The organism is Sphingomonas psychrolutea (assembly GCF_014636175.1).
Classification (GTDB): Bacteria; Pseudomonadota; Alphaproteobacteria; order Sphingomonadales; family Sphingomonadaceae; genus Sphingomonas; species Sphingomonas psychrolutea.
Genome location: NZ_BMDW01000006.1, coordinates 1 through 112237, shown reverse-complemented (window position 1 = coordinate 112237; position 112237 = coordinate 1). Strand labels below are relative to the sequence as shown.

The window sequence follows — 112237 nt, the reverse complement described above, 5'->3', positions numbered from 1 at the left end:
CTCTCGCCGGCGATCCGCCAGGTCTTCTCGAAGCCGCTGGTGCTGAACTCGGACTATACGACGGTCGAGGAAGCGCAGGTCGTGCTCGACAATGGCACGGCGGACGCGATCGCGTTCGGTCGCACCTTCCTCGCCAATCCCGATCTGCCCGCGCGGCTGCGCACTGGCGCGCCGCTCAACCCCGGCAACCCGCGGACCTGGTATAGCCAGGGGCCGGAAGGTTATATTGACTATCCGTTTCTGGAGACAGCGACGGCGGAATAATCCGATCCTCCCCGTGCCGGGGAGGGGGACCCTGAGCATTCAGCGAAGGGTGGAGGGGGCGTGCTGCAAACGCCACGTCCGTGGCAGCCCCCCTCCACCATCCGGCTGAAGAAGCCGGATGGTCCCCCTCCCCGTGCCGGGGAGGATCAGGAAAGCGGCACGAACCGCAGCGGCAAACCGTCCTTGGGGCGCGGAATGGGCCAGGCTTGCCATTCCGCGCCCGATCCTTCGTCGAGCTCGATGCGGTAACGGCTGAGCAATTGCGTGACGAGGATGCGGATTTGCATCGTCGCGAAGTGCAGCCCCAGGCACATATGCGCGCCGCCGCCGAACGGCACCCACGCATATTTGTGTCGCGCGCGGACCTTGTCGGGGGTGAAGCGCAGCGGATCGAAGGTGTAGGGATCGGGCCATAGCTCGGGCATCGTGTGGGTGTAGGCGACGCTGACGCTCACCGTGCTGCCCGCCGGAATGTGATAGCCGCCAAAGTCGAACGGCTTGACCGCACGCCTTGGCAGTGACGGCACCGGCGGAATCAGCCGCAGCGCTTCCTTGAACGCCATGTCGGTCAATTCGAGCCGGTCGAGCTGGCCGTAGGGCAAGCCCCCGGTCTCGTTCAGCCCAAGGTCCGCAATTTCGGCACGGATCTTCTCCTGCCATTCGGGATTGCGGCCGAGCAGCATGATCAGGCTCGTCGCGGACGATGTGATCGTGTCATGCGCCGCCATCATCAGGAAATTCATGTGATCGGCGATCGCGTCGGCGGAGAGCGGCTGCCCGTCATCGCCCGTCGCGCGGCAGAATTGCGAGAAGAAATCCTGGCCGGTGCCGCTGCGGCGGGCAGGGATCTCGCGTTTGAACAGGTCGATCAGATATTGCCGTGCCTTTACACCCTTGCGCATTTGCGAGCCGGGCAATGGAATGCGGATCGGGGTGACCGAGGCTTGTACTTCGTCGACGAACGCCTGGTTGATCTTGGTCGCCTCCGCGCCGAGCGGCATGCCGAGGAAGCTTTCCGCCGCCAGATCGAGCGTCAGTTCCTTGACCGCATCGTAGAATTTAAGCGGCTTGCAGCCCCAATCGGCGACCGACCGTGCAATTCCGGCATTAAGCGTCTCGGCATAATGCCGCATCGGCTCGGGCTTGAACGCGACCGCCATCACGCGGCGGTCGGCGCGGTGCTTGTCGAAATCCATCAGCATCAACCCGCGCGGGAACAGCAAGTTGAGCAGCGGACCCCAGCCCTGTTCGGACGAAAAGACGCGGTCGCGGTCGAACAGCACCAGCTCGTTGGCCTCGGGCCCCATCAGGCTGACGGTCGGGCCGCCAAAGGCATTGTTGCGGAAAATCGGGCCATAGGTGGCGATCATGCGGTGCCCGAAACCGACCGGATCTTTCAGCATACGGAAGGTGTTGCCGACAAAGGGCAGTCCATCCTCACCCGGAATCGCGTGGATCGCAGACTGTTTCTGCGGCGGCAGCCAATGCGGATTGGCTTTATGCGTGTGGGCGTAGGCCATGATCGCGCTCCTGCTTACTGACACCTGTATAAGTAAGCGCAGCGATGGTGGGAAGAGCGCGTATGCCGGGGGTTATGGTGCGCGTCGCAAGCCTTTTGCTCCGTTTCGTGCTCCTGCGAAGGCAGGAGCCCAGGGTCGCGCGAACCGCCAGAGGTTGAGTTTCTAAGCCCTGGGTTCCTGCCTGCGCAGGAACACGGCGTGCTTCACGCGCGCAGGCTCGCGTTCAGCCGAAGCGGCCCTTGAGCGCCAGCATCGCCAGCGCCGCGTTCGCCGCGCCGCCGCCCTTGTCGAGTTGGGCGCGGTCGGCACGGGCGATTGCCTGCGCTTCGTTTTCGGTGGTCAGGATGCCGTTGCCGATCGCAAGGCCGTCCATCGACAGCGCCATGATCCCGCGCGCGCTTTCGCCCGCGACGATCTCGAAATGATAGGTCTCGCCGCGAATCACCACGCCGAGCGCGACGAACGCGTCATAGGCACCGCTTTCGGCCGCCAGCGCAATCGCGCCGGGGATTTCGAGTGCGCCGGGGACGGTGATCGTCTCATGCGCGTGTCCGGCCTGCTCGATCGCGGCGCGCGCGCCGGCGAGGAGCATGTCGTTCAAATGGTCGTAGAAGCGCGCTTCGACGATGAGGATCTTGGCCATGAAATTGGAAACTCCGTTCGTTTGCTGCGCTTCCCCGGCGAAGGCCGGGGCCCAGTTACGAGCGCTTTAATGAGCGTGCATACCCCGCTTCTGCGACCTCTGAGACTGGGCCCCGGCCTTCGCCGTGGAAGCGGAGGGTCAAAGAAGGGAGGGAATGTTACTCCCCGCCCGTCCCCGGGATCGCGCGCTCATCGACGATCGACAGGCCATACCCTTCGAGGCCTACGAGCGCATGATGCGTGTTGGTGAGCAGCACCATTTCCTCGACGCCCAATTCGGCAAGGATCTGCGCGCCGACGCCGTAATCGCGCAATTCCTCGACTTCCGGAGCCCCCGCACCCTTGCCTTCGCCGCGCAGCTTCATGAAGCGCGTGACCGAATCCTTCATCGGGCGATTGATCACGACGATGACCCCGGCCCCGGCCTCGGCGATCAATTCCATCGACCGCGAGAGCAACCCCGCGCGTTCGGATTGCTCGCCGAACATGTCGACGAAATAAGAGGCGGTGTGCATCCGTACCAGCGTCGGGTTGGTGGGATCGATCTTGCCCTTGACCAAAGCGATCGACTCTTCGCCGGTCGCCTTGTTGAAGAAGGTCATCGCCTTCCATTGCCCGCCCCATTTCGACTCGAACGCCATTTCGGCGCGCTTCTCGACCAAATGATCGTGGCGGCGGCGATAGGCGATCAGATCGCGGATCGTGCCGATCTTGAGGTTGTGGAGCTGTGCGAACGACACAAGATCGTCGAGGCGGCTCATCGTGCCATCCTCGTTCATGATCTCGCAAATGACGCCCGACGGGTTGAGCCCGGCGAGGCGCGAGACATCGACCGCCGCCTCTGTATGGCCAGCGCGCACCAGCACGCCGCCGTCGCGCGCGACGAGCGGGAAGACATGGCCGGGGGTGACGATCTCGTCCTTGCCCTTTGACGCATCGATCGCGACCGCAATGGTGCGCGCGCGATCGGCCGCCGAAATGCCGGTGGTGACGCCGTCACGCGCCTCGATCGAAGTGGTGAAGGCGGTTTCGTGGCGCGTGCCGTTGTGACGGCTCATCAAGTCGAGGCCGAGTTCGTCGACGCGGCGCTTGGTCAGCGCGAGGCAGATCAGGCCACGACCATGTTTGGCCATGAAGTTGATCTTCTCCGGCGTCGCCATTTGCGCCGGGATGACAAGATCGCCCTCATTCTCGCGGTCTTCGTCATCAACCAGGATGAACATGCGGCCATTCTTGGCCTCATCGATCAAATCCTCGGGCGAGGAGAGGAACCCGTGGCGGAGCCGGGCTACTTCAGGCTTTTGCACGATAATGCTCCATACGTTTTAAATAGCGGGCGAGGACGTCGATTTCGATGTTCACATCGGCACCAGCGGTAAGCGTGCCGAGCGTCGTCACCTTTTGTGTGTGCGGAATGATGTTGAGCGAGAAGACCGAGGCGTCGGCATGGTCGGTTACGGCGTTGACCGTCAGCGACACGCCATCGACGGTGACCGAGCCCTTGGAGGCGATGAAAGGTGCGAGGTCGGCCGGAACCGAAATATCGACCTTCCACGAATCGCCGTCGATGGCGACATTGGCGACCGTCCCAATCCCATCAACGTGCCCGGTGACGATGTGGCCACCCAATTCCTCGCCCAGCTTCAGCGCGCGCTCCAGATTGAGGCGGCGTCCGGCGATCCATTGGTCGGCGGGGGTGCGCGACACGGTTTCACCCGAAACATCGACTGCGAACCAGCCCGGCCCCTTGTTGATGACGGTCAGGCACACGCCCGAACAGGCGATCGACGCGCCGAGATCGACGCTCGTCATATCGTAAGCGGTGCTTACGAAGATGCGCCGGTCGCCGCGCGCCTCGATCCGGTCGATGCTGCCGATATCGGTGATGATGCCCGTGAACATGGGTTTTGGTTTATCCTTTGCCGCCGTCCCCGGGCGCAAAACCGGTTGCCACTTTTGCTGGGACAGCGGAATCCCTTACGCGCTCGTAAACCTCGAGCCGGTCGCTGCCAAGGGTGCGCGCGTCGCTGATGTGCCAGCGGCCATGCGCGTCGGTAAGACCGGTCAGCCCGATGTCGGGCAGCGTGCGTCCACCGCCCACCATGATCGGCGCGCGGTACAGCAAGAGGCGGTCGACGAGATCGGCTGAAAGAAACGCCGCCGCCGTCGTCGCGCCGCCTTCGACCAACAGATAATCGACTCCGGCGAGTGTGGCGATGGCGTGCGGGGTGGCGATCCGCTCCCAGCCTTCGCTCGCGGTTTGCGACAGGACGATGCGGCGTGGCGCGCGCGGCTCCAGCCCGGCGAGGCGCACGTCGAGCGCCGGAGCGTCGGCCTCGATCGTCCCGCACCCGACCAGGATCGCCTCATGCCGCGCGCGTTCGAGATGCGCGTGCGCGCGCGCCGCGGCGCCGGTGATCCATTTGCTGAGGCCCGACCCGAGCGCGGTCGCTCCGTCGAGCGACACGGCGAGCTTGAGCGTCACGTGCGGCCGCCCGAGTGCGCGCCGCGTGAGGAACCCGGCCATTGCCGATCGCGCTTCGGCGGCGCAGGGACCGACATCGACCGCAATCCCGGCGGCGCGCAAGCGGGCGACGCCGCTACCATCGGTGCGCGGATCGGGATCGCCCAGCGCAATGACGACGCGTGCGACGTTCGCCAATTGCAGCAAATCGCTGCAGGCGGGGCCCCGCACCGAAACGTGCGCGCAGGGTTCAAGCGTCGTATAGACAGTCGCGCCGCGCGACTTATCGCCGGCCTCGGCCAACGCCATCGCCTCGGCATGCGGACGCCCGCCGGGTTGCGTCCAGCCGCGCCCCACAACGCGGCCTTCGGCCACGATGACGCAGCCAACGTTGGGATTGGGCGCGGTGCGCCCGCGCCCGCGTTCGCCCAGCGCCAGCGCCGCGCCCATCCAGCGCCTGTCATTCACCGTCAAATGCCGAAGGATTTCAGGGTATTGTCCAATTTTTTCAACTGCACTTTACGCTCGGCCTGGAGGCGCTTGAGCTCCTGCTCCTGCCGGGTCTGCTCGACCCCGTCGATCTTTTGTTGCGCGATGATCTCGGCATCGGTGCGATCGGCGCGCCATTGCTGCACATAGATAATCTCGCGGTGATAAGCGGGCGGCGGCATGCGCGACACGTCGAGCGTCCCCATGATCATCGTGTAGCTGAGCACCAGCGACAGCGCCATGAAGCCGATCTGATGCGGCCGCCGCGTGACGACATAGCTACGCAAGTCGCGAAACGCGCGGATCGGAGAGAAATATTGGCGGAGATTCATGCTCGGGAAGATAGGCGCGGCGGGCGGCCGATGCCAGTCCCCAGCACTGCTAGAGCCGCCGCGCGCATATATTACCCCTCATCGAGGACGAAGCGGACCGCCATCGTGTGCCACGCTTCGATCGCGACGCCATCCTTGGTGCCGGGTTTGAAACGCCATTTGGCGAGCGCTTGCTTGCGCGTCGCTTCGAAGAAGGACGGGCTTGCTGCGCTGATTTGCTGGACGTCCTTGACCCGACCATCGGCGCCGATCAGCACGCGCACGACGACGCGGCCCTCGCGCTCGCCGAGGCGCATGTCGCTTGGATAAGCGGGTTGGAAAGTGTCGCTATAGCGCGAATCGAGCGTGGGATCGCGCAGCACCGGGGTGTGCGGCGCGATGATCGTGCCGATATCGGTTCCCGTCCCGGCCGTGAGCGTATCGAGCGGGAGCGAATCCACGTGCACGCCGGTGTCTGCGCCAGACGCGAGCGTGACCGTCTGCTTGGTCATGTCGATCGGGTCGCGTTGCTGCGTTGGGACTGGCTTGGTGGTCTTGATCAGCGGCTGTGGCTTGGGTTTTTCGATCGGCGGCGGATCGGTGGGGAGCGGAATGTTGACGCCCGTCAGCACCGTTTCGATGTGCCGCGCAATATTGGGGGTCGCGAGCGTCAGGCCGAACGCCACGAGGCCACACATGCCGAGTGAGAGCGTAGCGCCCGCCGGATCGAGCCCGCGGCGATTGCCATAACGATCTGCATACATCGTCCATCTCCATCTGTGTCGTCCGATCGGATGTCGGGCGTAGAGTAGATGTTACATTATTACATTGCAGACGCAAGAGACAAAGTATCATTGCGTGCCGACTAGCTGGACAAGCGCGAAATGGCGCGGTCCTGCCCGATCAGCGGCAGCAAGGTCTTCATATCAGGACCATGATCGCGCCCGGTCAGCGCGCGGCGCAGCGGCAGGAACAGCGTTTTGCCGCTCCGCCCGGTCTCGGCCTTCAGCGCGGCGGTGAGCGCGTGCCACGGGTCACCATCCCACGGAATTGTTGCCGCCGCGCGCGCGGCGGCGGCGAGGAAATCGCTGTCGGCGGAGTCGCGCGTCGCCGCGATCGGACCTTCGATCACGCCCCACCACTCGGCCGCGTCGGCGACGGTCGCGAGGTTGGGACGCACCGCATCCCACTCGACCGCGCCCATGCCGCCCGGCAAGCGCGCCACGACCGTATCGAAATCGAGCTGATGCACGATCTTGGCGTTCAAGCCCGCAAGCTCGGCTTCATCGAACCGTGCCGGTGCGCGGCCGAACACGCTGAAATCGAAGCTCTCGATCAGCGCCGCCGACTCGGCCAGCGGTTCGACCGGCAAGCTCGTCCCGATCCGCGCGAGCAGCGCGCGTACGGCGGTGGGTTCGATGCCGATCTCCCGGAAATGCGCGACGCCAAGCGATCCCAGGCGCTTCGACAATTTCCCCTCGGTCCCGACCAGCAACGCTTCATGCGCGAAGGCGGGCGGTGCAGCGCCCATTGCCGCGAACATCTGCAATTGCAGCGCGGTGTTCGACACATGGTCCTCGCCGCGCACGACATGCGTGATGCCCATCTCCATGTCGTCGATCGCCGAGGGCAGCATGTAGAGCCACGATCCGTCGGCGCGGCGAATCACCGGGTCGCTCATCGTGGCGGGGTCGAGCTTCTGCGGCCCGCGAATGAGATCGTCCCACACGATCGGCGCAGCATGGTCGAGCTTGAAGCGCCAGTGCGGCCGGACGCCATCGGCCTCCAGCGCGGCGCGATCCGCATCGCTGAGCGCAAGCGCCGCGCGGTCGTAGATCGGTGGCAAGCCGCGCCCGGCGGCGATCTTGCGCTTGAGGTCCAGCTCCTGCCCCGTCTCATAAGCCGGATAGATCCGCCCGGCATCGCGCAACTGCTGAAAACGCGCCTCATACAAGGCAAAGCGCGCCGACTGCCGCTCTTCGCCATCGGGGACGAGCCCCAGCCAGTTCAGATCGGCGCGGATCCCCTCGACGAAACGCTCCTCGCTCCGCGCGGCATCGGTATCGTCGATCCGCAGCCAGAATGCGCCGCCAGTTTTGCGCGCCCACAGCCAGCAATGCAGCGCGGTGCGGATATTGCCGACATGGAGCATGCCGGTGGGCGACGGGGCGAAACGGGTGCGGATGGTCATAATTCGAGCACTACCAAAGAGATCGACAAATCTGCCGCAGCGGCGGCCAAGCGGCGGTCGAGCGTTGCGAGCGCTCCGTCGTGGCGTTGGGCCAGTTCGAGATAGCCCGCATCATAGGGGGTCAGTTCGAAGCGGTCCGCCAGCGCGAGGACCGTTGTCCAGACTTGATCCTGACCCAGCCAATCGACGATCACCTCCAGGCTTGCGAGGCGTCGAAGGATCGTCTCTCGCTGGCCGATCGTAATGCGGTTGCGGCGGACGGCCGTGCGCAACATGTTAGCCACTTCGAGCCGCCAATGATGCGGCACGATGAGCGACGAGTCGAAAACGCGGTTTACGATCTCCGGAGGTAGCGTCGCCGCTTCGTCAGGCAGGACGAATGGCCCGACGATCGACGTATCAACGATGATCATGCGACTATCGTCGCCCCTCGTTCTTCCACTCGATAATTTCCTCCGAGCTGACCCGCACGCCTTTTGCGCGCAATTCCTCCCGCAGTTCGAGCAGTCCGGCGATCGCCGCGCGCTGTCGCGCCATCCGATCCTCCTCGACCGGCACCAGCTTCATGTAGTCGCGTCCGTGACGCGTGATGACGACGTCTTCACCCGCCTCGGCGGCGGCCATGATCTCGGACATCTTGTCCTTGAATTGCGCGATGGGGACGTGGCGCATGTCGGTCTCCAAAAATTATGGCCAAACTTATAGCCTAAATTCTCTAGCGACACAATCGCGGCATTGCGTTCGTGTCGCCCGAGATTAAGAGGGCGAGCGACTGCAGGGGCCTTGCACCATGAAACTGATGACCGGCAATTCCAATCTGCCACTGGCGCGCGATGTCGCGGCGTATCTCGAAATGCCGTTGACCGACGCGCTTGTCCGGCGCTTTGCCGATGAGGAGATTTTCGTCGAAATTCAGGAGAATGTCCGCGGCGAGGACGTGTTCGTGCTGCAATCGACCGGCTATCCGGCGAACGACAATCTGATGGAATTGCTGATTTGCATCGACGCGCTGAAACGCGCCTCGGCCAAGCGCATCACCGCCGTCATCCCCTATTTCGGCTATGCCCGGCAGGACCGCAAACCCGGCCCGCGCACGCCGATCTCGGCCAAGCTCGTCGCCAACCTGATTACCGTCGCGGGTGCCGACCGCGTGCTTTCGGTTGATTTGCACGCCGGGCAGATCCAGGGGTTTTTCGACATTCCGACCGACAATCTGTTCGCCGCCCCCGTCATCGCGGCCGATATCCAGACGCGCTACAGTCGGCATAATCTGATGGTCGTCTCGCCCGATGTCGGGGGCGTGGTGCGCGCGCGCGCGCTCGCCAAGCGGCTCGACAATGCGCCGCTCGCGATCGTCGACAAGCGCCGCGAACGCGCGGGCGAATCCGAAGTGATGAACATCATCGGCGAGGTCGAGGGGCGCTTCTGCATCCTGATCGACGATATCGTCGATTCGGGCGGCACGCTGTGCAACGCGGCGGCGGCGTTGATGGAAGCGGGCGCGGCCGGGGTCGTTGCCTACATCACGCACGGCGTGCTGTCGGGCGGAGCGGTCGCCCGCGTTGAGGGATCGGTGCTCGAGGAATTGGTGATCACCGACTCGATTGGCAGCCACGACGTGATTTCGGCGGCAAAAAAGATCCGCCATTTAACGATCGCGCCGTTGCTCGCTGAGGCGATCCGGCGGATCGCGGATGAGAGTTCGGTGTCCAGCCTGTTCGATTAAGCGGCGCAGCCCGACCGCGGCGCGTAACCGCTAAACCCGCTCGACCACGCGCCCCGATCCGTCCTGCGCGCCCGCCGCGCGGACGCCGTCCATGCCGCGGCGTCTCAACTCCGCCTTCAGCACTTCGGGCTTGGGTGCGTAGATAAAGCCGAAGCTGACCGTGCCGTGCTTGGTGCCGACGACGTGGTGCAGCCGGTGCGCCTGGACGATGCGCTTCATATAGCTCCAGCGCGGGACATAGCCGCTTTCCACGCGGCGGTGGACGATCACGTCGTGAAAGCCGAGATAGATCGCGCCGTAACCGGCGATCCCCGCGCCGATCCAGGTCGCCCAATCGCCGGTCGTGCCGCTGGTGCCCAGCACCAGCAGGACAATCGAGGGCAAAGCGAAAATCACGAAATACCAGTCGTTCAGCTCCCAGAAGCCGGTGCGCGGGCGGTGGTGGCTTTCGTGGAGGAACCAGCCAAAGCCGTGCATCACCCAGCGGTGGACGACATAGGCGAAGACTTCCATCCCCAGGATGGTCGCGAAAAAGGTCAAAAGGCCGGTTGTCCAGGACATGCCGCCGATATAGCATTGCAAACACGATATGCGACCCTGCTTCATCCTTTTTGCGTGTGCTGCACTGGCGGGCTGTTCGACGCCGGAAACCTTGACCCGTTCGGGGTTGGTCAGCGCCGGAATCCCCAAGCCGATTGTCGCTTGCATGGCGGGGCGGATGGTCGATCGGCTCTCGATCCTGCAGCTGCGGCGGTTGGCGGGGCTCGGCAAGGCCGACCGATCGCGCGATCTCGAGCAGTTTTTGTACCGCGTGCGATCGCTGCGTGACCCGCAGATCATCGCGGTAACCGGATCATCGGCGGCGCTGTGTGCCAGCGGGATGGTACGCTGAGGGGGTGGATTCGTGGTTCGCGCTGTGCTTAAGGCCAGCGTATCCCGATCTCTGGCAAAGGCCCCGCCCCATGAACATCCATGAATATCAGGCGAAGGAAGTGCTGGCGAAATACGGCGTGCCGGTTCCCGCAGGCTTTTCCGCCATGTCGGTCGACGAAGCCGTTGCCGCCGCCGCCAAGCTGCCCGGGCCGCTTTATGTCGTGAAGGCGCAAATCCATGCCGGCGGGCGCGGCAAGGGCAAGTTCAAGGAATTGGGCCCCGATGCCAAGGGCGGCGTTCGCCTCGCGCGCAGCGCCGACGACGTCCGCGCGGCAGCGACCGACATGCTCGGCAACACGCTGGTGACGATCCAGACCGGCGAGCATGGCAAGCAAGTCAACCGCCTCTACGTCACCGACGGCGTCGATATCGCCAAGGAATTCTACCTCGCGTTGCTCGTAAACCGCGCCACCGGGCGCGTGTCGATGGTCGCCTCGACCGAAGGCGGAATGGACATCGAAACCGTCGCGCACGACACGCCGGAAAAGATTCATTCGATCGATATCGATTGCGCGACCGGGTTTCAGCCGCATCACGGCCGCGCCGTTGCCGCAGCACTCGAATTGTCGGGTGATCTCGCCAAGCAGGCATCGTTCGTCGCGTCCAAATTGTACGACGCCTTTATCGGCACCGATGCCGAACAGATCGAAATCAACCCGCTCGCCGTCACCGATGACGGGAAGCTGATGGTGCTCGACGCCAAGGTCGCGTTCGATGGCAATGCGATGTTCCGCCACAAGGATCTGATGGAACTCCGCGACGAGTCCGAGGAGGATCCCGCCGAGCTCGAAGCGTCGAAATACGACCTCGCCTACATCAAGCTCGACGGCGACATCGGCTGCATGGTCAATGGCGCGGGCCTCGCGATGGCGACGATGGATATCATCAAGCTGAACGGCATGTTCCCCGCCAATTTCCTCGACGTCGGCGGCGGCGCTTCGAAGGAGAAGGTGACGGCAGCATTCAAGATCATTCTTGCCGATCCGAACGTGAAGGGCATCCTCGTCAACATCTTCGGCGGCATTATGAAGTGCGACATCATTGCCGAGGGCATCGTTGCCGCGGCGAAGGAAGTGAATTTGAGCGTGCCGCTTGTCGTCCGGCTTGAGGGCACCAATGTTGCAGAGGGGAAGGCGATCCTGGCAAATTCGGGCCTCGCGATCGTTCCGGCAAACGATCTGGGCGATGCCGCGAAGAAGATCGTGGCTGAGGTGAAGAAGGCGGCATAGCGTTTCCGAAGCGGAGCGAGATGATGGGTGAAGTTGAAAACCTGATGGTGGAGCATCTGAAGCTCTTTCAGGCGACTCTGGACAGTATGCAGCGTGACATACGCGAGTTGAAGGTCCGACAATCGGAAACTCATACTGCGGTTCTGGCGCTGCGCCGTGATCAGTTGGGGGATGCGGAAGTGACCGCGCACCTGCAAACGCAGATGGATCGGTTTGGAGATAGGCTGGATCGTATCGAGCGACGGCTGGATTTGACGAATTGAGGATGAAGGCATGAAAGTTATGGTCCCCGTCAAGCGCGTGCTTGATTACAACGTAAAGCCCCGCGTCAAGGCGGATGGGACGGGGGTCGATCTGGCCAACGTCAAGATGAGCATGAACCCGTTCGACGAGATCGCGGTCGAGGAAGCGATTCGCCTGAAAGATAAGGGCGTGACCGAAATCGTTGTCGTGTCGATCGGCGAACAGAAATCGCAGGAAACGCTGCGCACTGCGCTCGCCATGGGTGCCGACCGCGCGATCCTCGTCGTCAGCGAGGACAGGGTCGAGCCGCTGGGCGTCGCCAAATTGCTGCAGGCGATCGTCGCGGAGGAAAAGCCCGATTTGATCATCCTCGGCAAGCAAGCGATCGACGATGACAACAATCAGACCGGGCAAATGCTCGCCGGGTTGATGGGTGTCGGTCAGGCGACGTTCGCTTCCAAGGTCGAGCTCACCGCCGACAGCGTCACCGTGACGCGCGAAGTCGATGGCGGGTCGGAGACCGAGACGCTCACGCTGCCCGCGATCATCACGGTCGATCTGCGCCTCAACGAACCGCGCTATGCCTCGCTGCCCAACATCATGAAGGCGAAGTCGAAGCCGATGGCGCAGAAAACGCCGGGCGATTACGGTGTCGATGTCACCCCGCGTGTCACCACGCTGAAGGTAGTCGAGCCGGCCAAGCGCTCGGCCGGCGTCAAGGTCGCCGATGTCGATGAACTGGTTGCCAAACTCAAGGCGATGGGAGTTGCCAAGTGAAGACGCTCGTCTGGGTCGAACATGACGGCGCCACCGTCAAGGACGCCACGCTCGCCGTGGTCACCGCCGCTTCGCAACTGGGCGAAGTGCATTTGCTCGTCGCCGGGCAAGGCGTCGCCGGCGTCGCCGCCGAAGCCGCCAAGATTGCCGGCGTCGGCACGGTGCACGTCGCCGACGATGCCGCCTATGCCCATGCGCTGGCCGAGAATGTCGCGCCGCTGATCGCGGGGCTCATGGCGACGCACGACGCGTTCCTCGCGCCCGCCACCACTAACGGCAAGAACATCGCGCCACGCGTTGCCGCTCTGCTCGACGTGATGCAGATTTCGGACATCCTTTCGGTCGAGAGCGAAGATACGTTCACGCGGCCGATCTATGCGGGCAACGCGATCGCTACCGTCCAGACCAAGGACGCCAAGAAGGTGATCACCGTGCGCGGCACGGCGTTTGCCAAGGCCGCCACCGAGGGTGGATCGGGCACGATCGAAGCCGTCGCGACGACGGGCGATGCGGGTCTGTCGAGCTATGTCGGCTCGGAAATCGCCAAATCGGAGCGGCCCGAGCTGACCTCGGCCAAGATCATCGTGTCGGGCGGGCGCGCGCTCGGTTCGGACGCGCAATTCCACGCGATCATCGATCCGCTCGCCGACAAGCTCGGCGCAGGCGTCGGCGCGAGCCGCGCTGCAGTCGACGCCGGCTATGCCCCGAATGACTATCAGGTCGGCCAGACCGGCAAGATCGTCGCCCCCGAGGTCTATGTCGCGGTCGGCATTTCGGGCGCGATCCAGCATCTGGCGGGGATGAAGGATTCGAAGGTCATCATCGCGATCAACAAGGACGAGGACGCTCCGATTTTTCAGGTCGCGGATTACGGATTGGTGGGCGATTTGTTCAAGCTGGTGCCGGAGCTGACCGAGAAGCTGTGACGACGCGAGGCGCGTAGCGTAAGCTACGCGCCGCTGCCGACCAGCGAAGCGACGTCGGCGCGGCCGGCGGCGCCACAGCGCCGACCGACGACGCGGGATTTACGCCTGCGTCGTGCTTCCCCCGCGACGCCGCCCAATATTGCCATTTCCTGCCATTTGCCTATCCTGCGCCGATGGACAGCATGAACATCTCGCTTCCAGGCGCGCTGAAAGCGTTCGTTGAGGGTGAAATCGCCAATGGCCGCTACAGCAGCGCCAGCGAATACGTCCGCGAACTGATCCGCGCCGACGAAAAGCGCAAGGCGCGCGAGACGCTGGAGACGCTGCTGCTCGAAGGGCTGGCGAGCCCAGAGGCGGAATGGACCCGGCACGACATCGACGCCATTCGAGCATCGGCCCGGGTCGGCCATTGAGCCGATCCACGATCGTCGTCCGAGCGGCGGCGCGGCGCGATATCGAACGGCATTATCGCTGGCTTGCCGACGAGGCCGGCTTTGACGTTGCCGATCGATTTCTCGATGCCACCGACCGGACTTTCGCCGTCTTGGCAGAGAATCCGGGCATCGCGCCACGGTTTGTTTCGACCCATCCTCGACTGGGCGCGCTGCACAAATGGAAGGTCGATGGTTTTCCGAACCATCTGATCTTCTACGAGCGGCGCCCAAACGGTATTTCCGTCGTGCGCCTGATCCATGCCGCGCAGGATTGGTGGTCGCTGACCGGCGCAGCCGAATAGGGGTTGCGCTCAAAACCCGCCCAGAAAACTCGCCACGTTCGCGCCCAGCGCATCGACGGCATAGCCGCCCTCCATCGCCACTACCGTCGGCCAGCCAAAGCCTGCGATATCCGCCGCGAGCACCGCATAATCCCCGGTGGTCAGTTTGAAGTGCGAGATCGGATCGCCCTCCCACGTATCCACGCCCAGGCTGACGATCAGCAGATCGGGCGCGAACCGCGCGATCGCCTCGAGCACGGTTGCTTGCGCGCGGCGGAACGGCTCCAGCCCCGAGCCTTGCGGCAGGGGCAAGTTGAGCGTTGCGCCGTGCCCATCGCCCTCGCCCCTTTCATCGGCATGGCCCCAGTAGAAGGGGTAATCCGTCGCCGGATCGGCATGGATGCTGGCGTAAAACACATCGCCGCGATCCCAGAAGATGTCCTGCGTCCCGTTGCCGTGGTGATAGTCGATATCGAGGATCGCGACGCGCTGCCGCCCCGCATCGATCGCCGCCTGTGCGGCGATGGCGGCGGTGTTGAGGTAGCAATAGCCGCCGAGATAATCGCTGCCGGCGTGGTGCCCGGGCGGGCGGCACAAGGCGAAAGCGGCGCGCTCGCCGCCCAGCACGGCGTGCGTCGCCGCGAGCGCGCTTTGCGCGCTCCAATAGGCCGACCCATAGCTGTCGGCGGTCAGCGGAGTCGAGGCGTCGAAGCTGTAGCGCCCGATCAGCCCGTCGATTCGCTCGATCCTGAGCGATCGCCGCCCGACCACTGGCCAGACATAACCCATCGCATCGCCCGGCCGCCCCGCCGCCGCCCAGCGTGCGGGCGCTTCTGCCAAAAAGGCGAGATAGTCGGCGCTATGCACCGCGCGGATCGCCGCATCGCCGCGATCCGCGGGTTCCTCCGCGCCGCCGATCGCATCACGGATCGTTGCGGCGCGCGACGGTGTTTCGGCAAAGGCCGTGAAGCCGCCATTGTGCAGCTCGAGCGCGGGCGCATGCGCCAATTGCCGCGCCGAGAAAAAGCGCCGCATCACGGCACCCGCTTCACGCGTGGTGCAAAGCGCAAAACCAGATAGCCCGCCAGCCCCGACAGAATCGAGCCGCACAGCACTCCGAGTTTCACCTCGTCGACCAAGTGCACGTCGTTCGGGAAGGCCAGCCCGCCGATGAACAAGCTCATTGTAAAACCGATCCCGGCGAGCAAGGCGACGCCATAGACTTGCAGCCAGCTCGCCCCGCCCGGACGCTGCGCGATGCCAAACCGTTCAGCGAGCGCGATGCTGCCCAAAATCCCGATCTGCTTGCCCAGGAACAACCCGAGCGTGATGCCCAGCACCAACGGGTGGGCGAGCGACGCGAGGCTCGTGCCAACGAGCGACACGCCGGCATTGGCAAAGCCGAACAGCGGCACGATCAGAAATGCGACAGTGCCATGCAGCCCATGTTCAAGCCGGTGCAGCGGCGATTTTGCCGAAGCGGGCGCGCCGGGCGCAGTCGTGATCGGGATCAGAAAAGCGGTCACAACCCCCGCAATCGTCGCATGGACGCCCGACAGCAGCACCAGGAACCACAGCAGGACGAACCCGACGAGATAGGGCGTGAGGCGTCGCACGGCGTAGCGATTGAGCGCATACATCCCCGCCGCGACGAGCCCGGCGCCAACCAGCGCGAGCACGTTGAGATGGTCGGTATAGGCAACCGCGATGATCGCGACCGCACCCATGTCATCGACAATCGCGACCGTGGTCAGGAACAGCTTCAGCGCCGGCGGCGCGCGCGATCCGAGCAGCGCGAGTACGCCGATCGCAAAGGCGATATCGGTCGCCGCCGGAATCGCCCAGCCGCGCACCACCGCCGGATTACCGCCCGCCACCGCCAGATAGATCAGCGCCGGCACGATCATCCCCGCCGCCGCCGCGATGAACGGCAGTCGCCGCCGCTTCCAGCTCGCCAATTGCCCGTCGACGAACTCGCGCTTGATCTCCAGCCCGACGAGCAGGAAGAAAATCGCCATCAGCCCGTCATTGATCCACAGATGGACCGTCATCGGCCCAAGTTCCTTGACCAGCACCGGCCCGGTCACGAGATGGAGCAAGCCGAAATAGCGCTCGGCCAGAGCCGAATTGGCCGCGATCATCGCCAGCAGCGCCGCCGCGATCAGCACGATCCCGCCCGATGCTTCGTTGACCAGGAAGTGGCGCATCGTCGAGCGTGTTTTGCGCGCGATCGCCTGTGGCATTGCGATCAGAACCTCGATCGAGGTTGGCGGCGGCGGGTCGGCCACCGTCAGGCGGCCAAGGCTTCGGCAATCAGCGCGCGCGTATTGTCGATACCGTACAGCGCGATGAAACTGCCCATGCGTGGTCCTTGTGAAGAACCGAGCAGGGTTTCGTACAGCGCTCCGAACCAGGCACGTAACGGGTCGAACCCGCCTTCGTTCCCGATCGCATAGACGATGTTCTGCAAATCGACCGCCGATGCATCGGCGGGGGCTGCGGCAAGTTCGCGGTCGAGCCGTTCGAGCGCCGCGATCTCGATCCCCTCGGGCTTGCGGCGCTTGAGCGTCGGCGCGATGAAATCGCGGTTATAGGCGAGCGCATGGCCGATCAGCGCGTCGAGCTCTGGTGGGATTGCGCCCTCGATATAGTTGCTCAGATAGCCGCGCACTTGCTCGGCGGTCGCGCCCGCGCCAAGCACGCCGACCAAATTGAGCAACAGCCCAAAGGTCACCGGCGGCAGGTCCGCGGGCACCGCGCCATCATGGATATGGTGCACGGGATTACCGAGCTTCTGCTCGACCGGCAACGCCGCATAGGTGCCGCGAAACTGGAAATAGTCGTCGACCGCGCGCGGGATGACGCCGATGTGGAGTTGCTTGGCCTTTTTCGGCTCGCGATAGGCGAAGAAGGACAGGCTCTCCTGCGTGCCGTATTCAAGCCATTGATCGAGCGTCAGGCCATTGCCCTTCGACTTCGAAATCTTCTCGCCTTTTTCGTCGAGGAACATCTCGTAGATCAGCCCCTCGGGCGGGCGCCCGCCGAGCACGCGGGCGATCTTGCCCGATTGCACGCCGCTGTCGATCAGGTCCTTGCCGTACATCTCGTAATCGACGCCGAGCGCGACCCAGCGCATCGCCCAATCGACCTTCCATTGCAGCTTGGCGTGGCCCCCCAGCACCGATTGCACCAGCACCTCGCCATCGCTGTCCGTGAAGCGGATCGTGCCCGCCTCCGCGTCGACCACTTCGACCGGGACTTGCAGCACCACTCCGGTCTTGGGGCTGATCGGCAGGATCGGCGAATAGGTCGCGGCGCGTTCCTTGCGCAGCGTCGGCAGCATCACGCCCATGATCGCCTGATAATGGCGCAGCACGCCCTTCAGCGCGTCATCGAACACGCCGGCTTCATATTGCGAGGCAGAGGAGACGAACTCATACTCGAAGCCGAAGCGATCGAGAAAATCGCGCAGCATCGCATTGTTATGCGCGGCGAAACTCTCGAACTTCTCGAACGGATCGGGAATGCGGCTGAGCGGCTTGCCGAGATGCTCGGTCAACATCGCTTGGTTGGGCACGTTGTCGGGGACTTTGCGCAACCCGTCCATATCGTCGCTGAATTCGATCAGCCGCGTTGGCGCATCGGACAGCGTCTGAAACGCATGCCGCACCATCGTCGTGCGCAGCACTTCGTTGAACGTGCCGATATGCGGCAGGCCCGACGGGCCATAGCCGGTCTCGAAGATGATCGGTGCCCCGCCCGGTTTGCCCTCCGGGTAGCGCTTGAGCAGCTTGCGCGCCTCTTCATAGGGCCAAGCTTTGGAATCGAGGGCGGCGGTGCGGAAATCGGTCATGGGCGTGCGTCTAGCGCTAGTGAGGCGGTTCGTCACGCGCGCGGGTGATCCTCCAGGCAAGGGGCACACGCGTCAGGGTGCGACGGCAATGCGCTCAAGCCCGAAATCGCCGTCGGGACAGCCGCTGCTGGTCGCCACCGCGACCGGCGCGCTACGCGCGACATGGACGCCGAAGCGATCGAGGCTGCGCGGCACCAGACGGTAGACCAACGCCGTTAATTCGGGCGGGCCGACCGAGCGATTGCCGCGATAGAGATACCGCACCGACCCGACACCCGCCATTTGTTCGCGGAACGCCTCGGTATAATGCGCGGCGTTCACCGCGTCGCGCGCGGCGATCCGGCACGCGCCGCGCGTGCCGAAAAAGATCCAGCTCTGAAAGCGGTGCGGTTCGACGCGCACCGCGAAACCCTGGCCGCGTAACGTGGCGGCAATCGCGGCGTTGGTCTTGCCTGCCAGTTCGACTTGCGGCGCCGAGGCAAGCGCGTCCTTCACTGCGAGCGACCCGATCGTCGCCAGTGCTAAGAGGCCCGCCCAGATGCTAAGCGCGACGGGCGAGCGCATCATAGGCTCCGGCACCGATGATCAGCCCGGCCAGCAGCAAACCGGCCCAGCCGAACAATGTCGCGCCTGTCCCGAGATGGAGCCATTCGAAATCCGCCGGGAACAGTGCGATCGCCGACAGCCGCGCGAGATTGAGCGCATACATCGCCGCCATTGCCGCCACGCCGACCAGGATCAGCCGGCGGTCGATCGTCAAATCCAGCAAGGCGACGACACAGCTCCACAGCAAGAGCGCAAGCGAGATGTTGTGGACCGACGAACACGGCCCGCCGATCACGAACTGTCCGCCGCCGACAAACCCGACCAAGTTGCCCGTCGCACCCGTCCCGACGATCGCGCCGACGATTTGCCCGTCCGCCGCGAGCACGATCGGCGCGAAGGCGAGGAGCACAATCTTGCCCCAGAGCAAGGTTCCGCTGAGCGCGAGCAAGACCAGCGCGACGCGGCGCGCGCGCCCGTCCTGCGCGCTCAGTACGAGATAGGCACCGAGCAGAAATACACCAACTGCCGCCGTCCAGGTTGCAGGTAACAGCGCGCACAGCACCGTAATGCCGAGCACCATGCCGTCGCCGCGCCGCCATGCCGAAGCGCCGGGTTCAACCGCAATGCGCAGCGCCGCGAACAGGCCGAACCAAAGCACCGCGCTGACCCCGGCCAGCGACACGATGGCGTCGATCAGGCCGGTTGCGTGCAGCGACCCAAGGATCGTGTCGGCAAGCGCATTGATCGCAGCGAACACGCCGACGCCCGCAAAGGCGACGGCGCGATCAATGGCGAGACTGGTAAGCGGGAAACCGAGCAGCGCGGCCTTGGTCGCGCTCAGCGCTGAGCCCGGCGCTTGAGCGCACGATAGCCTAGACCGATCAAGGCGACCGCGCCAAGCCCGACACCGGCGATCGGGGCAGGGGTGGCAGGGAGGCCCGCGAAAGCAGGGGCAGCTTCGGCCAGCAGAATTACAAAGGCGGCGGCGGTGAACGCATGCGTACGGACCATCGAAAAATTTCCCTGTTATGATACGCGTGGCAGCGTAGCATGCCGCGGGTGGCACACAAGATACCCGACGCAAGGAATTTGAGGTGGAGCAAGTCGGCTGGATCTGGGCAGCAGCACTCCTCGCCTGCTTTGCAGTGCTCACGCTGTGCGAGGTGGCGGCGCCGCGGGTGGAGCGCGGGTCTGACGGCGCGTCGGATGCGCGGCTGGTCACCAATTTCGCTTTGGGCATCGTCACGATCGGGATAGCCAGCGTCCTGCCGCTATCGACGCTGGCGGCGGCGGTGTTCGCGCAGAAGCTGGGGATCGGGCTTGGCCCGTTGGTCGCCTTGCCGTGGATCGCCGCGTTCGCGCTACTGCTGACCGCGCGCAGTTTCACGACCTATTGGGTCCATCGGTTCAGCCATGCGATCCCGTGGATTTGGCGGATCCACCGCGTCCACCATGCCGACGCTGCGGTGGATGTGTCGACCGCCGTGCGCAACCACCCGCTCGAACTGCTGATCATCGCGCCGGTCGCGGCGGCGACGGTGGTGGTGATCGGACCGCCGATTACCGCTGTGCTTGCGGTCGACACGCTGCTGTTTGCGCTGGCCCTGTGGCAGCATGCCGATATCGCGCTGCCGCCGTGGATCGAGCGGATGATGGACGGACTCGTGATCACGCCCGGCTTCCACCGCGCGCATCATGCACCTGATCGCGCGGCGCACGATCGCAACTATGGCGATTTGGTGCCGCTGTGGGATCGGCTGTTCGGGACGCTCGCCCCGCCTGCTGACCGCACCGCCCCGGTCGGCCTCGATCGGGCGCATCCCGACCGGCTCCTCCAGCAATTGATCGATCCGGTGCGACGGTGATACGTTGCCATTTCGTTCCGTGCACGCGATAGTCTGGGCGTGACCAACACGCTTTCTTCAGCGCTCCCCTATCCCGCCCTCCCCTATCCCGCCCTCCACGCCAGCCACAGCGGCATCTGGATCGCGGACGAGAGCGGCACGCGGCCGATCGGGCGGGGGGAGGCAATCCGGATTGCGGCGGATACGCCGGTGATCCTGCTCAACGCCGCGCTGATCGGGCAGCGGCTGGGCTATGCCGATCTGTCGGGGCTCGATCTGCTCGATCTGCTCGAACTGTTCGCCTTTTTGTGCCCGGCGCGCTTCATGGTGCCGACGCCGCGCGGGCTCGCGCGCGTCGCCGGGCTCGCTGCCCCGCGCGAGGATGCCGAGGTGGCGAACTTCCTGCGCGCGGCGGCGGCGGCGTTGCTCGACATGACCGATCCGGCCAGCAACTGGCCCGAGCGCGAGGGGGCGTGGACTGCGGCGCAATCGCTGTTCCGGCTGCGCTGGACCTGGGCGCCGGTGCTGGCGCAGCGGCTGCGCAAGCCCGCGGTCGCCGAACGCTGGCTCTATTCGAAGCTGCCCGAATGGTCCGAGGGTGCAGCCCGTCCGCAACCGCGCACGGTGACGCTCGATCCGGACGAAACGCAGGCGCGCCTGGCCGCGCTGACCGGGTCTGCGGCGGAGCAACGCCAGGGCCAGCGCGCCTACGCCCAAGCGGCGCGCGAAGCGTTCGGGCCGCGCATGACGGCGGGCGCGCCCAATATGGTGCTGGCCGAGGCGGGCACCGGGATCGGCAAGACGCTCGGTTATCTCGCGCCCGCCTCGCTCTGGGCGGAGAAGGCCGATGGCGTGGTGTGGGTGTCGACCTTCACCAAGGCGCTGCAACGCCAATTGGGGCAGGAAAGCGCCCGCCTCTTCCCCGATCCGGCGGTGCGCCGTGCCAAAGTGGTGACGCGCAAAGGCCGCGAGAATTACCTGTGCCTGCTCAATCTGGAGGACGCGCTGCAAGGCGGGTTCGCCGGGCGCGCGGCGATCCTCGCGCAACTCGTCGCGCGCTGGGCGGCGTATAGCGCCGATGGCGACATGGTCGGGGGCGATCTACCCGGCTGGCTGACCACACTGTTCCGCCGCAACGGCGCGACCGCGCTGACCGACCGGCGCGGCGAATGCGTCTATGCCGGGTGCCCGCATTACCGCAAATGCTTCATCGAGCGCGCCGCGCGAGCGAGTGCCGAGGCCGATCTGGTCATCGCCAACCACGCTTTGGTGATGGTCAACGCCGCGCGCGGCCGCGAATCCATGACGCGGCCGACGCGCTATGTGTTCGATGAGGGGCATCATCTGTTCGACGCGGCCGATGCGATGTTCTCGACCGCGCTGACGGGAGCGGAGACGATCGAGCTCCGCCGCTGGGTGATCGGCCCCGAATCGGGCGGGCGCGGGCGGCGGCGCGGGCTCGCCGCGCGGCTCTCGGATGTCGCGAGCTATGATGAGGGCGGCGGTCGCGCGATCACCGATGCGGTGGCGGCGGCACAGGCGCTCGCGAGCGATGGCTGGCTGCAGCGGATCGGCGAAGGTGCGCCGTTCGGGCCGATCGAGGCGCTGCTCGCGGCAGTGCGCGGGCTGACCTACGCCCGCGCCGAGAAGGAGGGTGAGGCAGGCTATGGTCTGGAAACCGAGCTGGCCGAGCCCGACCCCGCCCTGATCGAAGCGGCGGGTCCGGCGGCGGAGGCGCTCGACGCGCTGGTCCGCCCGCTGGTCGCGCTCGGACGGCGGCTTGAGGCGGTGCTCGACGAAGGCCCCGATTGGATGGACGGCCCGGCACGCGCCCGGATCGAGGGTGCAGTCGCCTCGCTCGGCTGGCGCGCCGAGACGGTGGCCGCCTGGCTGTCGCTGCTCGCGCGGATCGGAGGGCCAGCCTCGCCCGATTTCGTCGACTGGCTCGCGGTCGACCGGGTCGAGGGGCGCGAATATGATATCGGGCTGCACCGGCACTGGCTCGATCCGACCCGGCCCTTTGCCGAAACCGTGCTCAAGCAAGCGCATGGCGTGCTCGTCACTTCGGCGACGCTGCGTGGCGGCGGCGGACACAATGGCGGAGACTGGGACGTGGCGGAAGCGCGCACCGGGGCGAACCATCTGCTGCGCGGCGCAAGCCGGTTCGAGGCGGCCTCCCCGTTCGATTATGGCACGCAGGCCGAGGTGTTGATCGTGACCGACGTCAAGCGCGGCGACATGGGCGCGCTGGCCAACGCCTATGCGCGGCTGGGCGTGGCGAGCGGTGGCGGGATGCTCGGGCTGTTCACTGCAATTCGGCGGCTGCGCGGGGTCCATGCGCGAATCGCCGACCGGCTCGCACGCGAGGGGCTGCCGCTCTACGCGCAGCATGTCGATCCGATCGATACCGGCACGCTGGTCGACATCTTTCGCGATGATCCGGCGGCGTCCTTGCTCGGCACTGATGCCTTGCGCGACGGCGTCGATGTGCCGGGCCGCTCGCTGCGGCTGGTCGTGCTTGAGGGCGTGCCCTGGCCCAAGCCGACCGTGCTCCACGCCGCGCGGCGGCTGGCGGGCGGCGGCAGCGCCTATGACGATCGCATCGTCCGCGCGCGGCTGGCGCAAGCATTCGGGCGGTTGATCCGCCGCGCCGACGATCATGGCGCGTTCGTGCTGCTGTCCGCCGCGATGCCGTCGCGGCTTCTCAGCGCGTTCCCGCCCGGCGTGCCGATCCGGCGCGTGACGCTCGATGAAGCCGTCGCGCGCGCGTCGGCGCTTCCCTCACCCGATCAAATTGGGCATGAGGCGCGCGCGACCGCGGACACGGAGACCAAATCGTGAAGAGGCTCACTTTGCTCCGCCATGCCAAATCGGATTGGGACGACCCGGCACAGCGCGATTTCGACCGTGGGCTCAACGGCCGGGGAAAACGTGCGGCGGCGTTGATCGGCGGCCATTTGCGCAGCGGTGGCGCGGTGTTCGATGCCGTCGTGGCGTCGCCCGCGCTGCGCGTGGTCGAAACGCTGGCGCAAGTCGAACTTGGCTATGGCCGTACGCTGGGCGCGGTGTGGGATCGGCGGATCTATCTGGCGTCAGCGGTGACCTTGCTCGATGTCGTGCAGGAGCTGCCGTCGGAAGCGACGCATGTCCTGCTGGTCGGGCATAATCCGGGGCTGGAGGATCTCGCTTTGTGGCTGGTGCCCGAATCGGACGAAGCACCGCGCGTTGCGCTCGGGGTGAAATATCCCACCGCAACGATCGCCGAAATCGTGTTTGACGGCACGTGGCGTGATCTCGCACCCGGCGCCGCGCGCCTCACCCGCTTTGTGCGCCCGCGCGATCTTGATCCGACGCTCGGGCCGGACGCCGATTAATCCCTACCCAGCAAGCTCTTCAGCCCGGCCAATGCGCCCGCCGGCTTTGCCTCTTCCTCGCTGATCACGCCCGCCGCGCGTAGCGCCGCCGCCGCATTCGGCCCGCGCGGGAACGGATCGAGCGCCAGCGCCATGGTTTCGGCCGCTGCCTCGCCGAGGTCGATCCCATTGCCATCATAGGCCATCGTGTCGAGCGCGTCGGTATCGAGTTCGACCTCTTCCTCCGCGGCCGCTTCCCGTTCGGTCACGAAACGCAATGCGACGTCTTCGGAAACCGTCATCGGCAGTGGGTCGTCGGTGACCGAACAGCCTTGGACCACCGCCGCCGTGACGCGCCCGCGCGCGATGATTCCGCTGGCGTCGCGCTGCACCGCGAAGGTCGCCTCGAGCCGATCGACCGCGATCAGGCCGAAGCGTACCGCCAGCGCCGCGCGCTCGGCTTCGGTCGCGGTGATCGTGATGCTGCGCGCGCCCGCACCGATCGTGTCGATTCGCTCGATCCGGGAAAATTCGGGGGCGCTCACGGCATCCGCCCGTCGATCAGCGCGGCGGCAGGCGTCGCGCCAAGCGCATCGCGCAAGGCAAGCAACGCCCTTTGCGAATGCGCCAGCGCTACGGCGTCGGGCATCACCCCGCGATACAGGTTGCGTACCAATGCGGTACTCAGATCGCCACTGACCAGCCCGTCGCGATAGGCACCGAGCCGCCCGCCGAGCATCCCCATCATCTTGCCGATATGCTTGCCGACGCCGATGTCGCCAATGCCGCTTTCGCGCAATTGCCCGTCCATGTCGGTGACGAAGCGTTCGGTCAGCCGCGCGCTTGCGGCGCCCGCGCTGGCATCGCCCTCGAGCCGCAGCAGCACCAGCGACAGGATCGCCGCGACCATGTCGAACCGCCCGTCGAGCGTATCGGGAACGCCGCCCGTCGTATACCAATGCGGCGCGCGCGCGGTCGCGATCACGCCATCATACAATGCCAAGGCGAGCTCGTCGCGCTCACGGCCCAAAAGTCTGTCGAACCAGCCCAAAATCCAAGTGTTCCCGTCGTATCAGCGCCGCATCACGGTCGCGCCCTTGTTTGGCCGCGTTTCCCGGCATATTGAGGCAGACGGCCCACGATGCAATGCGCCGTGGCCAGAATAGCGTGTTACGGTTGCGTGCCCTGAACGGAGAGTGTCGATGCGTTTGAAGTCCGTCCGCCAGATGACGGCTGTCGCCCTGCTCGCCATGGTCGGGCTGGGGGTGAGCGCGTGCGTGCCGCTCCGTTCGCATCAAGGCTATGTCATCGATCCCGATCTGGTCAATTCGGTCCAGGCCGGCACCGATACGCGCCAGTCGGTGCTCGCCGTGCTCGGCAAGCCGAGCTTCACCTCTGAATTCAACCAGGGTGACTGGTATTATATCTCGCGCGATGCGCGCAATTTCGCGTACAATAATCCGCATGTGCGCGAGCAAGTAACGCTGCGGATCAGCTTCGACGATCGCGGCGTCGTCTCGGCGGTGCGGCGTTCGGGGGTGGAACAGGTCGCCTCGGTCAGCCCATCGAGCAAGACCACGCCGACGCTTGGCAAGAAGCGCAGCTTCTTCGATGAACTGTTCGGCAATATTGGCACGGTCGGGGCAATCGGTGGCGGCGGACAAGGCGGCAACGACAATACCGGCGGCAGCGGCGCGCCCTAACGCCGGACGCTGGTCTTCGCCTGATACACTTTGATACAACCCTGACGGTATGCTGACGCGTGCGTTCGCTAGCCGTTCAGGGCGCAGGCGGCATAAGCTTCGGCATGGACCGACCCGTTGGTCGGCCAATGATGGAGGATATGATGCGCAAATTCATTTTCACCGCGGTGATGGCGGCAACGCTGATGCCTGTCGCCGCAAGCGCCCAATCGAACGCCGAAGTGCGCCGCGACCGGCAGGATCTTCGGGGTGAACAGCGCGACCTGCGCGATGCCCGTCGTACCGGCGACCGCCGCGACATTCGCGACCAGCGCGAAGACGTCCGCGATGCGCGGCAGGAACTGCGCGAAGACGTGCGCGACCGTAACCGCGCTTATGGTCGCGACGATTGGCGTGGCTGGCGCGATCGCAATCCCGGCTTCTACAATCGCGGCGGTTGGAACGCGCCGTTCCGTTACAATGCGTTCCGCACCGGGGTGCGCATCTCGAGCGGTTATTATGGATCGCGCTACGTCATTGCCGATCCGTGGCGCTTGCACTTGCGTCGCCCGGCGTACGGTCAGCAGTGGATCCGGCATTATAACGACGTGATCCTGGTCGATACGCGGCGCGGCGTCGTGATCGACGTGATCCGCGGCTTCTATCGCTAAGCACGCGCGTTTCGTCACGGGCAGCGGCCGCGTTCCTTTCGGGAGCGCGGTCGTTGGTCGTTTCAGCGGATCGTGAACAGCACTTGGTCGACAACGTGCCCGGCGACATCGATCAGGCGGAGCCGGTGGATGCCCGGTGCGGCGATGATCTGCGGTGTCGAATCGGCCGCGCCGAGGTCGGTCTTGTCGAGCCACAGCCGATGCGCAATCGCCGCCCCCGATACATCGACCGACAGCCGCTGTCGGTCGGGCGGGATATCGGGGTCGATCGCATAGACGCTGCCCGATACCGGATTGGTGATGCGCGGGCGGCGCGATTCGGGCGGCGCGAAGGCGATCCGTGTCTGGCCGGTTCCGGTGAGGAAATATTCCGTGCGCGGCTGTTCGATCGCATTCGCAAAGCTGATCGCCTTGGCTTCGACTCCGGCGGGGTGCGACGGTGGGTTCCCGCGTTCCGTGGCATTGAGCGCGAGCATGATGTCGCGCCATACCGGTGCAGCGCCGCTAGCCCCCGATACCGCGCGCATCGAATCGCCCTCGAGATTGCCGACCCACACCGCGACCGTGTATTTCTGCGTGAAGCCGATGCACCAATTGTCGCGCATGGCCTTCGATGTTCCGGTTTTCACCGCTGCCCAGAACGGCAGGCGCAGCGCCGAATCGAGCCCGAAGGTCGCGACGCGGGCATTGGGATCGGCCATCATGTCCGCCACCAGCCACGCCGCCTGCGGGGTCGTGACGGCGCGCGGTGCTTCGCGTGGGGCATCGAGCGTGAGTCGCAGCGGCGACCAGCGCCCGCCTTGCGCGAGGCTGCGATAGGCATTGGCCTGTTCGAGCAGCGTCACTTCGGCCGATCCTAACGCGAGCGAATAGCCGTAATAGGCACCATCCTCGACCAAGCCGCGATAGCCACTGTCCCACAGCCGATCGCGGAACGGATCGACCCCGACGAGCAAGAGAGTCCGTACTGCGGGAACGTTGAGCGACCCGGCCAACGCGGTGCGTGCCGACACCGGCCCCTTGAACCCGCGATCGTAATTCTGCGGGACGTAAAGGCCTGAGGCCGTGTCGAGCTGGACCGGGGAATCGTCGAGGATCGAGGCGGGGGTGAGATAGCCGCGCTCGATCGCCTGCGCGTAGAGGAACGGTTTGAGCGTCGATCCTGCCTGCCGATAGGCGTTCGCGCCATCGACCGACGCCGCGGTCGAGGCCCCGCCGATGCCGCCGACATAGGCGAGCACGTCGCCGGTCGCATTGTCGACCACGATTGCGGCCCCGTCGCGGGCGCGCGCGCCGCCGAGGCCCTGCAATTGCCGCTTCAGCGCGACGATCGCGAGCGTCTGAATGCGGCGATCGAGTGTGGTGGTGACCTTCAGCCCCGGCTTGGTCAGCAGCCGATCCGACAAATGCGGCGCGAGGCCGGGGTCGAGCGCCAGGCTCCGCGCCGGGCCGAGCATCGACGCCGCCTCGCCCGCAAAGCGCGCGCATTCGGCCTCGTGGCTGACGGCGCAAGCACGCCGCGCGACGGCGGCAGGGTCGGCCTGCGGATCGGGCAGGAGCGCGGCGAGCAGCACCGCATCGTCGCGCGCGAGTGCATCGGGGGTCTTGCCGAACAGGCCGAGTGCCGCCGCACCGATCCCCTGCGCCTCACCACGGAAGCCGGCGAGATTGAGATAGGCCTCGAGGATCTGGTCCTTCGACCAGCCCGATTCGAGGCTCCAGGCGGCGCGCATCTGGCGGAGCTTGTCCCAGACATGGCGCTTGCCGGGCGCGGCGAGATCGGGCGCGAGGAAGCCCGCGACTTGCATCGACAGCGTGCTCGCGCCGCGTGCGCGCTCGCCCCGCGCCTTGTCGCGTGCGACGCCGGCGAGGGCGAGCCAGTCGACCCCGCCATGCGAAAAGAAGCGCTTGTCCTCGACCCCGACGATCGTGTCACGCGTGACGGGCGAGATTTGGTCGAGCGGGGTCCAGCCGAGCCGCCGCGCGGTGAAATCGACGCGCGCGCTGTCGATCAGCGCGCCGTTTCGATCATACAGCCAAGCCTCGGACGGGTGCCATGCCGCGCGGATATGCGCGTAAGCGGGGAGCGGCGGGGGCAGCGTTGCGTAATCGATCACGATGAAGGCGAGGATGGCGAGTGCGAGGGCGGAGAGCGTCAGGCCTTGCTTGGTGCGGAGTTTTGCCCAGGTCGCCACCGCCCATTGGCTAATCCTTGCGTCCAGCGTCCCGAAGCGCGCCCACACCCTTGCTCCACCCCGGCGAAGGCCGGGGCCCAGTTGTGACGCACGACGAAGAAGAGCGCGGTACTCGATCACTCAACGGCCCGCTACTGGGCCCCGGCCTTCGCCGGGGTGGATAGAGACACTAACGCTGCACCACCGTCACCGGCGCGAGCGGCAGTTGTGCGCGGATTGCGGGCGAGTACATCGCCTCGACTCGGCTCGGCGGCAGGCTGAAGCGCCCCGCGCCGTTCAAGCGCAGCATATACGACGCGCTGAACGCCCCGCGCGGCACCCAGCCATAATAAGCGCGCCAAGCATCGTTGCGCCGCTCGACATAGGCCGGCACCACGCCGACCTGAATCTCCCACAGCTTGCCATCGGCATCGCGTGCCTCGAACTTGCTGCCCGGCCCGGCCGAAGCTTGCCCGGCCAGGATCTGCGATTGCCCGCCCAGATCGCCGATGATCGTCGCGCCTGCTGGGATCGGATCGTTGATCACCACCCAATTGCGCTCGGCACTCGCCTTCACTGTAATCGTCACGCGCACGACATCACCCCGCGTAAGGACGCCCTTGGTCCGCGCCTGCACGACTTCGACATTGCGCTGCATTTCATAGCCAGCAAACAGCGCCTTGGTCAGCGGCACCGCAGCCGAGACCGAGACGTTCGCCCATGGTCCGGCCCCCGCGTGCGCCAGTTTGAGCGGGGTCAGCATCGCCGGTAGCGCGAAGCTCGCCGCGCGCGCCGTCGTCGCCAGCGGCCAGGCCTTGCTGATCGTCTGCCCGCCAAGGCTCATCGTGGTCGCGCCCACGATCGCGCTGGCCGGATAGAGTGCCGCGAACTTCTTCGCCGCGATCGTGCCCCAGGCGTTGGCGGTGGTCGTATCCCACCGGCCCTTGCTCTGACGAAGGGCCACACCGACCATCATCTTCGGTGCATCGTCCTGCCAGCCGGGGCGGCCGAGCGTCGCGATCACCGCCTTGATCGAGGCTTCGTCGCCCGACGACATCAGCCACCACGGCTGGTTGCTGCTATCCGACAGATCGAGCCGCGTGCCTTCATACACCAGGCGCGTGCGCAGCGTGTTGGCCGCGGCCGCCTTCAGCGGCGCACCGTTGGCGAGGCCCGAGAGGTGATCGAGCGACACGATATAATCGGCGAGCAAGGCGGTCGGCATTTCCTTGGGCGTCATGCTCAATTGCCCGAGCATCGCCGGGGTCGCGGCATTGGCGCGGGCCAATGCGTTGAAGGCGTAGACGCGCTGGAGCCGGACATCGCCATAGTCCTCGTGGCGGAGGCGCCCGTCGAGCACGGCCTTGAGCCCCTCGATCATTTTCGCGCGCGGGCCCTCGGGGATGGTGAGCCCCGCATCCGAGGTCATCGCCAGCACATACGCGGTGAGCGCCTCCGACCCGGTGAGGCTGCCCGAGGGCCAGTAGCGCAACAGCCCGTCATCCGCCTGATAGGCCGGAATTTCGCCCGCGAGCGCTTGCCACTGCGCGGAATCGCCCAAGGCAATCGCGCGCGACAGCCGCTGTTCGAAGCAATCGTACGGATAAGCCGCCATGAATGCCCGCACCCCTTCGAGCGGCGGGGCGAGCGTATCGTCGAGCCGGATATCGACCGTCCCGCGCCCGGCAATCGCCCCCATCGGCGGCTGGATCGGGATCGAGGTGTCGGCCCCGACGCGCGCGAGCGTGCCGGCCCAGACTTCGACCGGGTAGAGCGGCTGCACCGCCTGATCGGTGGTGATCTGGTCGACCGCCTTGCCGTCCGACGATTTCGCACTGACGTGCCAGCGCAAGCGGTCGAGATTGGCAGGCGCGGTCAGGTTCCACGCGACCGGCACCGCGCCGCCCGCCGGGATTGTCACCGTCAGCGGCTTGCCTTGTGCAACCGCGGGCGTGACGTCGACCTGCGCGGTCACCGTCATCGGCTTGTCCGATCCGTTGCGCAGCGTGAAGCCGGCCGCATAGAAATCGCCGGTGCGCACTACGGGCGGCAGCCCGGCAAAGATCGACAGATCCTGCGCGGTGCGCACGCTCGCCATGCCGGTGCCGTAAAGCTGCGCGCCATCGGTGGCGATCGCGACCAGCTTGAACGAGGTCAGCGCGTCGGACAGCGCAACGGGGATGCGCGCGTGGCCGTTCGCGTCGAGCGCGACATGGCCTTGCCACAGGATGACGGGCTTGAAATTCTCGCGGTTGAGGCCCGATCCATCGGCCGCGCCACCGCCATCGCCGCCCACTTCGACCGCTTTCTTGCCATAATGCCGCTTGCCGACGACTTGCGTCTGCGCGGTCGAGGTGATGACCGACAGCGGGCGCTCGCCCATCAACGCAGTCAGCACGTCCCAGCTATCGTTGGGTGCGAGCTGCAACAGCGCTTCGTCGACCGCGGCAAAGGCGAGGTCGGCACTGCGCGCGGGTTTCCCGTCGGGGGTCTTCACCTGCACATCGACTTGCGCCACGTCGCGCGCGGCGTAGCGGGCACGGTCGGCCTTGACCGCAACGTTCAACCGATGCGCTTCCCAGCCGACCTTCACCTTGGCGATACCGATGCGGTAGCTCGGCTTGGCGAGATCGACCAGCGCCGTCGGCTCCTGTCCCTCGGGCGGATCGCTCGCGAGGCCAACGCTGCGCGCGACGCCGTGCAGCCACGTCCAGAAGCCGCTTTCGGTGCGCCCGCGCACGACCATGACCGAGACGAACACGTCGGGCGCATAGCTGCCGGGCATCTTCACCTCGACCACCGGATCGGTGCCGCTGAGCTCGGTGACGTAAGACGCGAGCACGCCCTCGCGCTCGACCGTGACCAATGCGGTCGCCTGGCGGAACGGCATCCGCACCTGGAAGCGCGCCACGTCGCCCGCTTCATACGATTGCTGCTCGGCGATCACGTCCATCCGGTCGCCATTGTCGCCGCCGAACCACCAATCGTCCTTGCCCGCCAGCCACACGCTTTGCGTCGCGCGCGCTTCGTTGCCGTTGGCGTCCTTGGTCGTGGCAACCGCATAGACTTCGCCCGAAATACCGGGATCGAGCTTGCACGTCGCCAGCCCCTGCGCGTCGGTTGTCGCCGTGCAGCTCTGCGCCAGCTTGGTCGTCTTCATGCGATTGTCATAGGCGTAGAAGCCGCCGATCAGCCGCCGCCGCGCGGTGAGGATCTGGCGGCTGTAGAGCGCGACCGAGATCGCCTGATTGGCGATCGGCTTGCCATTGGTATCGAGCGCCACGAAGCGCAGCCGCAGATCGTCCTGCTTCATCAGCCAGCCATCGGTCTTGACGCCCAATTGCACGCCGCTGGCATAGATCGGGATGCGCTTGGACGCGGTCAGGACTTCGCCATTGGCGTCCTGATAATCCATCTCGACCAGCATGTCGGTCGTGCCGTCGAGACCTTGCGGGATGCTCAGCGTCTGTTTCGCGGTGCCATCGCCGCCCAGCGTCGCGGGGAGCATTTGGGTCGGAGGGAGCGGGGTCTGCTCCTCCTCGCCATCGCCGTTGAGCGCGCGCGTGCCCTCGGCGATCGCCTTGCCGCCGAAGCTATAGCCTTCATAGCCGTCGGGCTTGGCGTCATGCCCGAAATAGCCGACGCGCATATCGACCGCGAGGTTCGATGCACCCCCGCCCGAGAGATACCCCACGAACAGGTCGAGCGGCAGCGTCGTGGGGCGGATCACCGCTTCCTTCGGGCCGGTCACGCTCGCGCGCATCGTCGGCAGCTTGAATTCGTCGACCTTGAAGCTTTGCCCGGTCTCGATCCGGCGATCGCCCGCAATCACCGAGAGATCGTAATCGCCCATCGGTGCCCCCGCCGGTGCGGTCCATTCGCTGGTGCCGATGCCGTTGGCATCGATGCTGAGCGGCAAATCGAATTGCGTGTCCGATCCGCGATGCTGCAGCCGCAGCGTGCCCGTCAGTGCTGGGGCGAGGCCAAAGCCATCGCCGACCGAGGTGCGCAGGATGTGCTTCATATGCACCGTCTCGCCCTGACGGATCAGCGCGGTGTCGAACACGGTGTGGAGCGTCTCGCCGCGCGCCGAATAGCCATAGGGCAAGTCGAAATCATACGGTCGGATGCCCTGGCCCCATTCGGTCAGCGTGAAGCTGAAGTCGTCGCCGACGCGAGCCGAAATCATCAGCGGCGCTTGGCCATATTTGCAATCGCCATAGGTTTCAGGCGCGGGCAGGCCGGGGGGCGCATAGACCGCGCCGCTCTTGTCGGTGGTGCCATGCGCGAGGCTCTCGCCGGTGCAGCTGTCGGTGATCCGCACCGCCGCGCCCGCGACGGGCTTGCCGGTGTCGAGTGCCGTCACCCAGGCGAGGCTCTTCTCGCGGCCCCATTTGAAATGCACCGCCATGTTGGTGACGAGCGCGGCGGCAGCAACGTAACGCGGGGCTTTGCGCCCGAGCAGCGCTTGCCCCAGCACGGGGCTGGCCAGTTCGACGACGTAGAAACCGGGCTTGCCGCCGCCGAGCGGCATCCCGACGACTTCGAAATCCTTGCCCTTGCCGGGAAGTCCGACCCGGAATGCCGCCCCCTGTTTGCCGAGGATCGAGGTCGCGCCGGTATCGTTGATCCGGACCGATTCCTTGCCGCGTTTTTCCTCGTGGCTTTCATCGTCACCGGCCGTGCCGACGGTGCGCAGCCAGTCGGCGATCTTGCCGTCGGTGCCATCGACACGGAAGGCTTGCCCGGCGATCGTCAGGTTGGTGCCCTGCAGCGCGGGTTCGACGTTGCGTACCGTCACCGGCAACACCCCGCCTTGTTTTGATTCGAGAATGCCGAAGCTTGCTGCAAACTTCACCAGCGGCGGCGCGGCCCCGAAGCGCACATCGAGCGGGAAGCGCGCGGCGTTGGCGAGCGGCCGCCCGCTTTCGTCCTTCACGCCTTCGGGCAGCGTCAGCTTGCCCGTCTGTGCCTCGGGCAGCGGGGCCTTGAAACCGACCGACGAGACGGTCGCGTTGCTCTTGGCATCGCCGCGCGCCTCCCCGTTTTCAGAATCGAGGATCGTCGGGGTCAGCATCTTGCCGGCGGCGGTTTGGATGCGGATTTGCTTGGCGAGTTCCGTCGGAACCGGTGCCGAGAAGCGCACCCACGCCTTTTCGACCGGGTTGCAGCCGGCGGCGGCATTGACGCGGCTGCATTCGAACTTGGCGGTGAAGGGCTGGCGCACGGTGTAATCGAAGCGTTGGTCGCTGCCCGCGGTCTTGCCGCCTGCCCCTGCGATGTTCGCGCCCCATACCAGCGCCATGTCGGTGCCAGGCGGCAGCGGGCGGCGGCATTTCAGCGCAGTGACCCCGGCATAGGCCTTGGCACGGTCGGCAGGCGCGGGGATCGTCGCGGGAAGACCACCGCTTTCGAGGAAGCTGCGCACGGTCCAGCTGTCGGTGCCGAGTTCGCCGAGGATTTTCCCGGCCAGATCGGGGGCGAGCACGTCGACCGGGATTTTCTCGCCAATCCCCTTGACCGAGCAATAGGCATTGGCCGCTACCGAGGCGGGCGTAGCGGGCAAGTTCGCCGCGACGAGGAAGACCTGATCCTCCTCGATTTCGCTCGAATCCTCGCCCGGCAGCACCGCGCGGGCGACCGGGCCGCCGGCATCGACGGTAAATTCCTTCTGGCCGGTCGCGGCATAGCCGCTGACGCTCTTCAACCCGTCGCGCAGTTTGAATTTGCACACCGTGCCGCCGGGCAAGCCGCTGGCAAAATCATAGACGAAGGTCTGCGGATCGACCCAGCGGCCTTGGCCGCCGACCGCGCAGGTAACGTCGAACGGCGACGCCGCGCGCGGATCGCCGAGCGGCACCATTGGCTGGTTGAAGCGCGTCGTGAAACGTTCGATCGCGCCATCGCCAATGCCGGGTGTGGCAAGGACGACTTGCGGGCTCGAATCGCCGAAAGCGGCAATCGGCGCGATGGCAAGGGCAAGCAGTGCGATTCGGTACGCCAGCTTCATCATGCCCTCCCGGGAGCGTCGGATTAGGTCTTATACAGCGACGAAGCGTGCCAGTATAGCGACGAATGGAACATTTCGTCGCATATTTGCCCGATCGCCACGGATGTTGAAAACTGTCTAGAGCGACTCGCGGGAGCGGTCGAGGGGAGCGCGTCGGGTGGGGGCAGATTGGGCTTAGGCGGCGCTCGATGCGCTCACGCGCGAGACGATGCTGTTCGCAGCCATTGGTTTTCTGATTGGTGGGCTGGATGATCTGGCGGTCGATCTGGCGTGGTGCGGGACCGCGCGCGGACGGCGGGCGCGGGCCGTCCCCGCGTTGCTCGATCGCTATACGTCCTCGCCGCGCCGGATCGCTGTGTTCGTTCCCGCATGGGACGAGGCTACCGTGATCGGCCCGATGCTGCGTGCGAGCCTCGTGCGGTTCGATCATCCCGACTATCGGCTCTATGTCGGTACCTATCCCAATGATCGCGCGACGATCGCAGCGGTGGCCGATGTGGCGGCGGATGATCGGCGCGTTCGGCTGGTGATCGGCGCGCATGACGGCCCGACGACCAAGGCCGATTGCCTCAACACGCTGTGGCGCGCGCTGCAACGGGAGGAGGCGCGCGACGGCGGGCGTGCGGCGGCGGTGGTGCTCCACGACGCTGAGGATGTCGTGCACCCCGGCGAACTACGCGTGTTCGATGCGCTGATCGGGACCTATGCGGTCGTGCAAGTGCCGGTGCTGCCGTTGATCGACCCGGCAGCGACGTTGATATCGGGCCATTATGCCGATGAATTTTCAGAGGCGCATGCGAAAAATCTGGTCGTGCGGCAGGCGCTTGGCGCGGGATTGCCGCTGGCCGGGGTCGGCTGCGCGATCGACCGTGCGATGCTCGATCGGATCGCGGCGGCGCAGGGCGGCCTGCCGTTCGATGCCGGATCGCTGACCGAGGATTACGAACTGGGCCTGCGGATCGCGGGGCTTGGCGGTGCCGGTGTGCTGGCGCGGGTGCGTGAGCGGCCGGGCGGACCGTTGGTCGCAGTGCGCGCGTTTTTCCCCGCGACGCTCGACGCGGCGGTCCGGCAAAAGGCGCGGTGGATGACGGGCATTGCGCTGGCCGGGTGGGACCGCATTGGCTGGACGCGCACGCTCGACTGGCGCGAACATTGGATGCGGATGCGCGACCGCCGCGCGCCGCTTGCGGTGCTGGTGTTGGCGGTGGCCTATGTCGCGCTGGTGGCATGGGGCGCTTCGCAGCTGGTGCATGCGGTGGCGGGCGTGCCTGCGCCGCCATTGTCGCGGCCGATGGAGGTGCTGTTACGCGTCAACGCCACGCTGCTCGGCTGGCGGCTCGCGTCGCGCGCGTTGTTCACCGGGCAGGCCTATGGCTGGCGTGAGGCGCTGTGGTCGCTGCCGCGTGTGTTGGTCGGCAATCTGGTCGCGTTGCTGGCGGCACGGCGCGCGGTCACCGCGTATGTCCGCTCGTTGCTGGGCGGCACGTTGATCTGGGACAAGACCGCCCACGTCTTTCCGGACGATGCCATTGCGCGCAAGCCAAGCGACGCTTGATGCCGGGGCAGGGCAGGCCGCTGCGTTTTCTGGGCACCGTGCTCTGCGGATGGATCGGTCTTCGCGTCGTGATGCTGTGGCCGCAGTTCGAACCGCCAGCAGAGGTGTTGCGCGCGCTCGCGCCGTTTCCGGTCGCCGCCATTCTGGCTCGACCCGCCGCGCCGCCTGACGCCGTACGATCCGGATCGGGCCACCAGACCGCGCCACCGCGCGCGCGCGCCGCTTTCGCTTCGTTCCGCCGTCGCAGCGCCGATCCGACGCGCGTCGCGCTTGCCTTGCTCGGGCTGGTGCGCTTCGGCGATGCGGTGCCCGTCGAGGAACCCGATCCTTTGCTCCCCGGCGTGCCGCGTCCGATTCCGCGCGATCCACCGAAGCGACTGCCGTCGCGCTGGTCGGGCAGTGCCTGGCTGGTCGCGCGCGGCGGCGCGGGGATCGCGCCGGGCGGGCTGGGCGGGCAGCTCGGCGGAGCGCAAGCGGGCGCGCGGATCGCCTATCTGGTCGATCGTCGGCATCGTCTCGCGCTGGCGGCGCGCGTCACCACTCCGATCGGGCGCGGCCTGCGCGAGGCGGCGCTCGGCGTGGAGTGGCAGCCGTCGCGCCTCCCCGTCCGACTGGTCGCCGAACAGCGTTTCGCGCTTGATGGCGGGCGCAGCGGCCCGGCGCTCGGCGTGGTCGGTGGCGTTGGTCCGGTCGCGCTGCCGCTCGATTTCCGGCTCGAGGCCTATGGCCAAGCGGGGGTGATCCGCCGCGCGGGGAGCGAACCCTATGCGGACGGCGCCGCGCGCGTTGCGCATCCGCTCGGCGCAATTGGCGGCGTGCGAGTCGATCTGGGCGCGGGCGCGTGGGGCGGCGCGCAACGCGGTGCGGCGCGCCTCGATCTCGGCCCCACGCTCGGCGCTACACTCCCGCTCGGCAAGCAGCGGCTGCGCGTCTCGGTCGACTGCGGTATTATGTAGCAATTGCACCAAGTCTACACTGTTTGTAACCGCCCGCAACCGCTAATGTCATCATATGCAGGACGGATACGATCAGACCCTATCGGGGCTATTGCGCAAGCGGGCGGAACTGGCGTGCGAGGTAGAGACACACCGCCAGCGTTGGGAGGATGCCGCCGCATCGCTAGAGGCGATAGACCGCGCCGTTTTGGTATTCAGCCCCGGCCTCACCGCGTCCGATCTGCCAGAGCGCAAGCGAGCGCCTGTAGCAGCGGACGGCACGACGGAGTTGCAACGCTTCCTGTTGGACTTGCTACGGCGCTCTGACGGGCCTGTACGAACGTTAGAGGCAGCGGCGGCGCTAAGTGCAGAGCGCCAGATCGACCCGCGCGACCGCGTTGCCATGACGCTTATGCGGAAGCGCGCGGCGGATGCCTTTTACCGGCTGCGCAAGCGGGGTGTCGTGACCGGGGCTAAGTATGGGAGCGGGGCGGAACTGGAGTGGCGGTTGGTATGAATGGGCGCGCCATCGCACGGCGCGCCCTAGTTCTTAGAAGGGGAACGAACCTTGTGCCGGGGGCACTTCGGGATGCGTTTTCCCGTTTACGAGTTCCGACACACGGCCTTGATTGACGCCGAGTAGCGCCGCCGCTTGATGTTGAAACAAGCCGCGTTCCTTGATCAGGAACTTGATATGAGCCGCCATTTCAGGCGTGATTGGAGGCGATGCTTTGCGTTTCATAGACTTGAGCTTTCTAAAAAAAGCTCGAGCCAGAGTTGACGCAATGAACCAAAAAGGCTAGTAAGGCCCTCGTGATCACGGCGCTGCCTGCTGGCCCAAGCAGGTGGTATTAAGACAACAACAACAACAAGCGAGTCGGTCGGAGTTGGTAGCTCCTTCCGGCTCGCTTTTGTCTGTAAGCCATAAACGCGCTCTCGCCAAGCCCTGAATCGACTCACAGCCCCGTACAGCGCCATTTCAGCGCCACAGGCAGTTTGTTAGTTTTTGATTCATATGCGCCGTACGGGTCTTAAATCGGCAAATCGGGGGTGTTCTAGGGCTGTTCCGCCCGTTTTAGTCCGTCCGCAGGTCATATAACGATTTCGTTATATCAAGCCCCCCGCTGCCAATACCCCGCCCACTTGCGCGACACTGGCGATACCATAGCCGACCGAACGACCATCCCGGCTTGCTCGCCGTTGGCGACGCGGCGGTTGTCTTCGCGCCATGCCATCTCGCCAGCGTAAGCCGACAGATACGGCCCTGCGATGTGGTGGTGCGTACCGACTTCGGCGCGGCGGAGGCGCGAGAAGAACGACTCCGCTTGGTTGGTGCAAGCGCCGTTGAGCGAGTAAGCCTCGCTGTGGTTGATCCGGTACGTCTCGTAACGGGCGTGCAGGGCATCCCAGTGCGAGGCTTCATCGGCATGAACGACCGTGCCAGCTTCGACGTGCTTAGCAACCAGAGCGACGCCCTCGGCTTCGCGGGTGCCGACGAACGTAAGCGTGTCGCCCTTGCGCTCGCGCATCACCACGACCGACTGGCGCTTGCCTGACTGTGCAAGGCGGGTGCGACGATCGGCGCGCTCTGACTTGATATTGGCGGGCTTAACGTAACCGCCAAAGTATGCGCCATCGACTTCAACCACGCCGTCCAGAACGCGGCCCTGCGCTTCGAGCGCCATCGCTTCGCGCAGCTTGTGCGAGAGAACGAAAGCCGTCTTGTATTGCACGTCCAGATCGCGGCTGACTTGAAGCGCCGACACGCCCTTAGCGCCGTTCACGAAGATCACGATAGCGGCGAGCAGATCGGTGTACGACAGCTTGCGGCTGGCGAAGATCGTGCCGCTCGTGACGCTGAATTGGTGATGGCAACCGACGCACTTGAAGCGCTTGCGGGTGGTGATCGAGTACGTCTCTGCACAGCCGCAACGCGGGCACGTCGCTTCGCCATCCGGCCAGCGCATCATGCGAAAAGCCTCGTAAGCGGCATCTTCGCCCATCTTGAAAACCGTTTTGAGGCTCAAGGTGCGGGCGGCGGCAGAGAGGAGAAAATGTTGCATTGTCATCGTATCCAGTGCTTATGCATCGGATATAGTGGCAATGACGCACTCTATGCAAGGGCGAACGTATCGTATATGAGTGCATTTGCGACGAACGGAGTGCTTTTGATGTCAGATACGGTTTGGGAAGCCAAGGTGAAGGGGCTGCTTAAGGCAGAACTGAAACGCCGGAACGTGACCTATGCGCAGCTCGTGGAAAAGCTGGCGGCGATCGGGGTCGTGGACTCAGAGCCAAATATCAGGAACAAGCTGGCACGGGGTAAATTTACAGCGGTGTTCCTGGTACAATGTCTAGAAGCGATTGGGGCATCGTCGCTACGGTTGTCGGATGCCTAGCCCTTGCTTCGCTAGCGCTAGCTGATAGCCAATACGAGCATGAGAAGAGAATAGCTGCCAAGGCATGCGCCACCGAGCATCCCTGCCAGCGGCAACAGGTTCAATTTGAACGCGCGGGGCTTCCCAGCTTCGCGGAACGATTCGTAAGCAATCCCGATCCCAACAATACTGAGGAGAAGGAACGCCGCGACCTCGCTGCTCAAGAGGCGAGCGCGGTATGGGCTTTTTACGCAGTCCTGATCGCTGGCCTGAGCGCTATCGTTACCGCGATCGGGACCGTCCTGCTTTATCAGCAGATCGTTCTTACCCGTCGCGCCGTGGAAGATACCGGTTTGGCAACCGATGCGATGAAGAAATCCAACGATATTGCCATGATTGGGCAGCGTCCGTGGATATCCATTGAAGGTATAAAAATCACGAAATGCGCCATCGATGGCGGAATGATAAATTTCGAATTCGAATATACCTTGATTAACTCTGGGAACTCTCCCGCTATTGACGCCACATGCGGAGCAGGTTTCCACGAACTTTACACAGAGATTGACTATACCGCCCACGCTGAAGCCGCCGCCCGCCGTATTCCGGCAGAAGGAGGCGGAGAGGGAACCATTGGGCCGCATGGGGAAAACACCATAAGCGGTAAATGGTATGCTTACGTGAATATGTACCCCGCGCACGAAATGGGTACCTATTTTAATCTCGTTTTGGCTTGTGGTTACGCTTCTCCACTGACTGGCGAGCGGCATCATACTATCAGAGTTGTTCGTATTTCCGATCCGGATAATAGAGGTATTAACCTCCGTGAGCCTCGGTTGATGCTCCGAAACCTCCATGTAGCTAACCACCGGGTAATAATGGCTTGATGCCATCGCCAGCATCGCCGCAAAAAAAGCAGACACGCTAAATGGCATCATACGTCACCGCGCACGATGCGGAACGCATCGCCCTTGGTGCGTTTGCTACATAATGCCGGTCGACTGGCGGCAACGCGTGGCGGGCGATGCGCGCCCCGGTTCGGGGGCGGCACTGACGCTCGGGACTGACTTCTGAGCCACGCGTTAGCGCCCGCCGACCATCAGGGTCACGAGCAGCCGTCGCCCAAGTTCGGGAAACCCCACCGCGGTTTCGGCGCGGCTGTCGGCGAGATTGCGCACAACCGCGCTCACCCCGACCCCGCCCGCGCCAGTCCAGCGCGCGCCGATATCCGCTTGCGCTCGGCCGCGCGTCACGACCAATCCGGTCGGGACCGAGCTATCGGCATCATCGCCATTGAAGCGCACTGCGCCGTTTAGCTCGACGTGGTGCAGCGGGCGCCACGCGAGCCGCACATTGCCTTGCCAGTCCGGACGATTGCGCAGCGGGGTCGGGCTGTCGATGCTTAGCCAGGTCAGCGCCCCCGATAGGTCGAGGTTTCGCGTGGCGCGCAGCGTCGCTTCGCCCTCTACCCCGGTAACCGCCACGCGGTCGCGGTTGACCAGCGCAAAGCTCAGTGGATCGAAATCGATCAGATCGCGAAAGCGGTTGTCGAAATAGGCCAGATGCAGGCGATATTGCGGGCGCGTCCATTCCGCGCCTCCCTCCCAATCACGGCTGCGCTCAGGCCGCAGTCCGGGCCGACCGATGAGCGGGTTGCCGAGCGCGTAGAAGCTGGGAAGCTTGAAGCCCGTGCCATAGCGCGCGAAAAACGTCGGCAAGTGCGCGTTCGGCTGCCACGCCACGCCGCCGCGACCGGTCCAGACTTGCGGTCCGCTGCGTACCGAATCGTAGCGTCCGGCGGCATTGAGCGTGAACCCCGCTCCGGGGCGCAGCGTCGCCTCGGCAAAGCCGCTCAGCGTCCGGCGATTGATGCGAAAGTCGGTCGGCAGGAGGAATCCGAAATCGATCGTGCCCGTGCTGCGGCCCTGTTCGTCGAGCAGCGCAGCGCCCGCCGTGGCGGTAAGCGGCCCGAGCGTAGCGGTCACATCCGCGATCGCCTCGAGCCGCGACAGCCGGTTGCGCGCGGTGATCGCCGGCACCGCTGACAGGATCCCGCGCGCGATCGCCGGGGTGGCCGACTGGTCGGTCTGCTGCGACCAGCTGAGGGAGAGATTCGGCCGCACCGCCGCCTCCGGGCTTCGGCGCAACGCCGCGCCGAGCGTCAGCAAGGTCCCGCTGACCGCTTCTTTCGCGCGGTTCACGGCCAGGTTCGGGCCACCGCTATCCTGCGGAAAGGCGCGGTGGTCGTTCGTCGCGTAAAGCCCCAGCAGCGTCGCGTCATAGCCGCCGATGCGCTGGCGCAAGCGCGCAATGCCCTGACCGCGCTGAACGTCGGATCCGGCATCGCTCGCGCCGCTGTCATAGCCCGCGCCGCCGAGCAGCAGGCCACCGCTTTTCCATCCGTGCGCGAGCGTGATTCCCCCGCCCCGTTCGCTGTCGCTGCCCGCCGTGACGCGACCGGTCACCTCGGTCGAAGTGCGCCGCGGGTCACGCAGCCGGATGTTGATGACGCCCGCCAGCGCATCCGACCCGTGGATTGCCGAGGCGGGACCGCGCTCGACCTCGACCGCCGCGACCAAGCCGGGGTCGAGCAGCGTGAAATCGAACGCGCCGCCCTGGCTGTTGGTCGCATTATTGACGCGAATGCCATCGACCAGCACCAGCGTGAAATTGGGTTCGCCGCCGCGGATCGAAACGAAGCTGCCCCCGCCCACGCCATTGGTCGACACCGCACGCACCCCGGCAACATCGTTCAGCGCATCGAGCAGCGTTGGCGGCTGCAGGCGCGCGATCGTCTCGGCTGTGATCGTCGCGGTCGATGCGGCTCCATCCTGGCCGGTGCGCGATGCGGTTACGACAATCGGTTCGGGGATCGGTGCGGAGTCTCTCGATTCGCTTCCGGTTTGCGCGTGGGCGGCGGTCGCCAAGCCGACGAATCCCAAGGCCGCCAGCGCCGTGGCACCGATTCCATTCCGTGATGTAACGTTCATGTGTTCGCCCCCTCCGACACCCGTTTGTAATGTGGCAAATTTACCGGCGGCGGTCACGGCCTTGGGAGCAGCAAAAGAACCAATCCGGGCGGATCGCGCATTGTCTCTTGCTACCCGCAGGGATACGTAACGATCTTCGGCCAAGGGGGAGGCGCGGCGATGATCGGTGCTTTGAAACGGATCGGCGGAGCGGTGGCGATGGCGGCGTTGGGGTCGCTCGCGAGTGCGCAGACCTATCAAACCTACGGCGTGCACAACGACCCCAAGGCCAGTCCGTGCCAATCGGCCGATTGCCGCTATCCGCGCGCGCCGGGCACGCCCGCCGATCCGGTCTATCCGACCTATTGGTCGGCGAAATGGACGATGTACCGGGTGTTCAACCACTATCAGACATACGGCCCGCCCTATCGCGGCCGACCGCCGATGCCGCTGCGCCCGGGGATCGATTACGAAATATCGTACGGTGCGACCTATTATGATTCGACGTGGCGCGGGCGCTCGGGCGCGGGCGCGATGATGGAGCATTATGATCGGCGCTGCTTGCCGATCTTCCCGATCTCCAACCATTTCACCTGCTCGTTCATCTCGCTCGGTGACACCGCGTTCTTCGTGACCTATCCGCAGGATCGCCCGCAGGGCATGCCGCCAGTGTGTCTCTTCTCGCCCGTCAACCACCCGCCACGGCGCGATTTCATCGCGCATTTGCCGTATAGCGCGGGCGACAGCGCGCGGATCGGCGCGCACGGGCAGGGTTACTCGTTCTGGATCGCGGCGGACGGCGGCAAGGTCGTACAGACAGGCGCCAGTCCCGACCGCACCGCCGACCAGGCAATCCTGTTCGGCTATGGCTTCCAGGCCGACGCCCGCGGCAAGCAAGTGCCGCAATCCTTCTATTTCTCGGGTTATCCGCTCGCCCCCGCCAATGCGCCGATCGTCAGCCAGAATTACACCAGCTTCGCGGCTGTTCGCCCGGATCCGGCGAAAACGTGGCGATTGGTAAGCGGGCTCGATCCCGCAACACTGCCCGCGTGCCACCTGTTCGCGCCCGCGAGCGGGGTCAAAGCGCTGGCGCCGGGCAAGACGGCGCCGACCTGGGGTGACATCGGGACGTGGCGTAAACGGTAGTTTGGGGGCACCGATGCGCAGCGCGCTTTTGCGCATATTCGGCATTTTGGGGTGTGCCGCCGGGGTGTCCGCGTGCCAGATCGCACCCCTGCAATATGCCGGGACGGCGGGGCCGGCACCGCGCTGCAGCGCGATCCGCACGCGCATTGCTATCGATGCCGTCGGCCCGGCACGGGTGACGAGCATCCCCGTTACGGTAGGCCCCGCGCAGACTGGCGACACGCTCGACGACCGGATCCTCGAATCGTATGACCGGCGCGCGGCCGAAATGCAGGTGCGACCGTCGGCCGTTGGCGGATCGGCGCAAGCACCGGTGAGCCCGTCGATGCTGTTCCTGTCGGGCGGGAGCCAGAATGGCGCATTCGGCGCGGGTTTCCTCGACGGCTGGGCGAAGGCGCGCGCCGCCGCTGGTGCGCCGGGGGGGCTGCCGCGCTTCACGGTCGTTACCGGGATCAGCACCGGCGCGCTCCAATCGACCTTTGCCTTTCTCGGCCGGACCGACGTGATCGCGCGTCAATATACGATCGAGCAGGAAGCCGATTTGCTGCACGTTTTCGTGCCGGGCGGCCTCAAGAGCAAATCGCTGATCACCAAGGCGCGCGCTGGCCTCGCGCTGGCGCAAAAGGGTGCGATCTCCGAACTGATGCCGCTACGTGAAAAACTACGCGGGCTGATTACGCAAGAAGTTCTCGAAGCGGTTGCCGCAGAGGCCAAGAGCGGGCGTCACTTGTTGGTCGGCGCGGTCGAAATGGACAGCGGCGACGCCTATATCTTCGATCTGACGCGCGCTGCGAGCGAATATGTCGCCGACCTTGCCCAAGCGCGGATCGATGGGGATTTCAGCAAGGTCCCGCAAATGCGCGACTGTTATATCGAGGTGTTGATGGCATCGTCCTCGGTCCCGATGGCCGCGCTGCCGGTGTTTATCGACGGCAAAATGTATATCGACGGCGGTGCCCGCTTCGGTGTCGTTTCGGACTTTTCCGCTGATTTGATGGAAAAAGCTGCGAGTATTATGGCCGAGGCCGAAACCCGCGCGACGCGCCCGCCAGAACCGAAGAATCTGTTCATTCTGGTCAACGGCACACTCGAGGCCGGTCGCACATGCGAACTGGGCGATTGCCCGGCGGGCGGCACGCCGCCGCCACGCGCCGGATTGGTGCCGCAGCATGGCAAATGGTCGTTCGACAAGCTCGCGCTGCGATCGCTGTCGGTGCTGATCAACCAATCCTACCGGTCGTCGGTCTATTGGGCGACAAGCCAAGCCAAAGAACGCGGGTTCACCCCGCATTTTCTGCGCATCGAGCCCGATGTGAACGCGCACCGCTATGACGGGCAGACCTGCTCCGCCTGGAAGACGATCGACGATCGCGCGGCCCCGTTGGAGTTTCACCCGCGCTTCATGCGGTGCGAGATCGATTATGGCCGGCACCGCGCCGAAGTGCCGGAATGGGCTGGCCTTGAATAGGATATGAAAAACCCCGGAGGTCCTTGTCGGACCGCCAGGGTTCTTCTTAGACCGTCCCGCGCCAGGGGAGGCACGGGCAGCCCGCTCGGCCCCGACACCCTTATAGGGGGGCGGGTGCCAGGGCCGGTCTCGTTTAGCCGAGCAGCTTCAGCACGCCCTGCTGCGACTGGTTCGCCTGGGCGAGCAGTGCGGTCGAGGCCTGGCTGAGGATCTGCGCCTTGGCGAGGTTGGTCGTCTCGGTCGAGAAATCGACATCTTCGATCCGGCTGCGGGCTTCAGTCAAATTGGCGACGTTGGTCGTCAGGTTGTTCACGACCGAGGTCAGACGGCTCTGGCCGGCACCAAGCGACGCGCGGGTCGTGTTGACAGCACTGAGCGCGGTATCGATCGCACCGAGTGCCGTCGTCGCGCCGGCGGCGGTCGAAACGTCCGAAGCGATCGCTGAGTCGAGATCAATCCCGCCAACGTTCAGCGTAACCGTGTCGGTTGCGGCAGAACCGGTCTGGATCTTGACGGTTGCAGCAGCCTTGCTCAGCAGCGAAACGCCGTTGAAGTTGGTCTTGCTCTGAATGTCGGTCAACTGCGCCGTCAGCTGCGTGACTTCGGCCTGCAGGTTGGTGCGATCGCTGTTGCTATAGGTGCCCGATGCCGACTGGACCGAGAGTTCGCGGACGCGCTGCAGAATGTTGGTAACTTCGCCGAGCGCGCCGTCGGCGGTCTGCGACAGGGCGGCGCCGTCGTTGGCGTTGCGGATCGCCTGGTTCTGACCCTTGATCTGCGAGGTCAGCGAGGATGCGATGGCGAGGCCGGCGGCGTCGTCCTTCGCGGAGTTGATGCGCTTGCCGGTCGACAGGCGTTCGATGCTGGTCTGCAACGCGGCGTTCGCCGAGTTCGAAGCATTGCTCGCACGCAGCGCGGCGACGTTGGTTCCGATAACAGTCATGGTGTGTCTCCAATGTAGTTCGGCAATCCCGCCGCCCCCTATCGGAGAGCCGAGCCGCCAAGGGTGGTAACGACCGGCGACCGCGGACATTAAGCACTTTTGCAAACCACATCTGTGTTGCGGCGTATTTATAGCGGATTCGCGCCCACAACGCTGCCGGATGCGGAAATTCTTTGCCGCTGCGGCAGCGTGCTTAACGTCTCGTTTACCAAAGATGCCGCATTCCCTGTTCGACCAGGGGGAATTCAATGCGCTCGATCGTCCCATCCGCCGCCATTTTACGCCAGCACTATCCGCTGGTATCGGCGCTCCGCGCGCAAGGCTTTGCGATCGGCGGCAGCGCCGACGCCAAGCCGCGCAGCGGCGAACTCTATCTGGTGGCAGAAGGCGAGACCCCGCCCGCCCCGGCACGCACGGTCGTGCTCGGCACCGACGCACGCTGCATCGTGCCGTCGCGCGACGGTAATCCGGCGCGGGTCTCGTTTGAGGCTACCGATGCAGCGGTCGGCGCAGGCTTTGTTCGCGCGCTGCTCGCCGAACCCGAAATGCCGACGGCGGCCGATCCCGAGAGCCTGGCGCTCTTCGCCTTGGCAGAACGCGTCGCCGCGGCCGATATTACGGTGCTGATCAACGGCCCGACCGGCACCGGCAAGGAAGTCCTCGCGCGGTCGATCCACTTGAATTCGGCGCGCGCGACCGGGCCGTTCGTCGCGATCAATTGCGCAGCGCTCCCCGAAACGATGCTCGAAGCGTTGTTGTTCGGGCATCAGAAGGGCGCCTTCACCGGGGCTTCTTCGGGCGGCGAAGGTTTTTTCCGCGCGGCCAATGGCGGCACGCTGCTGCTCGACGAAATCGCCGAAATGCCGCTCCAGCTCCAGGCGAAATTGCTGCGGGCGCTGCAGGAGCGCGAAGTCGTGCCGATCGGCGCCACCCAACCGCAAGCGATCGACGTGCGCGTCATCGCGTGCGCAAACCGCGATTTGCAGGACGAAGTCGCCGCCGGGCGCTTCCGCGCCGATCTTTACTATCGCCTGTCGGTGTTTCCGCTGACGACCAAACCGCTGGCCGAGCGCGCGCAGGACATCCCCGCGCTCGCCGCAACGTTAATCCTGCGCCACGCCGGCAACCGCCAGACGATCCCGTGGCCCGACCGGTCGGCGATCGATTTGCTGATGCGCCACGATTGGCCGGGCAATGTCCGCGAGCTGGAGAATGTCGTGCAGCGCGCGTTGCTGTTCGCCGGCGGCGATACGATTTCGGCCGAGCATATCGTGTTCGATCGACCGACGGCGCTTCAAGCGAGCGCGGCAAACGATCAGGCATCGCCCGCGACGCTGGGCAACATCGTGCAGATGCATGAATTCCAGGCGATCCGCGAGACGCTGGCGGCGTGCAATGGCAGCCGGATCGAGACCGCCAAGCGGCTCGGCATTTCCGAGCGGACGCTGCGCTACCGTCTCGCCAAGGCGCGCGAGCAGGGCGATGACATCGTCGCTGCCGGCAACCGGAGTGTATGGGCATGAGCATCGACGGAATCGGTGGCGCTGGTGGCGGCGGGGGCGCGATGAGCGTCGATCGCGTGATGGCGCTGCGCGCGCAAATCCTCGAACGCAATCAGGCGCTCGCGCGTGCTGGTGCAACCGATGGCGCGGCGGCGACGCAAGCCAAGCCCGCCAGCTTCGCCGCGACGATGGAAGATGCGCTGAAAAGCGTGAACCAGGGCCAGGTCGAGGCCGGGCGCTTGTCCGAAGCCTATGATCGTGGCGAGACGATCGACATCGCCAAGGTGATGATGGCGCGCCAGCAAGCCTCGGTCGGGTTCGAGGCGACGCTGCAAGTCCGCAACAAACTTCTGTCCGCTTACAAGGACATTATGAGCATGCCGGTATAATGGGGGTGTGTCCTCATCATCTGCAGGGGCCAGCATTGCCCGGAGCGCCGCACCGGCAAGGAACGGTGCGCCGTCGCGTAGCAGAGCTACGCGCAAGCGGCGTGACGCAGCCGGTGTGGCGCTCCGGGCAACCCCTGCGGGGCGGGCGCCTTTTGCCTCACGGCAGCGTTGCTCGTCGGTCACGATGGCAAACCATCGCTCCCTTCTCGCGCCTCCCCGTGAGGCAAAATCCGCTCCGTGATGGCCCCTGCAGATGATGAGGACACACCCCAAATGAGCAACGCCCTCACCCCTTCGCCGCAGTCCGGGGTCGCCGGCTTGGTGCCCGAACGCTTCGCCAACCCGTTGCACCAATTGCAGGGCCTGCTTGCGCAGCCCGCGGTCCGGCGCAGCTTGCCGATGGTGCTGCTCGTCGGCCTGGTCGCGGCGGCCGCGCTCGCCTGGATGCTGATTGCCAGCCCGAACCAGAAGACGCTGTTCGCGGGACTGGCCGATGCGGACAAAGCGTCGGTGATGGCGGCCTTGCAGCAAGCCAATATCACGTCGAAGATCGACCAGGGCACCGGCGCGTTGACCGTTGCCGAGGACGACTTTTCGCGCGCGCGCATTCTGCTCGCCGGCCAAGGCCTGCCCAAGGCGGCACCTGGCGGCTATCAGATCCTCGACAATCTCCCGATGGGCGTGTCGCGCGCGGTCGAGGGCGAGCGCCTGCGCCAGGCGCGCGAGACCGAACTGGCGCGCTCGATCCAGGAAATCGATGCCGTGGCCGAGGCGCGCGTGCATCTCGCCACGCCCGAACAATCGGTGTTCGTGCGCGATAACGCCGCACCGTCGGCCTCGGTCATCGTCAAATTGCAGCCCGGGCGCAGCCTGGGCGACGCGCAAGTCTCGTCGATCGTCAATCTCGTCGCCTCCTCGGTCCCCGGCATGAAACCCGAAGGGGTGACGATCGTCGATCAGATGGGCGGTTTACTGACCAAGGGCGCGCATGAAAGCCAGCTTGGCATTGCCAGCGACGAACGCATCGCGTTCCAGCGCCGCGTCGAGGAAAAGTATCGCGCGCAAGTCGTGCAATTGCTCACCCCGCTGATCGGCTCCGGCAATTTCACCACCGAAGTCCAGGCCGATGTCGATCTGAACGAGACGCAGGCGACGCGTGAAAGCTATGACAAGCAGGGCACGTTGCGGGTCGAGCAAGGCAATTGGACCGGCAACGGCAAGGAAGGTCCGGCGGCGCCCGGTGGCATTCCGGGTGCGCTGTCGAACACTCCGCCGCCCACCGCGACGCTGGCCACGCCCCAGCCGGCCGCAACCCCGGCGCCGGGTGCGACGCCGGTTCCAGGGGCCTCCACCCCTGGTGCTGCCGCCCCCGTCGTTGCAGCCGCCGCCGCCGCGGTCGGCGATGCGCTGAAGGCGAGTGACCAATATTCGCGCGCTTACGATCTTGGCAAGGAAGTGTCGGTCAGCCGCACCGCGCCGGGCACGATCACGCGCTTGTCGGTCGCGGTGCTGCTGCGCGATCCCGAAACCGGCAAGCCGCGCGGCACGGTCGAAATCCAGCAGATCACCTCGCTGGTGCAGACCGCGGTCGGGTTCAACCAGGGGCGCGGCGACCGCGTTACCGTGATCAGCCGCAAATTTGCCGGCGCCACCGCTTTCGAAGACAAACAACCCTGGTATGAGGCAGGATGGCTACCCGTGGTCGCGCGCAACGTGACGGCGATCGTCATCGCATTGCTCGTGCTGTTCCTCGGCATCCGCCCGCTGTCCAAGGCCGTGCTCAAAAAGCGCGAGGACTCGGCACCACAACCGCGCGCTGCGCTCGGCCGCGACTCGGCGGGCGACTCGCAAGGCGGCGGCCAGATGCCGCCACCGCGCGCCGATCAGCCGGTGAGCATCGACGCGCTCGAACAAACGCGCGGCTATGACGACCGGATCGGCATGGTGCGCGGCTTCACGCGCGACAATCCGGCGCGTGCCGCGCTCGCTGTCAGGGACATGATCAAGTCATGAACGCCCCCCTTCATCCCATCGGCCGGTCCTATACCGGCGTCGAACGCGCCGCCGTGCTGATGATGCTGGTTGGCGAGGAAGAGGCGGCTGCGATCCTGCAGAAGCTCGATCCCGAGGAGGTGCGGCAACTCGGCAAGGCGATGTTCGCGGTTGCCGATGTCAGCGAGATCGAGGTCGAACATGTCCTCGACGATTTCGTCGGCAAGGCGCGCGAACGCACTGCGATCGGCTTCGACCCGCGTCCGCGGATCGAGGCGGTGATGACGCGCGCTTTGGGCCAGGAAAAGGCCGATAGCGTGCTGGCGCGGATCGTTCCGGCGCAGGACGCGTGTCAGATCGATTTGCTCGACTGGCTCGATGCGGGTGAGATTGCCGCGATGATCGAAAAGGAACATCCGCAGATCGCCGCGGTCATGATCGCCAATCTGGAACCTTCGGTCGGCGCGCAAGTGCTCGAACTGATGCCGGATGCGGTGCAACCCGACATTCTCCACCGCCTCGCCCGGCTGGGACCGATCACGCCCGAGGCGGTCGAGACGCTGAAGACGATGCTCGCCAACCGCAAGACATCGTCGCAGACGCAGTCCGGGGTCACGCTCGGCGGCACGCGCGACGCCGCCAAGATCCTGTCGAGCGGGCGCAAGGCGACCGAACTGCGCGTCATGCCCAAATTGTTCAAGATCGACCGCGATGTCGCCAAGGCGATCGAGGAAGCGATGTTCGTGTTCGACAATCTGCTCGAGCTCGACGACAAGAATCTCGGCACGCTGATCCGCAACATCGACAGCGACATCCTCACGCGCGGCCTGAAGGGCGTCGACGAGAGCATTCGCGCGCGCTTCCTCGGCTGCATGTCGAGCCGCGCCGCCGACGGGATTCGCGATGAAATGGAGGCACGCGGGCCGATGAAGCTCAGCGAAGTGCTCGATGCGCAAAAGGTGATCATCCAGATCGCGCGCAATTTGGCCAAGGACGGCACGATCCAGATGGGCGGCGGTGACGACGATTATGTCTGACTTTACAGCCGGTTTCTCGTCGCGCGGGGCAGGGGTCGCCGAGGCGCTGCAAGCCGCGTTCGCGCCGCGCGTGGCGGGGTTCGCCGCTGCCGATCTGCGCGACCGCGCGACGCGTGGCCCGGTCCATTTCTCGCCGCAAGGCAACGGCGAGGCCAGCCCGAAGCATTTCGCGCCGGCCAATCCCGGTGCGAATCCGACCGCCGGCTGGGACCCGCTCGACGCCAGTGCACCCCCGACCGCCTTTGTCGACCCGGTGGCCGCGGCACATGCGGCGGGCTATGCCGAGGGCGTCGAAGCGGCGTTGGCCGAGGTCGCCGCGACCGGGGAGCGCGACCGTGCCTTGCTCATTGCGCTCACCGATGCGCTGCAAGCCGATGACAGGGTCGACCGCGACGCGGTCGCGCGGCGGTTGCGGCAGACGGTGTTGTTGCTGGTCACCCGGCTGGTCGGCGACATCGGGATTGCGCCCGACCTGCTTGCAAGCCGGATTGAAGCCGCTGCCGACCTGTTGAGCGATGCTGCCGAATCGGCGATGCTGCGCGTCCATCCCGACGACGTCGCCTTGCTCGAGGGCAAGCTCCCGCGCCAGATCTTCGCGATTGGCGATGCGAGCGTCGCGCGCGGTGCGTTCGTCCTCGAAAGCGCCTCGACGATCGTCGAGGATGGCCCCGAAGAGTGGCTCGAACAATTGGCGCAGGCGATCGATCGCGTCGCGGTGCCGGAATGAGTGCGGTTCGCGCTCTTGCACCCCTCCCTGTCAGGGTGGGGCTGGGTCGGTGTGGGGCGGGCGTAACGTTCCCATTGAGAGCGACCCACGCCCTACCCCCTCCCTTCCAGGGAGGGGAGACGTAAAATGCTGAACCGCTTCACCGGCGACTATCTCGATTCGCTCGGCCTCGCCGATTTCACGCCGCGCCCGAAAGTGTCGGGACGGCTCGCCTCGTTCGACGGGCTGCTGATGGAGGCGGTCGGCCTCACGCTGCCGGTCGGTACCGTCTGTCAGGTCGGCGATCGCCAGTCGGGGGTCGAGGCCGAAGTGATCGGTTTTCGCAACGGCCGCACGCTGTTGATGAACCTGGGCGGTCCCGCGGCGCTCCTGCCGCAAGCGCCGGTACGCCCGCTCGGCGCGCCGGGCGAGGCCGAGGTTGGCGCTGCGCTGCTCGGCCGCGTGGTCGATGGCGCGGGCAAGCCGATCGATGGTCTGGGACCGATCCGCGGCGCGGCGCGCTGGCCGCTCGCCGGAAAAATGCAGTCACCGCTCGATCGCGGGCGCGTGCTCAAGCCGCTCGATGTCGGGGTGCGTGCGATCAACGGCTTGCTCACCGTCGGCCAGGGGCAGCGTATCGGTATCATGGCGGGGTCGGGTGTCGGCAAATCGGTGCTGCTCGGCATGATCGTGCGCGCGGCTGAGGCCGATGTCATCGTGATCGGCTTGATCGGCGAGCGCTCCAGAGAAGTCGCCGATTTCCTCGAAACCAAAGTCGCGGGCGATGCGCGCAAACGCGCCGTCGTCGTCGCGGTGCCCGCCAACCATTCGCCGGTGTTGCGCATTCGCGGCGCTTTGCGCACCCACGCCATTGCCGAGGCGTTTCGCGCAGAGGGCAAGAAGGTGCTGCTGATCATGGATTCGCTGACTCGCGTCGCGCATGCCGGGCGCGAGATCGGGCTGGCGCTCGGCGAGCCCGCTTCCGCGCGGGGGTATCCGCCGAGCGCGATCGCGATGCTGCCCAATTTGATCGAACGCGCTGGCGTCGATGTCCATTCGGGCGGATCGATTACCGCGATTTATACCGTGCTCGCCGATGGCGACGACGGCAACGATCCGGTGGTCGACAGCGCGCGCTCGATCCTTGACGGGCATATCGTGCTGTCGCGCCAACTCGCCGAGCGCGGCGTCTATCCGGCGATCGACATCGGCCCCTCCGTCAGCCGCGTGATGAGCGACATCGTTGGCCCGCCGCATTTGAAGGCCGCGCGCGTGCTGCGCCGACATCTCGCCACCTATGAGGAAAACCGCGATCTCGTATTGATGGGCGCGTATCGCTCGGGCGCCGACCCGGCGATCGACGCGGCGATCGCGTGCCACCCGGCGGTGATGGAATATATCAAGCAGGACCCCGACGAGATGGTGTCGCTGGGCGATGCCGCCGCCGAATTGATCGGCGTGTTCGGCGATGGCTAAACCCTCCAAGCTCGACCGCATCCTGCGCGTCCGCACCTTGCAGCTCGGCCTCGTCCAGGCCGAGGAAACGCGCGCGCAGGAGCGCGCGGCGAGTGAGGCTATGCTCAAGGCGCGGATCGCGCAGCTCGTTGCGGGCGTCGCGCCCGCGTCGGAACCTGTCGCTGCCTTCTCGCTCGGGGCCGCCGCGCATTTCCGCGAGCGGCTCCACCAATCCGCCGAAGCCGCCGAAGGCCGCCTGCGCGCCGCGCAAGCCGTCGCCGAACGCGCGGCCGAGGCGACGCGCGAAGCCCGCCGCGACCAAAGCGCGATCGAAAAATTGATCGCGCGCGGCCAGGCCGATGCCGTGGTCAAGGCGATCCGCGCAATGGAGGCGATGCCGCCGTCCCGCAAAATTCGGCACGATCCTTGCTGAACGCCTGACGGGTGCCGTGTTCGGCCCCGCTGGAGTTTGCATGATCGACCTGTCGTCCGCTTTGCTTTCGGTTCCGCCGCCCCCGCCAGCGCCCGTCATGGTCGCGGACGGTGCCGTGGCGTCGCCCGGCAGCTTTGCGCGGACGCTCGGCGCATTTCTCGATGCCAAGGACGCCGCGCACGACCCGCAGGCCGCGCTGCCGCTCGTGCCCGCCCGGCAAGCCACCGCCGATCCCGGCAAGGATTTGCCGCCGGACACGGCCGATGCCGCCCAAACCCCCGATCCATCGGCTGCGTCCATGTGGTTCGCGGCCCTCCCCATCCCTGCTGCGGCGACCGCGCCGCCCCTGATTCCGGATCGCGCGCTGAGCGCCGCAGCGGCCCTGCCTCCGGCATCCAGTGATCAGCCACGCGCTGCCATGTCGCCGCGCGATGCTGCGCCGATCACAACCCCAGCCGAGCAGACACCCCAAACGCCGTCGGTTGCCGCAAACATGCCATCGCTGTTGCAAGCGTCGTCGCCACCGGCCACCGATGCCGGCCCGGATGCGCTGCGGCCAACACAGCCCATCACCGCAAAGCCGATGATCGACGCGCCCCGCCTGGCGCCGGAGGCCAAGCCTGCGCAAACTGCCCTGCCGCTCGACACAGCGGCGCAAGCGATCGTCGTCAGCGCACTGCCCCAACCCGCCGGCCAAGTCTTTGCAAGCGCCCGCGCGATCGCTGGATCGTGGCGCGAGCATGCGCCGCGCGGCGATGGCCGGGATCAGCCCGATGGTGCGACCAGCTTCGCGAGCGCCACTCCGATCGACCTGCGCGAACGCGCGATCGTTCAGGCGGCGGCCGACACCGCGCACACCGCGCTCGATCTAACCGCCGATCGCGGCTTGCAGCGGATGATCGACCGCATCGAAACGCTGCGCGATACCGCCGATGCCGGCGACACGCGCGTGCGGCTCATCCCCGATGCGCTGGGCAGCATCGACGTTGCCGTGCGGCAGGAGGGCGACCGCGTCCATGTCCGCTTTACCGCCGAACACGAAGCGACGCGCGCGCTGATCGCCGAGGCGCAACCGCGCCTCTCGGAACTCGCCGCAGCGCGCGGGGTACGGATCGGCGATACCAGCGTCTCGACCGGGACCGGTGGCGGGACCGGTGGCGGGACCGGGGGTGGGGGCACCGCGCCGCAACCGCGGCCCGTCCCTTCGCCCGCGCCGACGTCTACGCTGCCCGACGCCGCAACCCTTTCTACCGACCACCGCCTCGCCTGAGTTGAAGGAGTAACACCGTGAGTGACAAAGACCTGATCGAGGAAGCGCCCAAGAAGAAAAAGGGCGGCATGAAAAAGATCCTGCTGATCGTCATAGGCCTGTTGGTCGTGATCGGCGGCGGCGTTGGCGGTGCGCTGTATGCGATGAACGCCGGGATGCTCGGCGGTCATGCCGGTGCTGCCGTCGCCGAAGGCCCGCGCCTCGTCCCCAAGGCTGAGCAGAAGCGCGTCGGATCGGGCGGCGGCGAGGGGCATGAGGCAAGCACCGGGCATAAGCCGCCGACCGGCGTCGGCGGCGATAAATATGCCTCCAATTATTATGCGATGGACAAGGAGTTCACCTCGAACCTGCAGGACAGCGTCCATTTCGTCCAGATCGGCATCGCCGTCTCCACGCCGTATGACGACACCGTCGTCGAGAACATCAAGACCAACGAGATAGCGGTGCGCTCGGCAATCCTGATGGCGTTGGGCGATACCACCGAGGAACAGGTTTTCACGAGCAATGGCAAGCAGATGCTGCAGCGCCGGATCGCCAAGGCGATCAACGACACGCTGAAGGAAAAGGAAGGTTTTGGCGGCGTCGGTAACGTTTACTTTACCACTTTCGTTGTTCAGTGAGGCATGGTTAACGAAGACCTTCAGCGCGCAAGCGGCCAGACAGCGGACGAGCGGCGCGAACGCCCCCGGCGGCCGGCGGAGCATGTTGCGCTGGGGGTCGCCAACCTCAATCCGTTCGGCGATCTGCACACCGTGCAGCATCTGTCGGCGCGGCTTGCACGCGGCGTGCGCGGTGTGTTCGAGCCGCTGCTGCGCAAGGAACTGCGCTGCTGGGCCGAACCGCTGGTTGTTCAGCGCCTGGCCGATTATCGCGCCGAACGCCCCGCCGGGCTGACCGCGTGGCTACCGCTCGCGATGACGGCGGCGGGGAGCTTGCCGACCGGGCAAACGCTGGCGGTGCTCGACGGGCGCTTCGTGATGGAATTGCTCGATTTGTTCTTCGGCGGCACCGGCCATACGCCGCATGATCTGCCCGGCGAATTCACGCCCGCCGCCGAAGCGATGGTCGCACAGCTTGGCACGATGCTCGCCGAACCAATGCGGGCCGCGTGGGAGCCGCTCGCCAAGATCAGCTTCGTCCCCGGCCATGTCGAGGGGAACCCATCGCTGATCAGCGATCTCGATATCGAGGATGCGGTGGTGGTCACGCGTTTCGGGATTGCGGCAGGCGCCGCCAAGCCGGTGTTTCTCGATCTGCTCTATCCGGTCGCTGCGCTCAAACCGCACGGTCCGTCGCTCACCGGCAAGGTTCAGGGCAAGACCGCCGAGCCCGATCCGGCATGGCGCAACGGCCTCACCCGCGCGGTGATGGACGTGCGCTTCGGCGTGCGGTCGGTGCTGGCCGAACCGATGGTCTCGCTCAGCATGTTGATGGCGCTGAAGGCGGGCGACGTGATCCCGATCAGCGTTGGCGGTGACGTGCCGGTGATGGTCGGTGGTGATCGGCTCGGCGCGGGCACGGTCGGCACGTCGAACGGCCGCGCCGCGATCAAACTGACCAGTATTTCGTACGAAACGACGACCGACCTCGGGGGCAATTTCCAATGAACGATATGACGGGTGGGTTTCCGGTCGATGCGAGCCTCGCGGCCAATTTCCGGCTGTTGCAGGATGTCGACGTCAAATTGACGGTCGAGATCGGCTCGACCTCGCTGACGCTGCGCGAATTGCTCGCGCTGAGCGAAACGAGCGTGATCGAGCTCGACCGGCAGTCCAATGAATTGCTCGACGTGCTCGTCAACGGCACGCTGATCGGGCGCGGCGAAGTGGTGATGGTCGGCGATCGCTTCGGCGTGCGCATGACCGAGCTGGTTTCGCCTGAAAAGCGGGCCTGACGCCGATGATGTGGTCCTATGTCCTGAAGCTGGTCGTGCTGCTGCCGCTCGTTTGCGGGCTGATGATCGGGTGCCTCTATGCCTGGCGCAAGCTTGAATCGCGGCTGCCGGGGCAACCCGCCAACCGGATGCTCAAGGTGAGCGAGACGATGATGATCTCGCCCAGCGTCCGCCTTGCGGTGATCGATTTCGAGGGGCGCAAGCTGCTCGTTTCGGTCAGCCGTACCGGCGTTGCGCTGATTGATCGGGGGAGCGACGCCGCGTGAGCGTGAAGATCATCCGCAAGGGCTCTGGCCCCGCGCTGATCCGCCAGCCGGGGAAGCGCACGCCGCTCTGGGCCAAGCTCGCCTTGGTGCTGCTCGGCATCGTCGTCGCGCTGATGGTGGCGCACCCGGCCTTCGCGCAAGGCTTGCCGACGCCTGCCCCAACGCCGCCCATGACTCCGGGCGTGGGCGATGCGGCGGACAAGGCGCTCAAGGAACTTGGCGGCGGCAACGCGCCGATGGCCTTGTCGCTGCAGATCCTCATCGTCATGGGGCTGCTGACGATCCTGCCCGGCATCCTGCTGATGATGACCAGCTTCACGCGGATCATCATCGTGCTGGCGATCGTGCGGCAAGCGATGGGGCTGCAACAGACCCCGCCCAACCAGGTGCTGATCGGCCTGTCGCTGTTCCTGTCCTTCTTCGTGATGGCGCCGACGATCACCCAGATCAACACCACCGCGATTCAGCCTTATGCCGAGAGCAAGATCGGCGCGACCGACATGATCAAGCTGGGCGCGCTCCCGCTCCACGCCTTCATGGCGAAGCAGACGCGCAAGAAAGACATCACGATGTTCGCCGGGATTGCCAAGAGCGGGCCGTATCAAAAGGCCGACGATATTCCGTTCTCGGTGTTGCTCCCCGCCTTTGTGACGAGCGAACTCAAGACCGCTTTCCAGATCGGCTTTCTGGTGTTCCTGCCCTTCATCGTGATCGATTTGGTCGTCGCGACGGTGCTGATGTCGCTCGGCATGATGATGCTGTCGCCGACGATCATCTCGATGCCGTTCAAGCTGCTGCTGTTCGTGCTGGTCGACGGCTGGGCGCTGACCATGGGTTCGCTTGCCAACAGTTTTGTGAGTTAGCGGCAATGGACGCAGACTATTTCCTCACCATCGCCAACCAAACGATGTGGGTGCTGGCGCTCGCCTCGGCCCCGATCCTGATCCCGGCGTTGCTCGCCGGGCTCATCACCGGCATGATCCAGGCGGCGACATCGATCAACGAACAGACCTTGTCCTTCGTGCCCAAACTGATCGTCGTCGCGGTCTCACTGCTGATCTTCGGTGGTCTGATCATCGGGCTGATCAGCGACTTCACGATCGGCATTTTCGAGCGGATCCCGGATCTGGTTCGCTAAGGTGGGCAGTGCGGCTGGCCCGCTCGGCTTCGGCCTGTCGGTCGAACCCCAGCTTTGGGCACTGATCTTCGTGATGGTGCGCGTTGGCGCGGCGTTCATTGCCGCGCCCGTGTTCAGCGCAGTGTCGATACCGCTGACGGTGCGCGTGACGTTGTCGGGCGCGATCGGCGTGCTCGTGCTCGCCGTCCATCCGGTGACGCCGCCCGAACACGTCTTTGCCTTCAACACCTTCCTCGCGGTCGCGGCCGAGGCGCTGGTCGGCTTCGCGATGGGGTTCATCCTGCAAATCGCCTTTGCCGCACCGATGATCGCGAGCGAAGTGATCGGGACCTCGATGGGGATCGGTTTCGCCTCGGCGATCGATCCGCAAAACGGGCGCTCGACCCCGGCGCTCGGACAATTCTTCTCGATGATGCTCACGTTGCTGTTCCTCAGCGTCAACGGTCACCTGATCCTCGTCGAGATGATCGTGAAGAGCTATGATGCGCTGCCGCCGGGTGCCGCCTGGCTCAAGCCGCAGCAGCTCGAGAATATCGCGTTCTTCGGTGGCTATACCTTTCTCGCCGGACTCCTTCTGGCGCTGCCGGTCGGCTTTCTGCTGCTGTGCCTCAATTTGATCGTCGGTATGATTTCGCGTTCGGCGCCGTCGCTCAATCTGTTCGCGGTGGGCTTGCCCGCCAGCCTCGCGGTCGGTGTCGTCGCGTTGGCGCTCGGCTTTCCGGCGATGGGCGATTATCTGCTCGTCATCATCGATGAGGCGCTCGCCGCTACGCAGAGCCTGGTGCTCGGCTGATGGCTGAAGATTTCGGCGAAAAAACAGAAAGCCCAACCGCCAAGCGCAAACGCGATGCGGCCGAACAGGGCGATATCCTCAAATCGCGCGAATTCGCCACCGCTCTGGTGATCCTCGCCGGATGCGGCTGGCTTGCTGTGATGGGGCCGTCGCTGGTCGGTGCGTGCAAGGAGGTGATGGCCTCAAGCTTCGCGTTCGACCACCGCGACGTCGAGGATTTTGCGCCGTTCCGCGCGCTGGCGCAAAGCGGGTGGAAGCTGGCGCCGGCCTTGGGATCGTTGCTCATCGTCACTTTCGTCGCGGCGATCCTCAGCCAGGCCGGGCTTGGCCATCTCGGCTTCAACGGCACCTTGCTCGCGCCCAAGGCTTCGCGGATCAATCCCGGGTCTGGGCTGAAACGCATTTTCGGGCCGCAAGGCTGGATCGAACTCGGCAAGTCGCTGCTCAAGGTCGTTCTGCTCGGCAGCATCGGCTGGTATATGCTGGGGCAAGTCGCGCACACCACGATCGGCCTCGCTTCGACCAATATCGGCACGGCGGTCGGCGCGCTGGGCGGCATCTTCCTGCGCGTGCTGTTCACGATGGCGTTCGGGCTGGTGATCATCGCCGGTATCGATGTGCCGATCCAGATCCTCCAATTGTTGCGCAAATTGCGGATGTCGAAACAGGCGATCAAGGACGAGAATAAGGAAACCGAGGGATCGCCCGAGGCGAAGGGCGCGATGCGTCAGCGACAGCGCGAGATGGCAACGCGTAACATGCGCAAGGCGGTCAGCGAAGCGCATGTCATCCTCACCAACCCGACGCATTTCGCGGTCGCCTTGCGCTACGATCGGGCGAGCGATCAGGTGCCCGTGGTCGTCGCCAAGGGGCGCGGCGTTATCGCGCTGGCGATCCGCGAACTGGGCGCGGAAAACCGCGTGCCGGTGCTCGAATATCCCTCGCTTGCGCGCGCGGTGTATTACACCAGCCGGGAGGGGCAGGAGGTGCGCGATGACCTCTACGTTGCGCTCGCGACGATCCTCGCCTTCGTCTTCGGCCTCAACGCCGAAGCAGGGGGTACGCCTGCCACCACGCCGCCCCCGGTACTGGTGCCGACGACCGCGCGTTTCGACGAAAATGGCGTGAAGGAATCCTAAAGATGCGCGGGTTTCGGTCGTTCTATCCTCTGAGTTTTGTAACGGGATCACAGTCATGGTGACGACCAGCGCGACGTCGACCAACCTCGGCCAATCGATCCTGACCGCGCAGAATGCCGGATCGGGTGTCGACACCGCGTCGCTCGTGTCGTCGCTGGTCCAGGCGCAATTCGCCGCCAAGAATGCCGCGCTCACCAAGCAGGAAAACGCGCTCACCGCGCAAATCTCCTCGGTCGCCAAGGTCCAGAGCGGGATTACCGGCTTTGCCTCGGGCTTGAAGAGCCTCGTCAAGGGCGGCAGCCTGGTGACTCAGCCGACCAGCTCGGACTCCGCTGTGCTGACCGCGAGCGCCTTGCCCGGTGCGAAGCTGTCGGGCCTGTCCGCCTCGGTCGAGGTGACGCGCCTTGCCACGCCGCAAATCGCGACGACCGCGACGCCCTTTGCCAGCCGGACGGCGACCGTGGGCACCGGCACGCTGACGCTTACGTTCGGTACCGGCACGGTCAGCAATGGCGCGCTCACCGGGTTTACCGCCGGAACCGCGTCCGCCATCGAAATCCCGATCGACAGCGATCATCAGACGCTGGAGGGCGTCGCCAAGGCAATCAACGCCAAGGCGGCGGGGGTTACCGCGAGCATCGTCACCGATGCCGACGGCACCGCGCGGCTCACGCTGAAGGGCGCGACCGGCAGCGCGCAAGCCTTCACGCTGAGTGGCGACAGTCCCGCTCTCGCGCAATTGAATGTCGGGGTCGGCGAAACCGCAACATCGATCGGCAGTGCCGCCCTCAACGCCCAGCTAAAGCTCGACGGTGTTGCCGTCGAACGCGCCACCAATACCGTGACCGACCTGATCGACGGCGTGAAGCTCAACTTGGCCAGCGCCGCGGTCGGCAAGCCCGTCACGCTCGGCAGCAGCACGCCCACGGCCGGACTTTCGCAGGCGGTGACCGATTTCGTCGATACCTATAATCAGTTGCAAGCGGTGCTGAAGAGCGAAACCGATTCTGCGACCGGCCCGTTGCGCAACGATTATAACGCCACCGGCCTGTCGCGCGCGCTGCGCGGGCTGACGTTGACCACGCTCACGACCGGAGCGGCGGCGGGCGCGCCCACCACGCTGTCGGCGATTGGCGTTTCGACCAATCGCGACGGGACGCTGAGCGTCGATTCGGCCAAACTCGCCGCAGTGCTCGCCAGCAATCCCGATGGCGTTGAGGCCTTGTTCGCCGATGGCACCGGTGCGAGCGGCGGGGGGATCGCGGCGGCGCTCGATGCGATTTCGGCGGCGGCGGTCGACAAAGCGGTAACGGTGAACGGCAAGACCGAACGCATCGGCCTCGTCGGCAGCGCCGCGCTCTACACGGCGGCCAAGACCCGCGTGACCGACGCCGAGGCCAAGGTCGCGACCGATACGACGGCGTATCAGGAGCGCCTGACCAAGCAATATGCCGCCTCCGATGCGCGCGTCGCGGCCTATAAAGCGACCCAGACCACGCTGACGAACCAGATCGCTCAATGGAACAAGAGCGGCAATTGAGCGCCGCTTATGCCACGACATTCGGCCGCAATCCCGAAGCGACCTATCGCCAGATCGAACTCGCCGGTCAGACTGCCGAGGCCGACGGCCCGGCTTTGGTGCAACTGCTGTATGATGAGGCGATCCGCGCCCTACGCGGTGCCGCCTGGGCCGCCGAGAACGGCAATTATGCGATGAAGAGCGACAAGGTCACGCGCGCGACCGCGATCCTCTTCGCGCTTGAGGCCAGCCTCGATTTCGATGCAGGCGGCAGCGTCGCGCCGGCGCTCGCCTCGCTTTATGCCGGGGCGCGCCAGACGGTGGTCCGCGCGAGCATCGGGAGCGACCCGCGCCCGTTTCGGGAGGTGGCCGAGACGCTCGATGAGATCGGCCAGGCGTGGCGCACCGTTCGCGCCGGGTAACAGCGTTGCCGCGTCGTTAACCAAATCGTGACCCGGCGTGGCTAGGCTTTGCTGCATGATCGATCTTCCTGCTCCCGATCCGACCACAATCCGCCGCGGGCTCGGCACGATTCTCGTGGTCGATGACAGTCGCACCAATCTCACTGTCCTCGGACGGCGGCTGGGTCATCTCGGCTATCTCACTGTCCTCAGCGACAACGGCGGGGAAGCGCTCGACCTGATCGCTGCGCGCGGCTTCGATCTGGTCTTGCTCGACATGGTGATGCCGCGCCTGTCGGGGGTGCAGGTGCTGCGCGAGATCCGTGGCAGCCACGATACGGCCGACCTGCCCGTCATCATGCTGACCGGGCGCAGCGATCCCGCGGCCGCGGTCGAGGCCTTGGCGGCGGGGGCAGACGATCACGTCGCCAAGCCGTTCGATTTCGACGTGCTCGCCGCGCGCATCGCCCGGACCCTGGCGCGCGCGCGCCGCATCGCCGAACTCAAACGCTCTAATGCCAGCCTCGATGCGCGCATCGCCGCACGCGCGGTCGAACTGGGCGAAACCAAGACACAGCTCGCCGCCACGCGCGCCGACCGGCAGCGGCTCGTCGCGTCGATCCAGGCGCTCAATGACGAGGTCGAGCGGCTGAGCCGCTAAGGTCAGCCGAACCAGCGCCGCGCGCTGAAATAGCCGATGATCCCAACCGATACCGCAATGCAGATGCCCCCGATCACGTCGAACGCCCAGGGTTCCTTGGCGAAGGGCAGACCTTCGACGTTCATGCCGTAGAGGCCGGTCAGGAAGGTCAGCGGCAGGAAGATCAGCGCAACGATCGAAATCAGCAGCGAGCGTGAATCGATCTGTTCGGCGCGCAAATCGGTCAGCGCTTCGTGCATCAACGCCGATCGCTCGCGGATCGCCTCCAACTCTTCGGCCATGCGTGCTGCGCGGTCGGCGGCGGAATTGAGGTGGAGCCGGTCGTCGTCGTGCAGCCAGTCGCACGGCAACGACGCGAGTTTTTCGAGTGCGGCGCGTTGCGGTTGCAGAAAGCGGCGATAGCCGATCGCGGCGACGCGCACCTTGGTCACGCCGCGGCGCAGCTCGAACACCTTGTCGGCATCGAGATCGGCTTCGCAATCGTCGAGCCGATCGCCGAGATCGGCGACCTCGGGATCGAGTTCCTCGGTGATCGCGCTGGCGAATTCGGCGATCAGGTCGCCGGGGTCGCGCACCATCCCACCCTCGACCAGCTTGACCACATCATCGATCGCGGTGACCGAGAGCCGCGCGACCGAGATCACGCGCCCCGCCGTCGCCCAGATCCGCAACGACGCGAGCGGGTCGGACATTGTCATCTCGTCGCGCGATCGCCCGCGCAAGTTCAGGAACGCCCCGTCGCCGAGCGCATCGCAGCGCGGGCGCGATTCGGTGGTGGTCAGCGCATCGACGACATAATCGGGGGCCTTGGCGGTTTGTGTCAGCCATTGCTGCGCATGTTCGTCGTTCGTCGTCAGATGGACCCAGACCAAATCGCCCGGAGCGTCGAGCGCCTGCGCGATATCAAGCCGTTCGGCTTTCCCGTCTGCGACACGGTATGCAAAGCCGCTCATGCCCACTCCATCCAGATCGTCAGCCCCGATTCGCCCTTTCCCGGCGGCGCATCCGCCGCAATCCGTACCGCATCGGCGCGCGCGCGGTCGAGGATCGCGGAGGGGATGCTGGCCGGGTGATAGATGCGCTCGGCGAGCGCGAGGGCGCGCGCATCGCCGAGCGTGAGATCGTCAGGGTCGGGCGACCGCAGCCGCAGCGTGACGAATTGGTCGGAGGGTGCGGCGGGAGTCGTCAGCCAGGCCCCGACTGCCGCAGGATCTGCGCGGAGCGGATCGAGCGCGCCGCCTTGCGCAAAGGCAGCGCCCAGCGCACGGCGACGGGCATCGAGCGCGGGATAAGAAAGCCGGATCGCCGCGCGGAGCGCGTGCAGCCGCTCGGCCAGCGGCCCGATCGTGGCGGGCAGCAGCGCCTCCAGCCGTTGTCGCAGCGCCGCCGCGAGTCCCGCCGACGCCCCCCCGGTGCCGATCGCCACGATCACCGGGCTGCGATCGATGATCGCGGGCAGCGTGAAATCGCAACTGTCGGGCCGGTCGACCGCATTGACGAGCACGCCGCGCGCCTTGAGCCGCGCAATCGCCGCCAGTGCTTCGGTCTCATCCTCGATTGCGACGATCGCGAGCGCCGCCTCCGCCGCTTCCCCGACGATCCTCGCCCCGGCGCGCTCGAGCAAGCGCCGCTTCGCTTCTGCAGGTTCGCCATCGCCCAGCAGGATCACCGCGCGCCCCGCCATGCGCACGAACAGCGGCAAGCTGTGCAGAGCCGGCTGGGGAAAACTCACGCCTTAAGCCAGTCCGGGATGCGTTCGGCGGCGAGGATCGTCTCAGGCAGGATCCGGTCGGCGACCACCGCGAAACGGTCGCCATCGACCAGCACTTCGGGCACGAGCGCGCGGCTGTTATACGTCGAGGCCATCGTCGCGCCATAGGCGCCAGCGGTGCGGAACACGGCAAGGTCGCCGCGCGCAACCGCATCAATGTCGCGGCCCATGGCGAAGGTATCGCCGCTTTCGCACACGGGTCCGGCGATATTGGCGGTCATCCGCGCGCCGGTCGGGCGCACCGCTGCGAAATCGTGCCACGCATCGTACAAAGCGGGGCGCGCGAGATCGTTCATCGCGGCATCGACGATGACATAGGGGTTGGTGACACCGGGCTTGACCCAGATCACCTTGGTCAGCAGCACCCCGGCATTGCCGGCAATCACGCGGCCGGGTTCGAACATCAAGCGCACGCCCCACGCGCGCGTGACGCGCGCCACCATCGCACCGAGCTCTGCCGGGCTGGGGAACACCTCCCCCGCGCGGTACGGCACGCCGAGCCCCCCGCCGAGATCGACGCGGTCGACCGGCAGCCCCATGCCGCGAATCTCCGCTATCAGTTCCCCCACGCGCGTATACGCCGCTTCGAGCGGGGCGAGGTCGTTCAACTGGCTGCCGATATGGATCGCAACACCGCGCATCGCCAGACCGGGGAGGGCGGCGAGCCGCGCGAAGATCGCCGGCGCCTGGTCGATCGGCACGCCGAACTTGTTCTCGGCCTTTCCGGTCGAAATCTTGGCGTGCGTGCCGGCATCGACATCGGGGTTCACGCGCAGCACGGCATCGGCAATCATGCCCTTTGCGGCGGCGAGGCCCGCCAGCACGACGCCTTCTTCCTCAAGCTCGAGGTTGAACTGACCAAGCCCGACATCGAGCGCGGTCGAGAGTTCGCCTTCGGTCTTGCCGACGCCCGAAAACACCACATCCGCCGCCGGGATCCCCGCCGCCAGCGCGCGCGCGAGCTCGCCGCCCGACACCACATCCGCGCCATACCCGGCCTTGGCGAGCAGGCGCAGCACCGCGAGATTGGGATTGGCCTTGATCGCATAAGCGAGATGCACGTTGCCTGCCGCTGCCATCCCGTCGCGAAAGGCACGGGCATGCCGTTCGAACATGGCGGTCGAATAGATATAGACCGGCGTCCCGACTTGCTCGGCAATCACCGACAGCGGCACGCCCTCGCAGTGCATCGCGCCGTCGATCAGCGAGAAGTGATCCATGATATCAGCCTAAAATCGGATGGGAGGTTAGTTGGGTGGCGGTAGCGTGAATTCGTCGCCGCGCCGCTCTTGCGACGATTGGAGCAATTCGTCGCTCCGGGCCGGACGCGCCTGGCCGCTCGGTTTGAGCAGGTCGGCCGGGGTCGGCGTGGCCTTTGCGCCATAGGGCGCGACCGGCAGCGACTCGCCCTTGGCCGGTTTCAAATTTTTCGCGGCGCCACAGCTGGCGAGCAGCAGCAACGATCCCAACAGGAGCACAGGCCGCATCATGTCTCTCCTCCGCGTGCCGCCGCGATCGCCGCGCGCACTCTGAGCGGCGCGGTGCCGCCCAAGCTCGTCCGGCTGGCCACCGAAGCATCGACCGACAGCACGCCGTAAACCCGCGCATCGATTCGCGGATCGATCGCCTGCAAATCGGCGAGCGGCACGGCATCGAGCATGACGCCGAGCGCCTCGGCGCGGGCGACCGCGCGCCCGGTGATGTGATGCGCCTCGCGGAACGGCACGCCCGCTTCGCGCACCAGCCAGTCGGCCAGATCGGTCGCGGTGGCGAACCCGGCCTCGGCGACCTTGCGCATCCGATCGGTGCGGAAGGTCGCGCTTTCGACCATTCCGGTCATCGCCGCGATGCTCAAGGCCAGCAAATCGTGCGCTTCGAACACCGGCGGCTTGTCGTCCTGCATGTCCTTCGAATAGGCAAGCGGCAGGCCCTTCATCGTCACCATCAGCGCGGTCATGCAGCCGAGGATGCGGCCCGCATGCCCGCGCACCAGCTCGGCGGCATCGGGATTGCGTTTCTGCGGCATGATCGAGCTGCCGGTCGACCATTGATCGCTCAAGGCCACGAAGCCGAAGGGCTGCGACGCCCACAAAACGAATTCCTCGGCGAGCCGCGACAAATGCAGCGAACATTGTGTCGCCGAGGTCAGATAATCGATCGCGAAGTCGCGGTCGGACACGCCGTCGAGCGAATTGCGCGTCGGCCCGTCGAAGCCGAGCGCGGCGGCGGTCATTTCCCGATCGATCGGGAACCCCGTGCCCGCCAGTGCCGCTGAGCCGAGCGGGCACAAATTCATGCGCGCCCGTGCATCGGCAAAGCGGCTGCGGTCGCGCAGCATCATCTCGTGATACGCCATCAAATGATGGCCGAGCGTGACCGGTTGCGCGCTTTGCAAATGCGTGAAGCCGGGCATGACGCTGTCGGCATGCTCCTCGGCGCGGATGAGTAGGGCGGTCTGAAAGCCGGAGAGCGCGGCGTCGACCTCGTCGATGGCATCGCGGACCCAAAGCTTGAAATCGGTCGCGACCTGATCGTTGCGCGAGCGTGCGGTGTGCAACCGCCCCGCGACCGGACCGATCGCCTCGGCCAGCCGCGCTTCGGACTGCATATGGATGTCTTCGAGCGCCATGTCCTCGTCGACGCCATGCGCTGCATAGTGCGCGGCGACCGAGTCGAGCCCGGCCGAAATCGCCGCAGCATTTTCCGGAGAAACGATCCCGGTCGCGCCGAGCATCGCGACATGCGCCTTGGATCCGGCGATATCCTGCCGCCAGAGACGCTTGTCGAACGGGATCGAGGCATTTATCGCACGCATCACCGCAGCCGGCCCTTCGGCGAAGCGCCCACCCCACATCGCATTGGATGCGCCCGTGATGTCTTTCCGTTCGGTAATTGCTTCGGTCCTGCTGCTCGGCTTGCCGATAGGTCTGCTGGCCGGGTGCGATAAGCAAGTCTCGTCGAACGAGCAAGCCGCTGCTCCCGCGGCGCAGCCCGCGCCGTCTGCGTCGACCGAGGAAAGCAAGATCGATCGCAGCCACACAGGCGAGGTCGCACCGGCGCTGACTTTCGAAGGCCCCGATGGCAAGCCGACCACAATCGCCGCCTTCAAGGGCAAGCCGCTGCTGGTCAATCTGTGGGCGACGTGGTGCGGCCCGTGCGTCAAGGAAATGCCGACGCTGGATGCAGCGGCTGCCAATATCTTGGTCGTGCCGATCAGTCAGGACAAGGACCGCGCAACCGTCGCTGCCTTCTTCGCCAAGCAGCGATTCACGCGGCTCCAGCCCTTTCTCGACAAGGAACTCGGCTTCAGCATCGCTTATAATGCCAGTCTGCCGATGAGCATCCTGTTCGATTCAGGCGGCAAGGAGGTCTGGCGCTCGACCGGCGGGATGGACTGGACCGGCCCGGCCGCGCGCGCCGCGCTGGCCGAAGCGCGCTAGGTCGCGTGAAGCCTGCCTTGCGTGCCCGCAAGACAGGCACGGCTGGTCCGGCGCGGATGACGGTGGCAAGGGCGGTCGAATGACCGATCTCGCCATTCTGTACGAACATCCCGCCTGGTTCGCCCCGCTGTTCGCGGCGCTCGACCGGCGCGGCGTCGACTATGTCGCGCTGACCCCCGACGGGCATTTCGATCCCGCTGCCACCGCCCCGCCGGCGCGCGTGGTGTTCAACCGCATCGCGATGTCGAGCTTCCTGCGTTCGGCCGAACATCCGATCTTCTACGCGACTGCCTTGCTCGATCATTGGCGGCGCGGCGGCGCGCGGATCGTCAACGGGCCCGATGTGCTGGCAATCGATTCGTCCAAAGCGCGGCAACTTTCGCTCATCGCATCGCTCGGCCTCGCGATCCCGGCGACGCGCGTGGTGCACCGCGCGGAAGATGTCGTCGCGGCGGCGCAGGCGATCGGCTTTCCGCTGGTGGTGAAGGCCAATATCGGCGGATCGGGGGCGGGGATCACGCGCTTCGATAATCTTTCCGAACTGCGCTATGCGGTCGGCGCAGGCGAGCTTCCCAGCAGCGTCGACGGCGTGTTGCTGGTGCAGGATTACGTTCCGGCGCGCGACGGCACGGTCACCCGGATCGAGACGCTCGACCGCACATTCCTCTACGCGCTCGATATCCAAGGGGGCGGTGCGTTCGATCTGTGCCCGGCCGATGCCTGCGTCGATGAAAGCGCGCCGATCCCGATGGTTGCGACCGACCCGGGCCTGGCCTTGCGCGACGCCGCCGAAGCGATCGCGCGCGCGGCCAATCTCGACGTCGGCGGGATCGAAGTGATGATCGACGATCGCGACGGGATCCCACGCTTCTACGACATCAACGCTTTGTCCAATTTCGTCGCGAAGCCGCTGGACGTGCTCGGGTACGACCCGCACGATCGGCTGCTCGAGTATCTCATCGCCCGAATCGAGGAAGCACACTGATGCGCTATGGATTTTGGATGCCGGTGTTTGGCGGCTGGCTGCGCAACGTGCCCGACGAGGCGATGGAGGCGAGTTGGGACTATTCCAAACGGCTGACGCAACGCGCCGAACAGATCGGCTATGACCTCACGCTGATCGCCGAATTGAACCTCAACGATATCAAGGGGATCGAGCAGCCCACGCTCGACGCCTGGTCGACCGCCGCCGCGCTCGCCGCCGTGACCGAGACGATCGAGCTGATGGTCGCGGTGCGCCCCAATTTCCATCACCCCGCGCTGTTCGCCAAGGCGGCGGCGAATATCGACCAGATCGCGGGCGGGCGGCTCGCGCTCAACGTCGTCTCCTCCTGGTGGGCCGATGAAGCGAAGCAATATGGCCTGCAATTCGATCAGCATGACGATCGCTATGCCCGCACTGAGGAGTGGCTTCAGGTCGTCGATGGCCTGTGGAGCGAAGAGCGTTTCGATTTCACCGGGCAATTCTACAACACCGAAGGCGCGATCTGTTCGCCCAAACCGGCGCGCAAGCCGGTGGTCTATGCCGGCGGCGAAAGCGAAAAGGCCAAGGCGATGATCGCCGCGCGGTGCGACGCGTATGTCATGCACGGCGATCCGGTCGAAGCGGTCGCGCCGAAGATCGCCGACATGGCCGCACGCCGCGAAGCCGCAGGTGGCCCGCCGATGCAGTTCGGCATGGCCGCCTATGCCATCGTGCGCGACAGCGAGGCCGAGGCGAAGCGTGAACTCGAGCGGATCACCAGCGTGACCGAGCTCCCGGCGGGTTACGACAATTTCGAGCAATGGCTGTCGGGCACGCAATTGGAACGCGAGATGAAGATCGCCGAATATTCGGTCTCCAACCGTGGTCTCCGCCCCAATCTGGTCGGCACGCCCGAGCAATTACGCGAACGCATCGCCGAATATGAAGCGGCGGGGCTCGACTTGCTGCTGCTCCAGATGAGCCCCCAAGAGGAGGAAATGGAACGCTTCGCCGCGCAGGTGATGGGTACGGCCTAGCCGCGGCTCACACGCAGCTGGCGATGCGTTCCGGCGGTGCTGCGGTGCGGGTTTTCCAAGTGTTGTCTGGTGCCCTGTACTTCTCGCCCGGCGTGGTGCGCGCGATCAGATTGCAGCCGCTGGTGATAGCGAACTGATCGACGGTCGATCCAGACTGCGCGCTTTGCTGGGTATAGGCGGCCTTGCGCTGGATGTTGATGTTGTTGACCAACGCGCGCAACTCCGCGCTCCCCGCGCCCACGACACCAAGATAGCCATCGGGCTGCTCGCCGATTTGCCCGGCGGTGCGCGCCGCCTGATAGGCCGGGTCGCGTTGCGCCAGCGCAGGCGCCGACGCGCCGATCAGGGCTAAGGCGGCGATTGAGATTTTGAACGTGCGGGTCATCAGAAAATCCCTGGTTGCGCTTGAATCAAACTCTTGGCCTGACCGTCGAGACGGTAAACGACCTCCTGCGAGACCTTGATGTTGAGGTTGATGACGATCGGCTTGTCGGGTGCCGACACGGTGACACAGGCAGTGGTGGTGCCCAATGTCGCCAAAGCGGCCAGCATCGTCAGTCTCTTCATCGCGGTCTTGGTCGGTTGATCGGTCGCCTTCGTCAATGCTGTTTGCATCATGGCATTTTCCTGCTTTCGGATGGCTGAATGGAGACGGGCGGCGTGGGCGGAGGCGTTGGCGGTGGCGGAGCGCGCTTGTTCTGCTCCTCAAGCAAGGCGGGCAGGTTGCGCTCGATCAGCCGTTTCGGATCGTAGAAGCTCTGCGCCGAATCGATCAGCTGGCGAAACGGAGCCTCGATCCGCAAATTGAACACGATCGGCAATTTCTGCAGCCGGTCGAATAGGAAGTTGCGCTTCGCCCCCGCCCCTTGTGCGACCCCCGCAAAGCGCACTTCGGTGATGATCTCGCCCGCCAGCGGCCCGTTCATCACCACGTCGAGATCGCGATAGCGCAGCGATTTCAGCGCCTGGAACGCGAAATTACCCCAGAATCCGACATCTTTCTGGGTCACCTCGCCGATATAGGCGATCGTCCCGCCGCCGGGCCGCACCACCAAATGCCCGCTCTCGACTCGCCCGCCGGTGGCATCGAACACCATCGGCAAGGTGCCGTCGAACACGCCGGTCGCGTTCAGATTTTTGAAGTCGAATTGCTGGAGGAACTGCGCCGCCTCCACGCCTGCGACGCGGAAGGTCATGCGGCGTTCTTGCGCTTCGGCGAAATCGAGCATTGTCGGCTCCAGCGTCAGCGTGCCGCCCGCAAACGGCCAGCGCCCTTCCTCGATGGCGATTCGCGTATTCGGCAGCAAATGGTAGCGCACCGTCCCGTCCAGGACCGGCACGCCCGGGTTGATCGTCTTGATCGTCAGCACCTGTCCCGGCGCGGTCTCGAGCGCGAGCAAATCGGTGAAGCGGATCTCGCCTGCGATTCCGGTTGCCGGGCCGAAGCCAGCGGCAAGATCGATGCCGGCGGTGCGGAACGTGCCGTCGCTGGTCACGCCTTGCGGTGTCCAGCGGATCTGCCCTGCGCCCGTCACCGATCCGACGACATTGGCGATGACGCCATACGTCAGCCGCGTGAGCTGATCGGGCTGGAAGCGGTCGCTGAAGGTGATGCCGGGCACGGTGAGATCGGCGCGGCCGGTCCCTGTGCCCAGATCGTGTGCGATCGCCACCTCGGCGACCTTCACGGTGTGCGTCGGCTCGAACAAACTACCCGTCGCGGCGATACGGTTGTCGATCAGCGTGAGCGCGACGCTTCGCGCGGCGAGCGGCTTAAAGCGCGGATCGGGTGCGGCATCCGCGACTGCGAGCGCGCCGTCGAGCGTGAGCTTGCGCGCGGCAAAGCGCCAAGTGCCATCGGCCCCGGACAGCAGCAGCGGCACATTTCCGATTTGCCCGGCTGTACCCGCAAAGCTGCCGGTCAAGCCATCGCTGCCATAGCTACCCGTAAGCGTCGCCACATCCAGCCGGGTGATCCGCTCCGCCGAACCAAGCCGCACCCCGAGGCCAGTGACGGCGAACTGCCGGTCGCCCAGCCGCCATTCGGCGCGGCGCGTGGTAAGGTCGATCGGCGCACTGCCGAGCGTGCCGCCCAGCTGGACCGGACCGATCATTCCGCCGCCGCGCAAGCTACCGCGCTCGAGCCGCACCAACCCGCCATCGAGCGGGCATAAGGTCACCGCCGATCGCCGCAGATCCAGCCCCGCGGTGCGGAGCCGGTTAAACGCCAGCGGCGCGCATGCCGCATTCACCACCAGCCGCGATACGCCGTCCCAGCTTGCCACGATCGGTACGCTCAGCGCATCGACTCGACCATCGCCAAGCGCACCCGACAGCGCGACACGAGTCGTGATTCGCGTCGCGCCGCCGGGACTCGCGCTGAAATCGACCGGCGACAGCGTCAGGCGCGAAGTGCCCGCAGCATACGGCGCAACCATCGCCCGGCCGATCAGCGCCGCGCCGGGTGCCGCCTGCGCCAGCTGGATTCGTGCATCCGGCAGTCCGCCGCCAGCGATCTGCGCCGCGCTGTCGATCCACACCGCCCCGTCGGGCCAGCGATAGCGGATCCCGCCACCGCCCGCGATTGTCGCGCGTGCGCCCGAGGAGGCGGCGAGCGCAAGGCGCGACACGCTGATTTGGCCGCGCGCCCCTTCGACGATGGCCGAAAGCTGCACATCCAGATCGACCGACCGAGCCGCATTTTGCGCCGCGGCGACGAGCTTTGCGGCAAGCGGCGCGACCGGCGTTCCCGACCCGATCGAACGATAGGGATCGAGGCTTGCGACAAGATGCTGCGGCACGACGACCCGGCGGGCGCGGGCGGTCCCGTCGAACGCGAGCCCGTTCGCAAAGCGATATTTCCCGGTCAGGACGCTGCTCGCGCCCGTAGTCCCTGCTGCTGCGATCGCGCCCGATCGTAGATCGACCGTCCCAGACATATCCTTTGTCGATCCGACAAAAGCGACCTGCCCGGCGATGCTGCGGATACCCGCCCCGGTCCGATCGACCGCCGCGACCGCAAGCTGTGCGGTGCCTTTCCAATGGTCCAGCGCACCGTTGAGTGCGACCGAAACGTCAGCGCGCGCATCAGTCGCGTTCACGCCGTTGCAAGCCGCCTGCGCCACCGATACCGGGCCAACCACGCTCGGGCGTGCCTGCACGATCCGAATCGTTAAGGCGGTGGCCGCGGACTCGATCCGGCATCCGGCGAAATCCAGCCGTGTCGAACGCGCGTTGAGCGTGCCGGCAAAGCCGTTATCGAGCCGACCCGCGCCCGTCACTTGCAACGCGACGTCACCGTACGGCGTTGCCAGCGCAATCCGCGCATCGCCGATCTCGGCATGCACCGCAGGCAAGGCGAACGGCTTGCCCGAGGATGCCGGGAGCAAGCGATCGATCGCGCCGAACGACACTTTCCCGTCGGCCAGCCGCGCGCGCATCTGGACCGTGCCGACACGGATCGCGGTGACAGATGGTCCCGAAACCCACAGGCTGGTATCGACCTCGATCCAATCGGCTACCAAGTCGGGCCGCGCCGGGTCGCCGATTCTGACCTTGGTCAGCCGCTGCGTGCGCAGCCCGATTTGTGCAACCTCATAGCGCGCCGCGACACCGCGGGCGCGGAGCGCTTCGTCGATGAAATGCGCCGCCACCGGCTTGCGTAGCAGCGCCAGCCCGCCGAGCAACGCCACGAGGATCAACCCGACCAGGCCGACAGCCCAGCGCCAGCGCACGCGGCGCGGCATCCCACCTGCGTCCGCTTCTGCCGCCTTGCCGTCCGTCACGCACGCTCCCATCATCCTGGTCGATGCAGACCATGCCTGCATTTCGGTGCATCAACCAGAGACGCGCAAGATCGTTGCGCGCGGGAGCGGAATCGCGTCAGGCGTCTGCGACCGCAGGAGTGGGGACAAGCTTGTCCTGGGTTTGCGTATCGAAGTCGCGCGCGTCGTGGCGTTCGTGGAGCTGGCTGGCGGGATCGCCCATTACGCGGTTGACCATCCGCCCGCGTTGCACCGCCGGACGCGCGGCGATCGTGTCGGTCCAGCGCGCGACGTTCTTATACTCCTGCACTTGCAGGAACTCGGCCGCGTCATAGACCAAACCCTTTACCAGCGCGCCGTACCACGGCCACACGGCGATATCGGCTATCGAATAGTCGCTGCCGCCGAGATACTCGCTCTCGCCCAGCCGCCGGTCGAGCACATCGAGCTGGCGCTTCACCTCCATTGCGAAGCGATCGATCGCATATTCGATCTTGGTCGGCGCATAAGCGTAGAAATGGCCGAACCCGCCGCCGAGCATCGGCCCTGCGCCCATTTGCCAGAACAACCACGACAGCACTTCGGCGCGCTTCGCCGGGTCGGTCGGCACGAACGCGCCGAACTTCTCGGCCAGATAAAGCAGGATCGATCCCGATTCGAACACGCGCACTGGGGCTGGACCGCTATGATCGACCAAGGCGGGGATTTTCGAATTGGGGTTGGCGGCAACGAAGCCGCTGCCGAATTGATCGCCGTCCATGATCTTGATCAGCCACGCGTCATATTCGGCGCCGGCATGTCCTGCCGCGAGCAATTCCTCGAGCATCACTGTCACCTTCACGCCATTGGGCGTCGCCAGCGAATAGAGCTGGAGCGGGTGCTTGCCGACCGGCAAATCCTTGTCATGCGTCGCGCCGGCGACGGGCCGGTTAATGCTGGCGAAGCGGCCGCCGCTTTCCTTGTCCCACGTCCAGATTGCTGGTGGCGTATAGGTGTCGGTCATGCCGGTTCTCCGATGCTGCGGGTCTGGCGGGGAAATGGCGTGTCATCGCAATCCGCGCAAGGGGAGCGTCTGGGCCGACTCAGCTAACCGAGCAATGGCTCTCCGGGATAGGGTTTGCGGTGAATGCGCTCCGCTGCCCAGCCCCCGAGCAGCGGCAGCCCGACCGCGCAGACCTGCATCCACAACGGATGCGGCAGCGCGAATTGGTTCATCACCCCCGCCGCGAGGAATACAACGGTCACGATCCAGCCACCGGGCACCCAGTCCGCGATCCGTAAAGCAAGCCACGCCCCCGCAAGCGGCGCGATCAGCCAGCCGGTTGCGACGATCAGCTTTGCTGCGATCGGCATCGCCGCGATATAGGCGGCGAGAACGCTGGGATCGGCGGTATCGACGTCAACTAGGGGGAACAGCGCGCTGCTGATCCCATCGCTCGCCGCAACGAGCAGAAATGCGACAAAGATTCCCGCAACAACGCCAAAGACTTTTTTCATGCCATAACCCCCGTCGAGCACGTCTTAGCATGATCGGCGGTGCGCTGACATCAGCCGTGCGCGGGGTGACCCAGTGCTTGGGTCTGCACCATCCGCACGCCGGTCGCACGGCACGATGCGGTTACCACCGGATAATCAATGTCGCTGTTGCGCACGAGTGCGGCCGGCATTGCTTGCTGGCAGGCGCGGATCGATTGATACTGGACCGGTTCAACGCGCGTTTGCTGGCAAGCGGTGCTGCCGTCGCCGCATCCCATGATCGCCATGACGTAGAAAAGCGGTTCCATCATCTCATCCTTCCGCTTGCAAAAACGATGAGCCGACGCGCTTGTTCCACGAAGCGCTTTCAGGGGCGCTTGACTATCCCTACATGGGGGCGAGATGCCACCCGATACAGCCACCACCTCGACCGCGCCCGAACGCCCGCTGCTGCCGACGCTCAAACGCTTCCTGCCCTATCTGTGGCCCGCCGATGCGCCGATCCTGCGGTTGCGGATCGTCGGCGCGATGACTCTCGTCGTGCTGTCCAAGGTCACGCAAGTCTATGCCAGCGCTTATACGCTGAAATGGGCGGTCGACCGGATGGCGCAGGGGGAGCGATCGGCGATGTGGATCGTGATTGCGCTGGTGCTGGGCTATGCCGGCGCGCGTTTCTCGACGACCTTGTTCGACAATCTGCGCAATGCCGTGTTCGAACGCGTCGGGCAGGACGCAACGCGGCGGCTGGCGGCGAGCGTCTTCCGCCACCTCCACCAACTCTCGCTGCGCTTCCATCTCGAACGCCGCACCGGTGCCGTCACCAAAGTTGTCGAGCGCGGCACCAAGAGCATCGATACGATGCTCTATTTCATGCTGTTCAACATCGCGCCGACCGTGCTGGAATTGGGGCTGGTGCTCAACATCTTCCGCTCGAGCTTCGGCTGGGGGCTGGTCGCGGCGACCGTCGTGATGGTTGCGATCTATATCTGGTTTACCCGGATGGTGACCGATTGGCGCGCCGCCTTGCGCACGCGGATGAACGATCTCGATACCGGCGCGGTCAGCCACGCGGTCGATTCGCTGCTCAATTTCGAGACGGTGAAATATTTCGGCGCGGAAGAGCGCGAGGGGAAGCGCTACGATGCGGCGATGGCGGCCTATGCCAATGCCGCGGTCACTTCCGAAAACTCACTGGCGTGGCTCAACGTTGGGCAAGCGTTGATCACCAATCTAATGCTCGGCGGCGGGATGGCGTTCGTCGTTTATGGTTGGGGTCGGGGGCAATTCTCGGCGGGTGACGTGGTGTTCGTGTCCACCCTGCTCAGCCAATTGTTCCGCCCGCTCGATTTGCTCGGGATGGTCTATCGCACGATCCGGCAGGGCGTGATCGACATGGGCGCGATGTTCGATTTGATCGATACGCCGTCCGAAGTCGTCGATGTCGCGAATGCACCCTCGCTCACCGTGCCGAACGGGCATGTCCGCTTCGAAAATGTGCGCTTCGGCTATGATCCGGGAATGCCGATCCTGAAGGGGATCGACCTCGACATCCCGGCAGGCAAGACGCTCGCCGTGGTCGGGCCGTCGGGCGCGGGGAAATCGACGCTCGCGCGGCTGCTGTACCGCTTCTACGATCTGACCGGCGGGCGGATTACCGTCGACGGGCAGGATATCGCACAGGTGACGCAGGCGTCGTTGCGATCCGCGATCGGCATCGTGCCGCAGGATACGGTGCTGTTCAACGACACGATCGGCTATAATATCGCGTACGGGCGCGAGGGCGCGGGTCGGTCGGAGGTCGAGAAGGCCGCGCGCGGGGCGGCAATCGCCGCGTTCATCGAACGCCAGCCACAAGGCTATGACACGCGCGTCGGCGAGCGCGGGCTGAAGCTGTCGGGCGGCGAGAAGCAGCGCGTCGCGATCGCGCGGACCTTGCTCAAGAACCCGCCGGTGCTGATCCTCGACGAGGCGACCAGCGCGCTCGACAGCCGCACCGAGGGTGAAATCCTCGACACGCTGCAAGCGATCGAACGCGGCCGCACCACGATCGTGATCGCGCATCGCCTGTCGACGGTGGTGCATGCCGATGAGATTGTCGTGCTTGAGGCCGGACAAGTGGTCGAACGCGGCAGCCACGCCGCGCTGCTGCGCAAGGATGGCTTGTACGCCGAGATGTGGAATCGGCAGGCGCAGGAACGCGCGGAGGAAGCAGTGGCGGCGGAGTAAGCGCGTGGAGATGGGCGACGATCGTGTGCTGGGTGAGGATCGCGAAGAAGCGTGTTCGGCGATTGCGGTGCCGGCGAGCCTGTCTTCTGCGGTGGCCGGATATCAATGGGCGCGTAATCTGGTCGGGCAATCCGGTGGTGCCGTTTACCGGCTCCACGGCAAACAGCGCGCGACTGATCTGTTTCTGAAGCACGGACGCGATGCGCTTGCCGACGACATCACCGGCGAGATGGTCCGGCTGCGCTGGCTGGCCGGTCATATCCCTGTGCCCGCCGTCACCTATTTCGTCGGCACCGCGGACGAAGCCTGGCTGTTGATGCACGCCTTGCCCGGCCAGACCGCCTATCAGGTGATGGAGTCGCAGCCCGACGAACGGATCGCCATCGTCGATGCGCTGGCAGCCTTTCTGCGGCGGCTCCATGCCATTCCGCTCAGCGATTGCCCCTTTACCAGCGATCACGCCTACCGCCTCGCCCGCGCGCGGGCGCGGATCGATGCGGGTTTGGTCGAAGAAGACGATTTTGACGCCGAGCGCGAAGGCTGGAGCGCCGAACAAGTCTGGGATGCGTTACAAACGCTGTTGCCGCTCGCGCCCGATCCCGTCGTCACGCATGGCGATTTCTCGCTCGATAACATCCTGCTGCGCGATGGTGTGGTGGTCGGGTGCATCGATACCGGACGCGTTGGCATCGCCGATCGTTACCAGGACATCGCGATCCTGTGGCACAGTCTCGGGGAATTCGACCCAGGCCTGCAAGACCGGTTTTTCGCGCGATACGGCATCGCCGATGTGGATCGCGGCAAGCTGCACTTCCACCTTTTGCTCGACGAGCTGTTCTGAGGCGCACCAACGGTGCAGTCCCGAGCGCTATCGCAACAAAGCCCGATATTCCGGATGCTTCGCGATGAACGCCGCGACGAACGGGCATTGCGGAATGACCTTCAACCCGCGGTCGCGCGCCGAATCGAGTGCGGCGCGAACCAATTTCGCGCCGACGCCGCGCGCTGCCGTTGCCTCGGGCACGATCGTGTGGGTGAAGACGATCGTATTGCCCTCCATCTGATACGCGGCGACGGCGCGGTGGCGGCCGATGGCGAGCTCGAATTCGGCCTCGGCCTTGTTGTGGGTCACGCGTTCCATCGGCTGCGCTTGCATCGGGCAGGCGGCTTCGCGCAAGAGGGCGCGTGATCGATCCTCTTCCCATTTTGCAATCGACCTTCGGCTTTCCGGCGTTTCGCGGGGTGCAGCAGCACGTCGTCGACCGCGTGCTCGCTGCGCAGAACACCCTCGCCGTGATGCCGACCGGCGCGGGCAAGTCGCTGTGCTATCAATTGCCGGCGGTTTTGCTGCCGGGGACGTGCGTGGTGGTCTCACCCCTGATCGCGCTGATGCACGATCAGCTGCGCGCGGCGCTGGCGATCGGGATCAGCGCCGCCACGCTCACCTCGGTCGATACCGATCAGGCCGAGACGATTGCGCGCTTCCGGCGCGGCGAGCTCGATCTGCTCTATGTCGCGCCCGAGCGTGCCTCGGGCGCGAGCTTCCGCGATTTGCTGCGGCAAGCGCCACTCGCCTTGTTCGCGATCGACGAAGCGCATTGCGTCAGCGAATGGGGGCATGATTTCCGGCCCGATTACCGGCTGCTGCGCCCGCTACTCGATGCCTTTCCGCATATCCCCCGGCTCGCGCTGACCGCCACTGCCGATGCGGTGACGCGCGCGGATATTCTCGAACAGCTCGGCATTCCGCACGACGGGATGATTGTTGCCGGGTTCGACCGGCCCAATATCCAGTACCGCATTTCGCCCAAGGATAATGCCACGCGCCAGATCGCCGATCTGATCGCCGAGACGCCGGGGGCAGGAATCGTCTATGTCCAGAGCCGGGTAGGCACCGAGAAAATGGCCGAGGCGCTCGCCAAGACCGGACGGCCTACGCGGGCCTATCATGCCGGGCTCGATCCGGCGGTGCGCGCGCGCAATCAAGCCGATTTCGTCGCGTCCGAAGACATGGTGATGTGCGCGACGGTCGCGTTCGGCATGGGGATCGACAAACCCGACGTGCGCTTCGTCGCGCATGCTGGCCTCCCCAAATCGATCGAGGCCTATTATCAGGAAACCGGGCGTGCGGGGCGCGACGGTGATCCGGCGGTGGCGCATCTGTTCTGGGGTGCCGAGGATTTCGCGCGCGCGCGGCAACGCATCGGCGAGGTAGAACCCGCGCGCCAGCCGGGCGAGCGGCAGCGGCTCGCGGCCTTGGGCGCGCTGGCCGAGACGGCGGGGTGCCGGCGGCGCATCCTGCTCAAGCATTTCGGCGACGATTCGCCGGAAAATTGCGGTAATTGCGACAATTGTCTCAATCCGCCCGCCAGCGTCGATGCGACGGAGGTGGCGAGGAAATTCCTCTCCGCCGTGTTTCGCACGGGGCAGAGCTTTGGCGCGGGCTATATCGAACAAGTCCTCATAGGCCAGTCGAGCGAGCGCAGTCTGATGAACGGGCATGAGGCGCTCGGCGTGTTCGGCATCGCGTCGTCGCCCGAGGAGGCGGCTTTAATCAAGCCGGTCGGGCGCGCGCTGTTGCTGCGCGATGCGTTGCGGGCGAATGACTTCGGCGGGCTCGAATTCGGCCCCGGCGCGCGCGGCATCCTCAAGGAGGGCGAACGCGTCGATCTGATCGTCCCGCCCAAGCGCGCGCGGCGGCGGCGCGGGGAAGCGGTGTCGAACCCGACCGGCGATCCGTTGTTCGAGGCGCTGCGCGCCAGGCGTCGCGAACTGGCGCTGGAGGCGAGCGTGCCGCCGTACGTGATCTTCCACGATTCGGTGCTGCGCGAAATGGCGGCGCTGCGGCCGTCTTCGCTCGCGGCAATGGGCCGGATCACCGGCGTGGGCGCGCGGAAACTGGAGGCTTATGGCGAGGCGTTTCTTGCGGTGGTACGGCGGTCTTAGGAAGATGTGGCGCTAGCGAAGCGCTTGTCGCTGCCGCAGACAAAGAACGAATTCGGGCATGAACCCGGGAGCGACGCCACATGCTGGCGGTCAAGTATAAGGCGACAAAGGCATTATTGAGAGCTTTGCTGTTGCGCTAGTCCGTCCATTTCGGATCAAAACATCAGCACACGGATTGGTCAACGCGCTATTGTATTGGTGCTGCAATCATCGGCGATGGGGTTTTGATATTCAATTCTCGAAATCATTGTGGATAATGCAGAGATTTGTCCTGATAGGGCGCTCCACCTTAACTGTAAGGATGCGGGTATGGCATATCGTATCAAAGTAAAAGACGTGGATGGGGTAATTCATTACATTGAAACAGCCGAAAATACCTTTATGAAAACAAGCGGACAGCTTCTGCAAATGGCTGCAAACGCGATGGGGGTTGTCGGCGGGTTGACCGTGTTGAGCCATGGAAAAAAAGAGGACGTCAAGTAGGGAACGCCGTCCTTAAACGGCTTCCCAATATCGAATGTGCTTGGGGGGAGAGTACTCTCTCGCCAAGCGTTCGGTTGTACGCAAGTATGACAGCGTCGACTAGGACAGCGTCAACACGCGGTTGTGACACTCCGGTCGGCGGCGGACTGATCCGCGTTCTGGCAGGTCCAAGTGAGACCGAGGCTGCGTCGGGTTGATTGGACAGTGGTCGCATACTCGCTATCCGCCGCTTCCTGAGACTCAGTGAACCGGCTACAGTTACAGACATGACCATTCTCCGCACCATCGACGCGACCCTTTCGGTCGCCCCGCAGATCGACCCAGACGACATGGCGGAGATCGCCGCATCGGGCTTCACCGCGATCGTCAACAATCGCCCCGACGGCGAGGATTTCGGGCAGCCGACGGGCGATGAAGTCGCCGCCGCCGCGCACGCCGCTGGCCTCAGCTACACCGCGATTCCAATCACGCACACCGGTTTCTCGCACCCGCAAATCGATGCAATGGCCGCCGTGCTCGCCGTCGCCAAGGGGCCGGTGCTGGCCTATTGCCGCTCCGGCACGCGATCGTGCAATCTGTGGGCGCTGGCGGCGGTCAAGGCGGGCGCGCATCCCGATGCCGCGATGGCGAAGGCGGCGGCGGCGGGATATGATCTCACCGGCTTGCGGCCGTTGCTCGACGCCCTATCTTCGCCGGCATGAACTGGCTCGTTCTAGGCTATAGTCTCGCAGGTGTGCTCGGCCTCGCGCTGGTGGCGCGTTGGCTACGGTTGGGCGAAAGCCGGATTTCGAGCGAGGCGCAGGCGCGCGAGACGGCCGAGCAAATGCTTGCGGGCTTTGTCGCGCACGGCGCTTTGCTCGGCACCGATGGCAATGCCGCGTTGGTTGCCGGCAATGGCGCGATCGCGATCCTGAAGCGCCATGGCGCGAAGATCGCCGCGCGGCGGCTGGTCGCGCCGCTTGGCCTGACGCAGGCGATCGAGGGGGTGCGAGTCGAAACCGGCGAGCGGCTGTTCGGCGGGGTCTTGCTGTTCGGCGTCGTGGCGGACGAGGTGCGTGCGCTTGAGGCGTCGGTCGGGCGCGCATCGGGCGTCGTCGTCACGCTCCACTGATCGCTGCGCCCATTGACAATGGGGCACTGACAGTCGTGTAAGTAGTGGTGATGGTTTTGCCCGACCCCGTCCCCTATGCCGTGCCCGGCTTCATCCTGCTCGTGCTGGCCGAGATGGTGGTCGCGCGCGCGCGCGACCGGACCCGCTATGAGCCGCGCGATACGCTGACCTCGCTGATGCTGGGGCTTGGCAGTACGGTGGCGGGCGCGCTGTCGGGGGCGGCGGTGTTCGCGCTGGCGCTGTGGGTGTGGCAATTCCGCGCCTTCGACATTGGATATCAATGGTATTGGTTCGTCATCGCCTTCGTGATCGACGATCTGGCGTATTATGCCTTCCACCGCTCGGCGCATCGCGTGCGGTGGTTCTGGGCGAGCCATGTCATCCACCATTCGAGCCAGCATTATAATTTATCGACGGCGCTGCGGCAGACCTGGACTGGCTTTTTCAGCATCGGTTTCCTGTTCCGCTTGCCGCTGTTCCTGATCGGCTTTCCCCCGGCGCTGGTGTTCTTCGTGGCGGGGATCAATTTGATCTACCAATTCTGGATCCATACCGAAGTGATCGACCGGATGCCGCGCTGGTTCGAGGCGGTGATGAACACCCCGTCGCACCACCGCGCGCATCACGCGACCAACCCGCGCTATCTCGACAGCAATTATGCTGGGGTGTTCATCGTGTGGGACAGGATGTTCGGCACTTTTGTGGCGGAGCGCGACGATGATCGTCCGCGCTATGGCATCGTCAAGAATCTCGGCAGCTTCAACCTGTTCTGGGCGGCGTTCCACGAGTGGATCGGCATCGCGCGGGATGTGTGGCGTGCGCCGGGGCTTCGTGCCAAATTGGGCTATGTGGTCATGCCGCCGGGGTGGAGCCACGACGGCAGCCGCGATACGTCCGAAAGCATCAAGGCGCAGTGGCGCGCGACGTGGATACATCGACCGGCAAACGCCGGCGGGTCTGGAGAGATTGAATGGACGAAGCCGATATCGTTGTCGTCGGGGGTGGATCCGGCGGAGCGGCTGCTGCCGGACGCCTGAGTGACGGGGGTAAGGTGTCCGTCGCCTTGCTCGAAGCCGGCGGTCGCAACACCGGGCTGCGCACGCGCATTCCCGCGTTCCTTGCGTTTCAGACCGACAAGACCAACTGGAATTACGAGACCGTGCCGCAGCCGGGGCTGAACGGCCGACGCGGGCATCAGCCGCGCGGCAAGGGGCTGGGTGGATCGAGCGCGATCAACGCGATGATCTATATTCGCGGCAACAAATGGGATTACGACAATTGGGCGGCGCTCGGCTGCCCCGGCTGGTCGTATGACGATGTGCTGCCCTGGTTCAAACGTGCCGAACATAACACGCGGGGCGGCGATGCCTTTCACGGCGCCGACGGGCCGTTATGGGTCAGCGAGCAGCGCTTCGCCAATTCCGGCAGTATGGATTTCATCGAAGCCGGTGCCAGCTTGCAAATCCCGCGCAACGACGATTTCAATGGCGCGCGGCAGGACGGCATCGGCCTGTATCAAGTCACGCAGAAAAACGGCGAACGCTGGACCTCGGCGCGCGCGTTTCTCGGCGACAAGCCGGCCAATCCCAACCTCCATATCCTGACCGGCGTAACCGCCGAGCGCGTGCTGTTCGATGAAGGGCGCGCGTGGGGCGTGGCCTATCTGCAAGATGGGCAATCCAAGGTGATCCGCGCGCGGCGCGGCGTGATCCTGGCGGGCGGGGTGTTCGGTACCGCGCAATTGCTCCAGCTGTCGGGCATCGGGCCGGGCGCGCATTTGCGCGAACAGGGCATTGCCGTGCGGATCGACCGGCCTGCGGTCGGCGCGAACTTGCAGGATCATATCGATTATGTTGCGGCGTTCGAAACGCCGGGGACAGGATTTGTCGGGAATTCGCTGAAAGGCACGCTCGCCATGGGCGGGGCGCTGATCAGCTGGCTGCGCAAGCGCGAGGGGATGATGACGACGCCCTTCGCCGAAGCCGGCGGCTTTCTCACCGTCACGCCCGATGCCCCCGCGCCCGACGTGCAGCTCCATTTCGTGATCGCCGCGCTCGAGGATCATGGCCGGACCAAGGTACCGGGGCATGGCTTTTCCTGCCATGTCTGCGTGCTGCGGCCCGAGAGTACCGGCACCGTGCGACTCGCCTCGGGCGATGCGCGCGTCGCGCCGGTGATCGATCCCGCTTTCTTCAGTGATTCGCGGGACATGGCGGTGATGAAGCGCGGCGTGCGCGCGATGTACCGCATCCTCGAACAGCCGCCGCTCAGCAACCACCAGGGCCGCGATCGCTATCCGATCGACCTCGAGGATGACGACGCGCTCGAACGGCTGATCCGCGCGCGCGCCGATACCGTCTATCATCCGGTCGGCACGGCGCGGATGGGATCGGACGAGGCGGCGGTGTGCGATCCGCGGCTGCGCGTGCGCGGGGTCGAGGGGCTGTATGTCGCCGACGCCTCGGTCATGCCCAAGCTCGTTTCGGGCAACACCAATGCGCCCTCGATCATGATCGGCGAGCGCTGTGCCGATTTCGTAACGGCTGATCTGGGATGAGCGAGCAGGGTCCAAAGCCGGCGACCGACTGGCGGCGGATCGGGCTGATCGCCGCCGTCACGCTGGTGCCGGGCGGGTTTCTGCTGGGCGCGGCACTGGCGATGCGGCGGATGCAGGCGAGGGCGGAGGCGGCGGTGAACGAGGCCGAGGCCGCTCCGAACGACAAGGCCTAGCCGCACCGGCTCCGACCGGGTATCCTGCACCCGTCGCGTAACTGGCGAAGCAGGTGGGGCACCACCGTGGAGCGCGATCCCGGAACGCCGCTCGCCTGGGCATCCTCTGACCGAAGGAGCCCCTATGTCCGACCCGATCCATATCCCTAACTGGAAGCGCCTCGACGCGGAGATCACCACCTCGGGCCAGCCGAGCGAGGCCGAACTGGGCGAGATCGCCGCGCTCGGCGTGCGGCACGTCATCAATCTCGGACTGCACAGCCACGAACGCGCCCTGCCCGACGAGGCCGCGAGTGTCGCGGCCTCGGGGATGACCTATACCCATATTCCGGTCGCGTTCGACGCGCCGCGCGATGCCGATTTCGCGCGTTTCTGCGCGGTGTTGGCCGCGTTGGAGGGCGCGCCCGTCCACGTCCACTGCATCCTCAATTTGCGCGTGTCGGCGTTCTTCTACCGCTATCGCCGCGATGTGCTGGGGTGGGAGAATGCAGCGGCGCGCGCACCAATGGAGGCATTGTGGCAGCCCGGCGGCGTGTGGGCGGCGTTTATCGGCGACACCGACAGCATCGCCTTGCCGCACCGCCGCCCGCGCGCCTGACCTCGTCCGGACAAAAAAGGGCCGGTGCGTCGCCGCACCGGCCTTAGGGTGTCCGCAGGAGGAACCTGGTTTGGGTGACGCCGCTCCCCCGAACGGCGCCCCCCAATCTCGTCAATAATTGTAGGCGCGCTCGCCATGCTCGTTGATGTCGAGGCCTTCATGCTCGACCTCTTCCGAGGGGCGGATGCCGACGGTGTATTTCAGCGCGAGGAACAGGATCAGCGAAACGCCGCCCGACCAGCCCAAGGTGATCCCGACCGCTTCGGCCTGGGTCCACAACTGGGTCGCCATGTCGTACACGCCCGCCTTGGCGACAGGTGCGGTGTAATCGATCCAGCCCTGGCCACCCAGCGCCGGGTCGGCGACGATGCCGGTGCCGAGCGCGCCGAAGATGCCGCCGATGCAATGGACGCCGAACACATCGAGCGAGTCGTCATATTTGCCCAGTTTCTTCACCGTGGTGACGAAGAAGAAGCAGAGCGGCGAAACCAGCAGGCCGAGCACGATCGAGGTCATTGGCGAGGCAAAGCCCGAAGCAGGCGTGATCGCCACCAACCCGGCGACTGCACCGGTCACCGCGCCGAGCAGCGACGGCTTGCCGTGCTTCACTTGATCGATCACCGCCCACGACACTGCCGCCGCGGCGGTTGCCACGAAGGTGTTGATGAAGGCGAGTGCGGCAAGCCCGTTCGATTCGAGGTTCGAGCCAGCGTTGAAGCCGAACCAGCCGACCCACAGCAGGCTGGCGCCGATCATCGTCATGGTCAGCGAGTGTGGCGGCATCGGCTCCTTGCCGTAGCCGACGCGCTTGCCGATCACGATGCAGCCAACGAGGCCCGCGATCCCGGCATTGATGTGGACGACGGTGCCGCCCGCGAAATCGCGCGCGCCCTTGCCGTACAGGAAGCCGAAATCGGCCGGAGCGGCGGGCAGGAAGTCAGGGCCAGCCCAATACCACACCATATGCGCGATCGGAAAATAGACGATCGTCATCCACGCGACCATGAACAGCATCAAGGGCGTGAACTTCACGCGTTCCGCAAAGGCCCCGACGATCAGCGCGGGCGTGATGCACGCAAAGGTCATCTGGAACACGACATAGGCATATTCGGGGATATAGACCCCGTTGGAGAAGGTCGCCGAGAGCGTGCTTGCGTCGACGCCCTTGAGGAACAGCTTGCCGAAGCCGCCGACATAGGGCGCGAGCGCACCCGAGCCGCCGGTAAACGCCATCGTATAGCCCCAGCTGGCCCAGACCAACGCCGCGATGCAGACGATCATGAACACCTGCATCAACACCGACAGCATGTTCTTGGTGCGCACCAGCCCGCCGTAGAACAGCGCGAGCCCCGGCACCGACATCATCAGCACTAGTGCCGACGACACCAGCATCCAGGCGGTGTCGCCCTTATTGACCATCGCCGCCGTCGGCACGAACGGTGCGGCGGGCGCTGCCGCTGCCGCGGGCGCCTGCGCCCAGGCCGGAAGCGCTGCAAACAGCGCTGCCCCGGCAAAACCTGCGGCAAGCCCGAATTTGGTCGATTGCTTCATCGATACCCCCTTGAGGACGGACGCGCTCACAGTGCTGTCTCGTCGGTTTCGCCGGTGCGGATGCGGACGGCCTGTCCGACATCGAGCACGAAGATCTTCCCGTCGCCGATCGCGCCGGTATTGGCCGAGGCCTGGATCGATTCGACCACCTTGCTGACCAGATCGTTGCCGCACACGACCTCGATCTTGATCTTGGGGACCATGTTGGTGCTGTATTCGGCACCGCGATAGATTTCGGTCTGGCCCTTTTGGCGGCCGAAGCCCTTGACCTCGGTCACGGTCATGCCCGCGACGCCGATCTCGGTCAGCGCCTCGCGCACCTCGTCGAGCTTGAATGGTTTGATGATGGCTATGACGAGTTTCACGCGCGACCCCCCTGTTTGGTCCTGGGGATGTCCTCGCAATCTGCGTGCCAGAGTCGAAATGTCGCGATTCCGCGCGGTTTCGTGACCGATTGCGTTACAAAAGTGTAAATTTTTGTGCAGTTGCGAACAGATGCCTAAGAATCAGGCACCCCGGCGAGGATGTCGCGCGCGGCGATTGCATCGTCTTCGTCGACCATGACGCGGACGGGAATGAAGAACTGGCTGCCGTCCGCGATGCTGGCATTGCCGTCGAGTGCCACGGCGAGGATATCCGCCGATTGCAGCAGACCGATCACCATATGCGCTTCATTGCGCGCGTAACGCCCGATCTCGACCAGGCTCACGCGACGACGCGATCGGGAGTTCGGATTGGCAAACCGTCAATGCTGCGCGTGCGGGTGGCATAGCGTTCGAGCTGCGCCGCCTCGCTTTGCTGAGCATGGAATTTGGACAAGGTGTCGCGTTCGCGCTCGAGCGTCATGAACGGCACGCCCCAGCCACAGCTCGTCTGGATCTCGTCGATCGCGATCTCGAAAATCTGCCTCGTACCCGGAAGCAGGGTGAAGTGAGCGCTGAGCCCGGCCCAGCGATCGTCCTGCGGCAGGACCGCGGTGCCTCGCCCATAGATACGGAAGATCAAGGCGGGCCGATCGAAGGCGCAGAACATGACGGTAATCCGTCCATCGGCGGCGAGGTGGGCATTGGTCTCATTGCCCGATCCGCCGACGTCGAGATAGCCGACGGTCGTGTCATTGAGCACGCGGAAACTGTCCATGCCCTTGGGGCTGAGATTGACCCGCGCGCCGTCTGCTGCCGTCGCGACGAAAAAGACGGGCTGCTTTGCGATAAAGGCACGATGATCGTCGTTCAATGCCTTGAAGAATTCCATCTCGCCCTCCGTCGCTCCGGCGGTACGATAGCGCATCGCGGCGAGCGATCAAACCACGCGCGGCACGCGGGGGCGCCCGAGCGGGCATTCGAGCGACGCGCGGTCCCATAGCGCGAGATCGGCGGCGGCAGCATAGGTCGATTGGCAGAAGGCGAGTAACGCCGCGTCGGGGTCGGGTGCGGTGCGCACCGCGTTATAAGGCAGCAGGAATTCGCCGAGATCCGCATTCCATGCGGCCCCGGCGGGGGAGACCTCGGCAGCGGCGTAGCCCTCGGGTGAGGGATAGGCATAAGCGTAGAACGCCGCATAGGGATAGGCATCGCTGCCGGGCCAGAAGCCGACCGATGCTTCCTCATGGCTGTACGCTTCGCACGTCACCGCATCGGGCAGGCCGGGGAAGCCGCCGGGGTGCTTTGGCGCGACCCTGCCCGAAAAGCGCGTCGCGGCGAGATCGAAACTGCCCCAGAAGAAATGGACGGGGGAGGCCTTGCCGAGGAAACCGGTGCGGAAATCGCTGAACACGCGCGCGACCTGGATCAGCGCGCGCCAGAAGGCGCGGGCGGCGTCGGCGTCGTATGGGCGCTCCGCCTGGTCCTCGGCGAAGGGCGGCACGTCGGCCATTTCGCTGGGCTTGCCATCGAAGGACGTCGTGACACCAAGATCAGCAAGCGTCACGATAACGGCGGCGTGGAAATCGGCGATGCTGCCGGGGGCGAGCGGAATATGGCGTTCGCCGCCATCGCTGGTGGTGAAGGTTACGCGGCCGGCGAGAAAATCGAACGCGATCTCGAGGATGCGATCCCCCAGCGGAATCGCCGACGTCGTCAACCCCCGCGCCGAGACATAGAGCGGCACATGCCAGCTATGGTTGAGCCACGGCGTGAGCGCGAGGCGGACTTTACCGATGATCTGGGTGCGCAGTTGCAGACCAATCGCGGTCTCGCGCCAATGGGGCCAGTCGAGGGCGGGCCAAGTTCCGACCATTGCGCAATCTCCTACGCGGTAGGCGTGCTTAAGTGGATCGCGATTACCTTGTCGGCAATCGCTTCACCGCGCCCCGAAAGTGCCGACAACCCCATATGATCGAGTTCTAGCCACGCCAGATACTCGGCGATGGCCTGCGCCGTCGCTCCGTCATGCAGCGCGGTAAATACCCGCAGCGCATAACTGTCGTATTCGTCGCTTGCCTCTGGAAACTCGGCAACACCGATGGGATCCCATTCATGCAGGAAGAGATGCTTGATCGCTTCCAGCTTAGGGATCACATCGCCGTCCCGCCAACCGTCAGCCCCGCCACCAGCAAAGTCGGTTGCCCGACGCCCGCCGGAACGCTCTGCCCGCCTTTGCCACACATGCCGACGCCTTCATCGAGCGCGAAATCGTTGCCGATGCCTTCGACGCGGGTGAGGCACGACGGCCCGTCGCCGATCAGCGTTGCACCCTTGATCGGCGCGCCGATCTTGCCGTTCTCCACGCGGTACGCCTCGGTGCAGCTGAACACGAATTTGCCCGAGACGATATCGACTTGCCCGCCACCGAAGCTCTTGGCGAAGATGCCGTTCTTCATCCGGCTGAGCAATTCGGCCGGATCATCCTTGCCACCGCGCATGAAGGTGTTGGTCATGCGGGGCATCGGGGCGTGCGCGAAGCTTTCGCGGCGGCCGTTACCGGTGGGCGCGACGCCCATCAGCCGCGCGTTCAACCGGTCCTGGATATAGCCCTTGAGGATGCCGTCCTCGATTAGCACGTTCTCCTGCGTCGGCGTGCCTTCGTCGTCGATCGAGAGTGAGCCGCGCCGGTCGACGATCGAGCCGTCATCCACGACGGTGACGCCGGGGGCGGCAACGCGCTCGCCGATCCGCCCAGAAAAGGCGCTGGTGCCCTTGCGGTTGAAATCGCCCTCAAGTCCGTGGCCGATCGCCTCGTGCAGCAGGATGCCCGGCCAGCCCGGTCCGAGCAATACGGTCATCTCGCCCGCCGGTGCATCGACCGCGTCGAGATTGACGACCGCCTGCGCCAGCGCCTCGTCGATCGCGCGGTTCCACGTCGCGGGTTCCATCAGGTCGTTGTAGAGATAGCGCCCGCCAATCCCGAAGCTGCCGGTTTCGCGGCGGCCATTCTGTTCGACCACGATACTGACGTTCAAGCGTACCAATGGGCGCACGTCGGTGGCGATGAAGCCGTCGGCACGGACGATCTCGATGACGTTCCAATTGCCCATCAGCGAGACCGACACCTGTGCGACGCGCGGATCGCGCGCGCGCGCGGCGGCGTCGATCGTCTGGCAGAGGTTCACCTTGTCGGCAAAGGGCACCAAGTCGAGCGGATCGGCGTCGGTATACAGGTGGCGGTTGGTCGCGCGCGGTGGCGCGGCCTTGGGCGTGGCGGAGGGGTCGATCAGCGCCATCGTCTCGCTCGCGCGGCGGATCGCGGCGGCGCTGAGTTCATTGGCGTGCGCGAACGCGGTCATCTCGCCCGACACGGCGCGCAGACCAAAGCCCGAATGCGTGTCGTAACTCGCCGTCTTCAGCCGCCCGTCATCGAAGCCGAACGCTTCGGACTTGCGATATTGCAGATAGAGCTCGCCATCGTCGGCCTTGCCGAGCGCGGCCGCGGTCAGCGCTTGGGCCTCGTGCGGGTCGAGCTGTCCGTCATGATACAGAAAGGCGCGGGGATCTTGGGGGCTGGTCATGCAGCCAAGATAGGGAGGCGCCCCGGTTTCGTAAATGGCGTTGCGATCGTGACGGCGGCGTTATTGGCGCCCCTTCACCGTCACCCCGGCCGTGTGCCGGGGTCCATCCAACCGTGAGGCGCGACGCGCATTTTTGAGCGACCGCGCGTGTTGCGCGGTAGGCCCCGGCACAAGGCCGGGGTGACGGAAGGATTATTTGGCGGGCAGCGTGTACGCCAGATCGTACTGGTGCACCCCGCCCTCGATCTTGATCGCGAAGCTGCCGGTTATCCCCTCGAGCGCACCGGTGCCGCTGTCGGGCGCGATGATCACCGACAGATCGCTGCCGCCCGCCTTGTCGATCGTGCCGCGGTGCAAAAGCAGAAAGCCCCCCGCCTTGCCATCGACGCTCCCGCTGAACTGATCGATCGCGACATAACCGGCCGGTTGCCCGGGCTTGGGCGTACCCGCCGCGAGCATCGTGCCACTGGCGGTGCCGTTCATGCCGCCGTTGAAGGTCTTGGCGATCCCCATGCGACTGGTCGGCAAGCCGCCTGTTGGCGCGTCAGCCTGCGCTTCAGGCGTCATTTTGACCTCGAACGTACCGGTCGCGTGGTGCATCGGGGTCCTTTCAGGGGATTGGGCGGCGGCGATCAGCGTGATGGGCAGCGCGAGGCGCGCCAGCAGCAGCCAGCGCCGACTCACCTGCCGGCGCCGTCGCCATGGTCGGGGAGCGTTACTTGATCAGCCCCGTCGGCAGGCCCGCCGACCAGCACGAAGCGCCGGTCGCAATAGCCGCAATCGACATAGCCGCTGTCGTCAATCTCGAGGAAGACGCGCGGATGGCCGAGGCTCGCGCCACCCGGAATGTCGGTCGCGCCGTCGCAAAGGTTGCGGGCGTGGGTGACGCGGAGAATCTCGGGCGGGGCGATCATCCGTCGCCCCTATCGCAAGTGCGGCGGTGCCGCAATCTCGTGCGCCCGGCGTTTCGGGTGATTGCGAAAAGCCTTAAAAATGGGCGATGCACGGACATGGCCTACACGCCCCTGCTTGCAACGTTTTCCGCCGGCACGAGCGGCGCGTGGCGCATCGTCGAGATGCGCACGCTTTCTGGTCCTGCGCTCACTGCAGGACCGCGACTCGCGGTTTCGCACGACGGAACCGTGTCCGAATCGGCGGTCTGGTCCTTGAGCGGCGTCGGCAGCAATATGCGCTATACGACGCGCGACGAGGCCGACCAGCTCGCGGCGCGGCAGGCCCCGCTCGACCGCGCCGAGGCGATTTATGCCGCGCTGATTCCGATTAGCAAATCGGCCGAATGGTGGGCGCTGGCGCAGGATGAACGTCGCGCGATTTACGAAGAACAATCGCGCCACACCACGATCGGGCTCGAATATCTGCCCCAAATCGCGCGCAAGCTGCATCATTGCCGCGATTTGGGCGGGCAGTTCGATTTTCTCACCTGGTTTGAATTTGCGCCGCAGCATCAGGCGGCGTTCGATGCGATGCTGCTTCGGATGCGGGCCAGCCCCGAATGGCGCTATGTCGACCATGAGATCGACATCAGGCTGGAGCGCGCGTGCGATCGCGGGGGTTGAGCGCTAGGCGGCGCGCGCCTAGGGGCGGAGGATGACCGATGCCGCCATCTCGATCGCCAATTTGTGCAAAACCTATCAGGGCGGCAAGCGCGCGCTCGACGATGTGTCGTTCGATGTACCGCGCGGGCAAATCTTCGGGCTGCTCGGGCCGAATGGCGCGGGCAAGTCGACGCTGATCAACATCCTGGCGGGGCTCGTCAACAAAACGAGCGGCACGGCGTCGATCTGGGGCTTCGACATCGACAAGCATCCGCGCAACGCCAAGGTGTCGATCGGCATCGTCAATCAGGAAATCCTGTTCGACCCGTTCTTCTCGCCGGCCGAGACGCTGGAGATCCAGGCCGGGCTGTACGGCGTGCCCAAGGCCAAGCGCCGGACGATGGAGCTGCTGCGCGCGGTGCATCTGGAGGACAAGGCCGATGCCTATGCCCGCACGCTTTCGGGCGGGATGAAGCGGCGGCTGATGGTGGCGAAAGCAATGGTGCATACACCGCCGGTGCTGGTGCTCGACGAGCCGACCGCCGGCGTCGATATCGAGCTGCGCCAACAGCTTTGGGCCTATGTCCGCTCGCTCAATGCGGCGGGCGTGACGGTGGTGCTGACGACGCATTATCTCGAGGAAGCCGAGCAATTGTGCGACCGGATCGCGATCATCAACCATGGCAAGGTGATCGCCAACAAACCGACGCGCGAGCTGGTCGGCATGGCGACCGAGAAATTGGTCGAGGTGACGGTCGACCGCGACGTGGTCGCGCCGCCGGTTGCGGCGTGTTTCCAGAAGATCGAGCTGAAGGGGACACGGACGCTCGCCATCACCTACGCCAAGGACAAGGTGAATGCGGGCCAGGTGCTCGCCGCGGTGCAGGCCGATGGCTACGGCATTGTGGACGTATCGACGCGCGAGGCCGATTTGGAGGATGTGTTCCTGAATTTGACGAGGGCTTCGAATGCGTGATTTTCTCCCCTCCCTGAAAGGGGGGGGTCGGGGGTGGGTCGGTCCGAGTGGTGACCCAATGCCCGCCCCAGACCGACCCACCCCCAGCCCCTCCCTTGCAGCGAGGGGCGCACGATGACCCACATATCCGACGTCCTCATCATCGGCTCCGGTGCGGCGGGGCTTACCGCCGCGCTCAACCTCGCCGATCGCTTCAAGGTCACCGTGCTCGCCAAGGGTGCGATGAACGAAGGCTCGACCGCCTGGGCGCAAGGCGGGATCGCCGCCGTGCTTGAGGAAGGCGATACATTCGAGAGCCATATCGAAGACACGATGATCGCGGGCGTGGGCCTCAACGACCGTGCCACGGTCGAATTCGTCATCACCCAGGCCCCCGCCGCGATCGCCCGGCTGGAGGACTTGGGCGTGCCCTTCGCGACCGAGGGGAATGCGCTGCACCTCACCCGCGAAGGCGGCCATTCGCACCGCCGTATCGTGCACGTCGCCGACGCGACCGGCTGGGCGGTGCAGGAAGCGCTACAACGCGCCGCGACCGATCACCCGAACATCACGCTCGTCCCCGATATGGTCGCGATCGATCTCGCGACCGGCAAGCACGAGGAGCGCTATTCGGGCGCGGGGCATGTGTGGGGCGTCTACGCCGTCAATCGCGCGACCGGCCGCGTCGAGCTGTACACTGCGCGCGCGACCATCCTCGCGACCGGCGGCGCGGGCCGCACCTATCTCTTCTCGACCGCGCCGCGCGGCGCGACCGGCGACGGCATCGCGATGGCGTGGCGCGCGGGGGCGCGCGTCTCCAACATGGAGATGATGCAGTTCCACCCGACGTGCCTCTACAATCTCGAGGTCAAGAATTTCCTGATCACCGAGGCGGTGCGCGGCGAAGGCGGGCATTTGCTGATCCCCGAGACGGGCTACCGCTTCATGCCCGATTTCGATGATCGGCTGGAACTCGCCCCGCGCGACGTGGTGGCGCGCGCGATCGACCATGAGATCAAGCGCCTCGGGCTCGATTACGTCCATCTCGACATCAGCCACAAAGGCGAGGCGTTCATCCGCGAGCATTTCCCGAACATCTATGAAAAGCTGATGGGCTTGGGCATCGACATGACTAAGGACCCGATCCCGGTCGTGCCGGCGCAGCATTATACCTGTGGCGGGATCGTGATCGATCTCGACGGCCGCACCGATTTGCCAGGCCTCTATGCCGCGGGCGAATGCAGCGAGAGCGGGCTGCATGGCGCAAACCGGCTGGCGTCCAATTCGCTGCTCGAATGTTTCGTCTTCGGCGAAGCGTGCGCCGCGCATATCACCGAGCATTGGGACGATTTGCCCGCCCCCCCGCCGATCCGCCCGTGGGACGAAAGCCGCGTGAGCGATTCGGACGAAGAGGTCGTGATCAAGCAGAACTGGACCGAAATCCGCCGCTTCATGTGGAACTATGTCGGGATCGTGCGCACCACCAAGCGGCTGGAACGCGCGCAGCACCGGATCCGCCTGCTGACTGAGGAAGTGAACGATTATTACGGCCATTTCCGCGTGACGCCCGATCTGATCGAGCTGCGCAATCTGCTGCAAACTGCCGAGCTGATCGTCCGTTCGGCGTTGGCGCGGCATGAATCGCGCGGGCTGCATTACACGCTCGATTATCCCGATCTGCTGCCCGAGGCGCGCGATACCGTCCTGGTCCCGTGAAAAAGCGCATTTGAGATCAATGCCATAGCAAATTGGGCGCGAACGATCGTCCCATCCTGTGTCATCTTCGCCTCATCGCATGCTTGCACGTGAGGGACTTCTCAACGCTCTTATGCTCCTATCAGGAGATACGGGGTTCAGGCACGGGGCAAGCAACGGTGACGCAGATTTTTCCCGATCGATTTCCCAAGCCGCTCGCCGCGCTGCTGCTGAGCATTGCGCTCGCCTCGTGCGTTCGCGAGACCAACATACCCGTCGCCAGCGTCGCGCCGCCGCCGAGCGTACCGCTCCCGGTCCGCGCGCCGCCCCCCGCGCCTCCGCGCCCTGTCAGCGCGCCCGCGGCGCTCGCCGCCAATGTCGCGATGCTGGTGCGCGACTTTGACGGGCGCGTCGGCGTCGCGGTGCGCAGCATCGATCAGGGCTGGACGGTCGACAGTAATGGCGATCAGCGCTTGCCACAGCAAAGCGTCAGCAAATTGTGGGTCGCGATGACCGTACTCGATCTGCGCGACGCAGGGCGGTTGCGGCTCGATGACGCGGTGACGGTACGCCGCGAGGATTTGACGCTGTTCCACCAGCCAATCGCCGCCTTGGTCAAAGGGCAGGACGGCTATCAAACGACGGTCGGCGAATTGTTGCAACGCGCGCTGACGATGAGCGACAATACCGCCAATGACCGGCTGCTGCGCTTTGTCGGCGGGCCGAGCGCGGTGCGCGATTTCCTCCAGCGCAAGGGTCTGGACAATATCCGGTTCGGCCCAGGCGAACGGCTGTTGCAGGCGCAGACGGCGGGGCTGACGTGGAAGTCCGATTTTGCGCTCGGCAACGCCTTTACCCGCGCCCGCGCGAAGCTGCCGACGCTCGATCGGATCGCGGCGTTCGAACGCTATATCTCCGATCCGCCCGACGGTGCGGCACCGGTCGCGATCGCCAATGCGCTGGCGCGGTTGAAGCGCGGAGATCTGTTGTCGAAAGTCTCGAGCGACTATCTGATCGGTACGATGGAATCGTCGCGCACCGGCAAGCAGCGAATGCGCGGCGCGGTGCCGCCGGGGTGGAGCTTCGGGCACAAGACCGGCACGGGCCAGGATCTGGGCGGGCGTACCGCGGGGTATAACGATGTCGGCCTGCTGATCGCGCCCGACGGCAAATCCTACGCGATCGCGGTGATGATCGGCGATACGCCCAAATCCATCCCCGCACGCCAAGCGCTGATGCAGGCGGTCGTTGCGAGCGTGGTAGCGAATCACGGATAGGCGCAGCGGCGTTCCGCGCGCGCGCAACTCGGGCTTGGGCAAAGCGCATCGCGCTGCTATCTCCCGCCAATGCCGCATCTCTATCTTGTCGATGGCTCGGGTTATATCTTCCGCGCCTATCACCGCCTTCCCCCGCTGACCAACGTGCATGGCGAGCCGGTCGGGGCCGTTTACGGCTATACGACGATGCTATGGAAGCTGGCGGACGAACTCCACAAGGCCGACGGCCCGACGCATATGGCGGTGATCCTCGACAAAGCGTCGAAGACCTTCCGCAACGATCTGTATGACCAGTATAAGGCGCACCGCCCGCCCGCGCCGGAAGATTTGATCCCGCAATTCCCGATGATCCGCGATGCCACGCGCGCCTTTTCGCTGCCGTGCATCGAGACCGAGGGCCTGGAGGCGGACGACATCATCGCTTGCTATGCCAAGGCCGCGCTCGCGCAGGGCTGGGCGGTGACGATCGTGTCGTCGGACAAGGATCTGATGCAGTTGATCGAGCCCGGGCTCGACCTGTACGACACGATGAACAACCGGCGGCTGGGCGCGGAGCATGTCGCGGAGAAATTCTTCGGCATCGCACCGACGCAATTGGGCGATGTCCTCGCACTGATGGGGGACACTGCCGATAATGTGCCCGGCGTCACCGGCGTTGGCCCAAAGACCGCGGCCAAGCTGATCCTCGAACATCGTGATCTCGAAAGCGTGCTGGCTGCCGCCCCGGCGATGAAGCCGGGCAAGTTGCGCGACAATCTGATCGAGCAAGCCGACAATGCGCGGCTGTCCAAGGTGCTGGTCACGCTCAAATGCGACGAGCCGCTGCCCGAGCCGCTCGAGGATTTCGAGTTGCAGGGCATTCCCGATGCCCCCTTGCGCGCCTTTCTCGAACATCACGGCTTCAAGTCGCTGCTCGCCAAATTGTCGGCGGTGGCAGATGCCCCGGTTACGCCGCACGCGCCGACCAAGATCACGCCCGTGGTCGAGGATCCGCCATGCGACCATGACGGCTATGAGACGGTCATCGACGAAAGCGCGCTCGATCGCTGGATGACGATCGCGCGGCACCAGGGCTGGATCGCGATCGATACCGAGACGACCGGGATCGACGCGACGCGTGCTGAATTGGTCGGCGTGAGTATGGCGCTGCATCCCAATCTCGCTTGCTACGTGCCGCTCGGCCACGGCGGCTCGGGCTTGTTTGCGGAAACCCCGCCGCAGCTCGACCGGGCGGTGGCGCTGGCCAAGCTCAAGCCGCTGCTCGAGGACCCTGCGGTGCTCAAGATCGGGCACAATCTGAAATATGACATGATCGTGCTCGCGCGCGCTTATGCCGAAAGCGGCGGCGTGCAGATCGCGCCGATCGATGACACGATCCTGATGAGCTTCGATCTCGATGCGGGCTTGCACGGGCACGGCATGGACGAACTCGCGGCGACGCATTTGTCGCACAGCTGCATCGCGTTCAAGGACGTGGTCGGGACCGGCAAGTCGCAGCGGACCTTCAACGAGATCGATCTCGACGCCGCGACGCGTTACGCAGCCGAGGATGCCGATGTGACGCTCCGGCTGTGGCGGCGCTTCAAGCCACGGCTCGCGGCCGAACAGGCCACACGCGTCTACGAAATGGTCGATCGCCCGCTTGCCGCCGTCATTGCGCAGATGGAGATGCACGGGATCAAGGTCGATGCGGTGCAACTCGCCAGGCTCTCGACCGAATTCGCGCACCAGATGGGTGGGCTCGAGGTCGAGATCCACGCGCTCGCCGGGGGTGCCTTCACCATCGGCAGCCCCAAGCAATTGGGCGATGTGCTGTTCGAGCGGATGGGCATCAAGGGCGGTCGCAAGGGCAAATCGGGCGTCTATTCGACCGACGTGACCGAGTTGGAGCGGATCGCCGCCGATAGGGATTCGCCCGGCAAGGACATCGCCGCGAAAGTGCTCGACTGGCGGCAATTGTCGAAGCTGAAATCGACCTATACCGACGCGCTGCAAGCGCAGATCAACCCAGCGACGGGGCGGGTGCATACCTCGTACAGTCTGACCGGCGCGCAGACCGGGCGGCTGTCCTCGACCGACCCGAATTTGCAGAACATCCCGATCCGCACCGAAATCGGCCGCCAGATCCGCGATGCGTTCGTCGCGGAGCCGGGCAATGTCCTGCTCGCCGCCGATTACAGCCAGATCGAACTGCGGCTCGCGGCGCATATGGCCGACGTGCCCGCGCTGAAACAGGCGTTTGCCGAGGGTGCCGACATCCACAGCCTGACCGCGCAGGAACTGTTCGGCGAGGTCAATCGCGACACGCGCGGGCGCGCGAAGACGATCAACTTCGCGATCCTCTACGGCATCAGCCGCTGGGGCCTCGCCGGGCGGCTCGATGTCACGGCGGATGAAGCGCAAGCGATGATCGATCGCTATTTCGAACGCTTCCCCGGCATCCGCAATTACATAGCACGCACCACCGAGGAAGTGCGCGAGAGCGGCTTCACGACCACATTGTTCGGGCGCAAATGCCATTTCCCGCGGATCAATTCGAAACTACAACACGAACGGCAAGGGGCCGAGCGCGCCGCGATCAACGCGCCGATCCAGGGAACCTCCGCCGACATCATCAAGCGCGCGATGGTGCGGATGGGGCCGGCGCTGGCCGAGGCCGGATTGGGCCATGTCCGCATGCTGCTGCAAGTGCATGACGAACTCGTGTTCGAACTGCCCGCAGGCGATGTCGCCGCCGCCAGCCCGGTGATCGAACGCGTGATGGCGACCGCTGCCGAACCGGCGATTGTGCTCGACGTGCCGCTGGGGATCGAAATCGGCACTGGGCTGAGTTGGGGCGCGGCGCATTGAGCAGCGCTGAGACAAACGCGGGGGCGGGGGCCATCGACGGACGGACGACGGAAGAAATCGACGCGCTTGCCAAGGGCGGCCGGACCAACATCATCGGGTTCGTCATGCGGCTCGTCGCGCGCTTGCCCTTCCTGTTCATCGCGGGGCGCCTGTACGGACCCGATACACTTGGCACCTTTGCGCGTGCGGTGCTGTTCGTCGAGGTGGCCTCGTTGCTGGCGACGTTCGGGCTGAAGCGTGGCCTGGCGCTCGCGATCGCCGAATCCGATCGACCGCATGTCCAGATCGTGTGGGATTGCCTGGTCGTCGCGGCGATTGCGTCAGGTTTTGCGAGCGCGATCCTGCTGCTGCTCCCCGATCTGATGTATCATGGCAGCGCCCCGACGCTGCTCGAACGGCTGTTGCCGTGCATTATCGTGGCGGGTGCTTGGTCCGACATCATGCTGGCCGCGCTGGCTTATCGCCGCAATATCCAGGCAACGGTCACCGCGCGCGCGATCATCGAACCCTGGACGATTTCGATCGCCGCCGGGTTGCTCTATCCGATCGCGCGGCATGACGGGCTGGTCATCGCTTACATGCTGTCGATGGTGGCGGCGTTGCTTGCGTCGTTCGTCCCGTTTGTGCGCAGTTATGGTGCGCCGGCCGGCTGGCGGTTGCACATCGGTCGTACGGTCGCGCTGATCCGCCGCAATGCGCCGCTCGCCGGGGCCGATGCGCTCGAATGGGGAACGCGCAACGTCGATCGCTCGATCCTGTTCTTGATGTTCGAACCGCGCATCGTCGGCATCTACTGGATGGCGCAGCAAGTCGCGTCGATTCCGGGTAAATTGAAGACCAGCTTCGATCCGATTCTCGGGCCGGTCATTACCTCGAGTCTTGCGCGCGGCGATACGGCGAGTGTGGCGAGCCAAGTGCGGCAAGTCGGCTTCTGGATCCTTGCCGCGCAGACCGGTCTCGCCCTGATGGGGTCGATCCCGGGCGAAGCGGTGATGGGTACCGTCGGCCCGCAATTCGTCGCAGGGACCGCTGCGCTTGCCTTCCTGCTGCTCGCCGAAGCCGCCGCATCGACCGGCGCGGTCTGCGAATCGGCGCTCGTCTACATCGCGCGCGTTCAGAATATGGCAATTTCGATCGGGATGCTGCTGTTCCAGGTGGGATTGAGCTACGCGCTGATCTACGCGATGCAAGCGCTTGGCTGGCCGGTGGCATATCAGGCGGCGGGGCCGGCGGCGGCATTGTTCGTGTCGGTCACGCTGACGTCGGTCATCAAATCCAACTATTTGGCGCGGCTGTTGCGGGCGCGTGTCGCTGGGTGGCGCTTGCCGATGCTCTGGGCGATCCTCGCCGCGGGCGCGGTCGGCGCCGCTTTCACCGCGCTGCCGCCGGAATATGAATGGGTCGAACTCGCGATCGGCGAGCCGGCGATTGCGGTGGTGTATTTGTTCGTGCTGTACCGCTTGGCGTTCAAGCCGGAAGACCGCGCGCTGTTCCGCCGGATGCCCGACGGCGTCACGCTACCGGCGGTCGGGCTCCGAGCGAGTAGCGAGGGCCACGGTTAGCTTCTGCCGTCGGCCGGCGCTCAGTGCCGAAAGTGGCGGACACCTGTGAACACCATCGCCAGCCCGGCGGCATCGGCGGCGGCGATTACCTCATCGTCGCGGATCGAGCCACCAGGCTGGATCACGGCCGTCGCGCCTGCTTCAACTGCAGCGAGCAACCCATCGGCAAACGGGAAGAACGCATCCGACGCGACCGCTGAACCGATCGTGCGCGGGGTCGCCCAGCCGGCCTTTTCCGCCGCGTCCTTCGCCTTCCATGCGGCGATGCGCGCGGATTCGAGCCGGTTCATTTGCCCCGCACCGATGCCGGCGGTGCTGCCGCCCTTGGCATAGACGATCGCGTTCGATTTGACGTGCTTGGCAATTGTCCAGGCAAAGCGGCAATCGGCGAGTTCTTCCGCGGTGGGTGCGCGCTTGGTCACGATTTGCAGATCGGGCGTGCTGGCATTGTCGCGCGTCTGGACCAGCCAGCCACCGGTGATCGCCTTGGCGAGCAGACCAGTGCGGGCGGGATCGGGCAAGTCGCCCGTCAGCAGCAAGCGGAGATTTTTCTTGGCGGCAAAGATCGTGATGGCTTCCTCATCGGCGTCGGGCGCGACGACGACTTCGGTGAAGATGCCGCTGATCGCGCGCGCGGTCGCACCGTCGAGCGCGCGATTGAGCGCGATGATCCCGCCAAACGCCGACACCGTGTCGCACGCAAAGGCGGCGGCATAGGCTTCGGCCAGCGTCGCGCCGGTGGCCACGCCGCACGGGTTGGCGTGCTTGACGATGACACAGGTCGGCGCGGCCTCGCGAAATTCGCTGATGAGATCGAGCGCGGCGTCGGCGTCGTTGAGGTTGTTGTAGCTGAGGTCCTTGCCCTGCACTTGTCGCGCCTGGCCAATGCCGCGCGCATTGGCCCCTGTGGCAGTGTAGAAGGCGGCGGACTGGTGCGGGTTTTCACCATAGCGGAGCGCCTGCCCGCGCTTGAGCGTCAGCGGCAGCGTTTCGGGGAAGGCCTCGCCCTGATCGGCAAAGGCGAACCACTGCGCGATTGCCGAATCATACGCCGCGGTGCTGGCATAGGCCTTGGCGGCGAGGCGACGGCGATCGGCGAGCGTGGTGCTGCCCATCGCCACCAGCGCATAGTCGGCCGGATCGGTGACGATCGCGACGAACGCGTGGTTCTTCGCCGCCGAACGCACCATCGACGGGCCGCCGATATCGATATTCTCGACGATCTCGTCGCGCGCCGCGCCCTTCGCGACCGTTGCCTCGAACGGGTAGAGATTGACGACGACCAGATCGATCGCACCGATGCCATGTTCCTCCATCGATGCGACATGCGCGGGATCGTCGCGGACCGCGAGCAAGCCGCCATGCACCACCGGGTGGAGCGTCTTCACGCGCCCGTCCATCATCTCGGGGAAGCCGGTCAGCTCGCTAATGTCACGCACCGCAAGGCCAGCATCGCGCAATGCCTTGGCGGTGCCGCCGGTCGAGACCAATTCGACACCCTGGTCAGCCAGACTACGGGCGAGATCGACGATCCCGGTCTTGTCGGACACCGACAGAAGCGCGCGACGGATGGGGATGCTGGTCATACGGAATGGTCCCAAATTGCCTCAGCGTGTCGAACGGCTGCTTGCGCTGCGCCGCGGCGCTTGCGGAGATCAGGGCTTCGACAGGCTCAGCCCGAACGGTGGTAGTGATGCGCGTCCCTGCCTCGTCCGCCAGAAAGTTTCAACCGGCGCGCTTCAAGGCCCAGCTGACACTTGCACCGCCCGCAGGCGATTCGCCGGTGACCACGAGCTGCATCGTGGCATGCGGGCGGCCATCGGCATCGATCCACACGCTTTCCTCGACCGCGAGGCCGCCGCCGCGGCAGCGATATTGCCACAGACCGCCACCGGGGAGCCGCAACAGCGCCGCCTGGCCGTCGGCGGTGGGCGAAACCTGCACGCCGAGTCCGAGATGGAAACGGATCGCAAACCCCGTCGCGACCAGCTTGCGGCGCTTGGTCGCCGGGAGCAACAAATCCTCGCCGCGCAGCTCGCGACCGTCGCTCGCCAGCACCAATTGCCGGCGGTGCAGGAACCCGAAGCGGCGGGCATAGCCGTCATGGCTCGCCTCGATCCGGCTCGATCCGTCGCTTTCCTGGCGCGCCAGCTCGACCTCGCCCACGCCGCGCCCGAGCGTGCCGTCGGCGTGGATCGCGGTCGAATTGCTGTCACCCACGATCAGCGTCGAATGCGCCGCCGTGGTGCGTAGGCCCTCGGCCAGCGCGAGCGGGAGTTGTGCCACGCCGGCGCGCGCGCCGCCGCAATTGACGACGATGCGGTTGGGGCCATCGGAAAATTCGAACGCAAGCGTTGAGGCGCAACCGCCCTCGACCAGCCGTGCGACCGGCGGCGGTGCTGCATCGAGGATCGCGATCGCCGATCCTGCGGCGAGCCGCTGATAGCCCCACTCGCGCGCCTGGCGAAGCGGGCGGGTGCGGACGCCGCTCGCCTGGATGATTTGGTCGAGCAGCTCCACCCCGATCGGCGCGCCGCCCTGCCAGCTCCCGACATCGCGGTCACCGAGACACACGCCGAGTAGTGCTGGGACGAGCGCTTGGAGCGCATTGCCGACGCTCGCCGGTGGCTCGAGCCGCCGCGCGGCATAGACCTCGCGCAATTGCGTCAGCAGCATCAGCAAATCGACTTGTGCCGCGGGTGCACGCGCGACATTGCCGCCATCGTCGAAAATCGACGCTGAGAGCGCCTTGGTCAGCGCCGCTTCGGTTGCGCCGCGCCGCGCCTCGCCGCCGGGAATCAGCAACCCCGCCGCGACCACGCCGCACAACGCCGCGATGCGCGGTGCGCCGGGGGCGACCTTCTCTGCGCCGCGATCAATATGGCGCGCGCCGCGCGCCAGCGCGTTGAGCACGCGGCTGCGATAGACCAGATCGGTCGAGGAGAGGATCAGCGGCGCATGCGCGGTCCAGAACAGGATGCGGCGGCCCCACAAATCGGCGCGCCATGCCGGCTCGCTGACCGTATCGGCATGCGCGTCGAGCCAGCACCGCATCAGCGCTTCGGCAACCGGCGTCGCTTGCGCGCGCGTCGCGACGGTCGACAAGTCGCGCAGCCACGAAAAGCCGTGGAGATAGTCGGCAAAGGCCTTCGAAAAATCGGGTTTTGCCAGATCGAGCGCCTCAACCGCGCGGCTTTCTCCGCGAAAGGTCAATATCCCGCCAAGCAACGCATTGCCGCGCCGCACATCGCCGAGAAACGGATCGTCGGGTACGGCGATGAGCTTCAACGGATGGCGTCCCTTCAACCGCATGTCGTGGATCGGCGTGCGCCACGTCAGACGATGAAAGCGTTCCGAAAGCCGCTCGGCAAGCGATAATCCCTTGTCGCCACCCGACCGGATCAGGCGCTTGCCCTCATCGATGCTGTCGCCGCCGCCGGTCTCGTTGGGCGCGCGCGCTCCGGGGGACGACAGGTCGTTCATCTACCCGCGCAGGCCCGCGATATTGGCGGCATAGGCATTCGGGCCACCGCGGAAGGTCGCCGTTCCCGCGACCAGCGCATCGGCCCCCGCCGCAATCGCGCGCGGCGCGGTTACGCGGTCGATCCCGCCATCGACTTCAAGGTCGATCGTATAGCCGCCTTTGTCGATCATCTTGCGCACCGCTTCGATCTTGCGCAGCGAACTTTCGATGAACGCTTGCCCGCCGAAACCGGGATTGACGCTCATGATCAGCACCAGATCGACCTCTTCGAGCAGATAATCGAGCGCCTTGGCCGGCGTCTGCGGCGTCAGCACCACGCCCGCGCGCTTGCCGAGCGACCGGATATGCTGAAGGCTGCGGTGCGTATGTGGCCCGGCCTCGACATGGACGCTGATCGTGTCGGCCCCGGCTTCGGCAAAGGCATCGAGATACAGGTCGACCGGCGCGATCATCAGATGCACGTCGAGCGGCTTGGTCGTGTGTGGGCGGATCGCCTTGACGACCGCCGGGCCGATCGAGATGTTGGGCACGAAATGCCCGTCCATTACGTCGACATGGATCCAGTCGGCCCCGGCCAAATCGATCGCGCGGATCTCCTCGCCCAGTTTCGCAAAATCGGCGGAGAGGATCGACGGGGCGATGCGGACGGGAAGCTGCGACATAAGCGGATAGCCTCTAGCATGACACTGCGACCGGGCAAGGGACGGATTATGCGGTGCGCCGCAGTCGCGCGATGAAGAAGCCATCATTGCCGCCGGGATCGATCATGCCGGGCAGCGTGCGCAGCCATCCGCCGGGGTTTGGCGTCATCCCGACCGGCAGTTCCTCCGGAGTGATCGGGACAAGGCTGTAGTCCGCGCGTGCGGCGAGGAATTTGGTCAATTGCTCCTCGCCCTCGGCCGGTTCGAGCGAGCAGGTCGCGAACACCAGCAGCCCGCCCGGTTTCACCCAATCGGCGGCGCGGGCGAACAGTTTGGCCTGGAGCGCGGCCAGTTCGCTGATCTGCGACGGGCGGACGCGGTGGAGCACGTCGGGGTGGCGGCGGAAGATGCCGGTCGCGCTGCACGGTGCATCGAGCAACACCGCATCGACGGGGGCGGGCGGCGACCATAGCAAGAGATCGGCGACGATCACCTCTGCGGTGAGCTGCGTGCGTTCGAGATTTTCGTGAAGTCGCGCCAGACGACTTTCCGAGGAGTCGACCGCAGTCACGCTCCAGCCGGCGCTGGCGAGCTGCATCGTCTTGCCGCCGGGGGCCGCGCACAGATCGAGCACGCTGCCGGGTCCAGCGCCGATCAACCGCGCCGGGAGCGAGGCGGCAATGTCCTGCACCCACCAGCTTCCCGCTTCGAATCCAGGCAATTCGGGGACATGTGCCGAGTCGAGCCGGACATGACCGGGCAGCAAAGACACGCCGCCCAGCGCGTCGGCCATCGCCGCCGTCGTCGCGGGATCGGCGAGCGTCAGGTCGAGCGGCGGGGGCACGGCCATCGCGCGTTCGGCCGCCTCGATCCCGTCATCGCCCCACGCCGCGTGCCAGCGGATCGCGACCGGATCGGGCAGCGTCGGTTGTTCGGGCAATTGATCGCCACCGCGCGAGATCGTGCCGAACACGCCGTGGACGAGTTTGCGTGGGCCTCCATCGACCAACGGCAGCACGGTCGAGATCGCGGCATGCGGCGGCGTGCCGAGCGACAGCGCCTGGACGAGCGCGATGCGCAGCGCGAAACGCGCCTTGGCATCATCGGGCAGCCGCGTCTTGGTCGCCGAATCGATCAGCGCGTCGAGATCGGGCAAGCGCCGCAGCACCTCGGCGGCGATGGCGTGCGCCAGCGCGCGGTCGTCGCTGCGCTCGATCCCCGCCGTCGCGCGTCCGATCGCGGCTTCTAGCGGGAGACCCTGGCGCAAGACGGCGTCGAGCAGCCTGAGCGCGGCGCGGCGTGCGGGGACGCCGGGCGGATCAACCGGGTCGGGCTTTGGCATGTAGCGGCGGGGCGGGGGCAGGGTCATCGCTGGTTCGTCATATTTGGAGTCTCTAGGGCTTGAACGCCTCGGGCGGGAGGCCGATGTGGCGTGGGTGCACTATACCGTGCCGCCATCAGGAAACCTCCATGGCCCGTCGCCCGCCACATGTGAAGCCACCCGCCTATCTCAGCGCCAATCCGCCGGTGCCGCAGCCCGAACCCACACCGGTGAAAACGCAAAGCGCAAAGGGCGATCCCGACGGGCTCGATCCGACGCGTTATGGTGACTGGGAATTCAAGGGGATCGCGATCGACTTTTAGGGCGAAGGTCGATCCCAAATCCCGTCACCCCGGCCTTGTGCCGGGGTCCTCTGGGCAACGGGCGATGTGGAATTCAACGCGCAGGGCCCGCCAAGCCGCTTGGTGGACCCCGGCACAAGGCCGGGGCGACGATGTTCGGGAAATCACTCCCGCGTCAGCGGTCGCGCCAGCAACGCTTCGATGACCGAACCGACATCGCGCCCGTCAAGCAGATCGCACACGGCCTCGACCACTGGCATCGCGACGCCCGCCGCCGCGGCCGCCTCGCGCAGCACCGGCGCGGTGAATGCCCCCTCCGCGACGGTGAGGCGATCGGCGAGCAAATCGGCGGCACGCTTGCCCTGACCAAGCCCCATGCCGAGCGAGAAGTTGCGCGAACTGGTCGACGAGCACGTCAACACCAGATCGCCGAGGCCCGACAGGCCGCTCAAGGTTTCGGCACGCGCCCCACGCGCGAGGCCGAAGCGCGTCATCTCGGCAAAACCGCGCGCGATCAGCGCCGCGCGGGCATTCTGGCCAAGCCCAGCCCCCTCGACCACGCCGCACGCTATCGCGAGGACGTTCTTCACCGCCCCGCCAATCTCCGCGCCGATCAGATCATTCGAGACATAAGGCCGCAAAGTTGGCCGTGCGATCAGCTTGGCTAGCTCGTTCGCAAGTCCCTCGTCTTCGGCTGCCAAGGTGACAGCGGTCGGCAGACCAGTGGCAACTTCGTGCGCGAACGTTGGTCCAGAAAGAACGGCGATGGGCGATCCCGCATTCGCTTCAGCCGCCACCTCGTGCAGTAGTAAATGGCTACCGGCCTCGATTCCCTTGGAGCACAAGATCAGCGGTTGGCCGTGCTTCGGCATATCGCTGGTCAGTGCCCCGCGCATGAACTGTGCAGGCGTTACGACCAGCACCGCTGACGCTTCACCCACCCAACTCATGTCGCTTACGGCGATGATTGAGGGCGAAAGCGCGACGCCCGGCAAAAAAGCAGGGTTCTCGCGATCTCGATTGATGCTCTCGATGACATCCTGCTCGCGCGCCCAAAGGCGGACCTCGGTTCCATCCGCTCCCAACACTTGCGCAAGGGCGGTTCCCCAAGCCCCCGCGCCGACTATCCCGATTACTGGACTATTCACGCCTTCACCCCCGCCCCGCGCACCGCTTCCGCGCCCGGATCGAGCGGCCAGCGCGGGCGGGCGGCGACGTCGAGCGGATCGGTCAGGCCGGCGGCGAAACGTTCCGCGCCGGCCCAGCCGATCATCGCGGCGTTATCGGTACACAGCCACAAAGGCGGGGCGACGAAGCGCAGGCCATGCGCGCTAGCCAGCCCGGACAGGGCCGTGCGGACGGCGGTGTTGGCGGCGACTCCGCCAGCGACGACTAGCGCCGTGACCTTGCCCGCTTGCCCCAACGCGCGCACGGTGCGGTCGATCAGGCAATCGACCACCGCCGCCTGGAACGATGCGGCGATATCCTCGACCGCCCACGTCTTGGCGTCATGCGCGCGCACCACCGCGCTTTTCAGACCGGCAAAGGAGAAATGGGGCTCGGGCGAACCCTTCAACGGGCGCGGCAAGGGCACGATCGCGTGCCCGAGCGCTGCCGCCACCTCGACCGCCGGGCCGCCGGGGAAACCGAGGCCCAGCACCTTGGCGGTCTTGTCGAACGCTTCGCCGGCCGCATCGTCGATCGTGGTGGCGAGGCGGCGATAGCGCGCGACGCCCTCGACCAGCAGCAACTGGCAATGCCCGCCCGAGACAAGCAACAGCAGATAGGGAAACTCCAGATCGGGGTCGGACAGACGCGGGCTGAGCGCATGCCCCTCAAGATGATTGACCGCGATCAGCGGCTTGCCCGCCGCATGCGCCAGCGCTTTGCCGGTGACCAGCCCGACCATCACCCCACCGATCAACCCCGGCCCCGCCGTCGCCGCGACCGCATCGACGTCGGCCAGCGTAACGCCAGCATCGGCCAGCGCCGCCGCGATCAGCGGGCTCAACATTTCGACATGCGCGCGCGCGGCGATTTCCGGCACCACGCCGCCATAGGGCCGATGCGCCGCCTCCTGCCCCGCAAGGCGGTGCGCCAGGATGCGGCGATCCGAGGTGACGAGGGCGGCGGCGGTTTCGTCGCAGCTCGATTCAAGGCCGAGAATGAGTGCCATTGCTGCCCCTTAGCGGGTCGGAGGCGGCTTGTCGAAATCGGGCGAGTTCGCCAAGGTGACGGGAAAAGGGAGGGATCGCTTGACGCAACCACAGTTGAAGCTCGGCACGCGCGGATCGCCGCTCGCGCTCGTCCAGGCCAATATGGTGCGAGACGCGCTGTGCACCGCGCATGGCTGGGACATTGCGGGAATCGAGATCGTGCCGATCAAGACGACCGGGGACCGCGTGCAGGACGTTGCGCTCGCCGAGATTGGCGGCAAGGCACTGTGGACCAAGGAACTCGACCGTGCGCTGCTGACGGGCGAGATCGATTTCGCGGTGCATTCGATGAAGGATGTCGAGACCGTGCGCCCGGTCGAGATCACGATCGCCGCGATGCTGCCGCGCGCCGATGTGCGCGACCGGCTGATCGGCGCGCCGAGCATCGCCAGCCTTCGCCAGGGGGCGGTGATCGGCACCAGCTCGCCGCGCCGCGTCGCGCAGCTGAAGCGGATGCGCCCTGATTTTGAGACCGTGCTGTTCCGCGGCAATGTCGATACGCGTCTCGCCAAGGTGGCAGCAGGCGACGTCGATGCGTCGATGCTGGCGGCGGCGGGGCTCGATCGGCTCGGCCGCCCCGATGTCGGGGTCGGAATCGAGACCGACGTCATGCTGCCGGCCCCTGCGCAAGGCGCGGTCGGGATCGAGGCGCGCGCCGCGGACGATCGGATGCTCGGCTGGCTCGCGGCGATCGATCATGAGGCGACGCATTTGTGCGTGCTGGTCGAACGCGCCTTGCTCGCCGCGCTCGTGGCGGATTGCCACTCGCCCGTCGCCGCCTTGGCGGTGATCGAAGACGATCTCGTCTGGATGCGCGCCGAACTCTTTGCCGAGGATGGCAGCGCGCATGTCGCGGGAGAGATTCGCGGTGCAGCGGATGACGGCACGCTTGCCGAACGCCTCGCCGCCGATTTGCTGGAGCGCGCGCCGGAACTGGTGCGGCGGCTGTTCGCAGCGTGACGCAGCGGCTGGCGGTGCTGCGGCCCGAGCCGGGCCATGCCGCCACGCGCGCGCGGGCTGAGGCCGCCGGGTTCGAAACCGTCTCCCTGCCGCTCTTTGCGGTGCAGGCGCTGGCGTGGGAGGTGCCGCCCGCCGCCGCCTTTGATGCGCTGATCCTCACCAGCGCGAACGCCGTGCGCTTTGCTGGGGCGGAACTCGCCGGTCTGACGAGCCTTCCGGTACTGGCGGTCGGCCCGCACACGGCGGCGGCGGCGCAGGCGGCGGGGTTTGACGTCATGGCGACCGGTCGCGGCGACGGTGCCGAAATCGCCGCGGTGGCGGAGGCGCACGGCGTGTCGCGCGCGCTGCATCTGACCGGGCGTGACCGTACGCTTTCGGCAGGCGGGCCGATCGCGCGGGTGATCGCGGTGTATGAAAGTGCCGCAATGGCGGTTGACCCCGCGCGGCTCACGGATTTGATTGGATCGACCGTCTTGTTGCACTCAGCGCGAGCTGCGCGGCGGCTGGCGGAGCTGCTCGACGCGGCAGCGATCGACCGCGCGCGCATCGCCATTACCGCGTTCAGCCCCGCGATCGCCGCTGCCGCCGGGCGCGGTTGGGCAGCGTGTGCCAGCGCCGCCACGCCCGATGACGCCGCGCTGTTCGTGGCGGCGCGCAGCATCGCCGGCCAGCAGGGGCGTTGACCGGCTGCGCCACGACCCCGATAAGGCGGGCATGGACGACCCCACCCCCCCGGTCCCCGAACCTGCCGCGGTGCCACTCCCGCCGATGACATCTCGCGTGCCGCCGACGTTCGCGCCACCACCGCCTCCGCCTGCTTCCAGCGGCATGGGCTGGCGGATGGGTGTGGCGCTCGGGCTGATCGCGTTTTTGGTTGGCGTTGGCGTCGCGGCATTCGTGCTCAACAAATTCGCCCGCACAAGTGAGGCCAAGCCCGTCGCGACCGTGACCGTGCCGGTTGGTGCTAATGGCCAGGCACCGGTGGTGATCGTGCCGAGCAAGGCCGGCGCCGCGGTGCCGGCGATCGACTTGGCCGCGCTGTCGACACGGCAAGCCGAACTCGCGGCGAAGCTCGGCGATCTTGAGATTCGCGCCGGAACGATCGACCACGATGCACAGCGCGCGTCCGCTTATGCCACGCGCAGTGAGGGGTTGATGGTGGCGTTTGCCGCACGCCGTGCGCTTGATCGCGGACTCAATCTCGGTTTTCTTGAGGACCAGCTGCGCAGCCGTTTCGGTGGTACGCAGCCTGCCGCCGTCGCCACGGTGCTGCAAGCGGCGCGCGCGCCGGTGACGCTCGAGGACCTGCGCGCCGGCCTCGACGGCATCGCGCCGGAATTGATGACCGGTGCCGCGACGATCGGCTGGTGGCAAAGTTTGCGCTCCGAAATCGGCAATCTCGTCGTCTTGCGCCGCGCCGGCACGCCCTCGCCGCTGCCGGTCGATCGCGTGGCCCGCGCGCGGCGCTTGATCGAAGCGGGGCAAGTCGAAGCGGCGCTGGCGGAAGTGTCGCGCACCCCCGGCGCGGAACAGGCGGAAAGCTGGAGTGCCGCAGCGCGGCGCTATATCGGCGCGCGGCGCGCGCTCGACACGATCGAAAGCGCCGCGATCCTCGCGCCGGGCGGCGATGCGGCACCGGTCCCGCGATCCGCTCCAGCCGGTACGCGCTAAGCGCGGACGCGCTCGATCAATGCCATCGCGCCTGCAGGCGCGCGCACTTTCGCACCGTTGATGAAGAAGACGAACGTCTCGCACGGCGTAACCGGTGCCGGAACGGCGACATAGGGGAACCCCTCGGGCGCGCCGCCATGCGCCCAAATCCGGGCGGCACCGGCCCAGCGATCCAGTGCAGCAGGCGCATAGCCTGCGGGTTCGTCCTCGACCGCCGCCTCGAGCCGCGCATAGACGAAATCACCGCTGACATCGGCAAGTGCCGGGTAGTCGGCCGAATCGGCATAGACGATCGCCACCCCGGCGGCGCGCGCCAGCGCGACGAATTCGGGCACGCAAAAGCTTTCATGTCGCACCTGCACCGCATGGCGCAGCGCGACGCCGTCCTGGCTTGCGGGTAACAGCTTCAGGAACGCCCCGAAATCATCCGGATCGAACTTTTTGGTTGCCATGAATTGCCACAGGATCGGGCCCAGGCGGTCGCCAAGCTCGACAATCCCTTGCCCGGTAAAGCGCGCGATCGATTCGCCCGCCTCCGCCAGCACCTTGCGATTGGTACAGAAGCGTGATGCCTTCAGCGTGAAGACGAAGCCGTCGGGCACTGCCTTAGCCCAGGCCGCGAAGGTCGCGGGCTTTTGCGAGGAATAATAGGTGCCGTTGACCTCGATCGCGGTGAGTTTGCTCCCCGCATATTCCAGCTCGCGCTTGATCGGCCATTTGTCCGGAAAGAACACGCCGCGCCATGGCGCGTACGTCCAGCCGCCAATGCCGATTCGGATTTCGCCTGTTGTCATGCGGCCAAGGCTAACCGACAACGCTCCCCAACGAAACCGTAACCGAAACCGCGTGAGAGACGAATGACGATCCGGAATGCCCGTGCGGGCCACTGAGGCAGAACTCAGGACGCTGATGGTCGGCGGCCTGTCGGGCGAGGCGACTGCGCAGCGCAAGCTGTTGCAGGCACTGGCCCCGGTGCTGCGCGCGTTTTTCGCGCGACGGCTGCGCGGGGCCGATGATGATGTCGAGGATTTGGTGCAGGACAGTTTGATCGGGCTTTGTTGCATAACGTCGCGAGAGCATAACCGCGCTTTTACTTGAAGATGTTATGAGAGGCGGACGGTCACCGGTGTTCCTATTTCGGAGAAGCGATTCAGG

Annotated in this window: 116 protein-coding genes, 1 pseudogene and 1 riboswitch (1 of these 118 cut by a window edge); of the genes and pseudogenes, 63 read left to right on the top strand and 54 right to left on the bottom strand. The window is 65.7% G+C overall.

All coding sequences use genetic code 11. The annotated features are described in order from the left end of the window. Nucleotides 1–264, top strand: partial view of an alkene reductase gene (locus tag IEV62_RS06625; RefSeq protein WP_188446072.1) — the 3' end only. The gene continues 828 nt to the left of window position 1, outside the view; only the last 264 of its 1092 coding nucleotides appear in the window; the start codon falls outside the window, past its left edge; the stop codon is at nucleotides 262–264. Between the two features lie 146 nt (nucleotides 265–410). Here IEV62_RS06625 and IEV62_RS06620 read toward each other — a convergent pair whose 3' ends face one another. The 10 genes from IEV62_RS06620 to IEV62_RS06575 all read right to left on the bottom strand — a co-directional run bounded on the left by IEV62_RS06620 (nucleotide 411) and on the right by IEV62_RS06575 (nucleotide 8553). Further along, the gene (locus IEV62_RS06620; RefSeq protein WP_188446071.1) at nucleotides 411–1784 is read right to left on the bottom strand and encodes a cytochrome P450; all 1374 of its coding nucleotides are present in this window, start codon (nucleotides 1782–1784) and stop codon (nucleotides 411–413) included. A 223-nt stretch (nucleotides 1785–2007) separates the two neighbouring features. After that, nucleotides 2008–2427, bottom strand: a complete 420-nt coding sequence (gene ribH / locus IEV62_RS06615; RefSeq protein ID WP_188446070.1) for a 6,7-dimethyl-8-ribityllumazine synthase — start codon at nucleotides 2425–2427, stop codon at nucleotides 2008–2010. 157 nt (nucleotides 2428–2584) lie between these two features. Next, nucleotides 2585–3733 carry a 3,4-dihydroxy-2-butanone-4-phosphate synthase gene (gene ribB, locus IEV62_RS06610; protein ID WP_373868567.1) on the bottom strand — a complete coding sequence of 383 codons (1149 nt, stop codon included), beginning with the start codon at nucleotides 3731–3733 and terminating at the stop codon, nucleotides 2585–2587. Continuing rightward, the gene (locus tag IEV62_RS06605) at nucleotides 3720–4328 is read right to left on the bottom strand and encodes a riboflavin synthase (protein WP_188446069.1); all 609 of its coding nucleotides are present in this window, start codon (nucleotides 4326–4328) and stop codon (nucleotides 3720–3722) included. Before IEV62_RS06605 ends, ribB begins: the two co-directional genes overlap by 14 nt. A gap of 10 nt (nucleotides 4329–4338) precedes the next feature. Beyond that, nucleotides 4339–5358 (bottom strand): bifunctional diaminohydroxyphosphoribosylaminopyrimidine deaminase/5-amino-6-(5-phosphoribosylamino)uracil reductase RibD, encoded by a 1020-nt coding sequence (gene ribD, locus IEV62_RS06600; RefSeq protein ID WP_373868571.1) that lies wholly within the window; start codon nucleotides 5356–5358, stop codon nucleotides 4339–4341. A gap of 2 nt (nucleotides 5359–5360) precedes the next feature. Continuing rightward, entirely contained in the window at nucleotides 5361–5711 is a 351-nt protein-coding gene (locus IEV62_RS06595; RefSeq protein WP_188446068.1) for a hypothetical protein, read from the bottom strand. Nucleotides 5712–5782: 71 nt separating this feature from the next. Continuing rightward, nucleotides 5783–6454 (bottom strand): energy transducer TonB, encoded by a 672-nt coding sequence (locus tag IEV62_RS06590; protein WP_188446067.1) that lies wholly within the window; start codon nucleotides 6452–6454, stop codon nucleotides 5783–5785. A 101-nt stretch (nucleotides 6455–6555) separates the two neighbouring features. Further along, the gene (locus tag IEV62_RS06585; protein ID WP_188446066.1) at nucleotides 6556–7881 is read right to left on the bottom strand and encodes a glutamate--tRNA ligase; all 1326 of its coding nucleotides are present in this window, start codon (nucleotides 7879–7881) and stop codon (nucleotides 6556–6558) included. Continuing rightward, the gene (locus IEV62_RS06580) at nucleotides 7878–8294 is read right to left on the bottom strand and encodes a type II toxin-antitoxin system VapC family toxin (protein WP_188446065.1); all 417 of its coding nucleotides are present in this window, start codon (nucleotides 8292–8294) and stop codon (nucleotides 7878–7880) included. Before IEV62_RS06580 ends, IEV62_RS06585 begins: the two co-directional genes overlap by 4 nt. Before the next feature lie 4 nt (nucleotides 8295–8298). Next, the gene (locus tag IEV62_RS06575) at nucleotides 8299–8553 is read right to left on the bottom strand and encodes a type II toxin-antitoxin system Phd/YefM family antitoxin (protein WP_188446064.1); all 255 of its coding nucleotides are present in this window, start codon (nucleotides 8551–8553) and stop codon (nucleotides 8299–8301) included. Nucleotides 8554–8671: 118 nt separating this feature from the next. Between IEV62_RS06575 and IEV62_RS06570 the strand changes: the two genes are divergently transcribed. Next, nucleotides 8672–9607 (top strand): ribose-phosphate pyrophosphokinase, encoded by a 936-nt coding sequence (locus tag IEV62_RS06570; protein ID WP_188446063.1) that lies wholly within the window; start codon nucleotides 8672–8674, stop codon nucleotides 9605–9607. A gap of 30 nt (nucleotides 9608–9637) precedes the next feature. Here the strand turns inward: IEV62_RS06570 and IEV62_RS06565 are convergent, their stop codons facing one another. Next, nucleotides 9638–10168 (bottom strand): sterol desaturase family protein, encoded by a 531-nt coding sequence (locus IEV62_RS06565; RefSeq protein WP_188446062.1) that lies wholly within the window; start codon nucleotides 10166–10168, stop codon nucleotides 9638–9640. Nucleotides 10169–10259: 91 nt separating this feature from the next. On the opposite strand from IEV62_RS06565, the gene IEV62_RS06560 reads away from it, so the two are divergent. The 7 genes from IEV62_RS06560 to IEV62_RS06530 all read left to right on the top strand — a co-directional run bounded on the left by IEV62_RS06560 (nucleotide 10260) and on the right by IEV62_RS06530 (nucleotide 14451). Continuing rightward, the gene (locus IEV62_RS06560) at nucleotides 10260–10499 is read left to right on the top strand and encodes a hypothetical protein (protein WP_229732864.1); all 240 of its coding nucleotides are present in this window, start codon (nucleotides 10260–10262) and stop codon (nucleotides 10497–10499) included. 70 nt (nucleotides 10500–10569) lie between these two features. Continuing rightward, complete coding sequence (gene sucC, locus IEV62_RS06555) at nucleotides 10570–11769, top strand: ADP-forming succinate--CoA ligase subunit beta (RefSeq protein ID WP_188446060.1); 1200 nt, start codon at nucleotides 10570–10572, stop codon at nucleotides 11767–11769. A gap of 20 nt (nucleotides 11770–11789) precedes the next feature. Continuing rightward, nucleotides 11790–12032, top strand: coding sequence for a hypothetical protein (locus tag IEV62_RS06550; RefSeq protein ID WP_188446059.1), 243 nt, complete (start codon nucleotides 11790–11792; stop codon nucleotides 12030–12032). A 10-nt stretch (nucleotides 12033–12042) separates the two neighbouring features. Beyond that, complete coding sequence (locus IEV62_RS06545) at nucleotides 12043–12789, top strand: electron transfer flavoprotein subunit beta/FixA family protein (RefSeq protein ID WP_188446058.1); 747 nt, start codon at nucleotides 12043–12045, stop codon at nucleotides 12787–12789. Next, entirely contained in the window at nucleotides 12786–13715 is a 930-nt protein-coding gene (locus tag IEV62_RS06540; RefSeq protein WP_188446057.1) for an electron transfer flavoprotein subunit alpha/FixB family protein, read from the top strand. The genes IEV62_RS06545 and IEV62_RS06540 overlap by 4 nt, the downstream gene beginning before the upstream one ends. A 173-nt stretch (nucleotides 13716–13888) precedes the next feature. Beyond that, nucleotides 13889–14128 (top strand): type II toxin-antitoxin system ParD family antitoxin, encoded by a 240-nt coding sequence (locus IEV62_RS06535; protein WP_188446056.1) that lies wholly within the window; start codon nucleotides 13889–13891, stop codon nucleotides 14126–14128. Further along, nucleotides 14125–14451 (top strand): type II toxin-antitoxin system RelE/ParE family toxin, encoded by a 327-nt coding sequence (locus tag IEV62_RS06530; RefSeq protein ID WP_188446055.1) that lies wholly within the window; start codon nucleotides 14125–14127, stop codon nucleotides 14449–14451. The genes IEV62_RS06535 and IEV62_RS06530 overlap by 4 nt, the downstream gene beginning before the upstream one ends. A gap of 9 nt (nucleotides 14452–14460) precedes the next feature. Here the strand turns inward: IEV62_RS06530 and IEV62_RS06525 are convergent, their stop codons facing one another. The 6 genes from IEV62_RS06525 to IEV62_RS06500 form a co-directional block, all read right to left on the bottom strand. After that, nucleotides 14461–15465, bottom strand: coding sequence for a histone deacetylase family protein (locus tag IEV62_RS06525; protein WP_188446054.1), 1005 nt, complete (start codon nucleotides 15463–15465; stop codon nucleotides 14461–14463). Next, the gene (gene nhaA / locus IEV62_RS06520) at nucleotides 15465–16673 is read right to left on the bottom strand and encodes a Na+/H+ antiporter NhaA (RefSeq protein ID WP_188446162.1); all 1209 of its coding nucleotides are present in this window, start codon (nucleotides 16671–16673) and stop codon (nucleotides 15465–15467) included. Before nhaA ends, IEV62_RS06525 begins: the two co-directional genes overlap by 1 nt. A 47-nt stretch (nucleotides 16674–16720) precedes the next feature. After that, nucleotides 16721–18283, bottom strand: coding sequence for a lysine--tRNA ligase (locus IEV62_RS06515; protein ID WP_188446053.1), 1563 nt, complete (start codon nucleotides 18281–18283; stop codon nucleotides 16721–16723). Between the two features lie 72 nt (nucleotides 18284–18355). After that, nucleotides 18356–18850, bottom strand: a complete 495-nt coding sequence (locus IEV62_RS06510) for a hypothetical protein (RefSeq protein ID WP_188446052.1) — start codon at nucleotides 18848–18850, stop codon at nucleotides 18356–18358. Further along, complete coding sequence (locus IEV62_RS06505) at nucleotides 18825–19586, bottom strand: hypothetical protein (RefSeq protein ID WP_188446051.1); 762 nt, start codon at nucleotides 19584–19586, stop codon at nucleotides 18825–18827. The genes IEV62_RS06510 and IEV62_RS06505 overlap by 26 nt, the downstream gene beginning before the upstream one ends. Before the next feature lie 80 nt (nucleotides 19587–19666). Then, complete coding sequence (locus IEV62_RS06500; RefSeq protein ID WP_188446050.1) at nucleotides 19667–19840, bottom strand: hypothetical protein; 174 nt, start codon at nucleotides 19838–19840, stop codon at nucleotides 19667–19669. Nucleotides 19841–19923: 83 nt separating this feature from the next. Here IEV62_RS06500 and IEV62_RS06495 point away from each other — a divergent pair, with 83 nt between their 5' ends. Genes IEV62_RS06495 through IEV62_RS06485 form a run of 3 tightly spaced genes read left to right on the top strand, consistent with a single transcriptional unit; the run spans nucleotide 19924 to nucleotide 24047 of the window. Next, entirely contained in the window at nucleotides 19924–20694 is a 771-nt protein-coding gene (locus IEV62_RS06495) for a sterol desaturase family protein (RefSeq protein WP_188446049.1), read from the top strand. A gap of 39 nt (nucleotides 20695–20733) precedes the next feature. After that, a complete protein-coding gene (locus tag IEV62_RS06490) occupies nucleotides 20734–23514 on the top strand; it encodes an ATP-dependent DNA helicase (RefSeq protein WP_188446048.1) in 2781 nt (926 codons plus the stop codon). After that, on the top strand, nucleotides 23511–24047 hold the full coding sequence (locus IEV62_RS06485; protein ID WP_188446047.1) for a SixA phosphatase family protein: 537 nt from the start codon (nucleotides 23511–23513) through the stop codon (nucleotides 24045–24047). The genes IEV62_RS06490 and IEV62_RS06485 overlap by 4 nt, the downstream gene beginning before the upstream one ends. Here IEV62_RS06485 and IEV62_RS06480 read toward each other — a convergent pair. Further along, nucleotides 24044–24571 carry a YceD family protein gene (locus IEV62_RS06480; protein WP_188446046.1) on the bottom strand — a complete coding sequence of 176 codons (528 nt, stop codon included), beginning with the start codon at nucleotides 24569–24571 and terminating at the stop codon, nucleotides 24044–24046. The genes IEV62_RS06485 and IEV62_RS06480 overlap by 4 nt on opposite strands. Beyond that, complete coding sequence (locus IEV62_RS06475) at nucleotides 24568–25029, bottom strand: ubiquinol-cytochrome C chaperone family protein (RefSeq protein WP_373868565.1); 462 nt, start codon at nucleotides 25027–25029, stop codon at nucleotides 24568–24570. Before IEV62_RS06475 ends, IEV62_RS06480 begins: the two co-directional genes overlap by 4 nt. Nucleotides 25030–25228: 199 nt before the next feature. Between IEV62_RS06475 and IEV62_RS06470 the strand changes: the two genes are divergently transcribed. Together IEV62_RS06470 and IEV62_RS06465 are read left to right on the top strand one after the other, a co-directional pair. Further along, nucleotides 25229–25729 carry an outer membrane protein assembly factor BamE gene (locus IEV62_RS06470; protein WP_188446044.1) on the top strand — a complete coding sequence of 167 codons (501 nt, stop codon included), beginning with the start codon at nucleotides 25229–25231 and terminating at the stop codon, nucleotides 25727–25729. Between the two features lie 143 nt (nucleotides 25730–25872). Further along, nucleotides 25873–26379 carry an RcnB family protein gene (locus tag IEV62_RS06465; protein WP_188446161.1) on the top strand — a complete coding sequence of 169 codons (507 nt, stop codon included), beginning with the start codon at nucleotides 25873–25875 and terminating at the stop codon, nucleotides 26377–26379. 62 nt (nucleotides 26380–26441) lie between these two features. Here the strand turns inward: IEV62_RS06465 and pbpC are convergent, their stop codons facing one another. Together pbpC and IEV62_RS06455 are read right to left on the bottom strand one after the other, a co-directional pair. Next, entirely contained in the window at nucleotides 26442–28574 is a 2133-nt protein-coding gene (gene pbpC / locus IEV62_RS06460) for a penicillin-binding protein 1C (protein WP_229732863.1), read from the bottom strand. A gap of 169 nt (nucleotides 28575–28743) precedes the next feature. Further along, nucleotides 28744–34566, bottom strand: a complete 5823-nt coding sequence (locus tag IEV62_RS06455; RefSeq protein WP_445009362.1) for an alpha-2-macroglobulin family protein — start codon at nucleotides 34564–34566, stop codon at nucleotides 28744–28746. A 181-nt stretch (nucleotides 34567–34747) separates the two neighbouring features. On the opposite strand from IEV62_RS06455, the pseudogene IEV62_RS06450 reads away from it, so the two are divergent. The 3 genes and pseudogenes from IEV62_RS06450 to IEV62_RS06440 form a co-directional block, all read left to right on the top strand. Next, nucleotides 34748–36118 (top strand): annotated as a pseudogene (locus IEV62_RS06450) (glycosyl transferase family protein); the annotation flags it as partial. Further along, nucleotides 36118–37074: a hypothetical protein gene (locus IEV62_RS06445; RefSeq protein ID WP_188446042.1), complete on the top strand. Its 957-nt coding sequence runs from the start codon at nucleotides 36118–36120 to the stop codon at nucleotides 37072–37074. The pseudogene IEV62_RS06450 and the gene IEV62_RS06445, both read left to right, overlap by 1 nt. A 55-nt stretch (nucleotides 37075–37129) precedes the next feature. Beyond that, entirely contained in the window at nucleotides 37130–37570 is a 441-nt protein-coding gene (locus tag IEV62_RS06440) for a hypothetical protein (RefSeq protein WP_188446041.1), read from the top strand. A gap of 33 nt (nucleotides 37571–37603) precedes the next feature. Here IEV62_RS06440 and IEV62_RS06435 read toward each other — a convergent pair whose 3' ends face one another. Together IEV62_RS06435 and IEV62_RS06430 are read right to left on the bottom strand one after the other, a co-directional pair. Further along, nucleotides 37604–37795, bottom strand: a complete 192-nt coding sequence (locus tag IEV62_RS06435; protein WP_188446040.1) for an XRE family transcriptional regulator — start codon at nucleotides 37793–37795, stop codon at nucleotides 37604–37606. 370 nt (nucleotides 37796–38165) lie between these two features. Further along, nucleotides 38166–39116, bottom strand: coding sequence for an IS1595 family transposase (locus IEV62_RS06430; protein WP_188446039.1), 951 nt, complete (start codon nucleotides 39114–39116; stop codon nucleotides 38166–38168). A 108-nt stretch (nucleotides 39117–39224) separates the two neighbouring features. Here IEV62_RS06430 and IEV62_RS06425 point away from each other — a divergent pair, with 108 nt between their 5' ends. Continuing rightward, the gene (locus tag IEV62_RS06425; RefSeq protein ID WP_188446038.1) at nucleotides 39225–39452 is read left to right on the top strand and encodes a DUF6471 domain-containing protein; all 228 of its coding nucleotides are present in this window, start codon (nucleotides 39225–39227) and stop codon (nucleotides 39450–39452) included. A gap of 17 nt (nucleotides 39453–39469) precedes the next feature. Here IEV62_RS06425 and IEV62_RS06420 read toward each other — a convergent pair whose 3' ends face one another. After that, nucleotides 39470–40366: a hypothetical protein gene (locus IEV62_RS06420; protein ID WP_188446037.1), complete on the bottom strand. Its 897-nt coding sequence runs from the start codon at nucleotides 40364–40366 to the stop codon at nucleotides 39470–39472. A 144-nt stretch (nucleotides 40367–40510) separates the two neighbouring features. Continuing rightward, nucleotides 40511–42418, bottom strand: a complete 1908-nt coding sequence (locus IEV62_RS06415) for a TonB-dependent receptor plug domain-containing protein (RefSeq protein WP_188446036.1) — start codon at nucleotides 42416–42418, stop codon at nucleotides 40511–40513. 159 nt (nucleotides 42419–42577) lie between these two features. Between IEV62_RS06415 and IEV62_RS06410 the strand changes: the two genes are divergently transcribed. Together IEV62_RS06410 and IEV62_RS06405 are read left to right on the top strand one after the other, a co-directional pair. Next, nucleotides 42578–43543, top strand: a complete 966-nt coding sequence (locus IEV62_RS06410) for a hypothetical protein (protein ID WP_188446035.1) — start codon at nucleotides 42578–42580, stop codon at nucleotides 43541–43543. 13 nt (nucleotides 43544–43556) lie between these two features. Beyond that, on the top strand, nucleotides 43557–45011 hold the full coding sequence (locus IEV62_RS06405) for a patatin-like phospholipase family protein (protein ID WP_188446034.1): 1455 nt from the start codon (nucleotides 43557–43559) through the stop codon (nucleotides 45009–45011). 133 nt (nucleotides 45012–45144) lie between these two features. On the opposite strand, the gene IEV62_RS06400 is transcribed toward IEV62_RS06405, so the two are convergent. After that, nucleotides 45145–45954 (bottom strand): flagellin N-terminal helical domain-containing protein, encoded by an 810-nt coding sequence (locus IEV62_RS06400; RefSeq protein WP_188446033.1) that lies wholly within the window; start codon nucleotides 45952–45954, stop codon nucleotides 45145–45147. 248 nt (nucleotides 45955–46202) lie between these two features. Between IEV62_RS06400 and IEV62_RS06395 the strand changes: the two genes are divergently transcribed. From IEV62_RS06395 to IEV62_RS06305, 19 genes are all read left to right on the top strand, one after another. Beyond that, nucleotides 46203–47477, top strand: coding sequence for a sigma-54 interaction domain-containing protein (locus IEV62_RS06395; RefSeq protein WP_188446032.1), 1275 nt, complete (start codon nucleotides 46203–46205; stop codon nucleotides 47475–47477). After that, nucleotides 47474–47845, top strand: a complete 372-nt coding sequence (gene fliE / locus IEV62_RS06390) for a flagellar hook-basal body complex protein FliE (protein ID WP_188446031.1) — start codon at nucleotides 47474–47476, stop codon at nucleotides 47843–47845. The genes IEV62_RS06395 and fliE overlap by 4 nt, the downstream gene beginning before the upstream one ends. A 273-nt stretch (nucleotides 47846–48118) precedes the next feature. Then, the gene (gene fliF / locus IEV62_RS06385; RefSeq protein ID WP_188446030.1) at nucleotides 48119–49858 is read left to right on the top strand and encodes a flagellar basal-body MS-ring/collar protein FliF; all 1740 of its coding nucleotides are present in this window, start codon (nucleotides 48119–48121) and stop codon (nucleotides 49856–49858) included. Continuing rightward, nucleotides 49855–50874 (top strand): flagellar motor switch protein FliG, encoded by a 1020-nt coding sequence (gene fliG / locus IEV62_RS06380; RefSeq protein WP_188446029.1) that lies wholly within the window; start codon nucleotides 49855–49857, stop codon nucleotides 50872–50874. Before fliF ends, fliG begins: the two co-directional genes overlap by 4 nt. Beyond that, complete coding sequence (locus IEV62_RS06375) at nucleotides 50867–51601, top strand: FliH/SctL family protein (RefSeq protein ID WP_188446028.1); 735 nt, start codon at nucleotides 50867–50869, stop codon at nucleotides 51599–51601. The genes fliG and IEV62_RS06375 overlap by 8 nt, the downstream gene beginning before the upstream one ends. Nucleotides 51602–51727: 126 nt before the next feature. After that, the gene (locus IEV62_RS06370) at nucleotides 51728–53056 is read left to right on the top strand and encodes a FliI/YscN family ATPase (RefSeq protein ID WP_188446027.1); all 1329 of its coding nucleotides are present in this window, start codon (nucleotides 51728–51730) and stop codon (nucleotides 53054–53056) included. Beyond that, nucleotides 53049–53468 (top strand): hypothetical protein, encoded by a 420-nt coding sequence (locus IEV62_RS06365; RefSeq protein ID WP_188446026.1) that lies wholly within the window; start codon nucleotides 53049–53051, stop codon nucleotides 53466–53468. Before IEV62_RS06370 ends, IEV62_RS06365 begins: the two co-directional genes overlap by 8 nt. A 40-nt stretch (nucleotides 53469–53508) precedes the next feature. After that, nucleotides 53509–54738, top strand: a complete 1230-nt coding sequence (locus tag IEV62_RS06360) for a flagellar hook-length control protein FliK (RefSeq protein WP_188446025.1) — start codon at nucleotides 53509–53511, stop codon at nucleotides 54736–54738. A 17-nt stretch (nucleotides 54739–54755) separates the two neighbouring features. Next, nucleotides 54756–55358, top strand: coding sequence for a flagellar basal body-associated FliL family protein (locus IEV62_RS06355; RefSeq protein WP_229732862.1), 603 nt, complete (start codon nucleotides 54756–54758; stop codon nucleotides 55356–55358). 3 nt (nucleotides 55359–55361) lie between these two features. Next, a complete protein-coding gene (locus IEV62_RS06350; protein WP_188446024.1) occupies nucleotides 55362–56345 on the top strand; it encodes a flagellar motor switch protein FliM in 984 nt (327 codons plus the stop codon). Continuing rightward, the gene (fliN, locus tag IEV62_RS06345; protein ID WP_188446023.1) at nucleotides 56342–56632 is read left to right on the top strand and encodes a flagellar motor switch protein FliN; all 291 of its coding nucleotides are present in this window, start codon (nucleotides 56342–56344) and stop codon (nucleotides 56630–56632) included. Before IEV62_RS06350 ends, fliN begins: the two co-directional genes overlap by 4 nt. A 5-nt stretch (nucleotides 56633–56637) precedes the next feature. After that, entirely contained in the window at nucleotides 56638–56898 is a 261-nt protein-coding gene (locus IEV62_RS06340) for a flagellar biosynthetic protein FliO (RefSeq protein ID WP_188446022.1), read from the top strand. Further along, nucleotides 56895–57761: a flagellar type III secretion system pore protein FliP gene (fliP, locus tag IEV62_RS06335; RefSeq protein WP_188446021.1), complete on the top strand. Its 867-nt coding sequence runs from the start codon at nucleotides 56895–56897 to the stop codon at nucleotides 57759–57761. Before IEV62_RS06340 ends, fliP begins: the two co-directional genes overlap by 4 nt. Before the next feature lie 5 nt (nucleotides 57762–57766). After that, complete coding sequence (gene fliQ / locus IEV62_RS06330) at nucleotides 57767–58036, top strand: flagellar biosynthesis protein FliQ (protein WP_176497609.1); 270 nt, start codon at nucleotides 57767–57769, stop codon at nucleotides 58034–58036. Between the two features lies 1 nt (nucleotide 58037). After that, the gene (fliR, locus tag IEV62_RS06325; protein WP_188446020.1) at nucleotides 58038–58829 is read left to right on the top strand and encodes a flagellar biosynthetic protein FliR; all 792 of its coding nucleotides are present in this window, start codon (nucleotides 58038–58040) and stop codon (nucleotides 58827–58829) included. After that, nucleotides 58829–59968 (top strand): flagellar type III secretion system protein FlhB, encoded by a 1140-nt coding sequence (gene flhB / locus IEV62_RS06320; protein WP_188446019.1) that lies wholly within the window; start codon nucleotides 58829–58831, stop codon nucleotides 59966–59968. The genes fliR and flhB overlap by 1 nt, the downstream gene beginning before the upstream one ends. 55 nt (nucleotides 59969–60023) lie before the next feature. Next, nucleotides 60024–61508, top strand: a complete 1485-nt coding sequence (fliD, locus tag IEV62_RS06315; RefSeq protein WP_188446018.1) for a flagellar filament capping protein FliD — start codon at nucleotides 60024–60026, stop codon at nucleotides 61506–61508. Next, nucleotides 61505–61909 carry a flagellar export chaperone FliS gene (locus IEV62_RS06310; RefSeq protein ID WP_188446017.1) on the top strand — a complete coding sequence of 135 codons (405 nt, stop codon included), beginning with the start codon at nucleotides 61505–61507 and terminating at the stop codon, nucleotides 61907–61909. Before fliD ends, IEV62_RS06310 begins: the two co-directional genes overlap by 4 nt. A 55-nt stretch (nucleotides 61910–61964) precedes the next feature. After that, nucleotides 61965–62549, top strand: a complete 585-nt coding sequence (locus IEV62_RS06305) for a response regulator (protein ID WP_188446016.1) — start codon at nucleotides 61965–61967, stop codon at nucleotides 62547–62549. A gap of 2 nt (nucleotides 62550–62551) precedes the next feature. Here IEV62_RS06305 and IEV62_RS06300 read toward each other — a convergent pair whose 3' ends face one another. From IEV62_RS06300 to argH, 5 genes are read right to left on the bottom strand one after another with little or no spacing between them, the layout of a single operon-like run. After that, a complete protein-coding gene (locus tag IEV62_RS06300) occupies nucleotides 62552–63502 on the bottom strand; it encodes a zinc transporter ZntB (protein WP_188446015.1) in 951 nt (316 codons plus the stop codon). Further along, nucleotides 63499–64233, bottom strand: coding sequence for a precorrin-2 dehydrogenase/sirohydrochlorin ferrochelatase family protein (locus tag IEV62_RS06295; protein WP_188446157.1), 735 nt, complete (start codon nucleotides 64231–64233; stop codon nucleotides 63499–63501). Before IEV62_RS06295 ends, IEV62_RS06300 begins: the two co-directional genes overlap by 4 nt. 44 nt (nucleotides 64234–64277) lie before the next feature. After that, complete coding sequence (lysA, locus tag IEV62_RS06290) at nucleotides 64278–65540, bottom strand: diaminopimelate decarboxylase (protein WP_188446014.1); 1263 nt, start codon at nucleotides 65538–65540, stop codon at nucleotides 64278–64280. A 27-nt stretch (nucleotides 65541–65567) separates the two neighbouring features. Beyond that, entirely contained in the window at nucleotides 65568–65810 is a 243-nt protein-coding gene (locus tag IEV62_RS06285) for a hypothetical protein (RefSeq protein WP_373868563.1), read from the bottom strand. After that, nucleotides 65807–67174, bottom strand: coding sequence for an argininosuccinate lyase (gene argH, locus IEV62_RS06280; protein WP_188446013.1), 1368 nt, complete (start codon nucleotides 67172–67174; stop codon nucleotides 65807–65809). The genes IEV62_RS06285 and argH overlap by 4 nt, the downstream gene beginning before the upstream one ends. Nucleotides 67175–67193: 19 nt before the next feature. On the opposite strand from argH, the gene IEV62_RS06275 reads away from it, so the two are divergent. The 3 genes from IEV62_RS06275 (at nucleotide 67194) to IEV62_RS06265 (ending at nucleotide 69761) form a co-directional block, all read left to right on the top strand. Further along, entirely contained in the window at nucleotides 67194–67760 is a 567-nt protein-coding gene (locus IEV62_RS06275) for a TlpA family protein disulfide reductase (protein WP_188446155.1), read from the top strand. Nucleotides 67761–67839: 79 nt separating this feature from the next. Then, on the top strand, nucleotides 67840–68745 hold the full coding sequence (locus tag IEV62_RS06270; protein ID WP_188446012.1) for an ATP-grasp domain-containing protein: 906 nt from the start codon (nucleotides 67840–67842) through the stop codon (nucleotides 68743–68745). Beyond that, nucleotides 68745–69761: an LLM class flavin-dependent oxidoreductase gene (locus IEV62_RS06265; RefSeq protein ID WP_188446011.1), complete on the top strand. Its 1017-nt coding sequence runs from the start codon at nucleotides 68745–68747 to the stop codon at nucleotides 69759–69761. Before IEV62_RS06270 ends, IEV62_RS06265 begins: the two co-directional genes overlap by 1 nt. A 7-nt stretch (nucleotides 69762–69768) precedes the next feature. On the opposite strand, the gene IEV62_RS06260 is transcribed toward IEV62_RS06265, so the two are convergent. From IEV62_RS06260 to IEV62_RS06235, 6 genes are all read right to left on the bottom strand, one after another. Next, nucleotides 69769–70146, bottom strand: coding sequence for a YdbL family probable chaperone protein (locus tag IEV62_RS06260; protein ID WP_188446010.1), 378 nt, complete (start codon nucleotides 70144–70146; stop codon nucleotides 69769–69771). Then, on the bottom strand, nucleotides 70146–70379 hold the full coding sequence (locus IEV62_RS06255) for a YnbE family lipoprotein (RefSeq protein ID WP_188446009.1): 234 nt from the start codon (nucleotides 70377–70379) through the stop codon (nucleotides 70146–70148). Before IEV62_RS06255 ends, IEV62_RS06260 begins: the two co-directional genes overlap by 1 nt. Next, a complete protein-coding gene (locus tag IEV62_RS06250; protein ID WP_229732861.1) occupies nucleotides 70376–73546 on the bottom strand; it encodes an intermembrane phospholipid transport YdbH family protein in 3171 nt (1056 codons plus the stop codon). Before IEV62_RS06250 ends, IEV62_RS06255 begins: the two co-directional genes overlap by 4 nt. Nucleotides 73547–73643: 97 nt before the next feature. Continuing rightward, nucleotides 73644–74528: a glutathione-dependent disulfide-bond oxidoreductase gene (yghU, locus tag IEV62_RS06245; protein WP_188446008.1), complete on the bottom strand. Its 885-nt coding sequence runs from the start codon at nucleotides 74526–74528 to the stop codon at nucleotides 73644–73646. Between the two features lie 83 nt (nucleotides 74529–74611). After that, complete coding sequence (locus tag IEV62_RS06240) at nucleotides 74612–75022, bottom strand: hypothetical protein (RefSeq protein ID WP_188446007.1); 411 nt, start codon at nucleotides 75020–75022, stop codon at nucleotides 74612–74614. 50 nt (nucleotides 75023–75072) lie between these two features. Continuing rightward, on the bottom strand, nucleotides 75073–75312 hold the full coding sequence (locus tag IEV62_RS06235) for a hypothetical protein (RefSeq protein ID WP_373868561.1): 240 nt from the start codon (nucleotides 75310–75312) through the stop codon (nucleotides 75073–75075). Between the two features lie 91 nt (nucleotides 75313–75403). Between IEV62_RS06235 and IEV62_RS06230 the strand changes: the two genes are divergently transcribed. Beyond that, nucleotides 75404–77227 carry an ABCB family ABC transporter ATP-binding protein/permease gene (locus IEV62_RS06230; protein ID WP_188446006.1) on the top strand — a complete coding sequence of 608 codons (1824 nt, stop codon included), beginning with the start codon at nucleotides 75404–75406 and terminating at the stop codon, nucleotides 77225–77227. Between the two features lie 10 nt (nucleotides 77228–77237). Next, a complete protein-coding gene (locus IEV62_RS06225; protein ID WP_188446005.1) occupies nucleotides 77238–78068 on the top strand; it encodes an APH(3')-I family aminoglycoside O-phosphotransferase in 831 nt (276 codons plus the stop codon). Nucleotides 78069–78095: 27 nt separating this feature from the next. On the opposite strand, the gene IEV62_RS06220 is transcribed toward IEV62_RS06225, so the two are convergent. Next, nucleotides 78096–78368 carry a GNAT family N-acetyltransferase gene (locus IEV62_RS06220; RefSeq protein ID WP_188446004.1) on the bottom strand — a complete coding sequence of 91 codons (273 nt, stop codon included), beginning with the start codon at nucleotides 78366–78368 and terminating at the stop codon, nucleotides 78096–78098. Between the two features lie 44 nt (nucleotides 78369–78412). On the opposite strand from IEV62_RS06220, the gene recQ reads away from it, so the two are divergent. The 8 genes from recQ (at nucleotide 78413) to IEV62_RS06180 (ending at nucleotide 85095) form a co-directional block, all read left to right on the top strand. Beyond that, entirely contained in the window at nucleotides 78413–80173 is a 1761-nt protein-coding gene (gene recQ, locus IEV62_RS06215; protein WP_188446003.1) for a DNA helicase RecQ, read from the top strand. 309 nt (nucleotides 80174–80482) lie between these two features. Next, nucleotides 80483–80656: a hypothetical protein gene (locus IEV62_RS06210; protein WP_188446002.1), complete on the top strand. Its 174-nt coding sequence runs from the start codon at nucleotides 80483–80485 to the stop codon at nucleotides 80654–80656. 266 nt (nucleotides 80657–80922) lie between these two features. After that, complete coding sequence (locus IEV62_RS06205; protein WP_188446001.1) at nucleotides 80923–81357, top strand: protein tyrosine phosphatase family protein; 435 nt, start codon at nucleotides 80923–80925, stop codon at nucleotides 81355–81357. Beyond that, a complete protein-coding gene (locus tag IEV62_RS06200) occupies nucleotides 81354–81767 on the top strand; it encodes a hypothetical protein (RefSeq protein ID WP_188446000.1) in 414 nt (137 codons plus the stop codon). Before IEV62_RS06205 ends, IEV62_RS06200 begins: the two co-directional genes overlap by 4 nt. Before the next feature lie 50 nt (nucleotides 81768–81817). Then, a complete protein-coding gene (locus IEV62_RS06195) occupies nucleotides 81818–82804 on the top strand; it encodes a sterol desaturase family protein (RefSeq protein WP_188445999.1) in 987 nt (328 codons plus the stop codon). Beyond that, on the top strand, nucleotides 82738–84324 hold the full coding sequence (locus tag IEV62_RS06190; RefSeq protein ID WP_188445998.1) for a GMC family oxidoreductase: 1587 nt from the start codon (nucleotides 82738–82740) through the stop codon (nucleotides 84322–84324). The genes IEV62_RS06195 and IEV62_RS06190 overlap by 67 nt, the downstream gene beginning before the upstream one ends. Further along, nucleotides 84321–84497, top strand: coding sequence for a hypothetical protein (locus tag IEV62_RS06185; RefSeq protein ID WP_188445997.1), 177 nt, complete (start codon nucleotides 84321–84323; stop codon nucleotides 84495–84497). The genes IEV62_RS06190 and IEV62_RS06185 overlap by 4 nt, the downstream gene beginning before the upstream one ends. A 27-nt stretch (nucleotides 84498–84524) precedes the next feature. Next, a riboswitch (ZMP/ZTP riboswitch) is annotated at nucleotides 84525–84605 on the top strand. 16 nt (nucleotides 84606–84621) lie between these two features. Further along, the gene (locus tag IEV62_RS06180; protein ID WP_188445996.1) at nucleotides 84622–85095 is read left to right on the top strand and encodes a protein tyrosine phosphatase family protein; all 474 of its coding nucleotides are present in this window, start codon (nucleotides 84622–84624) and stop codon (nucleotides 85093–85095) included. A 111-nt stretch (nucleotides 85096–85206) separates the two neighbouring features. On the opposite strand, the gene IEV62_RS06175 is transcribed toward IEV62_RS06180, so the two are convergent. The 9 genes from IEV62_RS06175 to IEV62_RS06135 all read right to left on the bottom strand — a co-directional run bounded on the left by IEV62_RS06175 (nucleotide 85207) and on the right by IEV62_RS06135 (nucleotide 91506). Next, entirely contained in the window at nucleotides 85207–86646 is a 1440-nt protein-coding gene (locus IEV62_RS06175; protein WP_188445995.1) for an ammonium transporter, read from the bottom strand. 26 nt (nucleotides 86647–86672) lie between these two features. After that, nucleotides 86673–87011: a P-II family nitrogen regulator gene (locus tag IEV62_RS06170; RefSeq protein WP_188445994.1), complete on the bottom strand. Its 339-nt coding sequence runs from the start codon at nucleotides 87009–87011 to the stop codon at nucleotides 86673–86675. A 134-nt stretch (nucleotides 87012–87145) separates the two neighbouring features. Continuing rightward, nucleotides 87146–87355 carry a putative signal transducing protein gene (locus IEV62_RS06165; RefSeq protein ID WP_188445993.1) on the bottom strand — a complete coding sequence of 70 codons (210 nt, stop codon included), beginning with the start codon at nucleotides 87353–87355 and terminating at the stop codon, nucleotides 87146–87148. Beyond that, the gene (locus IEV62_RS06160) at nucleotides 87352–87936 is read right to left on the bottom strand and encodes a pyridoxamine 5'-phosphate oxidase family protein (RefSeq protein ID WP_229732860.1); all 585 of its coding nucleotides are present in this window, start codon (nucleotides 87934–87936) and stop codon (nucleotides 87352–87354) included. Before IEV62_RS06160 ends, IEV62_RS06165 begins: the two co-directional genes overlap by 4 nt. 12 nt (nucleotides 87937–87948) lie before the next feature. Further along, a complete protein-coding gene (locus tag IEV62_RS06155; RefSeq protein ID WP_188445992.1) occupies nucleotides 87949–88884 on the bottom strand; it encodes a DUF5996 family protein in 936 nt (311 codons plus the stop codon). 11 nt (nucleotides 88885–88895) lie between these two features. Next, a complete protein-coding gene (locus IEV62_RS06150; RefSeq protein WP_188445991.1) occupies nucleotides 88896–89165 on the bottom strand; it encodes a hypothetical protein in 270 nt (89 codons plus the stop codon). Beyond that, entirely contained in the window at nucleotides 89162–90592 is a 1431-nt protein-coding gene (gene tldD, locus IEV62_RS06145) for a metalloprotease TldD (protein ID WP_188445990.1), read from the bottom strand. The genes IEV62_RS06150 and tldD overlap by 4 nt, the downstream gene beginning before the upstream one ends. A gap of 192 nt (nucleotides 90593–90784) precedes the next feature. Then, nucleotides 90785–91276, bottom strand: coding sequence for a DUF3224 domain-containing protein (locus IEV62_RS06140; protein WP_229732859.1), 492 nt, complete (start codon nucleotides 91274–91276; stop codon nucleotides 90785–90787). After that, entirely contained in the window at nucleotides 91273–91506 is a 234-nt protein-coding gene (locus IEV62_RS06135) for a zinc-finger domain-containing protein (protein WP_188445989.1), read from the bottom strand. Before IEV62_RS06135 ends, IEV62_RS06140 begins: the two co-directional genes overlap by 4 nt. Nucleotides 91507–91602: 96 nt before the next feature. Between IEV62_RS06135 and IEV62_RS06130 the strand changes: the two genes are divergently transcribed. The 6 genes from IEV62_RS06130 (at nucleotide 91603) to IEV62_RS06105 (ending at nucleotide 100487) form a co-directional block, all read left to right on the top strand. Then, on the top strand, nucleotides 91603–92169 hold the full coding sequence (locus tag IEV62_RS06130) for a chlorite dismutase family protein (RefSeq protein WP_188445988.1): 567 nt from the start codon (nucleotides 91603–91605) through the stop codon (nucleotides 92167–92169). A 31-nt stretch (nucleotides 92170–92200) separates the two neighbouring features. Then, entirely contained in the window at nucleotides 92201–93124 is a 924-nt protein-coding gene (locus IEV62_RS06125) for an ABC transporter ATP-binding protein (RefSeq protein WP_188445987.1), read from the top strand. Nucleotides 93125–93238: 114 nt separating this feature from the next. Then, nucleotides 93239–94819, top strand: coding sequence for an L-aspartate oxidase (gene nadB / locus IEV62_RS06120; protein ID WP_188445986.1), 1581 nt, complete (start codon nucleotides 93239–93241; stop codon nucleotides 94817–94819). A gap of 158 nt (nucleotides 94820–94977) precedes the next feature. Further along, nucleotides 94978–96075 carry a class A beta-lactamase gene (gene bla / locus IEV62_RS06115; RefSeq protein WP_229732858.1) on the top strand — a complete coding sequence of 366 codons (1098 nt, stop codon included), beginning with the start codon at nucleotides 94978–94980 and terminating at the stop codon, nucleotides 96073–96075. 69 nt (nucleotides 96076–96144) lie between these two features. Then, nucleotides 96145–98925 (top strand): DNA polymerase I, encoded by a 2781-nt coding sequence (polA, locus tag IEV62_RS06110; protein WP_188445985.1) that lies wholly within the window; start codon nucleotides 96145–96147, stop codon nucleotides 98923–98925. 104 nt (nucleotides 98926–99029) lie between these two features. Then, nucleotides 99030–100487, top strand: coding sequence for a lipopolysaccharide biosynthesis protein (locus tag IEV62_RS06105; protein WP_188446149.1), 1458 nt, complete (start codon nucleotides 99030–99032; stop codon nucleotides 100485–100487). Nucleotides 100488–100507: 20 nt separating this feature from the next. On the opposite strand, the gene purH is transcribed toward IEV62_RS06105, so the two are convergent. From purH to IEV62_RS06085, 4 genes are all read right to left on the bottom strand, one after another. After that, on the bottom strand, nucleotides 100508–102073 hold the full coding sequence (purH, locus tag IEV62_RS06100; protein ID WP_188445984.1) for a bifunctional phosphoribosylaminoimidazolecarboxamide formyltransferase/IMP cyclohydrolase: 1566 nt from the start codon (nucleotides 102071–102073) through the stop codon (nucleotides 100508–100510). A 139-nt stretch (nucleotides 102074–102212) separates the two neighbouring features. Then, nucleotides 102213–103970: a heparinase II/III family protein gene (locus tag IEV62_RS06095; protein WP_188445983.1), complete on the bottom strand. Its 1758-nt coding sequence runs from the start codon at nucleotides 103968–103970 to the stop codon at nucleotides 102213–102215. Beyond that, nucleotides 103971–104633: a ribulose-phosphate 3-epimerase gene (rpe, locus tag IEV62_RS06090; RefSeq protein ID WP_188445982.1), complete on the bottom strand. Its 663-nt coding sequence runs from the start codon at nucleotides 104631–104633 to the stop codon at nucleotides 103971–103973. Nucleotides 104634–104679: 46 nt separating this feature from the next. Further along, nucleotides 104680–105981 carry an RsmB/NOP family class I SAM-dependent RNA methyltransferase gene (locus IEV62_RS06085; RefSeq protein WP_229732857.1) on the bottom strand — a complete coding sequence of 434 codons (1302 nt, stop codon included), beginning with the start codon at nucleotides 105979–105981 and terminating at the stop codon, nucleotides 104680–104682. Between the two features lie 101 nt (nucleotides 105982–106082). On the opposite strand from IEV62_RS06085, the gene IEV62_RS06080 reads away from it, so the two are divergent. Beyond that, on the top strand, nucleotides 106083–106256 hold the full coding sequence (locus tag IEV62_RS06080; protein WP_188445981.1) for a DUF1674 domain-containing protein: 174 nt from the start codon (nucleotides 106083–106085) through the stop codon (nucleotides 106254–106256). A 143-nt stretch (nucleotides 106257–106399) separates the two neighbouring features. Here IEV62_RS06080 and IEV62_RS06075 read toward each other — a convergent pair whose 3' ends face one another. Beyond that, nucleotides 106400–107383, bottom strand: coding sequence for an NAD(P)H-dependent glycerol-3-phosphate dehydrogenase (locus IEV62_RS06075; protein ID WP_188445980.1), 984 nt, complete (start codon nucleotides 107381–107383; stop codon nucleotides 106400–106402). Then, nucleotides 107380–108411 (bottom strand): tRNA (adenosine(37)-N6)-threonylcarbamoyltransferase complex transferase subunit TsaD, encoded by a 1032-nt coding sequence (gene tsaD, locus IEV62_RS06070; RefSeq protein WP_188445979.1) that lies wholly within the window; start codon nucleotides 108409–108411, stop codon nucleotides 107380–107382. Before tsaD ends, IEV62_RS06075 begins: the two co-directional genes overlap by 4 nt. A gap of 79 nt (nucleotides 108412–108490) precedes the next feature. Between tsaD and hemC the strand changes: the two genes are divergently transcribed. Genes hemC through IEV62_RS06055 form a run of 3 tightly spaced genes read left to right on the top strand, consistent with a single transcriptional unit; the run spans nucleotide 108491 to nucleotide 111082 of the window. Further along, a complete protein-coding gene (hemC, locus tag IEV62_RS06065; protein ID WP_188445978.1) occupies nucleotides 108491–109411 on the top strand; it encodes a hydroxymethylbilane synthase in 921 nt (306 codons plus the stop codon). Then, entirely contained in the window at nucleotides 109408–110094 is a 687-nt protein-coding gene (locus IEV62_RS06060; protein WP_188445977.1) for a uroporphyrinogen-III synthase, read from the top strand. Before hemC ends, IEV62_RS06060 begins: the two co-directional genes overlap by 4 nt. Nucleotides 110095–110125: 31 nt before the next feature. Beyond that, nucleotides 110126–111082, top strand: a complete 957-nt coding sequence (locus IEV62_RS06055) for a hypothetical protein (RefSeq protein WP_229732856.1) — start codon at nucleotides 110126–110128, stop codon at nucleotides 111080–111082. Here the strand turns inward: IEV62_RS06055 and IEV62_RS06050 are convergent. After that, a complete protein-coding gene (locus tag IEV62_RS06050; protein ID WP_188445976.1) occupies nucleotides 111079–111876 on the bottom strand; it encodes a DUF72 domain-containing protein in 798 nt (265 codons plus the stop codon). The genes IEV62_RS06055 and IEV62_RS06050 overlap by 4 nt on opposite strands. A gap of 76 nt (nucleotides 111877–111952) precedes the next feature. Here IEV62_RS06050 and IEV62_RS06045 point away from each other — a divergent pair, with 76 nt between their 5' ends. Further along, nucleotides 111953–112180, top strand: a complete 228-nt coding sequence (locus tag IEV62_RS06045; protein WP_188445975.1) for a hypothetical protein — start codon at nucleotides 111953–111955, stop codon at nucleotides 112178–112180. The last annotated feature ends 57 nt before the right edge of the window (nucleotides 112181–112237 follow it).

Coding starts and splice junctions, on each gene's coding strand:
- IEV62_RS06300 (WP_188446015.1), bottom strand. CDS start 63,502: ATGAGCGGCTTTGCATACCGTGTCGCAGACGGGAAAGCCGAACGGCTT.
- flhB (WP_188446019.1), top strand. CDS start 58,829: ATGGCTGAAGATTTCGGCGAAAAAACAGAAAGCCCAACCGCCAAGCGC.
- IEV62_RS06470 (WP_188446044.1), top strand. CDS start 25,229: ATGCGTTTGAAGTCCGTCCGCCAGATGACGGCTGTCGCCCTGCTCGCC.
- sucC (WP_188446060.1), top strand. CDS start 10,570: ATGAACATCCATGAATATCAGGCGAAGGAAGTGCTGGCGAAATACGGC.
- IEV62_RS06230 (WP_188446006.1), top strand. CDS start 75,404: ATGCCACCCGATACAGCCACCACCTCGACCGCGCCCGAACGCCCGCTG.
- IEV62_RS06305 (WP_188446016.1), top strand. CDS start 61,965: ATGATCGATCTTCCTGCTCCCGATCCGACCACAATCCGCCGCGGGCTC.
- rpe (WP_188445982.1), bottom strand. CDS start 104,633: ATGTCGCAGCTTCCCGTCCGCATCGCCCCGTCGATCCTCTCCGCCGAT.
- IEV62_RS06210 (WP_188446002.1), top strand. CDS start 80,483: ATGGCATATCGTATCAAAGTAAAAGACGTGGATGGGGTAATTCATTAC.
- IEV62_RS06050 (WP_188445976.1), bottom strand. CDS start 111,876: ATGACAACAGGCGAAATCCGAATCGGCATTGGCGGCTGGACGTACGCG.
- IEV62_RS06360 (WP_188446025.1), top strand. CDS start 53,509: ATGATCGACCTGTCGTCCGCTTTGCTTTCGGTTCCGCCGCCCCCGCCA.
- IEV62_RS06535 (WP_188446056.1), top strand. CDS start 13,889: ATGGACAGCATGAACATCTCGCTTCCAGGCGCGCTGAAAGCGTTCGTT.
- IEV62_RS06500 (WP_188446050.1), bottom strand. CDS start 19,840: ATGGTCCGTACGCATGCGTTCACCGCCGCCGCCTTTGTAATTCTGCTG.
- ribH (WP_188446070.1), bottom strand. CDS start 2,427: ATGGCCAAGATCCTCATCGTCGAAGCGCGCTTCTACGACCATTTGAAC.
- IEV62_RS06055 (WP_229732856.1), top strand. CDS start 110,126: ATGGACGACCCCACCCCCCCGGTCCCCGAACCTGCCGCGGTGCCACTC.
- IEV62_RS06185 (WP_188445997.1), top strand. CDS start 84,321: ATGAGCGAGCAGGGTCCAAAGCCGGCGACCGACTGGCGGCGGATCGGG.
- IEV62_RS06260 (WP_188446010.1), bottom strand. CDS start 70,146: ATGACCCGCACGTTCAAAATCTCAATCGCCGCCTTAGCCCTGATCGGC.
- IEV62_RS06370 (WP_188446027.1), top strand. CDS start 51,728: ATGCTGAACCGCTTCACCGGCGACTATCTCGATTCGCTCGGCCTCGCC.
- IEV62_RS06410 (WP_188446035.1), top strand. CDS start 42,578: ATGATCGGTGCTTTGAAACGGATCGGCGGAGCGGTGGCGATGGCGGCG.
- yghU (WP_188446008.1), bottom strand. CDS start 74,528: ATGACCGACACCTATACGCCACCAGCAATCTGGACGTGGGACAAGGAA.
- IEV62_RS06565 (WP_188446062.1), bottom strand. CDS start 10,168: ATGTCCTGGACAACCGGCCTTTTGACCTTTTTCGCGACCATCCTGGGG.
- IEV62_RS06270 (WP_188446012.1), top strand. CDS start 67,840: ATGACCGATCTCGCCATTCTGTACGAACATCCCGCCTGGTTCGCCCCG.
- IEV62_RS06405 (WP_188446034.1), top strand. CDS start 43,557: ATGCGCAGCGCGCTTTTGCGCATATTCGGCATTTTGGGGTGTGCCGCC.
- IEV62_RS06425 (WP_188446038.1), top strand. CDS start 39,225: ATGTCAGATACGGTTTGGGAAGCCAAGGTGAAGGGGCTGCTTAAGGCA.
- IEV62_RS06205 (WP_188446001.1), top strand. CDS start 80,923: ATGACCATTCTCCGCACCATCGACGCGACCCTTTCGGTCGCCCCGCAG.
- IEV62_RS06605 (WP_188446069.1), bottom strand. CDS start 4,328: ATGTTCACGGGCATCATCACCGATATCGGCAGCATCGACCGGATCGAG.
- IEV62_RS06445 (WP_188446042.1), top strand. CDS start 36,118: ATGCCGGGGCAGGGCAGGCCGCTGCGTTTTCTGGGCACCGTGCTCTGC.
- IEV62_RS06420 (WP_188446037.1), bottom strand. CDS start 40,366: ATGATGCCATTTAGCGTGTCTGCTTTTTTTGCGGCGATGCTGGCGATG.
- IEV62_RS06585 (WP_188446066.1), bottom strand. CDS start 7,881: ATGACCATCCGCACCCGTTTCGCCCCGTCGCCCACCGGCATGCTCCAT.
- IEV62_RS06175 (WP_188445995.1), bottom strand. CDS start 86,646: ATGAAGCAATCGACCAAATTCGGGCTTGCCGCAGGTTTTGCCGGGGCA.
- IEV62_RS06400 (WP_188446033.1), bottom strand. CDS start 45,954: ATGACTGTTATCGGAACCAACGTCGCCGCGCTGCGTGCGAGCAATGCT.
- IEV62_RS06240 (WP_188446007.1), bottom strand. CDS start 75,022: ATGAAAAAAGTCTTTGGCGTTGTTGCGGGAATCTTTGTCGCATTTCTG.
- IEV62_RS06190 (WP_188445998.1), top strand. CDS start 82,738: ATGGACGAAGCCGATATCGTTGTCGTCGGGGGTGGATCCGGCGGAGCG.
- IEV62_RS06515 (WP_188446053.1), bottom strand. CDS start 18,283: ATGACCGATTTCCGCACCGCCGCCCTCGATTCCAAAGCTTGGCCCTAT.
- IEV62_RS06440 (WP_188446041.1), top strand. CDS start 37,130: ATGCAGGACGGATACGATCAGACCCTATCGGGGCTATTGCGCAAGCGG.
- IEV62_RS06295 (WP_188446157.1), bottom strand. CDS start 64,233: ATGGCGGGGCGCGCGGTGATCCTGCTGGGCGATGGCGAACCTGCAGAA.
- IEV62_RS06105 (WP_188446149.1), top strand. CDS start 99,030: ATGCGGCTCGTCGCGCGCTTGCCCTTCCTGTTCATCGCGGGGCGCCTG.
- fliG (WP_188446029.1), top strand. CDS start 49,855: ATGAACGCCCCCCTTCATCCCATCGGCCGGTCCTATACCGGCGTCGAA.
- IEV62_RS06135 (WP_188445989.1), bottom strand. CDS start 91,506: ATGATCGCCCCGCCCGAGATTCTCCGCGTCACCCACGCCCGCAACCTT.
- fliN (WP_188446023.1), top strand. CDS start 56,342: ATGAACGATATGACGGGTGGGTTTCCGGTCGATGCGAGCCTCGCGGCC.
- fliF (WP_188446030.1), top strand. CDS start 48,119: ATGAGCAACGCCCTCACCCCTTCGCCGCAGTCCGGGGTCGCCGGCTTG.
- nadB (WP_188445986.1), top strand. CDS start 93,239: ATGACCCACATATCCGACGTCCTCATCATCGGCTCCGGTGCGGCGGGG.
- IEV62_RS06220 (WP_188446004.1), bottom strand. CDS start 78,368: ATGGAACGCGTGACCCACAACAAGGCCGAGGCCGAATTCGAGCTCGCC.
- IEV62_RS06155 (WP_188445992.1), bottom strand. CDS start 88,884: ATGGTCGGAACTTGGCCCGCCCTCGACTGGCCCCATTGGCGCGAGACC.
- IEV62_RS06200 (WP_188446000.1), top strand. CDS start 81,354: ATGAACTGGCTCGTTCTAGGCTATAGTCTCGCAGGTGTGCTCGGCCTC.
- IEV62_RS06195 (WP_188445999.1), top strand. CDS start 81,818: ATGGTTTTGCCCGACCCCGTCCCCTATGCCGTGCCCGGCTTCATCCTG.
- IEV62_RS06160 (WP_229732860.1), bottom strand. CDS start 87,936: ATGCGCTATCGTACCGCCGGAGCGACGGAGGGCGAGATGGAATTCTTC.
- IEV62_RS06590 (WP_188446067.1), bottom strand. CDS start 6,454: ATGTATGCAGATCGTTATGGCAATCGCCGCGGGCTCGATCCGGCGGGC.
- IEV62_RS06130 (WP_188445988.1), top strand. CDS start 91,603: ATGGCCTACACGCCCCTGCTTGCAACGTTTTCCGCCGGCACGAGCGGC.
- IEV62_RS06340 (WP_188446022.1), top strand. CDS start 56,638: ATGATGTGGTCCTATGTCCTGAAGCTGGTCGTGCTGCTGCCGCTCGTT.
- IEV62_RS06620 (WP_188446071.1), bottom strand. CDS start 1,784: ATGGCCTACGCCCACACGCATAAAGCCAATCCGCATTGGCTGCCGCCG.
- IEV62_RS06080 (WP_188445981.1), top strand. CDS start 106,083: ATGGCCCGTCGCCCGCCACATGTGAAGCCACCCGCCTATCTCAGCGCC.
- IEV62_RS06545 (WP_188446058.1), top strand. CDS start 12,043: ATGAAAGTTATGGTCCCCGTCAAGCGCGTGCTTGATTACAACGTAAAG.
- polA (WP_188445985.1), top strand. CDS start 96,145: ATGCCGCATCTCTATCTTGTCGATGGCTCGGGTTATATCTTCCGCGCC.
- tldD (WP_188445990.1), bottom strand. CDS start 90,592: ATGACCAGCCCCCAAGATCCCCGCGCCTTTCTGTATCATGACGGACAG.
- IEV62_RS06570 (WP_188446063.1), top strand. CDS start 8,672: ATGAAACTGATGACCGGCAATTCCAATCTGCCACTGGCGCGCGATGTC.
- IEV62_RS06435 (WP_188446040.1), bottom strand. CDS start 37,795: ATGAAACGCAAAGCATCGCCTCCAATCACGCCTGAAATGGCGGCTCAT.
- IEV62_RS06415 (WP_188446036.1), bottom strand. CDS start 42,418: ATGAACGTTACATCACGGAATGGAATCGGTGCCACGGCGCTGGCGGCC.
- purH (WP_188445984.1), bottom strand. CDS start 102,073: ATGACCAGCATCCCCATCCGTCGCGCGCTTCTGTCGGTGTCCGACAAG.
- IEV62_RS06235 (WP_373868561.1), bottom strand. CDS start 75,312: ATGATGGAACCGCTTTTCTACGTCATGGCGATCATGGGATGCGGCGAC.
- IEV62_RS06095 (WP_188445983.1), bottom strand. CDS start 103,970: ATGAACGACCTGTCGTCCCCCGGAGCGCGCGCGCCCAACGAGACCGGC.
- IEV62_RS06180 (WP_188445996.1), top strand. CDS start 84,622: ATGTCCGACCCGATCCATATCCCTAACTGGAAGCGCCTCGACGCGGAG.
- IEV62_RS06255 (WP_188446009.1), bottom strand. CDS start 70,379: ATGATGCAAACAGCATTGACGAAGGCGACCGATCAACCGACCAAGACC.
- IEV62_RS06085 (WP_229732857.1), bottom strand. CDS start 105,981: ATGACCCTGCCCCCGCCCCGCCGCTACATGCCAAAGCCCGACCCGGTT.
- argH (WP_188446013.1), bottom strand. CDS start 67,174: ATGTGGGGTGGGCGCTTCGCCGAAGGGCCGGCTGCGGTGATGCGTGCG.
- IEV62_RS06045 (WP_188445975.1), top strand. CDS start 111,953: ATGCCCGTGCGGGCCACTGAGGCAGAACTCAGGACGCTGATGGTCGGC.
- IEV62_RS06225 (WP_188446005.1), top strand. CDS start 77,238: ATGGGCGACGATCGTGTGCTGGGTGAGGATCGCGAAGAAGCGTGTTCG.
- IEV62_RS06430 (WP_188446039.1), bottom strand. CDS start 39,116: ATGCAACATTTTCTCCTCTCTGCCGCCGCCCGCACCTTGAGCCTCAAA.
- IEV62_RS06375 (WP_188446028.1), top strand. CDS start 50,867: ATGTCTGACTTTACAGCCGGTTTCTCGTCGCGCGGGGCAGGGGTCGCC.
- IEV62_RS06525 (WP_188446054.1), bottom strand. CDS start 15,465: ATGCGGCGCTTTTTCTCGGCGCGGCAATTGGCGCATGCGCCCGCGCTC.
- IEV62_RS06365 (WP_188446026.1), top strand. CDS start 53,049: ATGGCTAAACCCTCCAAGCTCGACCGCATCCTGCGCGTCCGCACCTTG.
- IEV62_RS06285 (WP_373868563.1), bottom strand. CDS start 65,810: ATGATGCGGCCTGTGCTCCTGTTGGGATCGTTGCTGCTGCTCGCCAGC.
- IEV62_RS06595 (WP_188446068.1), bottom strand. CDS start 5,711: ATGAATCTCCGCCAATATTTCTCTCCGATCCGCGCGTTTCGCGACTTG.
- IEV62_RS06550 (WP_188446059.1), top strand. CDS start 11,790: ATGATGGGTGAAGTTGAAAACCTGATGGTGGAGCATCTGAAGCTCTTT.
- IEV62_RS06125 (WP_188445987.1), top strand. CDS start 92,201: ATGACCGATGCCGCCATCTCGATCGCCAATTTGTGCAAAACCTATCAG.
- tsaD (WP_188445979.1), bottom strand. CDS start 108,411: ATGGCACTCATTCTCGGCCTTGAATCGAGCTGCGACGAAACCGCCGCC.
- IEV62_RS06265 (WP_188446011.1), top strand. CDS start 68,745: ATGCGCTATGGATTTTGGATGCCGGTGTTTGGCGGCTGGCTGCGCAAC.
- fliD (WP_188446018.1), top strand. CDS start 60,024: ATGGTGACGACCAGCGCGACGTCGACCAACCTCGGCCAATCGATCCTG.
- IEV62_RS06575 (WP_188446064.1), bottom strand. CDS start 8,553: ATGCGCCACGTCCCCATCGCGCAATTCAAGGACAAGATGTCCGAGATC.
- IEV62_RS06580 (WP_188446065.1), bottom strand. CDS start 8,294: ATGATCATCGTTGATACGTCGATCGTCGGGCCATTCGTCCTGCCTGAC.
- IEV62_RS06395 (WP_188446032.1), top strand. CDS start 46,203: ATGCGCTCGATCGTCCCATCCGCCGCCATTTTACGCCAGCACTATCCG.
- IEV62_RS06465 (WP_188446161.1), top strand. CDS start 25,873: ATGCGCAAATTCATTTTCACCGCGGTGATGGCGGCAACGCTGATGCCT.
- nhaA (WP_188446162.1), bottom strand. CDS start 16,673: ATGCCACAGGCGATCGCGCGCAAAACACGCTCGACGATGCGCCACTTC.
- lysA (WP_188446014.1), bottom strand. CDS start 65,540: ATGGATCACTTCTCGCTGATCGACGGCGCGATGCACTGCGAGGGCGTG.
- IEV62_RS06510 (WP_188446052.1), bottom strand. CDS start 18,850: ATGATGCGCTCGCCCGTCGCGCTTAGCATCTGGGCGGGCCTCTTAGCA.
- IEV62_RS06350 (WP_188446024.1), top strand. CDS start 55,362: ATGGTTAACGAAGACCTTCAGCGCGCAAGCGGCCAGACAGCGGACGAG.
- fliQ (WP_176497609.1), top strand. CDS start 57,767: ATGGACGCAGACTATTTCCTCACCATCGCCAACCAAACGATGTGGGTG.
- IEV62_RS06455 (WP_445009362.1), bottom strand. CDS start 34,566: ATGATGAAGCTGGCGTACCGAATCGCACTGCTTGCCCTTGCCATCGCG.
- fliE (WP_188446031.1), top strand. CDS start 47,474: ATGAGCATCGACGGAATCGGTGGCGCTGGTGGCGGCGGGGGCGCGATG.
- IEV62_RS06275 (WP_188446155.1), top strand. CDS start 67,194: ATGTCTTTCCGTTCGGTAATTGCTTCGGTCCTGCTGCTCGGCTTGCCG.